Here is a 93,532-nt window from a genome sequence, read left to right on the forward strand (position 1 = left end):
CGGCAGCTCGGAAGCTCGGAAGCTCGGAAGCTCGGAAGCTCGGAAGCTCGGAAGCTCGGAAGCTCGGAAGCTCGGAAGCTCGGAAGCTCGGAAGCTCGGAAGCTCGGTCTATTTCAAGGGCTGAACCTGATATGTCAGGCTGCCCGCCGTCACTTCTTCGATCGTGATGGTCAGGTCGCGAATCTCGATCATTGACTGTGCGATCGGAAATTCGACTGTTTGCCCGCTTGCGGGATGTTGCAGGTCGTGGCCGGAATAGCCGCGAATTTCGAACTGCATTTTGTCCGCTTCGATCCCGACGAACAGAATGTCGTAGATCGTGCCGCTTTCATTCGCATCGTAGTCCTGCGCGCGGGGAAGGTCTGTTCCTTTGCCATAGGCGCGTGGCGGAACGATCGGATCGCCAGACAGGATGAATTGCGTCCGGCCAAAGCTGTCCGGTGCAGGAGCAGGATTTTCATTGATGTCTTCTGTTTGCGCCGCGACAGCTCCCTCCGCTGCTTGCGCAAGGCTCTCGGTAACGGAACCGCAAAAGCCAACGGAAAGGCCAGCGAGGCATGTCAAAATTGTTCGTCTCACAACATGCATTCGGCTTCGCAACTCCCGTTAATAGACATCACGCTCTCGCATCTTTGCCATGATCATTCCAGCTGAAAAGCGCCCCGAATTCACTCGGAAAACACGCAACTTGCTCATCGCTTTGCATGACGCGGCAAGAATCATACTTGGCGCGTTGGTGGTGACCTGAACTTGATGGCTTGGAAGAACGGAATAATACTGGCGGAGAGAGAGGGATTCGAACCCTCGATACGGTTTCCCGTATACACGCGTTCCAGGCGTGCGCCTTCAACCACTCGGCCACCTCTCCGTCTGCCTTGCTGTCGGGGAAACCGCGTTAAACGGTGAAATCTGACTGCAAACGAGATACCGCATTTTGTCTGGCGCTGGTTATTCGCCAACATGCGGTAGCGGCGCGCAATATAGCCAGAATACGCATATGATCAATAGCTCTTTGCAAGTTTTTACGCCAAATCTGCCGAACCTGTGCAAAGAGTCGCGTTCGTCTCGTAACGCACTGTTTTTAAACAATATATTTGATCGCTTTATTTTGTTGCACGAAGGACTGAGGGACAATGCCTTCCTTAAGTCAGGTTTTGGCGGTATGAAAAGGCACAGGTCGGTGATGTCGGGACGCGCCCGACGCGCTTGAATATGTGCCTGAAGGTCTGGGGCAGGGAATCGTGATCCGATTTGTATTGCGTAGTTTCGCGGTTATTTTTCTGGCGTTGGCGGTTCTCTTCGCCATTCTCGATGGCGCCCGTTCCGTCGGCGCGTCGAAGCTGGTTGCCAAACCACTGCTTTCCATGTGGTCGCGTAATGCGCCGGAAACGCTGGCCGATGCAGAATCGTTCGTGACGCACTATATAGGAGCTACATTCTGGAACGCGGTCTGTGTTCCAGCGCTCGGGCAGCCCGGATGGCTCTTCTTCGGCGTGCTCGCATTGTTGTTCTATGTGATTGGTCATCGGCGCGGACGTCCTCTGGGGCGCTTCACGGCCTGACCGTCCATTCCGCCACAGGGCTACAGGAGGTTGAAGTCTATGAGTTTCCTCGACAGCTATCGCAAGAAGGTACAGATGCCCTCCACGGACGAGGCTTTGCCGGGTCGCGCAATAGCCCTTCCAACGTCGGCAACGCATTTCGTCTCGGGCCATCCGTTGAAAGGCCCATGGCCGGAAGGCTTCAAGCAGATCCTATTCGGCATGGGCTGTTTCTGGGGCGCGGAGCGGCTGTTTTGGCAGGTGCCGGGCGTCTACGTGACGGCGGTGGGTTATGCGGGTGGCATGACGCCCAACCCGACCTATGAAGAAACCTGCACGGGGCTGACCGGCCATGCCGAAGTGGTGCTGGTGGTTTATGATCCGAAAGTCGTGAGCCTCGATGAGCTGCTGACCCTGTTCTGGGAAGAGCATGATCCGACGCAGGGCATGCGACAGGGCAACGATATCGGCACGACCTATCGTTCGGTGATCTACACCTTTGATGACGCGGATCGGGCGGCGGTTGAAAAAAGCCGCGATGCTTATGGGAAAGCGCTGGCAGGGCGCGGTCTCGGCCCGATCACCACGGAAATCGAAGATGCGCCGGTGTTCTACTATGCCGAGGATTATCACCAGCAATATCTGGCGAAAAATCCGAACGGATATTGCGGCCTGCGCGGAACTGGCGTGAGCTGCCCGATCCCGCTGGCACAGTAAAACCGTCTCGAAAAAAAGAATCGCGCGGATTATCGCGCGATTTTCTTATTCATGATCAGCATGCCGGCATAGTGGCCGTCGAGCTTTTCGAAATCCACCCAGCCGATCTGCCGGTAGAGGTCGGGCTTGTCCGTATAGAGATAAGCCTCGCCGTAGCCAAGTTCTGCGGCAGCCTTCTCGATGGCGTCGACAAGGCTCTTGGCGATGCCTCTGCCACGATAGTCCGGCAGAACAAACACGCTGGCCACCCATGGCTTCAGATGTGGGTGCGTTTCCAGATCATTGTCGATCAAAAGCGCAATTCCTGCCAGTTCCCCATCAAAAAGCGCTATGCGTGCAATCTGACCATCGTTGGCCTGCACGAGATTGTGGAAGTCTGTGACGGTCTGTTCCAGCGTTCCGCCGCAAAATTCGCCCCATTCGCCAAAATTCCATGTGGCGCAGGCAGGAATGAGGTCGGGACGGCCGGCTAGGTCGATGATTTCCAGCATTATTTTACCAGTGCGGAGGTTTGGTAACCGGCACATCGGGCGCGGTCTGTTCTTCCAGTTCCAGAAAACGGTCGGTCAGCGCGCCGAGCTTCTTGGAAAGCTGATCGATGAGCTTCCATTGCTCGGCCAGCACGGACGATAATTCGTCGATGGTCTTTTCCTGTTCGGCGACGCGAATTTCGAGCTCGGTCAGGCGTTGGTCCGCGGTCATGGTTGGGTTCCGTCATGTCAAGAATCTCAAGCATGCATCCTAGCAGAGAAACATGTCACTGCGTTAGGATCAGCGCCCCGTTTGCCACTTCATAATGGCGCAGGCGCTTGAGAAAAGTCATGCCGAGCAGGATGTCGGACAGCGCTTCATCGCGCAGCACGATTGCCTCGACATTTTCCACGCGAATGCGCCCGATCTCCACGCTGCTGAGCACAGCGCGCGCTGCCGGTGTTTCGCCATTGGCTGTCGAAACACGATAACGAAAATCGTCGGGCCGCAGCGAAATGCCCATGCGCCGGGCGGTGCTGGCATTGATGGCAACCGAGCTTGCACCGGTGTCAATCAGCCCGCGCAGATTCTGGCCGTTGAAACGGATATCGGTGATGAAATGCCCGCGGCTGTCGGGCGCAATCTGCGCGCTGCGTCCGCTATAGGCGGAAGGGTTTTGCGGGGAGGACGTGGAGGGCGTTGCCGTCGCGGCTTGCTCGACCGTTGCCGACTGGAATCTCTCGAAGAGAACAGGAAAGGCCGTGGCCAGTCCCGCCAATATCAGAACAATAAAGAAAATCCGCGCCATGCTTACCCCGCTTTAAAGGCAGAGTATCCGGCGCGGATTACTGTCTGGTTACGTTTTAGAGCGGTTCCGGTTAAAACGAATCGTGGAACCGCTCTAACTTTTTGTTTTTACGCATTATCCTACGCAAAACAGCTACGCACTTTTGCTGAAAATGCTCTAGCTTATTTCGTGCCGTACATGCGGTCGCCCGCATCGCCGAGGCCTGGAACGATATAGCCCTTTTCGTCGAGGCGCTCGTCGATGGAAGCGGTGTAAACATCCACATCCGGATGCGCCTTGGTGAAGCGCTCGATGCCTTCAGGCGCTGCCAGCAGGCACAGGAAGCGGATATTGGTCGCGCCGCGTTCCTTCAGCTTGTCGATGGCGGCAATGGCCGAATTGGCGGTGGCGAGCATCGGATCGACCACGATGATGAGGCGATTGACGATGTCTTCCGGCGCCTTGAAGTAATATTCGACCGGCTGCAGCGTGTCGTGGTCGCGATAGAGGCCGATATGGGCGACGCGGGCTGCGGGCACCAGATCGAGCATGCCTTCCAGAAGGCCGTTGCCTGCGCGCAGGATCGAAGCGAAGACCAGCTTCTTGCCTTCGAGGATCGGCGCTTCCATCGGCATAAGCGGGGTCTCGATCTCCATGGTGGTGAGTTCGAGATCGCGCGTCACTTCATAGCAAAGCAACAGCGAAATTTCTTTGAGAAGCCGCCGGAAGCTGGCTGTCGAAGTCTCGCGCTTGCGCATGAGGGTGAGCTTGTGCTGGACAAGCGGATGGCTGACGACTGTAACGCCCATGATCTTTCCACTTTTCTTGTTATCGTTTTGAACTTTAGCGGCAGATTGCGCCGGAGAAAACGCGTGGCAAGCGCACACGCACAGTTTTATGTCTCTTTGGCCATTTTTCAACGCCGGTGCAAGCTCGTTTAAGGGCCATGATCACAAAAGGGGTAGTGATAAAACGTCTGTGCTTGTATCGTTCGGCACAAGCTTTATATGCATAACCGAAAATCGTTTTCGTCAGACTATTCAAAAGCAGGATGAGCTATGAGCCAGCAGAACGGCAATGCGGACCGCGTGGGCGCAAAAGGCGGCATGGAGCATTCATTCGGCTTCCAGTCGGTTGACGAAAACGATAAGCAGACCCTGGTCAACGACGTTTTCCATAAGGTCGCCAACAAATACGACGTGATGAACGATCTCATGTCGGCAGGCATGCACCGCGTCTGGAAAGATGCGATGATCGCCTGGCTCGCGCCATCGAAGCGCCCGGGCTGGACATCGCTCGATGTGGCTGGCGGTACTGGTGATATCGCCTTTCGCATTGTCGAGGCTTCGGGCCGTCAGGCGCATGTGACCATTCTCGACATTAACGGCTCGATGCTGGGTGTCGGTCGCGAGCGTGCGATCAAGAAGGGCCTTGCCGACAATCTCGAATTCGTTGAAGCCAATGCCGAGGAACTGCCCTTCGAGGATAACAGTTTCGACGCCTATACGATTGCCTTTGGCATTCGCAATGTGCCGCATATCGACAAGGCCCTGTCGGAAGCCTATCGCGTGCTGAAGCCGGGCGGCCGGTTCATGTGCCTCGAATTTTCCGAGGTCGAACTGCCGATCCTCGATAAGGTCTATGACCAGTGGTCGTTTCAGGCGATTCCGCGCATCGGCAAGATGATTACCGGTGATGCGGATTCCTACAGCTATCTGGTCGAATCGATCCGCAAATTCCCTAAGCAGCAGGATTTCGCCGCCATGATCGAAACCGCCGGTTTCGAGCGTGTGAGCTATCGCAATTTCACCGGTGGTATTGCGGCGCTTCATTCGGGCTGGAAGCTTTGATCATGCCTGTCATGAATTCGGGCTTGGATGCAGGGGCGGGCACTATCGCATGAGTAATCTTTCCGCCGCTTTCCGGTTGGCGCGCGCCGGATGGATTTTGACGCGTGAAGGCGTGATCAGTGCGCTTCCCGTAGAAGGGCTTTCCGGTCTTCCGGCTTTCGGTCACAAGATTGCAGGCATGCTGGCGCGTCCGCGTGCGCGACACATGCAGCGTTCAGAGCGCATGTCCCGGGCGATGAACAAGCTTGGCCCATCCTATGTGAAGCTTGGCCAGTTTCTGGCGACCCGTCCGGATATTGTCGGGCGCGATGTGGCTGCCGATCTGGAGCTTTTGCAGGATCGTCTCGACTATTTTCCGCAGGCTGATGCGGTTGCGGGTATCGAAGGGTCGCTTGGTCGCAAGATCGATGATCTTTACCTGCAGTTCGATGCGCCGATAGCGGCGGCGTCGATGGCGCAGGTGCATCCGGCGGAAGTCATGAAGGACGGCAAGCCGACGAAGGTTGCGGTCAAGGTGATCCGTCCCGGCGTTCGCCAGCGTTTTGCTCGCGATCTTGAAGGTTTCTACATGGTTGCGCGCATTCAGGAGCGCCATGTGCCCTTCACGCGCCGCCTGCGTCCGGTTCAGGTTGTCGAAACGCTGCAACAGACCACCCGCATCGAGATGGATCTGCGACTGGAAGCGGCAGCGCTTTCCGAGATTGCCGAAAACATCAAGGGCGATGAAGGTTTCCGCGTTCCGCAGGTAGATTGGGAACGCACCGGTCGCGATGTGCTGACGCTGGAATGGATCGATGGCACCAAGATGTCAGATGTTTCGGCTCTGGCTGCGGCGGGCTTCGATCTGAAGAAGCTTGCCGAAACGCTGATCCAGTCTTTCCTGCGCCACACGCTGCGCGACGGCTTTTTCCATGCCGACATGCATCCGGGCAATCTGTTCGTCGATCCGCAGGGTATCATCGTTGCGGTCGATTTCGGCATCACCGGACGGCTCAACAAGCAGCAGCGGCGCTTCCTGGCAGAAATTCTCTATGGCTTCATCACGCGCGATTATATGCGCGTGGCCGAGGTGCATTTCGAAGCAGGCTACGTGCCGCACACGCATGACGTGGCAAGCTTTGCGCAGGCCATCCGTGCCATTGGTGAGCCGATCCACGGCCAGCCAGCAGAAACCATTTCCATGGCCAAGCTGCTGACGCTGCTGTTCGAAGTGACCGAGCTTTTCGACATGGAGACCCGGCCGGAACTCCTGATGCTCCAGAAAACCATGGTTGTCGTTGAGGGCGTGTCGCGCACGCTCGATCCGCATTTCAATATGTGGAAAGCAGCGGAGCCGGTTGTCGGCGACTGGATCCGCAAGAATCTCGGCCCGCAGGGCATGCTGCTCGACGCCAAGGATAGCGCCTATGCGCTGCTGCATTTCACCCGCAAGACCCCGGAACTGGTGGCGCGTGTTGAACGCGTTTCGGTTGCGCTGGATGATATGGCTGCCAATGGCTTGCGTTTCGATGCAGCGACGGCGGAGGCCATCGGTCGCGCCGAAGCCAAGCATTCGCGCTGGGGTCGCATCGCACAGGTGGTGATTGCAATTGCGCTGGCTGCGATAGCGATTAAGCTCTATATCTTGCTATAAACACACATTTAATGTGACATAACACGTTAAATGTGATTTCATTGATTGCACTTGCAATAAGCCGGTGCAATCAAATGGCCAGTATCACTATCCGTAATCTCGACGATGCCGCCAAGGAAAAGCTGCGTATGCGTGCTGCGCGCAACGGGCGTTCCATGGAAGAGGAAGCACGGCTTCTTCTGACCGGGCTGGAAGAAACTGCGCAGGTTATGCCTGCGCCTGCTGTTCAGAGCAAGGCTGGTGCGTCACTCGCGGGCAAGCGCGTTCTGCTCATCATCGGTGGCGGTATTGCCGCTTATAAGACGCCCGATCTGATCCGCCGATTGCGCGAGCGTGGCGCACAGGTTCGCCCGTTGATGACGGCTGCCGCCCAGCAATTCGTGACGCCGCTGACCATCGGTGCGGTTTCCGCCGATCATGTTTTCACTGATTTGTTCTCGCGAGAGGATGAGCAGGATGTCGGGCATATAAGGCTGGCGCGCGATGCCGATCTGATCGTCGTTGCGCCTGTGACCGCCGATCTGATGGCCAAGATGGCCAATGGCCTGGCTGACGATCTGGCCAGCGCCGTTCTGCTGGCGCGCAAGGTCCCGGTTCTGATTGCGCCTGCCATGAACCCGGCCATGTGGGACAATCCGGCAACCCGACGCAACCGTCTGACACTGGAAAATGACGGCGTGCATTTCATCGGCCCCGAGAAGGGCGAAATGGCGGAAAGCGGCGAAGCGGGAACGGGCCGGATGAGCGAGCCTCTGGCCATCGTGGCGGCAGTGGAAACTCTGTTGTCTCCGCGCGCACTGCCGCTGGCTGGAAAATCCATCGTCATGACGTCCGGGCCGACGCATGAGCCGATTGACCCGGTGCGCTACATCGCCAACCGCTCGTCGGGCAAGCAGGGCCACGCTATCGCAGCTGCACTGGCGCGACTGGGCGCAACGGTGCATCTGGTGTCCGGCCCGGTCACTCTTGCCGATCCCGAAGGCGTCGATGTCATTCATGTCGAGACGGCGCGGGAAATGCAGGCTGCCGTGGAGCGACATTTGCCCGCCGATGCGGCGATCATGGTCGCAGCTGTTGCCGACTGGCGCACGGCCAATGAAGCCGGACAGAAGATCAAGAAGAAGCCGGGAGAAGGCGCTCCAACGCTGGCCATGGTCGAGAACCCCGACATTCTGGCCGGTGTCGGCCATAGCGACAGGCGCCCTGGTCTCGTGGTCGGCTTTGCCGCTGAAACGCAGGATGTGGCCGACAATGCGAGAGCCAAGCTTGAGAAAAAGGGCGCGGACTGGATCGTCGCCAACGATGTTTCCTATGGCGCGGATGGCAGCAGCGTCATGGGCGGCGACCACAACCGCGTGCGGATTTTAAGCCGCTCCGGCATTGAGGAATGGCCGGAAATGAGCAAAGGCGAAGTCGCCGAAAAACTGGCTGCGAAAATTGCTGAACGGCTGATCGACGCGAAGCGCTGACGCATTGGCTGCGGGGAGATTTAGAAGAACTCGTCCAGCAGGCGGTAATAGGTGATCTTGGCGTCGTCGATGGCCGTTGCGCCATAGAGGTCGAGGAAAGGTTTAACCCACTCGTCGCCGAGATTGTAGCGGATGCTCCAGCAGGCGAGTCCCAGATCCTGATGGCGGTCTGCAAGGCCGAGCCTGCCGCAGTCGATAAAGCCGGTGAAAGTGCCGTCGCTTGCCATGAAATTTGGCAGGCAGGCATCGCCATGGGTAACGACAACATCTTCCCGCGACGGTTTCAGGCGGCATAGTTCGGAGAACAAATCTTCGGCGCTGCGGCCTTCGCGCTCATCATCGAAATCATCTTCATCGACCGCACCTGCTTCCACGCGCTTGCGGGCATGTTCAATGCGGTGCGCCAGCCGGTGGTCGAAAGGGCAGGCCGTGGGGTCGACGCTGTGCAGCGCCTTCAAGGCTGTTGCGAGAATGGCGACGATCCGGTCAGGCGTAAGAGTGCCGACAGATGACGCGAGGTCGGACCCGGCAAGGCGCGTCATCAGGAGAAAATGGCGGTCGGCCATCGTCTCAAAAGCGACAACCCTGGGGCAGGGCAGACCCTGTGCGGAAAGCCATTCAAGCCGGGCGCGCTCATCGGCCAGTTCGCTGACCGTGCTTGCCGGTTCGATTTTCAGAACAAGCGGTTCGTGCGCATCATGATCGAGCAGCAGAACATTGGCAGTCGAACGGCCAAGCTCGTCCTGCTGGCTGCTATAACCGGCAAGCCGATGCAGCAGTGCATCGGGCAGGTTTAGAGCAGCCAGAACAGGATCGGTCATAGCACCTTACCGCATCATGCCTTGTCGCGGACCTGATAGTCCTTGATGGTTGCAAAGCGGATGTTCTTCCAGCGCTCGGCTTCGTAATTGAGCGAAAAGCCGTTTTGCGCCAGGAACACCGGATCATTGTCGAGGTCATGCGCAATGTCAGCGCGATGAGATGCGATGAAGCGGTCGAGTTCAGCCGGATCATCTGCCGTAATCCACCGGCAGACCGAGAAGCGCGACATTTCAAAGCCGACCGGCAGCGAATATTCCACTTTCAGACGCTCGGTCAGAACGTCGATCTGGAGCGCACCAACGACACCGACAATAGCCGGAGAACCATCATCGGGCACAAACAGCTGCACGACGCCTTCTTCGGCCATCTGTTGCAGCGCTTCGCGCAGCTTCTTGGCCTTCATTGCATCGTCAAGACGCACGCGGCGCAGAATTTCCGGCGCGAAGTTCGGCACGCCACGGAACAGGATATCCTCGCCCTCGGTCAGCGTGTCGCCGATGCGCAGCGTGCCGTGGTTCGGGATGCCGACCACGTCGCCAGCAAAGGCTTCGTCGGCGATCTGGCGTGAACGCGCAAAGAAGAATTGCGGCGCAGACAGGCTCATCGGTTTGCCGGTGCGCACCAGCTTGGCTTTCATGCCGCGTGACAGCTTGCCCGAGCAAACGCGCAGGAAGGCGATGCGGTCGCGGTGGTTCGGGTCCATATTGGCCTGAATCTTGAACACGAAGCCGGTCATCTTGTCTTCGGTTGAACCGACCATGCGTGTGTCGGCCTGCTGGTCGCGCGGCGAGGGGCCGAAATCGCAGAAGGCTTCGATCAGGTCGCGCACGCCGTAATTCTTCAGCGCCGAACCGAAATAGACCGGCGTCATATGGCCTTCGCGGAAGGAAGCAAGGTCAAACGGACGGCAGACGCCGCGCGCCAGTTCCGTATTTTCCAGCCAGGCTTCACGCTCGTTTTCAGGCAGCAATGCGGCGGCTTCTTCCGGGCCGCTGACCTTGGTCGGCTGCTCTTCATTGTCCTGACGGCGCATTGTATTGTTATGCAGGTCGAACGTGCCTGCAAAGCTCTTGCCGGAGCCGATAGGCCAGGTGATAGGGGCCGTATCGAGCGCCAGCTTTTCTTCGATTTCGTCGAGGATTTCGAGCGGATCGCGCGCTTCGCGGTCCATCTTGTTGACGAAGGTGACGATTGGAATGTCGCGCATGCGGCAGACTTCGAACAGCTTCAGCGTGCGTGGCTCGATACCCTTTGCGGCGTCGATGACCATGACGGCGCTGTCGACTGCGGTCAGCGTGCGGTAGGTGTCGTCTGCGAAGTCTTCGTGGCCCGGCGTATCGAGCAGGTTGAAGATGCAGTCCTTGTATTCGAAGGTCATCACCGAGGTCACGACCGAGATACCGCGGTCGCGTTCGATGTTCATCCAGTCCGAACGGGTCTGAATGCGATCCTTCTTGGCCTTCACTTCACCGGCAAGCTGGATGGCGCCGCCAAACAGCAGCAGCTTTTCGGTCAGCGTGGTCTTACCGGCGTCCGGGTGCGCGATAATCGCGAATGTGCGGCGCTTGGAAACGGGATTGTCAGCAGGCATGAAGAAACTCGTGATGGCGAAATGTTGGACCGCGCAAATATGCGCCGCAAAGATGTTGCGCTGCATCTAGCAGTCATTGGGCAGAATCTCAACAAGCGCCGTGTCCCGCATAGGGCTAGAATTGAAAAAGCGGCACTGAACACGCCGCTTTTATAGAAATGATCAGGATTTTACCGGCTTTTGATGCCAAGACCGAAGGCGATGTAAGTCCAGCCCTGGAAAATCAGATCGATAGCCAGGAAAAGGCCGAGGATGAACAGGCTGTTGACCGGCCATTGAATGGCGATGATAAGGCCGAGCAGCGCTGTGATGACACCACCGGCCACGATCCAGCCCCAGCCGGATGCCGGTTTCGACTTGAAGCCCATCCAGACGCGGAAAAGGCCGGAGCCGAGAAGGGCTGCCGCCAGCAGGAATGTCAGAATGCCTGCCGCCAATATGGGGTTGATGAAGGTGATGACACCCGCTGCCGCATAAAGCAGGCCGCTCAAGAGCCAGAAGAAAAACCGGCCCCAGGTCTTCACGCCGAAAGCATGGATGATTTCGATCACGCCGGCGATCAGCATCATCATGCCGACATAGTAGACCGAAACGACCGTGGCCAGCACCAGATTACCGAAGGCGATGCCGCCCAGAATGAGAAGCGCCACGCCGAGCGCAACGAACCAGCCCCACTTGGATGTCAGCTCTGTCGGTAACACCGGATTGTCGAAATCTTTGTTCGTCGTTGCCATCGAATAACCCTCTTGTCCCTCGAATTGTCGTGACCCAATTTTCGTAACCCACGCAACAATATAAGGCATGCAGAGCGTTTGACCAGCATTGGCAGCGCGTGCCGGTCAGACCAGCCTGTTGGGCGCATGAAACCACGCCTGTTTCAGGCGCAGGCGACCATATCTCTTTGTTTTTGCGCATAAACTAATTCGTGGCGGTTGCACTTTTTTGGCCCGTTTGGCTCTATCTCTTTGCCGTTACACCTGTTTTAATCTCTATCGGCTACATATTTCAGGAACTTGACGCGGGGGCACTGCCGGTTTCCCGGTACTCAATTGTTGTTGGAAAAGTCTGTTCGATGTTCGATCTGGTTTCCCATTATTGGCCGCATATTCTGGCTGTCCTGTCGATTGTGCTGGGCACGATAGCGGCTATTCATGCGACCATGACCAAGGACGAAGTACGCACCGCACTTGGCTGGGTTGGCGTGATCGTGCTGTCGCCCATCGTGGGGGCGGTCGTCTATGCCATTGCGGGCGTCAATCGGATCAGGCGCTCGACACTCACCCAGCAGCGCGCGCAAGGGCATATCGCGCTTTATCACCTCTCGCATTTCGACACGACCAACGATCTTGTGCGCGCCGCGTTCGGGCGACAGTTCGGCGCCATGAAAATTCTGGGCGATGCCGTCAGCCTTTATGATTTCACCAGTGGCAATCGCATCGAAATGCTGGAAACTGGTGATGATGCCTATGCCGCCATGCTGGAAGCCATTGGCAAGGCCGAGCGCAGCATCTTGCTGGAAACCTATATTTTCGACCGCGACGCCATCGGCATCCAGTTTGCCGAAGCGCTGGGCGCTGCCGTCAAGCGGGGCGTGGAAGTGCGGGTGCTGATCGATGCGGTCGGCGCGCGTTACTCCATCCCGAGCATTGTGAGCCTGCTCAAGGAAAATGGTGTGACGGTCGATGTCTTCAACGGCAACATCATCATCGGTCTGCGCCTGCCTTATGCCAATCTGCGCACCCACCGCAAAATCCTTGTCGTGGACGGGCGATACGGCTTTACCGGCGGCATGAATATCCGCGCCGGTTTCGTGCGGGCGATTGCTGGCGATGCGGTGGCAATCGATACGCATTTCCGGCTGGAAGGACCGGCCATTGCCGATCTCTTCCACATCGCTTCCGAGGACTGGCGGTTTGCAACGGGTGAATTGCTGACCGGTGACGCATGGCGCATTGCCGCGCCGGAAAACCCGCCGGGTACAGGTACGCTGGTGCGCGTGGTTGGCTCCGGCCCCGACAAGAATGTCGAAACCAACCATCGCATGATGATGGGCGCTTTCTCGATAGCCGAGCAGCATATCCTCATCATGTCGCCCTATCTGTTGCCGGATCGGGAACTGATCAGCGCGCTGGTCACGGCGGCGCGGCGCGGCGTGTCGGTGGATATTGTCGTGCCGGGGGTCAATAATCTCAAGCTTGTCGATCGAGCGATGCGCGCCCAGTTCGACCAGCTTTTGAAGGATGGCTGCCGCATCTGGCGTGCGGGCGGCGCGTTCAACCATTCCAAGCTGATGACGATTGACGGCACCTGGTCCTATGTCGGCTCCTCGAACATCGATCCGCGCTCGTTGCGGCTCAATTTCGAGATCGATCTGGAAATTCTGGATCGCGATGTGGCGCGTCAGGTGGAAGAACGGATCGGCAAGGTCATCGAGGAAAGCCGACAGGTCAATCTGACCCGTCTCAAGAATCGCCCGTTTCTGGTGCGCCTGATCGACCGGATCATCTGGCTGGGTTCGCCCTATCTATGAGCCGGTTCTGCTTGCGGGTATCTCCGGATTGAGATTGTGCAACAGGTCTATTTATTTTCACGCATTTCCAGACGCAAAACCGTTTCACACTTTTGCTGGAAATGCTCTATCGCCGTCTTCAGGTCGAGATGCGCCTTGATCGGCAGATGGTCGGATGCCATGCGCGCCAGCGGCGTGTTGTGAACCTCCACCGAGGTCACGAGATTATGCGGTGCACCCATCACCCGGTCGAGCGCGAAGACCGGAAAACGTGACGGAAAGCTCGGCACCGCCGTTGCAACGTGGTTGAAGGTCGGCATGAGCGCGGCGAGCGAGGAACGTTTGCCGATGCGCCATTCATTGAGATCGCCGATCAACAGCGTCGGTAGCGTGTCGGCTTCCTGCAAGGCGGTGAGGATGCTTTCCGCCTGCTGCTCGCGGGAGCGTTTCAGAAGGCCCAGATGCGCGGCGATCACGCGCAACGGTCCCGCCGGAAATTGCAGGTCGGCGACAAGCGCGCCGCGTGGTTCCACGCCGGGCAATTTCAGCTGTTGCACATTGCGGACAATGCCCTCGCGAAACAGCAGCACATTGCCATGCCAGCCATGCCCCTTGGGCATTGTGGAGGTGATGGGGACGGGAATGAGGCCGTGGCGGCGTTCCAGCAGGCCAAGGTCGAGAAGCCCCGACCGTTCACCGAAACGCTTGTCGGCTTCCTGCAACGCTATAACATCCGCGTCGATTTCGCTGATGACATCTGCGGTGCGCTGCGGATTGAACTGCTTGTCGATACCGATGCATTTGTGAACATTATAGGATGCAATAACAATATCACCGCCAGTGATATTGGCGTTGAGAGGCCTGAAACCTGGCCTGTTGCGGATCGCCGTCAGGATCGACTTCGATATCCGGTTTGCTTCCTTTTTCTTCTGCACCCTTTTCACCCGTAAGGTCGTCAGTTCAAGATGAATATTTCAAATCTATACTCTTCTATATAGATAGTTTGCTATGCAATTTGAACAGAGCGGCTACGCACAATTGAGTGTTTAGGGCAGATGTTCAGCGGGCAATGAAACGAACCAGCCTGTCGGTCAGGCCGCGATAGGGCGGCTTGATGAGGTCGCTTGGGGCAGGCGCATATTTCGTCAGTATCGGCATGGCCTTGGAAAAGGTCAGGAACCCATCATAACCGTGATACTGGCCCATGCCGCTCGCGCCGACGCCGCCGAAGGGCAGGCTTGTGCAGGCAAAATGATAGAGCGTGTCGTTGATGCAGACCCCGCCAGCAACCACATGGGCGAGGATCGTCTCGATCTCGGCTGTATTTTCGCTGAAACAATAAAGCGCCAGCGGGCGATCATGGCCAAGAACATGGGCAATGGCGTCGTCGGTCGAGCGATAGCTGATGATCGGCAGTAGCGGTCCGAAAATCTCTTCCGCCATGATGGCGCTGGTCGCTTGCGGCTCAAGAATGAGCGTCGGCGTCATGAGGCGCGGTTCGGCGGATGGCGCGAGCAGCTCGACGATGCCTTCGCTCTTGTCCTTCGCATCGGCCAGCAGGCCGGTTAGCCGCTGCAACTGCGCATCGTTGATAATGGTGGTGCGATCTGGATCTGCGGACGCGCCGCCAAAACGAGCCTGCATTTCCGCGCGCAGCAGGGCAATGAACGCGTCGCGTTTGCTGTGGTGGATCAGTATATAATCCGGCGCGATGCAGGTCTGCCCGGCATTGAAGAACTTGCCGTTTGCGATGGCGCGTGCGGCCCGCACCAGATTGGCGTTTTCGCTGACGATGGCGGGAGACTTGCCGCCAAGTTCCAGCGTCACGGGCGTCAGATTGGCCGCTGCTGCTGCCATGATCTTGCGCCCGACGGCGGTGGAACCGGTAAAGAACAGATGGTCGAAAGGCAGGCTGGCAAAGCGGGACGAAAGCGCTGCATCGCCTTGCACCACGGCAACACGATTGTCCGGAAAGACCGTGCTGATGAGTTTTTGCAGAAAGGCCGCCGTTTGCGGCGTGTGTTCGGACGGTTTGATCAGGACATGATTGCCTGCCGCAATGGCGGCCACCAGCGGCGCGAGCGCCAGATTGACCGGATAGTTCCACGGCGCGATGACGCCCACGACACCCAGCGGCACGAAGCGAAGCTCTGCTTTCGCTGGCCATAATTTCCAGCCCGCCTTGCGGCGTTTCGGCTTCATCCAGCGCTTGAGATGATGCAGCGCATCATCGATTTCGGCAAAGACCACGCTGGCTTCGCCAAGCAGGGTTTCATGGGCGGAGCGGTTTCCAAAATCGGCGCTGATCGCCTTCGCCATGTCGTCAAGTCGGGCCGCCAGGCCAGCGCGCAGGCGCTTGAGATCATCGATGCGCTGTTCATAGGGCGGGCGATGCTCCAGCCATGACTGACGCAGACGGGCGAAAGCCGCGTCGAGATTATCGCTCATGGGTGAAATCCTCCGTCGACCGGGCGAACAGGAACTGCGCCACATAATAGGTGGCGAGCACCCAGAACCCGCTCAGCGGAATGTCGAAGCGAAACCGGTCATAGGCCAGCAGCGTGTCGCTGACCATGAAGCACACACCGCCCAATGCCGCCAGCCAGGCGGCATAGTGTTGCGGTGTTTCCGGTTCCGTGCCGGTTGCCCGGCTAAAAGCCTGCGCGGCCATGACGCCGAGAGCCGCAGCATAGATGATGACGGGGATTTTCATGGCCCCCGGCAGGGCCGTCCAAAGGCCGGTAATCACCGCAAATGCCGCAAGCGAGAAGACGACGAAGGCGCCCTTGTTCTGTGCAAAGCGGGTATGGCGCGACAGGGCGTAAATATAGGCGCAATGGGTGATGAGAAAGCAGATCAGCCCGGCCATGAAATAGTCGCCGGGCAGCATCAGGAAAAAGTCGCCAAGGGCCGCGAGGGCAAGGCCGAAGGCCACGGCAAAGCCATAGGATTTCGAGCGCGGCTTACCGGAACAGAGCACTGCCGCCAGCAGGAACAGCGTTGCGGTCGGCTTGGTGAGATAATGCAGCCAGCGCCAGAAAGAGGTCTCGCCATTATAGCTCAGCAGACTGCCCGCGATGGCGCAGACCGCGCAGAACAGGAACAGTCCATAGAGCGTCCGATTCCGCCCGAATTCCAGCAGACCCTTGTGCCGCATCTCAACTCCCCCGATTTATGATGTGGGTTTATTCTTGTGTTGCCGCCGCCTCGCGCCGCCTTTTGCGGCCGATGCGTTCGGCACGGGTGGAAAGCTCCGTATTCCCCTCAAGATCGGTTTGCAGGATCAACCCTTCCTGCTTCAGCCACCGGATAATCTCGCCGAATGCGCGGTCGTAATCGGGCTGTTCCATGGCGGGCCTCTTAGTCGTTCTGCCGAGACAAACAACGCACAATCTATTGCTAACTATTTGTTTTTACGCATATGAAAACACAAAACCATTCCATACTTTTGCTGGAAATGCGTTCCGTTGCAAGGCGGAAAATGTCACCGTCATGAACGCTTCAAATCTTGCCGCTATCAGATAGGCTTTCTGTTTGTGAACCGGGCAAGGTGCGTTTGATGAAGTCTCCGCTTTTTGTTGCAGCATTTTACGCCGTTGTTTCTTTGACGACTGCGGCCTTCGCGCAGGATTTCAAAAAGCCCACGCTGCTTGGGGAGATCGTGCTGCCAACCGGCCTGCAAATCGCAGGCGTCGAGTTCGGCGGCATATCCGGCCTCGACTATGATGCGGCGCACGACATCTACTACGCCATTTCCGACGATCGTTCCGAAAAGGCGCCAGCTCGGTTCTATACGCTCAAGATCGTTGCTGACGAAAAGGGGCTGCACAGCGTCGATATCCTTTCCACCGTCACGCTGTTGAATGCCGAGGGCAAGCCCTTCGCGATCAAGGATGTCGATGCGGAATCCATTCGTTTCCATGCGGGCACCGGCACGCTGTTCTGGACCAGCGAAGGCGACCGCAACGGCAAGCCAGCCGTGCGGGAATCGCGCATCGATGGCAGCCTGATCCGTGAATTTACCTTGCCCGATTATTACATCCCGAATGGCGACGGCACACGCGGCATTCGCGACAACCTGTCCTTTGAAAGCCTGACCTTTTCGCCGGATGGCAAAACATTGCTCGTCGGGCTGGAAAATGCACTGCTTCAGGATGGTGACAAGGCAACGCTGGAAAAAGGCAGTCGCGCCCGCATACTCGCTTTCGATATTCTGTCCGGCGCGGTGAAGGCGGAATATGCCTATGATACGGGCCCGATCTTCACCAAGGCGACCAAGCTGCCCTATTGGAACGACAACGGCATGTCGGAATTTCTCGCCTGGGGTGATGATCTGCTGACGGTCGAACGCTCCTATGCGCATGGCGTTGGCAGCCAGATCAATTTCTACCGCGCGCGTTTTGCCGGGGCGACCGATACTAGCGGCATGGCGACACTCAAGGATGTTTCGCTGACGCCGATGGCCAAGGAAGCTGTCCTGCGGCTGGGGGAAGGTGATTTCGGCCTCGACATCGATAATATTGAGTCGGTCACCTGGGGTCCGATAATCGGCGGCCGTAAAACAGTGGTCATCGCTTCCGATAATAATTTCAATCCGGAACAATTTACTCAGTTTGTCATGTTTCAGCTTGATGAAGAAGCAAATTGAATTCAGGTTCAAGTATAAATCAATTAAGTAAGCATGGCAATTCTTCTAAATAAACCTGCATCAACCCGATGTGGGTTTATACAGCCATAAGCTGTTCAAAATATTGTGTTTTATAAAAATTACAGTCCGGTAGCGAAAATGTGACATCAGACTGTCGTCAAATCGATTATATATTCCAGCTTCGCCTTGGGAGCACTTTCAATCTGGTCAATCAGATTGGTGCTCCTCTTATGTATCTTACGCACATCTTGCCCAAAAACCGTTTCACACTTTTTGGGATGTGCGGTTCACCATTCAAGAGGGAATACATGCTGTCACAAGCCAAGGTAGACCAACTCGGAATTACGATCGATGTGTACCAGAAAGCGGCGAAGCAGTGGGTTGCTTCCGGCATTTATGAAGGCCATCACATCGTCGTCGAAAACCAGACGCAGGGTACCGCCGTCAGCGCATGGCGTGACCGGGCGCTTTCCGTTTCGGATTGCGGAACCGCTCAATAGCATTTGAGTTTGTTTCAAAAGGCGGCCAACGGTTGGCCCGCCGCCAATTTCTTTTCAAAGCCGGGCTGTTACGGTCGATTTTCAGATGACTGCAACAGCCGTTACTATCAAATTCCTTGGGGCTAGCCCCCGCGTTCCTCGAACCCTTCGGCATTACCTTCGTCCACCTTGTGACGCAGATATTGCTTCAGCCGGTTGATATCATCGCTCTGCCAGTTTTCGGCGCCGGTGATGTCACGCCAGGCTTCCAGATAATGCTCAGGGGCATAGACATGTCCATGCCCCATGGGCGCGCTGTCGGCAAATGCCATGTCGACCACCAGTTGCAGCGCGGTCACGATCGGATACCAGCGTAAATCGGCTGATACATCGGGACCGCGCGGCTCTTTCATCCAGTCCGGCTCGCGATAGAACATGCTGCTGTTGAAGAACACGATGGCATCGCTGGCATATTGCAGATAGATCGTGCGCATCACGCCCCATTCGTTGCCATTGCCGGGCGCTTCGCCATTCTGGTTCATGAAGCGCACGAAGGCGCCGTCGCGCACCACGGGCAGCCATTCCGGCGTATCGGCATTGCGGCTGCGCGTCAGCGAACGCCACAGCGCGCTGGGGAAGGGCGGGCCGCTCCACAGGGCGCCATTCAGAGGCGCATCCAATATTTCAAACAGCGATACCGAGCTTTGCGAATTGAAAGCGCCGAGGCTCAGACCATGCAGATAAATCTTCGGTCGTTTGTCGACGGGCAGGCTTTTCCAGTAATCATAGACCGTTTCAAACAGCGCGCGCGCCGACTCCGCGCCATATTCCGGCTGGAACAGCAGCGATAGCGGGCTGTTCAGATAGGAATATTGCATGGCAATGCTGGCCACGTTACCGTCGCGCAAATATTCCAGTCCGATCATGGCGGATGGATCGACCCAGCCCGTACCGGTCGGCACGATGATCACCAGCGCAGACCGGTCGAAACCTTTCTGCCGCTTCAGCTCTTCAAGCGCCTGTTGCGCCCGTTCCTGCGGCGTCCGGCTGACATTGAGCCCGGCATAGACGCGGATCGGGTCCATGGCCGTTCGCCCGGTAAAGGCGGAAATCTCGGCTGCGGTCGGCGCGGTGGCGACATATTCGCGCCCGGCGCGTCCCAGATCCTCCCAGTTGATCAAGGAGGCGGCGCTGCCGGTCTTGTCGGGCGAGGATGGCTGCACGCGGTCCGGCTCCATCAGGGCGTCATAGCGCTTGAAGGACGCATCGAGCGATTTGAAGGCTGTATTGATCAGCACGCCATTGGCGACGGTCCAGATCAGAAAAGCCGTCACCGAGGCCGCAATGACGTTTGCAACGCGCCTTGGCATGATGCGGCGCATCTTCGCCGAGAAATAGCGGCCGATGCGAATGAGGATGCGGGCGATGATCAGCAGCACCAGAAAGACGGCAATGGCAATCGCGGTCAGGGTCGCGGGATAGGCGGAAGGCACCGGCGGCATATCCATGGCCGTGCGGATCGAGTTCTGCCAGCCAGCGGATGAGCGAAGGGCGATCAGCGCCACGGCAAGGCAGACAACGCCCACGACGATTTTCAGGATGGCGCGCTTGCGCCCCTGTATTTCCGGCAGTTCGAGATAGCGCCACAGCGCGCCGAAAAGCACGCCGATGCCATAGCCGATTGCGAAGACCAGCCCGCACAGCGCACCCTGAATGACATAGGTGCGCGGAATAAGGCTCGGCGTCAGAGCTGCGGCAAAGAACAAGGTGCCGAACGCCAGTCCGGTCGCGCAGAATGACGAGGTGCCGCGAAAAAGGGCGAGAACGAAGGCGCGCATCAGCACTTGCTCCAACGGAATTGCTCGTCTTTGGATATAGTTAGCACAAGACAGAGTAAAGGCCGTTGGCAGGATTGCTAATCGCGCTGCAATCTCCGCGAGACGAATCAATTGAGCCGGATTACCAATTGCGAGGGGCTGCTATGCGGCGGTTCTTCGCTCTTCATGGTCAGGGTGCCCACGGCGAATGTTCAGGCTTTGTGAAAGCTAAAGGCCGTGGGGCTGTTTGAACACGGTTTACTACGCCCTGACCGCCACGGCCTATGCGCTGCGCTGCAATCTCCGCGAGACGAATCAATTGAGCCGGATTACCAATTGCAAGGGGCTGCTATGCGGCGGCCCTTCGCTCTTTATGGTCAGGGTGCTCCCGACGAATGTCCAAGCTTCTCTGAAGCCAAAGGTCGTGAGGCCGCCACTACACGGTTACTAAGCCCTGACCGCCAAGGATCGAACAGCAAGACTAGTGCTTGCTTCTATAAGACAAGGAACTCTTTGCCCTTTATGGTCAGGGTGCCCACGGCGAATGTTCAGGCTTCTTGGAAGCTAAAGGTCGTGGGGCCGGCGCGATACGGTTGCGAACGCCCTGACCGCCAAGGGTCATGAGAAAAGGCTCAGCGCCTGCTTCCCGCGCACAACTGCCGCTGAATATTACTTCATTCTAAAACAGAGATACCGTATGGTTGCTGCGGTTATCCAGCCATCGATTTCGCTTGTTTAACAGTGCGTTGCGACCATCCGGCAGAAGCCTGTCGCGTGACAGATTTTGCATGTGACAAGCTGCCAGAAATCCTCTACGCCTAGTGATGGACCGCTACGCGGCGGTCTGGGGTGTCGTAGCCCCACACTGTATGGCTGGTGTCGCCAAAAGATGCCGAACCTTCGTCCTTTATGGTCAGGGTGCCTGCGACGTATGTCCAGGCTTCTCCTGAAGCTAAAGGTCGTGGGACCGTTACAGTGCGGTTACGAACACCCTGATCACCAAAGATCGAAGGGCACAGCGCGGGGGCGTACCGCGAGAGTGCACCGGGTGGAGACCGATCGTGACGAAAATGCTCAGTTTCTATGCAATCACCGATGACAAGATGACGGAATGGGATGACGTGTTCTTTGTGGACTTGGCAGAAGCCGAAGCTGCAATACAGAGGACACTGAAAGAATCCGAAGACCAGTTCGTCTTCTGGCCCCGTCCTATACGATGCCCCACGGCTCTTTACCTTGAGCGCGTCAGCGTTCCGTTCACCGAGGAAACACTGTTTGCCTTGCTGAATAATAAGGGGCCGCTCAGCGTTTTTGCGGAGCGGGAAGTCCTCAACGTGTATCCCACGAACGGGCGGACCTGGTTGGGGTCGAGCTTCTGCCCTTAGAGCGCCGATCTGATTGAATCAGATCGGCGCTCTAAGCTCTTTCCACTTGAAGCATAATCTTATCGATCCTCGTTTCACTCCGGTCGGATTATGCTCTTAGAGTACATCAGCAGGGGCGCCAGTCGGTCCTGCTGTTTTCCTGCCAGCCGCATTTGTGCAGCAGCGGCGTGTCGTCGGTGAAGCTCGGCCAGCCGACGCATAGATAAAGGCTGAAGCGCCAGTTCGTCGGCACGTCGAAAAGCCGTTCCATGGCCACCGGGTCGAGTATAGACACCATGCCGACACCAAGGCCCAGCGACCGGGCGGCGAGGTTGAGATTTTGCACGGCCATCGCCGTGCTTTGCTCCAGCGTGGAAGCCATCGACTGTCGCCCGAGGCCATGCCCTTCCGCCGGTTCCGTTTCCGTGAAAATGGCAAGCTGCAACGGGGCGACGGCAAGCCCCTCCAGTTTCAGGTCACGATAGGCCTCGGCGCGTGCGCCGTCGTAAATCTCTGCTGCTTTGCGGTTGGCCTGCCTGAAGGCATCATGGACCGCCTGACGCTTCCCAAGGCTTTCCACGGCGAAGACGCGCCAGGGCCGCGCATTGCCGACAGAGGGTGCATAATCCATCGCCTGCCGCAGTGCTTGAATCATCGTTTCGTCTATCGGATCGCTGCGAAAATGACGAACATCCCGTCGCCATTTCAGAAGCTCGAAAAAGGCGTCGCGATCAGCGTCGGTGAACTGCATATCTGTTTTCCTGAAGCTCAGGCCGGGCTTTGGCCGCACGGGGCATGCACCAGGCCCGGATAGCAAAAAAGCCCGCTTGCGCGGGCTTTTTGGGGTGCTTCTGAACCTTGGTAGTGGTCCGAAGACTTAGGAATGGTGCCCAGAAGAGGACTCGAACCTCCACGCCCTTGCGAGCGCCAGCACCTGAAGCTGGTGCGTCTACCAATTCCGCCATCTGGGCGACGAGGACCCATCTAAGGGGTCAGCTTGCCTCTGTCAATCGCGTTTTCGAAATTCAGTGAGCTTTTTTTCAAGCTGTCCGTTTTCCGTGTTGAAAACGCCATCGGGCGCGGTGTCGCGCCCGATAAAATTGGTGCCAACTGTGTGTCAGGCTTCCAGAATTTCCTTAGAGGCCACAGTCGAATCAGCATTAAGCCGGTAAATGATCGGCACGCCGGTATTCAGTTCCTGCTTGAGAATCTGTTCCGGCGTCAGGCCGTCGAGCGCCATGATGAGCGCGCGCAGCGAATTGCCGTGTGCAGCCACCAGAACGCTCTCGCCGCGCAGCACATGCGGCTGGATCTGATGCAGATAATAAGGCCAGACGCGCGCGCCCGTATCCTTCAGGCTTTCGCCGCCCGGAGGAGGCACGTCATAGGAACGGCGCCAGACATGGACCTGCTCTTCGCCCCACTTGGCGCGGGCATCGTCCTTGTTGAGGCCGGAGAGATCGCCATAGTCGCGCTCGTTCAGGGCCTGATCGCGGATCGTTTCAAGGCCGGACTGGCCCAGCTCATCCAGAATGTGCTGGCAGGTGGTCTGTGCGCGGCTCAGCACCGACGTATAGGCGATGTCGAACTTGAGGCCCGCAGCCTTGAGGCGCTGGCCTGCGGCCTTGGCTTCGGCATGGCCCTGTTCGGTCAGGCCCGGATCGCGCCAGCCGGTGAAAAGATTCTTCAGGTTCCATTCGCTTTGGCCATGGCGAACCAGGACGAGAGTACGAGACATATGCAATGCTCCGTTGGTGGGTAAATCAAAGCGCATCCCGAAAAGTGTGAAACGGTTTTCGGAAAAGATGCGCGTTCAAACAAAATAGTAGAGCGCCGATCTGATGAAATCAGATCGGCGCTCTAGTCACTCAGCCCGAGCACGTCGAGCATGGAATAGAGGCCGGGCTTCTTGCCATAAGCCCAGAGTGCAGCCTTGACCGCGCCGCGTGCGAAAATGGTGCGGTCCTCGGCGTGGTGCGACAGCACAATGCGTTCGCCGGGGCCTGCCAGAATCACCGAATGGTCGCCGATCACCGAGCCGCCGCGCAGCGTGGCAAAGCCGATGGTGCCTTCCGTGCGGGGGCCGGTATAGCCATCACGCGACCGCACGCTGTTGTCTTCAAGGCTGATGCCACGGCCTTCTGCTGCCGCTTTGCCGAGAAGCAGGGCGGTGCCGCTTGGCGCATCCACCTTGTGCTTATGGTGCATCTCGAGAACTTCGATGTCGAAATCCTCCGGACCGAGCGCCTGTGCAGCCTTCTGCACCATGACGGCCAGCAGATTGACGCCGAGGCTCATATTGCCTGACTTGACGATGGTGGCATGGCGGGCGGCGGCGCGGAACTTCTCTTCGTCTTCTGCCGCGCACCCGGTGGTGCCGATGACATGGACGATACGGGCCTGTGCAGCTAGACCGGCAAAGGCGACGCTGGCGGCGGGGCTTGTGAAGTCGAGCACGCCTTGCGCCTTGGCGAAGACCGGCAGCGGATCATCGGTGATGGTGACGCCAAGTGCGCCGACACCGGCCACTTCACCAGCGTCCTTGCCGATCAGCGGCGAGCCGGGGCGCTCGATGGCGCCAGCGAGTTTGGCACCATTAATCGACTGGATCGTCCGGATGAGGGTCTGGCCCATGCGGCCACCGGCGCCGACGACGACGAGGCCCATTTCGCTGTTTTGGCTATCCGGTTCACCGGTCATTCTGTCCTCCTGTGCCCGCTGGCACATCATCCGCAGTCAGTTCTTCGATTGTCGGTTCGGTCATATTATCAGCGCTGCCGCTCTGCAATTGATAGAAGCGGGCATAGACACCGTTCGGTATGGCAATCAGCGCGTCATGACGGCCTTCTTCCACCACGCGTCCCGCTTCCATGACCACGATACGGTCGGCATTGACGACCGTGGACAGGCGATGGGCGATGACGATGGTGGTGCGGCCCTTCATGATCGTTTCCAGCGCCTGCTGGACGCGCTTTTCCGATTCGTTGTCGAGGGCAGACGTTGCTTCATCGAGAAGCAGTACCGGCGCCTTGCGCACGATGGCGCGCGCAATCGAAATGCGCTGGCGCTGGCCGCCTGAAAGCGTCGCGCCGTTTTCGCCAATCGGCGTGTCATAGCCTTGCGGTTGTTGCAGGATGAAATCATGCGCATGGGCAAGCTGGGCTGCCTTGACGATTTCTTCTTCCGTCGCGTCCGGGCGTCCATAGCGGATATTGTCGGCAATGGTGCCTTCAAACAGGTAGGGCTGTTGCGACACATAGGCGACGGCGTGGCGCAGCGAGCGCTTGGTGACCTTGGAAATATCCTGTCCGTCGAACAGGATCGTTCCCTTGTCGAGATCGTAGAACCGCTGCACGAGATTGATGAGCGTTGACTTGCCCGCACCCGATGCGCCGATGATCGCCGTGGTTTCACCTGCCTTGGCGACAAAGCTGACGCCATGCAGAACCGGCGCAAGCTCGCTATAGGAGAAATACAGGTTCTCGAACTGGATTTCGCCGGGGCCGGGGTTCAGCGCCACTGCATCGGCGGCATCGCGCTGGTGCGGCTTGATATCCAGCACTTCATAGATCATGCGGGCGTTGACAAGCGCCTTTTCCAGCCCGACCTGAAGGCGGGCAAGACGGCGCGCCGGATCATAGGCCAGCAGCATGGCGGTGATGAAGGCGAAGGTCGCGCCGGGCGGCTGATGGTCGAGAATGGCGCGATAACCGCTATAGGCCAGCACGCCGGAAACGGCGAAACCGGCCAGTATTTCCGAAATCGGCGTCGTGCGTTCCGACACTTTGGCGATCTTGTTGCTGCGTCCTTCCGACATATCGATCAGATTGCCGATCTTGGCGCGCAGCTGGTCTTCCATCGTGAAGGCCTTAACGACTGCGATGCCCTGCACGGATTCCTGCATGGCGCCGAGAAGATGCGAATTCAGATGCACGAGATCGCGCGTGACCGAGCGGATGCGGCGCGAAATATAGGCGACGGCCAGAATGAGCGGCGGGCCGATCAGGAAGATCGCGACCGACAGCATCGGGTCCATGTAGAACATCATGGCGACCAGACCGATCAGCGAGATGAAATCGCGCGCAATCGACGAAATCGTCATGTTGAGCAGGTCGCGGATGCCGGAGACATTCTGGTTGATCTGCGCCGCCAGATGACCGGAGCGGGTGTCGTTATAGAAGTCGAGGCCGAGCTTCATCAGATGGTCGAAAATACGCTTTTGATAGCGCGCGACCAGATTATTGCCGATCTTGGCAAGCTCGACGGCCTGCACATAGCCGGAAAAACCGCGCAGGATGAAAATCGCCAGCAGCGTGCCGCAGATGACCCAGATCAGGGGCAGGTTCTGCTCATAGAAGATCTTGTCGATCATCGGCTTCATCATATAGGCGAGCGCGGCGTTGGATCCGCCGACGATCAGCGATGCGATGATGGCGATGATATAGTTCTTCTTATATTCACCGATATTCTCCGACATCATGCGCCGGATTACGCGGGTCGCTTCGCCCGTGTCGATTTTCTTCTTTTTCTTCTTGAATAAGCTCACGTGCAAAAGCGCTTCATTCCTGAGCTCGGTATGTCCGAGACTGCCGTTGAAAATGCGTTGGTATTAAAACCAAAAACGCGGCGGTGAAAAGGCCGAAAGCCAATTCCCCGCCGCGTTTCTATAGCCTTATGTGGCTTAATTATCCATCCCGTGACCGTCGATTTCAGGCGCGGTGAGGTTCAGCCGATGCGCCAGCGGCGTCCATCCGTCGAGACTTCGAAGCGCGAAGGTGCGCAGGCAAAAGCCGACAGGCCGCTCAAAGCCGCCAGCGGATAGGTGATCACATGGATCGGAATGTCGTGCATGATGGCCTGATGCGGCGCCTTGTCCTCGAAGGCCGCACGGAACGCACCCGCCCGCAAAGCAGGCAGAATGCGCTGCGGAATGCCGCCCGACAGGTAAACGCCGCCATGCGCCATGAAGACAAGCGCCATGTCGCCCGCCACGCGGCCAAGATAGGTCGCAAACAGGTCGAGCGTTTCGCTGGCTTGCGCATTGCTGCCATCGAGACCGGCGGAGGTGATGTCGGCGGGCGTCTCCAGGGTCGGGGTGACGCTATCGGCGATGCAGATCGCCACATAGAGATTTTGCAGGCCGCGTCCGCTCAGAATCTGTTCGGCAGAAACGCGCCCGTCGATCTGCTCGATATGCGGGAAAATCTGATAGTCGCGTTCGCTGCGCGGGCCGACATCGACATGACCGCCTTCACCGGGAACCGGTACCCACGCCTTGCGGGTGCGCACCAGACCGGCCACGCCGAGGCCCGTGCCCGGGCCGAGCACGACACGGGTTGCGATCACCTCTTCCGGCTTGCCGCCGATCTGCTCCATATGATGGCCTTCGAGCGACACCACGGCCAGCGCCTGCGCCTCGAAATCGTTGAGCACGGTTACGTCCTTGAAGCCCAGATCGGAGATCAGCTTCTTCGGGCGCACAACCCAATCGCAATTGGTGAGGTCGATTTCATCGCCTTCGACGGGGCCTGCAATGGCCAGAATGACCGAGCGCGGCTGTAGCGACGTCTGGTCGAGAATGGCCGTCTGAATGGCTTCATCGATGGTCGCATAATCCGCCGTCTGAAGAACCGGGAATTCCTTCGGATCGGAATTGGCATCGACAAGGATTGCAAAGCGGGCATTGGTGCCGCCGATATCGCCGACGAGGACTGGAAACTGGAAACTCTGTTCGGCGTCGATCATGGCCTGCATTCTCTCTCCCTGCCGTTTCTTGTGCCCTTTGGGTGTTGGGGGGCTTACCCATGGGCTGTTATATTTCTTCGATTGTATCAGTCTAAAGCTTTGATCAGCTTTTCTGCCGTGGCGCGGTTCAGCGCCATTGGTATGTCGTAGACGCTGCCGAGGCGGGTCAGCGCCTTGACGTCCACGTCATGCGGAAGTGGCGACAGCGGATCGATGAAGAAGATCAGCACTTCGACGGTGCCTTCCGCAATCATGGCGCCGATCTGCTGGTCTCCGCCGAGCGGGCCGCTTTTGACGCGCTGGATCGTCAGCGAAGGGCAGGCATCAAGGATCAGCCCGCCGGTCGTTCCCGTCGCCACAATATCAAAACGCGACAACGCCTTTTCATGCGTGCGCGCAAAGGCGACCATGTCGTCTTTCTTCAAATCGTGGGCGATCAATGCGATGCGCAGGCGCTCTGTCATGAAATTGATAACCTTGTCATCAAGCTCTAAATCGTTTGAAACCTATAGCTGAGCCTTAGGCCGGTGAAAAGAGGGCTTAGAGAGAATGCCCCGCCGTCAAACGACGGGGCACGATGTCTGATTACTGCACGCCATAGGTGACGTCGGCAACCGAATTTGGTGCAGGACCGGCCAGCACGGCAGCGCAGGCCTTTGGAAGATCAGACACCATGACGGGGCGCGGCTTCTTCGGCGGTTCCTTTGACGGCTTGGCTGGCTTCCACGGTTCATCGGTGAACCACCAGGCAAGCGACTTGTCGCAGCCGTCGCCAGCCGCCACCTTGGGCTGCGACTTGCATTGCGGCGAGCCGGGCTGGCAGGTCAGGCGCACATGGAAATGGTAGAAGTGACCCCAATAGGGGCGAACCTTGCCAAGCCAGCTTCTGTCGCCGGTCACCGTATCGCAGAGCTGCTTCTTGATGCCCGGATGCACGAAGATGCGCTCCACTTCCGGATAGCTCGCGGCATGTTTGATCAGCGCCGTGCGGGCAGGGGTCCATTTCTTGGGATCGACATAAAGTGAATCCCCTTTCAGCATCGATACGGCGGAAACGCTTTCGCGTTCGGCATCCGTGAAGCGCTTCTTGGGCATTGGTGTCAGCCAGATATCAGCATCGAGCCCTACCTGATGCGAGGCATGGCCGGTTAGCATCGGACCGCCGCGCGGCTGGGAAATATCGCCGACGAGCAGGCCCGGCCAGCCATCCTTGGCGGCATCGCGGGAGAGTTTTTCCAGCAAGCCGATCATGCGCGGGTGGCCCCAGCGGCGATTGCGCGACAGGCGCATGACCTGCCAGTTCGGACCGTCTGTCGGCAGCGCAACAGCGCCTGCGAGACAGCCCTTGGCATAAAAGCCGATCGATTGCGGCGATTGCGCCAGCACGGGCATCTTTTCCGCTCCGAAAGCCTGCTTGGCTGGCATGTCATCCGCCATGGCCATAGGCACGAAGTCAGGCGCGATCATCGTTGCCAGCGAGGCAATGAGGATAAATTTCTTCAGTTTGTTTGCGATCATGGGGCAATTCCATGGTTTGCCAAAGGGCGCTGTGACTGCGAATCAAACAGCAAAGCTACGGGCATTATGCTGTGTGAAATGCAGGCCAGCAATGCCGGTCGGCTGTTTGTGCCAACCGACCGGCATTTGGATCAGCTCCGTTGCAGCCTTGCAAGCATGGTCAGGACCACAAGGGGCGCGACTGTGCAGAATGCGATCAGCGGCCAAGCCGTTTCGCCGGGCAGCAAAATGACGAGCGCTGTTCCTGCCAGACTGACCATCAGGCTCTGTATGCAGAAATAGAGAGCGACAGCCATGCCTGCACTGTCGTCGAAAGCTGCCAAAGCGCCGTTTGCCGTCATGGATGCGGTCAAAACAATGCCGATGGCAGCCAGCCACATGGGTAGTATCAGGCTGGCGAAGGATGGTTGCAGCAGGTTTTCGGTCAGGAGCAAAGCCAGCGCGCTGGCAAGGAGCACGACCATGCCGAGCGCCACGCTTTTTCGTACACCCGACTTTCGGGTGTAAGATGACAGAAGGCGCGTGGCGGCAATCATCACCATGGCAACGCTTGCAAATGCCAGACTGAATTCCGTCTCTCCAAAGCCGCCTCTTTCGATCAGGATGCGCGGTGCCGTGGAAAAGAAAACAAAGAAGGTACCCATCGCCGTGCCGAAGCCCAGCGTGTAGGTCCAGAACGTAAAATCCTTCAATATTTTCAATGCGCTAAGGTGGTCAGCGTCATTGCGGTCAGGGCGTGTTTCCGGCCAGAGGCGGAACGCCCGCCATGTTGCGACAAGGCCAAACACGCCGAGCGCTATGAAAATCGCGCGCCAGCCGAAACCGCTGGCAATCAATGCGCCAGCGACGGGGCCGATGGCCGGAACGAAGGACAGCATGGCGCTGAACAGGCCGTAGATTGTCGCGCCTTCCGGGCGGTCGGCATAAACATCGCGCACCGTGGCAAAGGTTGCAACGAGTGCGGCTGAGGCGCCGACCGACTGGGTGAAACGCAGGGCGATGAAAACGGTGGCGCTATCCGTCGCCGCCAGCGCAAAGGAAGAAAGCACAAAGACGGCACCACCGCCCAGCAGCACCGGCTTGCGCCCGATGCGGTCGGACAAGGGACCGAAGACGAGTTGCCCGACACCCAGCATCACCATGTAGAGACTGAGTGTCAGTTGCACCATGGCAGGCGTGGTTTTCAGAATTGCCGGCATGGATGGAACCACCGGCAGGTAGATATCCATGGCCAGCGAGGCGAGGATGTCGAAGGGAGCCATCAGCGCGAGCGCGAATGGCAAAGTGAAGCTCCAGGATGGAGTTTTCTGATGATCAAATGGCATGACAAAGCATCCGCTCGAAGACAATCGGGCGGCAATCTGCCTGCAATGGAAGACGTTGGTCCGGGACAGATGCCGCAACAGGTTGGAAAAGCTGTTGCGGCTTATTTATCTGCTGACTTGCTGTTACCCATCGTTATGTCCCGGTTTGGAATTTGCGTCAGGGCGTTTTACCCGAAGGGGTGCACGCGTGCAATCAGCGCCAGTTTCCGTCCTTCCACATGGCCGAAAAGGCGGTCTTGTAGTCGGGATAGGCGAATGTGTAGCCCAGTGCCTGAATGCGCTGATTGGAGACACGCTTGTTCTCGCCATAGAAGGAGCGCGCCATCGGTGTCAGCTCCGCGTCTTCGAAGGCCACTTCCGGTGGCGGCGTGACGCCCATCAGCTCTGCCGCATAGGTGACGACATCCTGCGGTGGCGATGGCTCATTATCGGTGATGTTGAAAATACCGCCCGTATCGGTGCCCGCGAGAAAGCGCAAAGCGCCGGCAATGTCTTCCACATGGATGCGGTTGAAAACCTGATCCTGCTTGACGAGACGTCGCGCCGTGCCGCGCTCCAGATTGACGAAAGCATTGCGACCCGGGCCGTAAATGCCGGACAGCCGCAAGATCGCCAGCGGCGTTCCGTGCCTCTCGCTCAGGCTTGTCCAGGCTTGCTCTGCCTCGACGCGTTCGAGGCTGCGGCGCGAAACCGGCTTGCAGGGTGTGGTTTCATCCACCCATGCGCCCTTGTGATCGCCATAAACACCGACGGTCGAGAGATAGCCGATCCAGCGAATCGTATTGTCGGGACGGCGCAGCGCTTCTTCGACCCATGCAAGCGCCGGGTCGCCCGCTTCGCCGGGCGCAATCGAAATCACCACATGGGTTGCCTTGGCGAGTCGCTCCAGAAGTTCGGGCGAGGGCGTTTCACCATCGAACAAAACCGTCGAAATGCCGGATTTCTCAAGAGTTGGGAATTTTTGCTCGTGCCGGGTTGTCCCGTCAATGCGCTCTACTTCTCCCGTCATCCGCTTGGCAAAGGCTTGTGCCGAATATCCGGCTCCGAACAGGAAAATGCGCATGTCAGACTGTCTCCGTATTCCACTCTTTCTGTACCGTAGCATCCTCTTCGGCGGAGGCCAGACGTTTTTGCAAGGCATCGACATGGCCCGGCTCGGCCAGCTGCTTCAAGGCCCAGACTGCCGCCCCGCGCACGACAGGCGCGGCATCGCCAAGCAGCGTCTCGATCTGCGGCAACAGCGTTGCATCGCCCGAATTGCCCGCTGCGATCAGCACGTTGCGGATGAAGCGGTCGCGCCCGATCCGCTTGATTGGCGAACCGGAAAAAAGCGCACGAAACGCCGGATCATCAAGCGCCAGCAGGTCGCTCAGACGTGGCGCTTTCAGATCGTCGCGCGCCTTCAGCTTCATTTCGCTGGTTGCCTGCGCGAATTTATTCCACGGACAGACCGAAAGGCAGTCGTCGCAGCCATAGATGCGGTTGCCCATGGCCTTGCGAAACTCCGCCGGAATAGGGCCCTTGTTCTCAATGGTGAGATAGGAAATACAGCGGCCTGCATCGATGCGGTAGGGCGCCGGAAAGGCCTTGGTGGGGCAGGCGTCGAGACAGGCGCGGCAGGAGCCGCAATGATCGTGATCCGGCTCATCCGGCGCGATTTCCGCTGTGGTGAAGATCGAGCCGAGGAACAGCCAAGAACCAAGCTCGCGGCTGACCAGATTGGTGTGCTTGCCCTGCCAGCCAAGCCCGGCGGCTTCCGCCAACGGTTTTTCCATGACAGGCGCGGTATCGACGAATACCTTGACGTCCTGCCCGGCGCGCGCGGCAAAGCGGCTCGCCACATGCTTCAGCTTGCCCTTGATGATGTCGTGATAATCGCGGTTCTGCGCATAGACCGATATGGCTGCGCGATCCTTCTGATCGAGTACAGCCAGCGGGTTGGTGTCTGGCCCGTAATTCATGGCCAGCATCATGATGGAACGGACTTCCGGCCAGAGCACGCCGGGATTGGCCCGGCGTTCTTCGGTCTCTTCCATCCAGAGCATGTCGGCGTGATGGCCATCGGCAAGATATTGCCGCAGGCGTTCAGGCGCCTGTGGAATAGCATCCGGTGTGGTGAAGGCGACAGCGTCGAAGCCCACGGCTTTGGCTTCTTCGATGAGGAAGCGCTTCAGCCTGTCTGCCTTTGTCTCAGAAGTCGAGGTCGCCATAATGGGCCACCGGGGCAAGCCCGCGCACGCGATCGGACAGAAGCGGGCGGAAAGCGGGACGCGACTTCATCCGCGCATACCAGTCGCGCGCGGCACGGGTTTCGCCCCATTCGATTTCACCGAGATAATCGAGTGCCGAAACCGCAGCTGCGGCGGCCATGTCGGCATAGCTTGGATGCGCGCCTGCCAGCCAGTCGCGGGTGGCGGCCAGCCAGTCGATATATTTCATATGCTGGCGAATATTGGTGCGGGCTGCGCGGATCGCGGTCGAATCCGGCGCGCTGCCGCCCATTTCAGCCGCCATCTGCAATTTATAAACGCGCTCTCGCGTGATGTGGCGGGTGACTTCGTTTTCGAATTTCAACAGGAACCAGTCCACGAGGCGGCGCACTTCGGCGCGCTCCATCGGGCTTTCCGGCAGGAGACGACGGCTGCGCTTCAATGCACCCCGCGTTTCGTCGAGATATTCGGCGATCACTGTTGCGCCGACGACCGGCAGATCGTTTTCCGCCAGCAGCACGGGCAAGGTGGCAGCCGGGTTCAGCGCCAGAAATTCCTTGCGGCGCGACCACGGCCTTTCCTCGATCAGTTCCGCTTCCACGCCATATTCGCCGAGGATAAGCCGCACATAACGTGAGCCTGAAGACATGGGATGATGAAACAGCGTAAGCATGATCGACGCGGTACTCTCGACTGACACAGCTTGAATTGAACGTCCGGAGATTGGTACGGCGGCTGGCGTTTGCCCATGCAGCAGGCTATTTCTGCTGCCAAGCGATTCGACGCCGCCTCAACGGAATATAAAGTCTATAAGACCTATGTTTGCGGGAGACAAGCAATCGCTGGAAGTGCCCGTTTTAGTCGCCACAGCCGCTAATGCGAGCCGGTTCAGATGCCATCATCGTGCCAACCATTCTAAGGTACTGACTTCATGGATATTTTTAATCTGCTGGAAGCCGCGTTTCTCGGTCTCATCGAAGGGTTGACCGAGTTTATCCCGGTTTCGTCCACCGGGCATTTGTTGCTGGTCGGTCATTTTCTGGGATTTGAATCCACAGGAAAGACGTTCGAGGTGCTGATCCAGCTCGGCGCTATTCTGGCCATTCTGACCGTTTATTCGGCGAAATTGCTGAAGCTCCTTGCGGATTTTCCGCGTGATGCGCGCACGCGTCATTTTGTCTTCGGTATTCTGGTCGCCTTCCTGCCCGCTGCTTTCATCGGTGCGGCTGCGCATGGCTTCATCAAGAGCGTGCTCTTCGAAACGCCGATCCTTGTCTGCATCATGCTGATCGTCGGCGGTCTGATCCTGCTCTGGGTCGACCAGCTCAATCTGAAGCCGCGCTATCATGATGTGATGGATTATCCGCTGCCAATGTGCCTTGCCATCGGCTTCATCCAGTGCCTCGCCATGATCCCCGGCGTGTCGCGTTCGGGTTCCACGATTGTCGGTTCGCTGCTGCTGGGCGCGGACAAGCGGTCGGCTGCTGAATTCTCGTTCTTCCTCGCCATGCCGACCATGGCCGGAGCCTTCGCCTACGATCTCTACAAGAGCCGCGACATGCTCACGATGAATGATGGCGCACTGATCGCTGTCGGCTTCGTGATGGCTTTCATCTCAGGTGTGTTCGTCGTGCGCTATCTGCTCGACTATGTCTCGCGCCATGGCTTCAAGCTCTTTGCCTGGTGGCGTCTGATCGTCGGCTCCGCTGGCCTAGCCGCTTTGTTGATTTGGGGATGAGCAAAAGAAAAGGGGCCTCGCGGCCCCTTTATTCATTCCGACTATCGATATCTCACGCAAAACCGGTCTTGGTGTACTGACCGGCCACGCGGTAGCGCCAGAGATAGGCTGGGAGCACGGCGTCGACGCCTTCCGGCGTAATGCCCATGCCCTGCAAGGTGCGGCTTTCCTTGATGGCTGCTTCCGAAACGACATTGTCGGATTTCAGGAGCGTCACCTGATCGTTGGTGATCGGCGGGTTCGGCAGCAGGCTGAGAACCGAAGCCTGCAGGCGGGCGACCCACCAAGGCAGCGAAATGAGAACGCGCTTGCGGTCGACGACGCGCAGCATGTCCTTCATCCAGTTCTTGAACGGCTGTACATCCGGGCCGCCGAGTTCATAGACGCCACCCGGCATCAGCTTGCCATCAACGGCGTGGGCAACAGCTTCCGCGACATCGCCGACATAGACCGGCTGGAGCTTCGTTTCGCCACCGCCGATGACCGGCAGGAAGGGCGAGAAACGCGCCATATTGGCGAAGCGATTGAAGAAGCGGTCTTCGTGACCGAAAATGATCGACGGACGCAGGATAACGCTTTCCGGCAGCGCAGCGAGAACGGCGTTTTCGCCTTCAGCTTTGGTGCGGGCATAATCCGAAGCCGAATTCACATCGGCAGCGAGCGACGAAATGTGGGTCATCGGAATGCCAGCGGCCTTGGCAGCTTCGGCAATGTTCTTCGCGCCCAGCACCTGAACCGTGTTGAAACGCTGGCGGCCGCTTTCTGCGAGAATGCCGACGAGGTTCACGACATGGTCGGAACCCTTGACGACCAGCTCGACCGAAGCGCGATTGCGGACATTGGCCTGCACCATCTGGATCTGCCCGACATTGCCGAGCGGAGCCATGTAATAAGCCACTTCGGGCTTGCGCACGGCAACGCGCACACGATAGCCACGCTTGGTGAGACTTGCTACGACCGCGCGCCCGACAAAGCCGGAGCCGCCGAAAACGGTGACCAGTTTCGGCCTGTTGTGGACTTCGTTCGGTTCGGTCTTCATCCTAAACTCCTGCATGAAAGCCAGTTGGGCCGCTTGCGAGCAGCAGCCGCAATGCGTCTGTATTGCCGGTGATTTATCGCCTTTTTGCCACAAGGCAAAGGGGACTTGTTGTCACGATCATGATAGCGGGGCTTTTTCCCGTAATTAAAGCGCAATAGAGCTTTGAGATTCCGCTGCTTGCTGTTAAATCGCGCGCATGAGCACACCACTTGACCATATTCGCAATTTTTCGATCGTCGCCCATATCGATCATGGCAAATCGACGCTGGCCGACCGCCTCATTCAATTGACTGGCGGTCTGGATACGCGCGAGATGAAGGATCAGGTTCTCGACTCGATGGATATCGAGCGCGAGCGCGGCATCACCATCAAGGCGCAGACCGTCCGTCTCACCTATAAGGCGAAGAACGGCGAAGATTATGTGCTGAACCTGATCGACACCCCCGGACATGTCGACTTCGCTTATGAAGTCTCGCGTTCGCTGGCGGCATGCGAGGGTTCGCTGCTCGTGGTGGATGCTTCCCAGGGCGTGGAAGCGCAGACGCTGGCCAATGTCTATCAGGCCATCGACAATAACCATGAAATCGTGGTCGTGCTGAACAAGATCGATCTGCCCGCTGCCGAGCCTGAGCGCGTCAAGCAGCAGATCGAGGAAGTCATTGGCATCGATGCGTCGCAGGCCGTGCATATTTCTGCCAAGACCGGCATCGGCATCGAAGACGTGCTGGAAGCCATCGTCACCCAGCTGCCCGCGCCGAAGGAAGGCGACCGCAATGCGCCGCTCAAGGCCATGCTGGTCGACAGCTGGTACGATTCCTATCTCGGCGTTATCGTTCTGGTGCGCGTCATCGACGGCGTGCTCAAGAAGGGCCAGACCATCCGCATGATGGGCACGGGCGCGAAATATCCGGTGGAACGCACCGGTGTCTTTACGCCGAAAATGGTTCAGATGGACGAACTCGGCCCGGGCGAGCTTGGCTTTATCACCGCTTCTATCAAGGAAGTGGCCGATACGCGCGTCGGCGATACGATCACCGATGATCGCCGCCCGACCGAAAAAATGCTGGCCGGCTTCAAGCCTGCGCAGCCGGTTGTGTTCTGCGGTCTGTTCCCGGTTGATGCAGCGGATTTTGAAGATCTGCGCGGCGCCATGGGCAAGCTGCGCCTCAACGACGCTTCGTTCTCGTTCGAAATGGAAACCTCGGCAGCGCTCGGTTTCGGTTTCCGTTGCGGCTTCCTCGGCTTGCTGCATCTGGAAATCATTCAGGAACGTCTTGAGCGCGAGTTCAATCTCGACCTCATCACGACGGCGCCTTCGGTTGTCTATCGCCTGAACATGATCGACGGCTCGCAGAAGGAATTGCACAACCCGGCCGATATGCCGGATGTGGTGAAGATCTCGGCCATCGAAGAGCCCTGGATCAAGGCAACCATCATGACGCCGGATGATTATCTCGGCGCGATCATGAAACTGTGTCAGGATCGCCGCGGCATTCAGGTGGACCTCACCTATGTCGGCCCGCGCGCCATGATCACCTATGAACTGCCGCTCAATGAAGTGGTGTTCGATTTCTACGACCGCCTCAAGTCGATCTCGAAGGGCTATGCCTCGTTCGATTATAACCTCTCGGAATATCGTGAGGGCGATCTGGTCAAGATGTCGATCCTCGTGAACGAAGAGCCGGTCGATGCGCTGTCGATGCTGGTTCACCGAACGGCTGCGGAAAAGCGCGGTCGTGCGCTTTGCGAGAAGCTGAAAGAGCTGATCCCGCAGCACATGTTCAAGATTCCGATTCAGGCGGCTATCGGCGGTCGTATCGTGGCGCGCGAGACCATCTCGGCGCTGCGCAAGGACGTGACGGCCAAGTGCTACGGCGGCGACGTGACGCGTAAGCGCAAACTTCTGGAAAAGCAGAAGGAAGGCAAGAAGCGCATGCGCCAGTTCGGCAAGGTCGAAATCCCGCAAGAGGCCTTTATTCAGGCGCTCAAGATGGGCGATGATTGATCCTTCGTTCCTTTGATCCGTTGAAGGGGATGGCGTTTGCGTTAGACACGTTATCCTAAGCTGACAGGACGGTAATTTGGAAAAGGGCACTTCGGTGCCCTTTTCTCTTTTTTGGGGGTGTTGGAAGAGGGCGCTACGCGCTTTCCCTCATCCTGAGGAGCCGTTGAAAACGGCGTCTCGAAGGGCGAGGGAAAGTCGCTGAAGGCGGGTTATTTTGGGTCCTATATCTTTGGCGTCTCTCTACCGCCTCTCGTTCTTCGACCTTCGATGAACTCAGGATGATGCTAGGCTTCACTCCGCCGGATCGGGGAGACACTAGGCGCGGCGCAACCGCTCCTCGCCCTTCGAGACGCCACCTTCGGTGGCTCCTCAGGATGAGGAGCGGGGCAGGCGGCATTGATAATGCCAGCGTGTTCAGGGCTTATCGCTTGCGTTTCGCAAGTTCCGGCAGGCCTTCATAGTTCAGCGCTATCAATGCTTCTTTCTTTACCCGCGACCAACCTTTGATCTGCCGTTCGCGTGCGATGGCGTCGACGATCCGGTCGTAGGTTTCCGTGAAAACAAGTTGGACGGGCCGCCGCTTCTTTGTGTAGCTTTCGTAGATCCCCTCGTTATGTTCCCACAATCGAGCTTCAATATTCTGTTTGGTGAGCCCGGTATAATAGGACCCATCCGCACAACGCAGAATGTAGACTGTTACTTCCATGACTTGCCCCCGCGCGTCTTTGGAAGCTAGATGTTGCGTCAAGCTCGACTGTCTAACAAGTCGCGATGATCTTCTTGAAATCGTCTACGTTCAGAAAGTTGGAAACCGTGTCCGCAAATCCCCGCATTTCCATCACCTACTGCACCCAATGCAATTGGCTGTTGCGCGCTGCGTGGATGGCGCAGGAACTGTTGCAGACTTTCGGACAGGATCTGGCGGAGGTCGCATTGCGTCCGGGGACTGGCGGAATTTTTGAAATCCGCGTGCTGATGCCAGATGGCCATGAAGAACTCATCTGGGAGCGTAAGCGCGACGGTGGTTTTCCGGAAGCCAAGGTTTTGAAACAGCGCGTGCGCGATCTGGTCTGGCCGGAACGCGATCTCGGTCATTCGGACCGACCAGCGAAACCTTGAGAGGACAGCTCTGCTGTCCAGTCCCTTCTATCCCTCGACAAGTCCAGAGTTGAGGGCCGGTGAGACGGGCATTTCCCGCGCTCGTCGATCCTTCGATGAACTCTGGAGGAGGTGCCGCTTGAAAACTTCTCAAATGTGGGAAACAGCAGCGCTTTAAGCTGACTGAAATCAATCCTCATCCACCACGCGCAGGCGCATCTGGGTGGGGGCGCTGTCCGCTGGTCTTGGTTGCGGGCGGGGCGTTTCCTCGGCGGGCTTTTCGCCAAATTCCAGTGCTTCGATTTTCGCGCCGCGCCGGGTGACCTTGTTGGACGACACCAGAATATCGTCAATATCCTTGTTGGCCTGCACAAAGTGCGTTTGCAGCTTGCGCACGCGTTCGTCAAGGCGGCCCACATCTTCCATCAGACGGATCACTTCGCCCTGAATGACATGCGCCTGCTCGCGCATGCGGGCGTCTTTCAGGATCGCCTGAATGACCTGTATCGACAGCATCAGCAGCGATGGTGAAACGATCACAATCCGCGCCCGGTGCGCGCGCTGGATCAGCGCTTCGAAATGCTCGTGAATATCGGCAAAGATCGACTCCGAGGGCACGAACAGAAAAGCCGTATCCTGCGTTTCGCCGGGGATCAGATATTTGTCGGAAACATCCTTGATATGGATTTCCATGTCGCGGCGGAACTGCACAACGGCAGCTTTGCGGGCGTCCGGATGCTCCTTCTCACGCATGGCGTTCCAAGCTTCGAGCGGAAACTTGGCGTCGATTACCAGTGAGGGTGCTTTATTGGGCATGCGCACGAGGCAGTCGGGACGGGTGCCGTTGGACAGTGTCGCCTGAAATTCATAAGCGCCTTGTGGCAAACCGTCGGCGATGATCGCTTCCATGCGTGACTGGCCGAAAGCGCCGCGCGTCTGCTTGTTGGCGAGGATCGCCTGCAACTGCACCACCTGTCCGGCGAGCGACTGGATATTGTTTTGTGCCGTGTCGATGACGGCCAGACGCTCCTGCAATTTGGCAAGATTTTCATGGGTCGAGCGGGTCTGCTCGGTCATGGTCTGGCCGATGCGATGCGTCATGCCGTCGAGCCGTTCGCGGATCGACTGGTTCAACTCTGCCTGTCGTGAGCCGAAAACCTCCGCCATGGTCTGCATGCGGCCCTGCATCTCCGCCTGTGCTTTCAGGATTTCCGCCATGCGATATTCGGCGTCGCGGGCGCGGTCTTCTGCCTGTGCTTCGGCAACGGCGCGCAGGCGCGCTGAGCGCGTTGCGGCGATCAGGAAAATGACGAGGCAAAGCACCACCACCACAATGCCAGCCAGAAGAATATCTCCCAGCGTGAGCGATGTGGCGCCGAGCTGCAAAAGCGGCTCATTCAAGAGGTTCTGGTTTTCCATGCAGCAAGCTTAGCTGATTCGTAAGGCCTTGATGAGATCAAAACAAGAACATTTTGCAAAGCGCAATTGACGATTCTGTCACAAGCGATTACGTGAAACGCATGTCAGTAAAACCGCTTGTCATCCTTCCCGATCCTGTGTTGCGCCTGGTTTCCAAGCCAGTGGAGCGCTTTGACGATCAGCTGCGCAAATTTGCCGGCGACATGTTCGACACCATGTATGACGCGCCGGGCATTGGCCTTGCCGCCATTCAGGTTGGCGAGCCGATCCGCATGCTCGTCATCGACCTTGCCAAGGAAGGCGAGGAAAAAGCGCCGCATGTCTTCATCAATCCCGAGATTGTCGGCGTGACGGATGAAGTCAGCACCTATGAAGAAGGTTGCCTGTCTATTCCGGATTATTATGCGGAAGTGGAACGGCCTGCTGCCATTCAGGTCAAATATTTCGATGCCGATGGCAAGCCGCACGCAATGGAAGCGGATGGCCTGATGGCCACCTGCTTGCAGCACGAGATCGATCATCTCAACGGTGTGCTCTTCATCGATCATATTTCCAAGCTGAAGCGCGATATGGTCATCAAGAAGTTCAAGAAGCTCGCCAGCCAGCGGGCGTCGAAAAAGGCTCTTTAGATGCGTATTGTCTTCATGGGCACGCCGGATTTTTCCGTGCCGATCCTGACCGCCATTATCGGGCAGGGCTATGATGTGGTGGCCGTCTATTCGCAGCCGCCGCGTCCGGCAGGCCGCAGAGGGCTGGAACTGACCAAGTCGCCTGTCCATGAAAAGGCCGAACAGTTCGGTATTCCCGTCTTCACGCCGAAGAGCCTCAAGGGTGCGGAAGAGCAGGAAGTGTTTGCGAGCCTTGAGGCCGATGTCGCCATCGTCGTCGCCTATGGTTTGCTGTTGCCCAAGGCCATTCTCGATGCGCCGCGGCTTGGCTGCTATAACGGCCATGCCTCGCTTCTGCCGCGCTGGCGCGGTGCCGCGCCTATCCAGCGGGCTATCATGTCGGGCGATAGCGAAACCGGTATGATGATCATGAAAATGGACGAGGGGCTCGATACGGGCCCCGTCGCCATGGCTGAAAAAGTGGCGATCACGCCGGATATGACGGCGGGCGAATTGCATGATCGCCTGAGCATGATCGGTGCCGACCTGATGGTACGGGCGCTGGGCGCGCTTGAGCGCGAAAGCCTGACATTGCAGCCGCAGGCCGAAGAGGGCGTCACCTATGCCGCCAAGATCGACAAGGCCGAAGCGCGCATTGACTGGTCGAAGCCTGCGAGCGATGTGCACAATGCCATTCGCGGCCTTGCGCCTTTTCCGGGTGCATGGTGCGAGATGGAAATCAATGGCGTTGTCGAGCGTGTGAAACTTCAGCGGTCGACGCTGGGCGAAGGCTCCGGTGCGGCGGGTACCGTGCTGGACGACCGGCTGACGGTTGCCTGCGGCGAAGGTGCCGTTCGACTCGTCACCTTGCAGCGTTCGGGCGGCAAGTCATTGCCTGCGCAGGAATTTCTGCGCGGCGCGACGGTTACGAAGGTTTTGTAGGCCCGTGCCGCGCTACAGGCTTCTGGTCGAGTATGACGGCACCCCCTATGCGGGCTGGCAGCGTCAGGAAAACGGCCACACCGTGCAGGGTGCTATCGAGCAGGCGTTCAAGAAATTCTGCGGCGAGGATCTGGCGCTAAGCGCGGCGGGCCGCACCGATGCAGGCGTGCACGCGACGGCGCAGGTTGCGCATGTCGATCTCAGCAAGGATTGGGGTGCGGGCAAGGTGCGTGATGCGGTCAATGCGCATCTGGTCATGGCCAATGAGCGCGTGAGCATCCTCAATGTCGAGAAGACCACCGACAGTTTCGATGCGCGTTTTTCCGCGCAGGGACGACATTATCTCTATCGCTTCCACAATCGCCGTGCGCCGCTGGCCGTTGATTATCAACGCGCGTGGTGGGTGCAAAAGCGCCTCGATCACGAGGCGATGCATGAAGCGGCGCAACTGCTTCTGGGCGAGCACGATTTCACGACCTTTCGCGCCACGCAATGCCAGGCCAAAAGCCCGGTCAAGACGCTGGATCGGCTTGATATCACGCGTGATGGCGAGATCATCGAGATGCGAGTTTCGGCGCGCTCGTTCCTGCACAATCAGGTGCGCTCCTTTGCAGGCAGCCTGATGGAAGTGGGCGTCGGTCGCTGGACGGCGGATGATTTGCAGGCGGCGCTTGAAGCACGCGACCGCAAGGCCTGCGGACAAGTCGCGCCGCCTTACGGTCTTTATCTGATCGGCGTCGACTACGCTTTTCCGTTTTAGGGGTTATTTTGAAAAGAAGAGCGCAACAATTGACGACTTTTATCTAAAGTAAAAATCGACCTCGCCCGTGCCGTTGGCGTCGCTGACCACAACTCCGTTTATTCCAGAAGGCGTGATGATTCCATTGTTGGTAAAGCGCCATGTTATGTTGCTGGGGTGAGGGTCCATTCCGTTGCGGGGAACCAAACTCACATTGATATCCCGCATCTTTACGAGTGGGTCTGGCGGAAGGTCTAGATAGTTGTCGGTATATGGCTCCAAGCATAATACCGCTAAATTGACTGCACTTGGCAAGTCAGCAGTAACGCGCGTCTTCTGATAATTTTCTCCGCAAACTCCATAGAATAAGTATAATTTTCCCCCGTCTTGCCATCGAATGTAATCCGCCCCTGTAGTTCGTCACCCGGTTTCACTCTAACAGCTTCGCCATTATACTGGACACCATCTATATAGTAAAAGCATCCCGCTTGCCACGACATGCTTGTTGGTATCCATGATAAGACTGGTTGCATCAAATTCTCGCCTTTGTAATCCTGTAATCCGTTCCATATATTTACGTGCGCTAAACAATGGGGGAACTCGGGGGCAGATGGAACAGTCCAGTTTGTTAAAAACTCCTGAATGACCGCAACTTTGTCTGACGGCTTTTCAAAATTAGCGATCGCAGTATAGTTGCCAGTCATGCCGGCAACATCGTTACTTCTTAATTGTCTGTGTCTCATATTACGCGCCTTTACTATGCATGACGCGCCTAAGTTGTTGCTTTTGCAAGTTTAATGAAAATGACATTTGTGTCGGTGCTTACCCGATCTTATTTCAATAAGCGTGCGGGTCGAAGCCGATGCCGAAGATCTGCTGAAGCAGCACGGTGAGGAAAAGCGAGCCGAAGAAGACGCAGGCGAAGAACGGTGCGGCGAAAGCGTGGGGGCGTTGCAGCGCCACAAAGGTCAGCCGATAGCTCAGCACAATCGAAGCGCCGAACATGATGAACGCGAAAAGCGTCGCGACATCGAAGCGTCCCGGAAAGAACAGCTGTAGCAAGGTGATCGGCGCAAAGACCCAGGCCAGAAGCGCGCTGCCCCAATTGGTGGCGATCACATAGGCTGCATAGCGTTTGACGATGCCGATCCGTTTGGCCAGCATGCCGATGAGGGCAAGCGGCACCACCCATGCTGCAACATCCACGAAGGCGGCGCGCAGGACGATGGCAAAGCGGATGCCTGCTTCCTCGCGCCCGGCGGTAAGATCGGCGGCATAGGCCACCCAGCTGGCAAAAAGCGGTGGCAGAGCCACCGCTATCGCGAAAAAGGAAGACCAGAAACCCTCGGCGGATATGTCGAGGTAATCGAGACCGTCGCGGCGACCGAGCATCATTTTCCAGACGCCCAGGAAGTATCGGTAAATATCGTCCAGGCTCGGCATGGGCTCCCCAATGTTTCGCATTATCCAGTCCGAAAAGTCATGCAGCTTTCCGGGCCTATGCGTTACCCAAAGAAATCAGCGATGAAACGCTCATAAATCTGTGTCAGCCCTTCGAGGTCGGCAAGGGCAACACGTTCATCGACCATGTGCATGGTCTGGCCCACGAGGCCGAATTCCACCACCGGGCAATAATCCTTGATGAAACGCGCATCCGACGTGCCGCCGGAGGTCGACAGCTCTGGCCGCTTGCCGGTCACCGCCTCGACAGAGGCCGTCAGCGTGCCAATCAGTTTCTCGTCGCGGGTCAGGAAGACATGGCTTGGGCTTTCGCGCCACGTCAGTTCGTAGCTGATCGGTGTTTCGCGGCCTGGGCGTAGGCGATTGTCGCGGGCGGCCTTTTCGAGGCGTGCGCGGATTTCGGCTTGCAGGCTTTCCGCCGTCCATGTGTCGTTGAAACGAATATTGAACGAGGCCGTGGCCTTGTTCGGGATGACATTGGTGGCCTTGTTGCCTACGTCGATGGTGGTGACTTCCAGATTGCTGGCCTGAAAATCGGCAGTGCCCTGATCGAACGCCGGGTAAAGCAGGCTATCCACCAGCGTGGTGATGCCGCGCACCGGATTTTCCGCCAGATGCGGATAGGCCGCATGACCCTGCACACCGTGAACGGTGATCGTGCCGGAAAGCGAGCCACGACGACCAATCTTGATCATGTCGCCAAGCGCGTTGGGATTGGTCGGCTCACCGACAATCGAAGCGTCCCAGCTTTCGCCGCGCTGCTTTGCCCAGTCGAGCAGTTTTACAGTGCCGTTGACCGCAGGGCCTTCTTCGTCGCCGGTGATGAGGAAAGAGACGCTGCCCTTCAGGCTGCCATGCTTTTCTACATGGCGGGCCACAGCGGCGACAAAACAGGCGACGCCGCCCTTCATATCCACAGCGCCGCGCCCATACATGACGCCGTCTTCAATGGCGGCGGAGAAGGGCGGGTGCTTCCAGTCGTTTTCATCGCCGGGCGGAACGACATCCGTATGACCGGCAAACATCAGATGCGGTCCGTTGCCGGATTTGCGGGCATAGAGGTTTTCGATGTCAGGCGTGCCGTCTTCGCTGAAGACGGGCCGTTCAACGGAAAAGCCCATGGGTTTCAGCATCGCTTCCAGCGCCGTCAGCGCGCCGCCTTCGGCGGGCGTTACGGATGGGCAGCGGATGAGGGCGGCGAGATTTTCGGCGGGATTGACTGCTAGGCTCATGATGTCGGCTTCTTACTCAAGAATCGTCTGGAGAGTGAGACTAGATCGGGATGCGTCCGGATGGAACCACAAACCGTTGGTCGTAACCATGCCTGAAAATTCAGTCTTCATGCGCTTTTCCAAACTGGTTGCAATTTGAGAACGAAATTTTCTTGACCGGAGGGCCTCTGTCATCGTTAGTTAAAAAAGAGTTGATAACGAGACCCGGGAAACGGGCCGGTCAGCGGGAACCTTTCTTGAATAATGGGAAACTGTGCATGCGTTTAATCACCACAACTGTAGCAGGCATGATGGCGCTCTTCGGAGCAACGATGGTTCCAGCAAAGGCTGCACAGTGGAGTGAAGCGGGCGGACTGACAAGCATCCCTTACGGACACAAGGACTATTGCGGACGCAATCCTCGCGATTGCCGTGGCCATCGCGTGTTGCCGCCGATGCAGCTCACTCCACAGCGCATGAAGCTCCTGCAGAGCGTAAGCAGCTCCGTCAATCACCGTATCAAGCCCGTTTCCGATCAGGATAATTACGGCAAGCGCGATTACTGGACCATTCCGGTCAACGGCAAGGGCGATTGCGAGGATTACGTTCTGATGAAGCGTGCGCAGTTGATGGCGCGCGGCATGAGTGCGTCGCAACTTCTCATCACCATGGTGCAGGGCAGTGAGGCGCATATTGTGCTCACCGCCCGTACTGATCACGGCGATTATATTCTCGACAACCTGCGCGATGATGTGCTGCCGGTGGAGAAGACGTCCTATCGTTATATCAAGATGCAGTCGCCAGCCAATTCCGGCCAGTGGGTTTCCATTGCCGGTCGTTCGGTTGCCGTCGCGAATAACTGATAGCGAGCCGAGGGGGCGTTCCCCAAATCTGTTTTCTGAAAAGCCGCATCCTTGATGCGGCTTTTTTGTTGCGCTGGCTTTGCCGGTCTTGAAGCGGATAGCGGACAATGCCGTCATTGTTCACGTTTATTATACAATAACCCTAGACAGACTGTTCAGGTTTGCTGAACAAATTAACGGCTGTAATACATACGTGATCATCTTTAGAGCGGTACAATTATTGTTTTTAATTATATTTTTCGTGTTGTTAGCAACGATCTGATCAACGAACACGCACAAAGCTGTGATCCAGACAACATTTTCGTGACTGGAACTTTTCACCACTGTCACCCATTTCAGATGCATGGGAACGACGAATTGATACGTCGCTCCGTTTTATTAGGAGATTGAAATAATGAAGAAGCTTGTTCTTGCCGCTGCTGCCCTTGCTTTGAGTGCTGGTGCCGCTTTCGCTGAAAACCCACGCGTTGGTGAACCTGAAAATCTCTATGCAAACGACCGTACCCCGGTTGCATCGCAATCCGTTGACTACACGGCGCCTGCAGCGATCAGCACTCCGGTTTACCGCGATGGCTCGGCCAATCGTTTTGGCGATGCCAATCAGGGCTAATGGCCTTCTGCATAGCATGCCATCCCGAAGGTGTTGTCGGATCGGGTCTTGAAGATCTGCCGGATGCCGGAGGGGAAAGCCGCAAAGGCTTATTAAGTTCAACCTCGAAGTCCCTGATGCCTGAAAAAGGCTTGAACGGCCAGATGCCGCGGAAGGGGACAGGATGCAAAGGAATACGAAAATGAAAAAGTTCGCTCTTGCTGCCCTTGCAGTCGCTCTTAGTGCCGGTGCTGCCTATGCTGAAAATCCTTATGTGGGCATGCCTGAATCTCAGGTCGCTCAGGAAAAGGCTTTCCAGCAACCCAATTCCGGCCCGATCTTCAGCACGAAGGGCAATGTCGATTACACCGCAACTGCGACCATTCGTCAGTCGACCCCGGTTTATCAGGATGGTTCGGCCCATCGCTTCGGCGATGCCTCGCCTTCCAGCTTTGAGAACTAAGAGTTCGATAGCATAGAATCTCCCCGGAGGATGGCTGCGAAGTCTCCCCGGACGCATGCCCGGACCAGAGGCTTCGTGCCATCCGAAGGGAGCGATTGATCCCAGGATCGATCGCATCAAGCGGTCCATAAATGAAAAAGGCGAAGCTCGTGCTTCGCCTTTTTGTTGTCTGTCAGCGTTGCAAGGCGTCAGTCGCGGAGCAATTCGTTGATCGAGGTCTTCGAGCGGGTCTTTTCATCGACGCGCTTGACGATCACGGCGCAATAGAGGCTCGGGCCCCAGTTTTCGCCGGGTACGTTCTTGCCGGGCATGGTGCCTGCAACGACGACCGAGTAGGGCGGAACTTCGCCATAGAACACTTCGCCGGTGGCGCGGTCGACGATCTTGGTCGACTTGCCGATGAACACGCCCATGCCAAGCACCGAACCTTCACGCACGATGCAGCCTTCGACGACTTCCGAACGCGCGCCGATGAAGCAATTATCTTCGATGATGGTCGGACCGGCCTGCATCGGTTCCAGAACGCCGCCAATACCGACGCCGCCGGACAAATGCACATGCTTGCCGATCTGTGCGCAGGAGCCGACGGTGGCCCAGGTGTCAACCATGGTGCCTTCATCGACATAAGCGCCGAGATTGACGAAAGACGGCATCAGGATAGCATTTGGTGCGATATAAGCCGAATGGCGCACGACGCAGTTCGGCACGGCGCGGAAACCGGCCTTTTCGAACTCATTGGCAGTCCAGCCGTCGAACTTGGACGGCACCTTGTCCCACCAGGAGGACTGGCCGGGGCCGCCCTTGATGACTTCCATCGGGTTGAGACGGAAGGAGAGCAACACGGCTTTCTTCAGCCATTGATTGACTTGCCAGTTGCCGTCCGCCTGTTTTTCTGCGACACGGGCCTCGCCGCGATCGAGCAGGATAAGCGACTGTTCAACGGCATCGCGGATCTCGCCGCGGGTTGCCGTATTGACACCGTCGCGCTCGTCAAAAGCCTTGTCGATGGTCTTTTCAAGGGAGGCGAGGTCTGGCTTGGTCATGGGGTGCAGTCTCCGTGAATGGGCAGCGGATGGCAGACCGGGCGCTTGGTCCGGCCGATTGTCATGAAAGTGATTAAGCGAAGGCGCCAAATGGGTCAATGTAGATCGCGGCGCAATTGCATTCTCTTGGCCCATTCTCGAACAATGTCCGACATGTTTGAGACAGATTAAGCATTTAGCGCCAGAATAGAATTGGTAACAGGTTGTAAGGAGCAGGTGAGAAGCATGAACCCGATGGAGAAGTCCGGCTGGACGCCGTTCCCGAATTCCGAGGAAGCGATCAAGCAGGCGAAAACCGTACCGCAAACGCCCCAGACGGAAGCGCCTGCCTATCGCCTTGCCTTTACGGATGACGATTTTCTGACGCGTCGCGACCTGCGCCCTGTGCGCCTGCAACTCGAACTTCTCAAGCCCGAGCTGATCCTTGCTGACCGCGGTATTAAATCGACGGTGGTGATGTTTGGTGGTGCGCGCATTCCGGAGCCGGGCGGCGAGGCATGGGCGGCCAAGAACGAGGTTCAGAAAAAGAACCTCGAAGCCAATTCACATTATTACGAGGAAGCGCGCAAATTTGCCCGCCTGTGCTCGGAATATTCCGCCACGACCTATTATCGCGAATTCATCGTGGTGACGGGCGGTGGTCCGGGCGTGATGGAAGCGGGCAATCGTGGTGCGGCGGATGTCGGTGCGCCAACCATTGGCCTCAACATCGTGCTGCCGCACGAGCAGGCGCCGAACCCCTATGTGACGCCGGAGCTCTGCTTCAACTTCCATTATTTCGCGATCCGCAAGATGCACTTCCTGATGCGCGCCAAGGCGATCTGCGTGTTTCCGGGCGGCTTCGGCACGATGGACGAACTGTTTGAAGCAATGACGCTGATCCAGACCAACCGTATGGAACGCATGCCGCTGATCCTGTTTGGCAAGGAATTCTGGACCAAGGCGATCAATATCGAGTTTCTGGCCGAGCAGGGCACAATTTCGCCTGCCGATATCGAGCTTCTGAACTTCGTCGAAACAGCGGATGAAGCCTGGGATCAGATCAAGGATTTTTACAAGCTCTGAAATATGGCTTCTGCAGTGATCGCAGAGCATTCTTGTTGCAAATTGTGGCATGACAAATCAGGAGAGCGATTTTTCTCCTGAGGTGGCTATGTCATAAATCAACCTTAAACGAGGCCTGTCAGTGTCATCCCTATTTTTATGGGGGCGCTTTTATTTGGCCATATTTCAGGAATGTGCAATTTAAACAATATATTTATATGGCGAAGTTTCTTTAATTATCAGCATAAGTTATTTTATTATAAATACATAATGTTTATTTTTTAAATATTCGGTATTTTTTTGATAGAGCTAAAGCAATGTTTAGGGCTGATTGCGCCCTGTGAAATTTACGAAATGTCGAGCAGTCTGGTTTGTGATTGAACTCGTTTTCATTTCGCATGTTCACAACGTATTCCGCATCTTTGCGCTGGCCTTATGGTTGCGCTGAGAAGGGGTGTCCGTTTGAAAATTTTACCCTTTGCTTTGTCCGGCAATGTTTTTTTTGGCCGAACAGGGACAAGCTAACTATGCGATTTATTTTAAAGGTTTTTTTATGAATACGGTTTTGAGAAGAGCCGCATGGATCTTATTGGGTACTTCTGCGTTGGTGGGCAGTGCCCACACGGCGATGGCGCAGCTTATGCCGAACTCTACCGGTGCGTTGCAAGCCTATTCTAGTCCTACCGAGCTTCCAGGCGATGATGGACTATACCCTTTTTCTCCAACATTGGACCATACCATTTCCAGTGACGGGACAGTAATTGTCGGAGCAAATGGGTTTTGGAGATACGATTCGGCTACAGAAACTGTTCCAACGGTTCCCGCTAACGTCGATTTCTATCGTATTGCGGCTGTATCTGGTGATGGAACCACGATTGTCGGGAAAATGAGCTATGCTGATGAAGGCATTCGGTCTCATGCCGTTATATGGCATACAGGAGAGACAGGTTGGCTGCGCCTTCCTGATGATGTTGGAAAAAACTCCCAAGCATGTGCTGTTTCTGAAGATGGTTCCGTTATTGTTGGGGACGCACAAGGTGAAGATGGAAATTCTCATGCTGTGGTGTGGAATGACGAAAAGATAAAAGAACTTGGGCGTGAGATTCCAGGTAATTCAACTGCCACCGCTGTTTCTGCTGATGGCTCAACAATTGTTGGTACGGTGGGCTCGATTCCATCAGGTATGCAAATTGCCGTGGCTTGGTTTGATGGAGGGACCACGACCGAACTTGATAACTTGCGAGGTAACTATTCTGCCGCTCACGACGTTTCTGAAAATGGGTCTGTGATCGTTGGGGAGTCTGCGTTGCCTAATGGCCATTACCATGCTGTGGCATGGTTCGACAAAACGGGTAGGATAACAGATCTTGGAACTCTGATTGATGGTGCACAATCGACCGCTAACGCGGTCTCTGCTGATGGGACAGTGATTGTTGGCGCGGCCGGTACAGCGGATAGCAGACACGCTGTTGAGTGGCGCAACAGAGAAAAGCGCCCAACTGATCTGAATACTCTTGGTGGTAAAACATCTGAAGCCCATGGTGTTTCTGGCAATGGATCCGTGATTGTTGGCGGGGCAACTAATAAAGATGAAGACATGCATGCTGCAGCATGGATTGATGGGGCTACGGTTCCAGTCGATCTGGGTGCTTTGGGTGAGAATAACTCGTTCGCCCAAGGTGTTTCTGCCGACGGTTCGGTAATTATCGGTCAAGTGGGAGGTACTTATATTGAAGGGGGCATGACCGGGGGGAGGCCCGTCCTCTGGAAGGTTTTACCGCCACCACCGCCGTCACCGCCACCACCACCGCCTATTGTGGTTATCGATGTAATCAACACGATGGATACAGTTGCCATGCTCGCACACGACACCTTCTCTGTCATGGAATCGCAGCGTGCGACGCTCGGCCGTCTGCAAACGTCCTGCGATGTCTGGAAAGCGGGCGAGAGCTGCTATTCGATCTCAACCGATATCGGCAAGGCGGGCAATTCCAAGGATATGCTCGGCTGGATGACGCTCGGTCATGCCTTTACCGATAATTTCTCGGCGGTGGTCTTTATGCCCGCTGGCGAGATCAGACTGCTAATGGCAGCTGGTACGTGCAGGGTTCTGCTGCGATCAACCGCTATGATGTCAAGCGGACGCGACGGGTTCTGGGTTATACAGAGCCAGGCACGGGTGACAGCACCATCAATGGTTGGGGCGTACAGCTGGAAGCGGGCCAATCCTTCGATCTCGCTAATCAGTCAACTGTCGGCTATTACGGCGGCATTCGTTATGACGATCTGAAGATGGACGGTTATACGGAAACCAATGCCTATTTCCCGTTCACCTATTCGGATGTGAAATCGCAGCGCACAACCGCCTATCTCGGCGCCAATTACGGCATGGCGCTGACCGACAAGGTGCGCTGGTCTGTCAATGCGGAGATCGAGCAGGACCTTTCGCATAAGGATCCAAGCGTCACCGCGAGTGCCGATTATATCGGTTCCTATAAATTCGACTCGGATGCGGCACACACCCGCGGCAGCCTGTCGACCACGGTTTCCTATGCGTTCAGCGATGCCGTCAGCATTGGCGTGACGCCTTACGTGAACCGCACGGTCAACAAGGATACCGGTTTTGGCGCTATGATCGGTCTTTCCGGCAAGTTCTAGGGCTTTGTCACGAAAGGCGAATGGCTTGGGATAGACACTGGTGCGCCAATGCCGATGACCGTTCGGCATAGGTGTTCTGGTCGGCAGGAGCCGTTCTCATCAGAATAGACGGGCGGGAGAGGGCAACCTCTTCCGCTCGTGTTTTACGGTATGCATCCAAAGCGATGTGGGCAGCTTTGGGAGAGGGGCTCGAGAGAGCAGATGTTTGGGCGCAGCTTCGGTTCGGCGGATCAATAATGCCCTTTGAAATAGATTACCTTTATATGCATGCGTTATTTAAAAGTAATTATAAATATAAATAATGTGTTCTAATATGGAACAATTGATGTTGCCGTAGTTGAAATTGAATATATGATAATTTCACATGTTTGTGTGAGGGTATCATGTATTCGTTTTATTTATATAAAAAATATATTCCATATTTTCTTACATTGCTAATTAAGGGGTCGCTATGAAAGCGATTCTTAAGAGTATTCCTGGGTTTCTGTTCGGGATGGCGGCTGCTTTTTGTCATGCCTATGCCGCCGATGTGGAACAGTCCGGTCCGCCTCTGGATTTCGGTGCACTTGCCGGTGACGCCATCGCGACGGCCGTGTCAGCTGACGGGTCCGTCATAGCGGGGAAGGCCTATACGGCCGGCGGCGGATTATCGGCAGTTTTCTGGACCGGAGGAAACGCTACGCCGACAGTTCTGTCGGTGTCGGGCGGCGGCAGCGCCTTGGTCAATGCCGTGTCGGCGGATGGCATATTCATCGTCGGTCAGGCGACAATTGGTACCCAGCAGCATGCCGTGTCATGGGCGAGTGGCGCGACGCTGGCGACCGATCTTGGCACGCTGGGTGGGAGTTTTTCGGACGCCGTTGCCTTGTCCGCCGATGGCAGTGTGATTGTCGGTAACTCCACCACATCCGGTGGCAAGAACCGAGCGGTGAAGTGGACGGATGGTGCTACGTCGCCCACCGATCTTGGGACACTCAACGGTAACACGTCTTATGCCAAGGCAGTTTCTGCCGATGGAACCGTGATTGTCGGTTACGCGGAATCTGGGTCCAACGCCAATCACGCGGTTTCCTGGACGAATGGCACGCTGACACCGGTGGATCTGGGCACACTTGGCGGCTCAAATTCCGCAGCTAATGTCGTATCTGCCAATGGGCGTGTTATTGCGGGACAGTCGGAAACCAGCGGTGGCGAAATCCATGCCGCATCGTGGATCGACGGCGCATCATCGCCGGTCGATCTTGGCACGCTTGGCGGATTCTATTCCGATGTTTTCTCGCTGTCGGCGGACGGCTCCGTTCTCGCTGGCATATCTTATACGGAGCTTGGCGAAACCCACGCCGTCTCGTGGAGGGCCGGCGCAACGACGCCGACCGATCTCGGCACACTTGGCGGTTATTATTCCGACGTCGCATCCATCTCCGCCGATGGTTCCATCATTGCAGGCTCGTCGTCGGGAACAGACGGCAATCTGCACGCAGTTTACTGGGCGAATGGCGCAACCGTGCCCTCTGATCTTGGAACGCTTGGCGGCATGTCGTCGACGGCCATGGCCATGTCGGCAGATGGCACTGTCATTGTGGGAACCTCGACGCTGTCATCCGGCGCTTCGCACGCCGCAGTCTGGAAGCTGTTGATTTCGTCTCCGCCAGTTTCGACACCGCAACCTGCTCCAGATCCTGACCCGGGACAGACGGAGACGCCGCCAGTTGTCGAAACTCCTGCACCGGAGCCCGGTTCTGGCGGAACAGAGCAGCAGACATCCGAGTCTGAAGCAGGGGCGGGCGCTCAATCGGGATCGTCGTCCGGTGAGGAATCTTCGCAATCTTCGGCAGCGGGCGAAGGCTCGGCATCGTCGGTTGCCGAAACGCCCACAACAGAGACTGGTACGGGGGGAACCGAACAGCAGGCAGCCGGGTCTGAAACGGGCTCTGGCGCTCAATCAGAATCGTCTTCCGGTGCGCAATCTTCTGAAACAACGCAAACAGGCGCCGGATCGACACAGTCTGTAAAATCGGTCGGTGTCGATGTGACTAATACGGCGAAGACTGTCGCGGCTTTGGCTGGAGACACATTCTCGGCGATGGAATCGCAGCGTGGAACATTGGGGCGTTTGCAGCGCTCGTGTGATGTCGCGAAGGCGGGTGAGAGCTGCTACTCGCTTTCGACGGATGTTGGGCACGCGGGCGGGAGAACCGATGCGCTTGGCTGGATTTCCATGGCGCACGCTTTCACTGATAATTTTCTGGCAGGCATCACCGTCGCGCATTCCTTCTGGCGTGACATGCCGGAAAGTTTCGATCGGGATAATGACAATATTGGCGGCGGTTTCTATGCCCGCTGGCGCGCGCCGACGGCAACGGGTCACTGGTATCTGCAAGGTTCGGTCGCTGCCAATCGCTACGATATCGAGCGGACGCGACAGGTGCTGAATTATACCGAGGCGGGCACGGGCGAGAGCACAATTAGGGGCTGGGGTGCATCGCTGGAAGCAGGGCGGTCGCACGATCTCTCCAACAATGCTGTCTTCGGCACTTATGCGGGGCTGCGCTACAGCGATCTGAAAATGGATGGTTACACGGAAACCAACGCTTATTTCCCGTTCACCTATTCGGATGTGAAGTCGCGGCGCTTGGGCGTCTATCTCGGGGCAAATTATGCCATGCCGTTGAGCGACCGGGTGCGCTGGCTGATCAATGCGGAGATCGAACAGGATATTTTGCATGATGATCCGAGCGTAACGGCGAGCGCCGATTATATCGGCGCGCTCAGCTTCGATGCAGATGCAGCGCATACACGGGGCAGCCTTTCGACCACCTTGTCTTATGCATTCAGCGAGGTCTTGAGTATTGGCGTCACGCCTTATCTGGCGCGCACCGTGAACAGGGATATGGCTTATGGTGCGGGCATCGACGTCACGGGCAAGTTTTGACCGAGCGTTGGAGACTTATGCTTCTGCCTTTTCAGGAGTAAGCGATTGGGCGTCTTCCTCGCTCTCATAGGGGCGAGGACGATGAACCAGCGTGACCAGCACAACGGAAATGATCATCAGGAGATACCATGAGCCGAGCTTGCCGAGTGAAACCGGCACCCAGCCATTATGCTGGTTGGGATAGAGCCAGGCCTTCGACCATGTGCCGATATTTTCTGCAAACCAGATGAAGAACGAGGTCAGCAGGAAGGCGACGAGCAGGGGCATTTTGTGCCGAAAGCGGAACACGCGATAATGCATGCTGGTCCGCCAGAACAAGGCGAATGTCAGTGCAAACAGCGGCCAGCGAATGTCCCAGATGAAATGATGGGCGAAGAAATTGACGTAGATCGCAGCTGCCAGCACCAATGTTGTCCAGAGCGGCGGATAATGGTTCAGCCGGATATCGAAGATGCGGTTGATGCGTGCCATATAGGAGCCGACTGCCGCATACATGAAGCCTGAAAACAGCGGCACGCCGCCGATCCGGAAGAAGTTTTCTTCCGGATACACCCATGAACCGGCATGGGTCTTGAACACTTCCATGGCCGTGCCGACGACATGGAAAATCAGAATGACCTTGGCTTCTTCCCATGCCTCCAGCTTGAACACCAGCATGGCAAGCTGGATAGCCAGCGCGGAAAGGAAGAGAAAATCATAGCGGGTGACGACACCGCCAAGACCGCTTTCCGGCCAAAACCAGCGGGTGAGGATGATGAGGCCGAGCATGGCGCCGCCAAACAGGCAGGCCCATGCCTGTTTCAGGCCGAAGACCAGAAATTCAATCAGTCCGTCGGTCAGGCGGTTCCGCGGCAGCCGGTCGAGGATACGGTGGGCCGCCGCATCGATAGATTGTTCGAGGCCGGTAAAATGCCTATCTGCCTGCAATGATCTGTTCCAGAAACTGGGTCAGATTATCCGTCACATAGTCCACCTGATCGGTAAATTCCGGATCGCTTTCCCAGATTTCAGAGAAGGTCGGCTCGAAATTATTCGGCACCACCAGAACGGTTTTCATGCCGAGCGCCTTGGGCACGACGAGGTTGCGCGCCAGATCCTCGAACATCACCGCCTTGCTGGCATCGACGCCGAAAGCGCCGAGAAAACGGTCATAGGTGACACGTTCCGGCTTTGGCATCAGCCCGGCAGCGACGATGTCGAAAATATCGTCGAAATTATCCAGAATACCGAGCTGACGAGCCGCACGTTCGGCGTGACCGCGATCGCCATTGGTGAAGATGAAGCGGCGGCCCGGCAGCGACTTGATCGCTTCGCCAAGCGCCGGATCGGGCTTCAGCCAGCTATAGTCAATATCGTGCACCTTTTGCAGAAAGTCGTCCGGATCGATCTGGTGGCATTCCATCAGGCCTTTCAGCGTGGTGCCATAGTCGAGATAGAACTGCTTCTGGATGCGCCGGGCTTCCTCACGCGGCAATTGCAGCAGGTTTTCGACGTAGCTCGTCATCTTCACGTCGATCTGCGAAAACAGATTGGCGGCGTGGGGATAAAGCGTGTTGTCGAGATCGAACACCCAGTCGGTGACGTGCTCAAAAGCTGGAGTGAAGGCCGAAGCGTTGGAACTATTGGTCATGGGTCTTTATGGCACGATCAGCGTGCCGGCACCATGTTCGGTGAAGAGTTCCAGCAGGACGGAATGCGGCGTCTTGCCATTGAGAATGACAACGCCTTCCACGCCACGGCGGATTGCCTCAATGCAGGTTTCGACCTTGGGGATCATGCCGCCGGAAATCGTGCCGTCCTTGATGAGCGCCTGCGCATCGGCAACGGAGAGTTCCTTGATCAGCTTCTTGTCCTTGTCCAGCACGCCCGGAACGTCGGTCAGGAACAGAAGGCGGGTTGCGGCAAGCGCGCCTGCGATGGCGCCCGCAAATGTGTCGGCATTGATGTTGTAGGTGTGGCCGTCGCGGCCCGGAGCGACCGGTGCGATGACCGGGATCATCTCGGAACGCGCCAGAAGATCGAGCAGGGTGCGGTCTACTTCCGCCGGTTCGCCGACGAAGCCGAGATCGAGCACTTTCTCGATGTTGGAATCGGGGTCGATGACGGTCTTGTGCGCCTTCTGCGCGAAGACCATGTTGCCGTCCTTGCCGCACAGGCCAATGGCCCATTCGCCTTCGGCATTGATGAGGGCGACGATTTCCTTGTTGATGGAACCGGCCAGAACCATTTCCACCACTTCGACGGTCTTTTCGTCGGTGACGCGCAATCCGCCTTCAAAACGGGATTCGATGCCGAGCTTGGTCAGCATGGCCTGGATCTGCGGTCCGCCGCCATGCACGACAATCGGGTTGATGCCGGACTGCTTCAAAAGCGCGATATCGCGGGCGAAAGCCTTGCCCAGCTCCGGATTGCCCATGGCGTGGCCGCCATATTTCACGACGACGTGCTTGTTCTCGTAGCGCTGCATATAGGGCAGGGCGGCGGAGAGGAGTTGCGCTTGCTTTTCGGAATTTTCAAGGGTCGTCATCGCGGGCTCCATGGCTGGCGACAGGGCAGAAGAGGCAGGCTTTTCTAGACCGGTTTTGATTCAAATGGAATCCGCGAAAACGGTCTCGCGACTTATTTTTCACGAATAGTTGGCTGGACACTGCTTCGCATCCTCACGCCAATGTTCTATGTAAATCGTGATTTTATAGTTTCACTGCATGATGAAGAAAGTTGTTTCAATGCGTCGGTTGATTTTGACCGCTCTGGTTTCGCTCTTTGCCCTCAATGCTGCTCAAAGCACTGCTGCTGCGGCAGCCTCCACACAAACCGTGATCTTTGTCCGCCATGGCGAAAAGCCGGAAGCAGGATTGGGGCAGCTGAGCTGTCGCGGCCTGAACCGTTCGCTGAAACTGCCCGCGGTCATCGCAAAACAGTTCGGCAAGCCCGCGGCGATTTTCGCGCCCAATCCGTCCGAGGAGAAGGACGACAAGGGCGAAACCTATGCCTATGTGCGTCCGCTTGCGACGGTCGAACCGACTGCAATTTCGCTCGGCCTGCCGGTCGATACGCGTTTTGGCTTCGAAGATATCGACAAGCTGGAAGAAGCGCTGGAAGCACCTGCCTATCGCAATGCGACCGTTCTGGTTGGCTGGGAGCACAAGCAGATCGTCAAGCTGGTGCGCGACATCGTCAAGGAGAACGGTGGCGACAAGCATGACGTGCCCAAATGGTCAGGCGACGATTTCGACAGCATCTATGTGCTGCGCATTACCCGCGACGGTGAAAAGACCAGCGTGCAGTTCGAGCGCCGCAATCAGGGGCTGAACAATCTGCCGGAAACCTGTCCTCTTTGAGGACAGGTCAGGCTGAAATCAGGATTCTTTGATCACCAGAGCAATAGCGGCGCGCAAATCGTCGAGGCCGAGGCCTTTTTCCGACGAGGTGGCGATAATGCCGGGGAAGCAGGCTGCGCGGCGGAAGGTGAGCTTGTGTGTATCCGCCATCAAGCGCGGCACGCCCGCCGGTTTGATCTTGTCGATCTTGGTCAGCACGATCTGGTAGGACACGGCTGCCTTGTCGAGAAGGTCGAGCACTTCGGCGTCGTTCTTCTTGATGCCGTGGCGGGCGTCGATCAGCACATAGACGCGCTTCAGCGTGGTGCGTCCGCGCAGATAGTCGAAAACAAGCCGCGTCCAGGCATCGACATGGGCCTTGGGTGCTTCGGCGAAGCCATAGCCGGGCATGTCCACGAGGGCCAGCGGCGGCAGGTCGCCGTTTTCGCCGGAATAACCGTCCGGCACGAAATAGTTCAGTTCCTGCGTGCGGCCCGGCGTATTGGAGGTGCGCGCAAGGCCCTTCTTGTTGACCAGAGCATTGATCAGCGATGACTTGCCGACATTGGAGCGTCCGGCAAAGGCGATTTCCACCGGGCCTTCCGGTGGCAGGAACTGCATCGACGGCACGCCGCGGATAAAGATCCACGACTTTTTGAACAGCGCACGGCCTTGCTCGACCAGTGCCGCCTGCGCCGCGCGGGTCGCATCTGCCGCCGCCTGAGCCGCATTGATTGCCGCCTGCTTCTTATCCTGCTCGCTCAATGTTTTTATCCTGGTCGCTTTATTCTGTAGAACACACGCATCAATGGTATGGGCCGCATTGTCAACATGACGGCATAAAAAACCCCGCCTAAGCGGGGTTCTTTCAGTTCTATTTCTTCGCCTCATTGGGCTTTCGTTTGAACATGCCCTTAAGGTTATCGAAGAGCTCGATCTTGACGCCCTGACGCTTCATGATGATGCCCTGCTGGGTGATCGAGAGCAGGTTGTTCCATGCCCAGTAGATCACCAGACCAGCCGGGAACGAAGCCAGCATGAAGGTGAAGATGATCGGCATCCAGGTGAAGATCGCAGCCTGCGTCGGATCCGGCGGGGTCGGGTTCATGCGCATCTGCAGGAACATGGTGATACCCATCAGGAGCGGCCAGACGCCAATCATCAGGAAGTGTGGCACGGCGAAAGGCAGAAGACCGAACAGGTTGAAGAGCGAGGTTGGATCGGGCGCTGCAAGATCCTGAATCCAGCCAAAGAACGGCGCGTGGCGCATTTCGATGGTGACGTAGAGAACCTTATACAGGGCAAAGAACACCGGAATCTGCACCAGCACCGGCCAGCAGCCCGCGAGCGGATTGATCTTCTCTTCCTTGTACAGCTGCATCATGGCCTGCTGCTGCTTCATCTTGTCATCCGCGTATTTTTCGCGGATTTCCGTCATCTTCGGCTGAACCAGCTTCATGCGCGCCATCGACTTGTACGACTTGTTGGCGAGCGGGAAGAACAGGCCCTTGAGCAGAACGGTGACAACCAGGATGGCGACGCCGAAATTGCCGGAGAACTTGTAGATCCAGTCGATGAGGTAGAACATCGGCTTGGTGATGAAGTAGAACCAGCCCCAGTCGATCAGCAGTTCGAACTGCTTGATGCCGAGCTGCTTTTCATAAGCCTGAATTTGGGTAACAACCTTTGCACCGGCAAAGACGTGGTTCTTCAGCGTCTGCGACTGGCCAGCCTCAATGGTCATCGGCGCACCGAGGAAATCGGTCTGGTAGCGCGGGCGATCATTGGTGAAGTGCGAGAAGCGGCCGGTGAACTTTTCGTCCTGCGGCGGTACGAGCGTTGCGGCCCAGTACTTGTCGGTGATGCCGAGCCAGCCGCCATTGACGTCCTTGAACGAGATGTCCTTGTCGTCTTCGACCTTGGAATACTTGATTTCCTGCAGGCCGTCCTGACCCATGACGCCGATCAGGCCTTCATGCAGAACATAGGTGGCGCTGGCATGTTCCGGCTGGTTGAAGCGGGTCACGCGGCCATAGGATGCCAGCGAAATCGGCGCACCGGTATTGTTGGTGATCGTGTCGTCAACGGCGAACATATAGGCGTCGTCAACCGAGATGACGCGCTTGAAGGTGATGTTCTTCTCGTTGGTATAGGTCAGCGTGACCGGCGTGGTCTGGGTCAGCTTGTCGTTGCCTTCCACGGACCAGACGGTGTTCGGACCCGGAACCGGGCCGGTCGTGTCATTGCCGGTGAAGCCAAGTTCAACGAAATAGCCCTGCTTCAGCGCGGAAGGCGCGAGCAGTTCGATATTCGGAGAATTGTCGTCGACCGTCTCGTGATAGTTCTTGAGGAAGAGGTCATCAAGACGCGCGCCGGTCAGATTGATCGAACCGCGCAGCGAAGGCGTGTCGATCTGAACACGCTGCGTCTGGGCGATTGCGGCTTCGCGGCTCAGCGCGCCGCCTGCGGCTGCCACATCACCATGGCCGGGAATTGTGCCTGAGGCAGCTGGCGCCTGTGGCGTATCGCCCGCGCTGTTGCCTGCCTGGCTGCTCTGGGCTGCCTGCTGGGCCTGCCGCTGTTGCTCCTCAATGCGTGCCTGCTCCCGCTGGGCTTCCGTTTTCGGACCCAGATAAAACACTTGCCACAGCGTCAGTATGAGGATGGACAGGGCAATGGTGATGAAGAAATTGCGTTTATTTTCCATTGACGGGTCCTGATTCCGGTCTTTCCGTTCGGCGTTTCCCTTCGCCCTTCCGCTCAGCCCTGGCCGTAATACGGCGGGTGAGTTCCTCGGTCAGTCGCGAAAAGGGCGCAGTGAGAGCTTGCTCGCGCGCTACGATCACATAGTCGGTCGAAGGCGCCATGTCACGTCCTGCGTGACAACGTACCGCTTCTCTCAGCCTGCGGCGGATGCGATTTCGTATCACGGCGTTGCCGTTCTTCTTGGTGACGGTGAAGCCGGCGCGGGGCTTTTCGCCAATTTTGGCCACTGCCGATTCCTCTTCCGTCCGCTCGCGAACTTCGAGAAGAAACAGCGGACCACGCCGCTTTTCACCGTTCCTTAAAGCCAAAAACTCCGCTCTCTTGCGAAGGCGGAGTATTTGTTTCGGCTTTTTCATGTTTCTGATCACCGCGCTGCTGCGCGGGAAAAGATTAAGCGGAAAGCCGCTTACGGCCGCGCGAACGGCGAGCGGCGAGAACCTTGCGGCCGCCGGTGGTAGCCATGCGTGCACGGAAACCGTGACGACGCTTGCGGACGATCTTGGATGGCTGATAAGTGCGCTTCATTTTTTTAATACCGCGGTGTGCGGCCCTTCTTAATTCTGTTTTTCAGTTGAGCATGATCTGGCCCGAAGCCGGTTTCCCTTTTCCGGGATCATGCTCTCATGAACAGGAGCTGGTTCTTTTCCCTTGCGGCGGACAGCGCAAACCATCCGTTAACCCGCGCGGGCGAACGTGACGCGGCTTATAGGGGGAGGGGCCTCAAGAGTCAATCCGCAGATGCGATCAAAGCTGCGCTTCGATGGCTGCTTTGTCGATAATCGACCAGACTGCTTTTATAAGGCCATTCTCGAAGGTGTAAAAGACGTTTTCCGTAAACCGGATTCTGCGGCCGTTGACCGGCAGGCCGAACAAGGCGCCAACGGGCGTGCAGTCGAAAGCCAGACGCGCGGCGATCGTTGGCGGTTCACTGACGAGCAGTTCTATATTGAATTGGAGGTCGGGGATCGCCTTGAAATCCTGCTCCAGCATGGCGCGATAGCCAGCCAGTCCGAAAGGCCTGTCATTATGCGAGACCGTCTGATGGACAAAGCGCCCGAGATTATCCCAATCCCGTCGGTTCAGGCAGGCGATATAATCCCGGTAAATGTCGGCAAGCGGCTTCTCCATAGTCGTTCCTCCTGTTTTCGAAATTAAGCGATCACGCATGGCAATGCCATTGCCAAACTGCGCATAGACTTCCATAAGAGAGCGCACATTTTTTCAATGCGGAGCACGTTCCGCAGCAGCATTCAGAGGAGTTCACCATGAGCATCCGTCGCATCGGAGTTGGTCCGCGCATGAGCCAGGCCGTGGTTCACGGCAATACTGTTTACCTCGCCGGTCAGGTGGGTCTGCCGGGCGCCAGCGTGACCGACCAGACCAAGGCCGTTCTGGCTGAAGTGGATCGCCTGCTCAAGGAAACCGGTTCGGACAAGACCAAGATCCTTCAGGCGATCATCTGGATGGCCGACATGAAGGATTTCGCCGAAATGAACGCTGTGTGGGACGCATGGGTCCATCCGGAGCACACCCCAGCCCGCGCAACCGGTGAAGCAGCGCTTGCAACGCCGGACTACAAGGTCGAGATCATCATCACCGCTGCGATCTGATCCCAGCGCGACTGCATGAAAAGGGCCCCGCTTTTGCGGGGCTTTTTTATTCGCGGATGCGTTGCGAAAAGCCGTCGCGTCCGCCTGCCTGTGCTTTTGCATCGATGGATGCGCGCTGGCGTACTTCTTCCAGCGAGCCGCCATTCTCGATCCAGTGGTTGTCGTAAAGATAGCCGGGCAGATAGCCCGACAGCAAAATACGATAGTCGAAGGGGAATGTCGGATCGAGCAGGCGCGCCATGTCGAAGATCATGGTCGTGCAGTTGGTGGTCAGCGTGTTGTAGAACTCTGCCTTGGCGGCCAGCTGGTTGCCACGCTCGACATAGGACAGGAACAATTGTCTGGCCGGTCCGGGCGGCAATCTGACCTGATAGCGATAGACGTCTTCCTTGCGGACATTGGTGCGCAGATAAATGATGTCGCGCTCCTCGGCGGCGATCATCGCCAGCTCGAATTCCCGAAAAAAGCCGCCAATGGAGGAGAAGACTTCATGATGCTCGCGGCGGATCTCGCCGGAGAAGACCACATGGCGACCGTCCGCAAAGCCGAACGAAAGCAGCGTGTGTGCGATGGCCGGGCTCGACCAGTAGGACAGATAGATATCCACCGACGTGATCTTGCTGAGGTCGTAGGTTTCGTCTTTCCAGTTTTCGGTAAAGTCTTCGGTCGTGCGCCATTCGAAGTCGCGGACATTGAACAAGGTAACCATGTCGCCATCCACCTTGCCGGTGACGATGCGTGCAACATCGGGCGCCCACATGCGGTCGAGGGAAGGGCGGATGGTCGTCCACCAGCCGAGAATGAGGAGCGCGAGGAAGCAGAAGAACAATCGTTTGCGCCAGCAGGAGAATTGCCGTTCCCCGGCAATGATCCAAAGCGTGATGAGCAACCACACTGCGATGATCGCTTGTCGGACTGCGCTGCCGAACGGCAATTGATACCACATCGCAAAACTCGCCCAGATCGCAAAGATAAGAGCGGCAACTACAAAGATAAACTTGACTGCAATGCGAACGGGCGCCGATTTTAAAATAGACGTCATGTGCCTCAGTGCTCGCCGGTTGCGGTAATCATTGCGGAATCTGCGGCGATACTGACATGATTTGCGGCACTATGTCAGTGCCTATCCAGAAAATGGAGAAATTTATCTCAATAGACTGGAATCTTTAAAAACCAGCCCTTCTATAAGATGTTACTTCTTTAGAGCGACAGCCTCTCCGCGCGGACGCGGCGCGGTGGTCTTGCGGCTACGCCTGTAGGGACGCACCATACGCCACAGAAGCAGCGCTGCGACAATGGCGGCGTAGATGATCGGCTCCGCGGGCCAGCTTTTGACCGACATGATGAAATGGATCGCACCGCCTGCGATGGCGACATAGACCAGTCTGTGCAGGCTGGTCCAGCGGCGTCCGAGCCGCCGGATCGACCAGTTGTTTGATGTCAGCGCCAGCGGCACCAGCAAAGCGAGGCTGACCATGCCGATGGTGATGAAGGGGCGGCGGAGAATATCGGCGAGAATAACCGGGAAATTCAGCGCCTGATCGAGCACCATATAGGTCGCGAAATGCATGAGCGCATAATAGAAGGCGAGAAGACCGAGCGCCCGGCGATAGCGCAGCAGGCTGATGCCGGTCAGATCGCGGATCGGCGTCACGAGCAGGGTCAGGATCAGGAAGCGCAGCGTCCAGAGACCAAGCGTATGTTCGAATGTCTTGACCGGATCAGCGCCAAGACCGCCAGTCGCGCCGAGATAGAAAGTCCAGACCGCCGGAACGAACCCGGCTGCATAGAGCAGCCAGACCTTCCAGCCATCGGATTTGCGGCCCGCCGGTTTTTTCATGCGCGTTTCGCTTGTCGCTGCCCTCTCAGCCGTCATGTCAATAATTCGCCTTCAGGTCCATGCCGGCATAAAGCGATGCGACTTCGTCCGCATAGCCGTTGAAGGGCAAGGTCGGGCGGCGGCTTGAGGCGAAGAAACTGTCTTCGCCGATGCGCCGTTCGCTTGCCTGGCTCCAGCGCGGATGGTCGACCGCCGGATTAACATTGGCATAGAAGCCATATTCATTGGCAGCTTGCTGCTGCCAGGACGTGGGCGGCTGCTTCTCGACAAAACTGATGCGGGTAATGGCCTTGATGCCCTTGAAACCATATTTCCACGGCACAACAAGGCGGATTGGCGCGCCATTGGCGTTGGGGAGCGTCTCGCCATAAAGCCCGACCGCCAGAATTGTCAGCGGATGCCTGGCTTCGTCCAGCCGCAGCCCTTCGACATAGGGCCAGTCCAGCACCTGAAACAGCCCCTTCTGACCCGGCATTTCCTCCGGGCGCACGACACCGGTGAAGGCGATATATTTGGCGGAACCGAGCGGCTCGACCTGTGATAGCAGGCTTGCAAGCGGAAAGCCGATCCACGGGATCACCATCGACCATGCCTCGACGCAGCGCATACGGTAGATGCGTTCCTCAAGCGGCATTTTGGCGATCAGGTCGCGCATGTCGAATTCTTTTGGCTGCTTCACCAGCCCGTCGACGGTCAGCTTCCAGGGCAGCGGCTTGTAGTCGGCGGAATTGGCGGAAGGATCGCTCTTGTCGGTGCCGAACTCGTAAAAATTATTGTAGGTGGTGACGTCTTCCTTCGGCGTCAGCTTTTCATCCACCTTGTAGGCAGAGGCGGCCGCCTTGAGCGGATCTGCAAATGCCGAGGATGCAAAGCCCCCGACGGTGCCTATTGTGGCAAGCGCGCCGAGACCTGCCATGAACTGGCGGCGATGCAGATAGATGTTTTTCGGTGTCACCGCATCATGCGTGAGACGGGCATGCGAAAGACGACCGGGTTTGAAGCTGCTCATGTCCGTTATCCATCCTCTTGGAATAATACCCCATTTTGACGCTGAAAGCGTCAGAAACATGGTGTTTTCACCACTAGTTCGTGGCTCACGCATTGTTGATGGTTTTCCCGACTTGTAACAGAATTGTAACACGTCGAAATTTTTCGTTATTCTGCCATATTCTCGCTCAATCTCTGCTGTTAAGGGAGTTGCATTCGCCGCGAAGGCAGGCACGTTATGGGCTTTCTGCGAGTGCCACTTTCAAACCTTCGTTAACGTCTCGTTGGCTATGTTGAGATCATGGTAAAGAAGATGTTTATTGCCGCTTTGGCGGCTGCGCTTATGGTATCGACCGGCTCGGCTTTTGCTGAGGGGCAGCCTGTGGCTGTCTCCACGAAAGGTCAGGGCAAGGCACTGAGCGGCATTGCCGCTTCGATGAAAGAAGAAGAAGGCGCCCCGAAGCTCGGTGAAGGCGTCACCATGCGCGAGAAGAAGATGGATACGGAAATCACGCCGGAACAGAATTTTTCCCGCAGCAAGCAGTTCATTCACCGCTTCTATACGCCGGAAAAGGCGTCCAACGAGCTGGTAATCCTGCTGCACGGTTCGGGTGGTAATGAAACCAGCCTCATTCCGCTGGCATCCAAGATCTGGCCGCGCGCGACGCTGCTCGGCATTCGCGGTCGCGTCATGCAGGACGGTGGCACGCGCTGGTACAAGCGCATCACGCCGGTCAAGTTCGACCAGAAAGATATCAAGCTCGAAGCCAATGCTTTCGTGACGTTCCTGACGCGCCTTGCCGAAGACAAGGACCTCGACCTCACCCATGCGACCTTCGTAGGCTATTCGAACGGCGCCAATCTTCTGGCGGCAACCATGATGCTACATCCCGATCTGGTGAAACGCGCCGTGCTGATGCGCTCGATGCCGGTGCTGGACAATGCGCCGGTCGCCAATCTGAGCAAAACGCGCGTACTGACGATCACGGGTGAGGAAGACAAGCTCTATTCGCCGTTTGCGCCTGCGCTCTCCGCGCTTCTGCGCTCCAGCGGCGCACGCGTCGATGCGCGCACGATTGATGCCGATCACATGCTTGGTGACAAGGATGCCGCTGCAATCAGCCAGTGGGTCGCCTCGCTTGGACCGGACGGTGCGCCTGCGGTTTCGATGAAGAGACCCTGAGTTTTAGGGCAGTAGGGGAATAAGGGAATAGGGGAGTATGTTGGGCTAGAAGCGCCTGACACTCTCTTAAAACCTATTCCCCTACTGCCTTACTCCCTTATTCCCCTAATCCCTTAACGAAACGATGCCACAATCCCCCGCTTCCGAACCGAAGGCGAGGCGGTGGCCCTGATCGTCCCAGCCCATGCTGGAGACGGCGCCCTTGCCGGGGCGGCGCAGCAGAACTTCCTTCTGATCAGCAAAACGAACCAGCATGATCATGCCGTCATTATAACCAATGGCGACGATGTCCTCGACGGGATGGCAGGCAACCGCCGTCACCATGCTGTCGCCACGCAGGCCAAGCTCAAGCGGGGCCTTGCCCATCGGGCCGTCCTTGCCTGCAAAAGGCCAGACAATGGCCGCAGGCGCACCGGACGTTGCAAGCCACTTGGCCTTCACGCTCCATGACCAGTCCTTCACCTTTGCCGGATAGCCGGTCATGCGCATGTGTTTGGTGTCTTCGAGACGCCAGCCATGCAAGGCATTTTCCTGCATCGAGGTGATGAGAAAGCGGCCATCGGGCGAGAAAATGACGCCGATATGCGCACCTTTCCATTCCAGTTCGGCAGGCTTGGCTGCCGTGCCAGTCCAGATCAGTGTTGCGCCGTTGTAACGGGCAATCGCAAGCCGCTGGCCCTTTGGCGCAAAGGCAATGCCTTCAACACTGCGTTCCTGCGGGAATTCCTGCACCTTGCCGTCAGAGCTGCGCACCCAGGCCGAACGGCCCGATGCAAAGCCGACCGTGCCGCCGGGACCGGCAGCAACCGCCGTCATCCACTTGCGCGGAACTTTTGCAAGTTCGGTCACCGTGCCACTGGCATCGGTGCGGCAGACGCGACCGTCTTCGCCGCCGGTGATGAGTGATTTGCCGTCAATGGAAATCGCAGCGCTCAACAGCCCGTCATGGGCCGTTGAACTCTGGCTGCCGTTATCGAGCCGGTGGATCGTCCCATCGGCCATGGCAAAAAATGGAACGCCGCCGATGAAGCGTGCATGGAGGCAATGACCTTCGAGGTCAAGCGGGGCAACTGTAGGCATCAGTGTCCAGTATTTCTTATTTAACTTGGCAGTTTTCGAAACCGGCTTTCAATTCAGCCGGGTCGAGTTCGCGTCCGATGAAGACAAGGCGGCTTTCCCGCTTTTCTTCCGGCTTCCATGCGCGCTGGTGATCGCCTTCGATGATCATGTGAACGCCCTGAACCACATAGCGGTCCGGATCGTCCTTGAAAGCGATGATGCCCTTGAGGCGCAGAATATTCGGCCCTTGGGTCTGGGTGATGTTCTGAATCCACGGGAAGAATTTCGCCGGATCGATGTCACCGGCCCGCAGCGAAACGGACTTCACGGTTACATCATGGATCGGCGAGGCGTGGTCATGATGGTGATGATCGTGATCACAGTCCGGGCCGCAGACATGATCGTGGTCATGGTGATGATGGTCATGGTCGTGATCATGCGCATGGTGATCGTGCCCGTGATGCTCATGCCCATGATGATCATGATGGTGGTGGTCATGCCCGTGATCGTGGTCGCAATCCGGTCCGCAGACATGATCCGGATGATCATGGTCGAGGAAATGCGGGTCGTTTTCCAGCACGCGCTTCAGGTCGAAAGCGCCACGGTCGAGCACGCGCTCAAGCGGGATCGAAGCGCGCTCGGTGCGGTGAATCACGGCATGTGGATTGATAGCGCGCACGGTGGCTTCGATGGTGGCCAGTTCCTGCGGCGTCACCAGATCGGTCTTGTTGATCAGCACCACATCGGCAAAGGCGATCTGGTCTTCGGCTTCGCGGCTGTCCTTGAGGCGCAGCGGCAGATGCTTGGCGTCGACCAGCGCGACAACAGCGTCGAGGCCGGTCTTGGCGCGCACGTCGTCATCCATGAAGAAGGTTTGAGCGACCGGAACCGGATCGGCAAGGCCGGTGGTTTCCACGACGATGGCGTCGAAACGGCCCGGGCGGCGCATCAGACCTTCAACCACGCGGATCAGGTCGCCACGCACGGTGCAGCAGATGCAGCCATTGTTCATTTCGTAGATTTCTTCATCCGACTCGACGATCAGGTCGTTGTCGATGCCGATCTCGCCGAATTCATTGACGATGACGGCATAACGCTTGCCGTGATTCTCGGTCAGAATGCGGTTGAGAAGGGTGGTCTTGCCCGAGCCCAGATAGCCGGTCAGAACGGTAACGGGAATGCGGCCAGCTTCAGTGGTCGCCTCTGCTGTGGTTTGGGCTTCAGCCTGGCTCATGGTCTTGCCTCTTGAAGTTACGGCCCCGGATCGGTCGGCGCACAAAGGCGCATAACGGGGCTTCAGATCGGACAATTCATATAAGGGAACGACGACAGTAATACCATATGCAACGCTATATTATTACATCTGCCGCATCACATTCCCGCCATTGATGAACCGCTGGTCGGATTGACCGGAAATGCCCGGTTTCCCGCTTCAGGATTTGAACCGCGCCAGATCGAAGCGGTCGACATCGCGCAGCAGATCGACAAAGCCCGACACGGCATTGGCGATCAGCTTTTCGCCTGCTTCTGCTGTCGCCGCAGCGGCATTGCCTGCAACGCCGTCGGTATTCAGGTCGTGCATTTTCCAACCGAACGCATGCGGGCCATAAGCGCGCAGATATTTGAACTCTTCGGCAAAGCCGGACTGCGCATTGCCGAAATTGCGTGCTTTCGACATATCCACGAGGTCGGGCCGCAGCGCGAGCATCACCGAGGTTTCGATAAAGCCGCCATGGATGTCGAGCGCCTTCTCTTCCGGGGTGATCAGTCCTTCAGGAAGGCCGAAGCGCGTCCAGCTGGTTGCGACCGCGAGCATGCCGAGGCGGACGCGCAATTCGGTCGCAACGATGGTCATCAAAGGCGAGTTGCCGCCATGGGCGTTGAGCATGACCAGCTTGCGGATGCCGCCCGCATGCAGGTTTTCGCCGATGCCGATCCACTGGTTGACCGCTTCGGAAAAGGCAAGGCTCTGGGTGCCTTCGGTATCCATATGCTCGATCGAATAGCCGACAGGCTGCACCGGCAGGAAGTTGACGTTCAGACCAGCCGGTATCGCCTCGCCGACCCGCGCGACAATACCTTCCGCGATGATCGTATCCGTCTCGAATGGCAGGTGAGGGCCATGCTGTTCGTGTGCGCCAAGGGGCAGGACGACAATCATATCGCTGTTCTGATCGCGCAGTTCCGTCATGTTTTCCTCACTTTATTAATCGGGCCCTGAACCTAAACCCGGGGAGCCGGAGGGGCAAGCCGAGCGGCGACAAGACTGGCTTTTGATTTAGCGGAACGTTTTTAACCTTGTTGTTTCATAAGTCGGACAATATTTTACGCTATAAACATCTCGGGCAATGTCGATCGAGCGACAAAATGAAGTCGCAACAAAGGGTGAGGTGGCAATGAACAAGGACAATAAAGCGGTTGTACTTTACCGGTTGCAATCCGTCGCGCGTCTTTCAAGAACAGTTCTGGCCACACGGCTTCTGGAGCAGGGACTTTATGCCGGGCAGGATGCGGTCATGCTGCAACTGGCTGCCGAAGACGGGTTGACGCCCGGCGTGCTTGCGCAGCGCCTCGGTGTGCGCCCGCCGACCATCACCAAGACGATTGCCCGCCTGCAAGGGCAGGGCTTTGTCGCCAAGCGCGCCTCCGAAACCGATCAGCGCCAGTCGCATGTCTATCTTACCCAGACCGGGCTTGAGACGATCAAGGCGATCGAGAAATCCATCCGCAAGACCGACAAGGACATGCTGAAGGGGCTCGACAAGAAGGAACGCAAGACTTTCCTGAAAATGCTTGGCCGTATGGAAGGCAATCTTGCGCTGCGCGGTCTGTCACGTGTGGTTGAAGAACCGTCCACCGATACCATTGACGACGACGAAGCCGAATAAGCAAATCCGGCTGCGGGTTACTGCCAAAAAAACTTTCAATTCAATAATTGCAATGGCATAACCGTTTTAATGATGACGCCCGTGTGACATGAGACCCATGGGCGTTCGTGGCATGGACCGTTGGGGGAGGCGACTTGGCCCAGAAAATCAAGCTTTCGACCATCGCTGATGCGCTGGGTGTCTCGACAGCTACCGTTTCGCTTGCGCTGCGCGACAGCCCGCTTGTCGCCGACCAGACCCGTGAGAAGATCAAGGAACATGCCCGCGCCATCGGTTATATCTATAACCGTCGGGCAGCGAGCCTGCGCACATCGCGGTCGGGGATCGTTGGTGTCGTGGTGCATGACATCATGAATCCGTTTTTCGCGGAAATTCTGAAATCCATCGAATCGGAACTCGACCGGTCTCGCCAGACCTTCATTCTGTCCAATCACTACGACCAGCTGGAAAAGCAGCGCACCTTCATGGACACGCTTTTGCAGCTTGGCGCTGACGGGGTGATCATGTCGCCCGCCATCGGCACACCGCCGGAAGATATCCAGATCGCCGAGGATAACGGCCTGCCGGTCGTGTTCATCGCGCGCAGTGTCGAAGGCGTTCATGCGCCGGTGTTTCGCGGCGATGATGCCTATGGCGTCGGCCTTGCCACCAACCACCTGATTTCGCTTGGTCATAAGCGCATTGCGATGATCGGCGGCACCGACCAGACCTCGACCGGTCGTGACCGTTATCGCGGCTATGTGCAGGCGATGGACAAAGCCGGGCTGGAAATTCGCGACGACTGGCGCATTGCGGGTCCGCGTACCAAGCAGGGCGGGTTCGAAGTCGCACCGCAGTTCCTCGCCTTGAAGGACAAGCCGACCGCCGCCGTCTGCTGGAATGATCTGACCGCAATCGGCCTGATGAACGGCATTGCACGCGCCGGACTGGTGCCGGGCGACGATATTTCCGTCACCGGCTATGATGATCTGGAAGAGGCGGCCATTGCCACGCCCGCGCTTACAACCGTCTGGAACGGCCAGCGCGAAGTTGGCCGTCGCGCCGCCCGCGCTCTGCTCGATCAGCTGAATGGTGTCGAGGTTGCCTCGACGCAAGAACTCATCAAGCCGGAACTGCATATCCGGCAATCGACGTCCAAGCCCAAACATCCCTGATTTCCCCCGCTCCGGGTCCGGTTCACCCAGACCGGTCGCCGGTCTCCCCGTGAACTGCGAAATGCTTCCCAGAGGAATATTGTCATGACCAAGCGCGACGCAACCGTTCTGGTGCTCGGAAATTTCAACGATTATGCCGTAGACCGCCTGTCCGGCGAGTTTTCCGTCCGCCGTATCCCGCGCGGTGATGCGGCGCTGGTCGATGCGGCCTGGGCGAACGATGTGCGTGGCATTGCCAGCATGTCCACCGTCGATGCAGCGCTGATCGACGCTTTGCCAAACCTGAAAATCATCGGCAATTTCGGCGTTGGTTATGATGCGGTTGACGCCAAACATGCCGCTGCCCGCAACGTGATGGTCACCAATACGCCCGACGTGCTGACCGACGAAGTGGCCGATACGGCGCTTGGTCTCCTGATCGACACCGTGCGCGAATTGTCGAAGTCGCAGGAATTCCTGCGTGCGGGCCGTTGGGAAAAGGAAGGCCGTTATCCGCTGTCGAAGCTGTCGCTGCGCGGACGCAAGGTCGGCATTTTCGGCCTAGGCCGTATTGGCAAGGCGGTCGCCCATCGCGTGGAGGCTTTCGGTCTGCCGGTTTCCTACCACAACCGCCGCAAGGCTGAAGGCGTCTCCTATGATTACTACCCGAGCCTACTTGAGCTGGCCAAGGCGGTCGATACGCTTATTCTGGTTGCCCCGGGCGGCGCGGAAACTGCCAAGGCGGTGAATGCAGAAGTGCTGCAAGCGCTCGGCCCGGATGGTGTGTTGATCAATGTCGGTCGCGGTTCGCTGGTCGATGAGGATGCGCTGGCTGCGGCGCTGAACAATGGCACCATTGCCGCTGCGGGTCTGGACGTCTTCGCGAACGAACCCTCCGTGCCGCAAGGTCTGCTCGATGCGCCAAACACGGTTTTGCTGCCGCATATCGCATCTGCATCGCATAAAACCCGTCAGGCCATGGCGGATCTGGTGATCGACAATCTCATTTCATGGTTTGATACCGGCAAGGCGATCACGCCGGTTCCGGAAACGGAATTCGTTAAGGGAATAGGGGAGTAAGGCAGTAGGGGAGTAAGTGAAGAAGGAGCTTGATAGACGCCTCTGCGTCAATCACCCTATTCCCCTATTCCCCTATTCCCCTATTCCCCTATTCCCCTATTCCCCTATTCCCCTATTCCCCTATTCCCCTATTCCCCTATTCCCCTATTCCCCACCCTTGTGTTCACGCACCGCGTCGCCGAAGGCCTCGAATATCTTCCGCGAGGGGGCGTCGGACTGGACCCAGTATTCCGGATGCCACTGGACGCCGACGACAAAGCCTTTGGCGTCCTTGACGGAAACGGCTTCCACTGTGCCGTCTTCAGCTACAGCTTCTACTTCAAGGCGTGGCGCAAGCCGGTCGATGGCCTGACGGTGCACCGAGTTTACCTTTACGCTGTCTTCTTTCAAAATTGCGCCGAGGCATGAATCCGGCTTGATCCGGATCGGGTGCTGGATAGCGAAACGCTCTGCCTGACTTTCGGATTCCGGTGCGCGGTGGTCCATGCGCCCCTGCAATTCCTGAATTTCAGTGGCGAGCGTGCCGCCCAGCGCCACATTCAGCTCCTGAATGCCGCGGCAGATCGCCAGCACTGGTACGCCTTTTTCAATGGCTGCGCGGATCAGCGGCAGCGAGGTCGCGTCACGGGCATTGTCATAGGGTTCGAAGGCAGTGCTCGGTTCCACGCCATAAAGCGACGGGTTGACGTTCGATTTCGAGCCAGTGATCAACACGCCGTCCACTGCGTCGAGAATGGCGTCGAGATCGATCTTGTCGCCAAAGCTTGGCACCAGAAGCGGCGTCACTTGCGCAACATCGATTGCCGCAGCCAGATATTGATCCGGTGCTGCATGCCAGGTGTAATTCTCGAAAGGTTTGACGTCAGTCGGTACGGCAATCAGGGGGCGGGACTTCGACATAGCATTCGGATCCGTTGATTTGGCTCTTATCTGGAGCGGCATTCAGCCTTCTGCAATAGAACACATCCCGAAAAGAGTGAAACAGTTTTCGGACAAGATGTGCGTCAGCATAACCTCTCGCAATTGGCAATTAGTGTCGTCTTTTCATCACGCTCGCGCGCCTTTTGTGTATTGTCCTGATTTGAAGCATTTTTTGCCTCTGTGCACGGTTCAAATGCCGTTATGAATATCCTAATAGGAGTGAAGATGGATTGGCAGTTGAGGGGATGTATGACTGACGATCAGCTTTTCTCCGTTCGGGGCAAGGTTATTGCCGTGACGGGAGGCTCCTCGGGTCTGGGTTTGCGCATGGTGCATGTGCTGGCGGGACACGGGGCGCGGGTGATCTCTATTTCACGCACGCATGCGGGCGAAAGCCTGTGTCCGTCGGGCGGGGAAGTTCTTGAAATCATGGCGGATGTCACTCATCCGGATGAAATCATGCGCGCCTTCGATGAAGCGGAACAGCGTTTCGGGCCGATCTCGACCCTGTTCAACAATGCTGGCGTCGCCCATATGGCGCGTGCGCTCGATACGACACGCGACATGCTCGAACATATTTTCGAGGTCAATGTGGCGGGTGCTTTCTTCGTGGCGCAGGAAGCTGCGCGCCGCATGATCGCACAAGGCGCGGGCGGCTCGATCATCAACACGACCAGCATTCTGGGCGACAGGCCGCAGAAAGGCGCTGCCGCCTATTCCATGTCGAAAGCCTGCATCACGCAGATGACGCGTGCGCTTGCACTCGAATGGGCCGCACATGATATTCGCGTCAATGCGATCTCGCCGGGCTGGTTTCCGACCCGAATCAACGAAGAACAGCTCAACGGACCGGCTGCGGGCTACTTCAAAGGACGTAATCCGTTGCGCCGTCTCGGCGAACCGCAGGATCTGGACGGCGTGGTGCTGATGCTGGCCTCCGATGCCAGCCGCTACATGACCGGCACCATCGTCAATGTGGATGGCGGACACAGCCTCTGAGAGCATTCGTGCGGGATAGGGATTTATTCCGCATTGGCGTGCTTTCCTCCGCGTTTTCACCGTCGGCGATTGTTATTCGGTGATATTCTCTAGTTTTGTTATAGAATGCTTGTGAATTGCAATCGCGCCGCGAGGCGAAATACAGGGCGTTTTTTGTCTCTGCTTTCACGGCCAAATTGTTTGAAGGCCTCCGCTTTGAAAGCCTATGGTTGTATTGTTATTTCGCATGTTGCTGTTAAGTTGTTCCCCTGTGAATAATTGGGATACATCTTATGGTGGCGGGGGTAACAGCTTGTGGTTTCATTTCGCGAAAGATATTTTTAAGTCATTAGTGCAATAATCGCCCTCACGATAGGGACACAAGCAAGGACATGTGGCGGAGCCGTAAACCTGACATACCTGCAGACGTGCGGCTTTCTTTCATGCGATCACTGTATGGTAATCGCACCACGCTCTGGTTTGGCTTGTTGGCCCATGTGGTGGCCTGTGTTGTCATCTATGTGAAAACTGTCGACTGGCATTTCATCGGGTTTGCCGGGCTTTTTGCCGTTGTCGCTCTCGGTCGTCTCTACGACATGCGACAGTTCGACCGTGCCAGACTAGGTCATCTTACATCCGCTGATCTCGACCGCTGGGAGTTGCGTTATCTCATCGGTGCTTCGCTGGTCTGCGCGACGCTTGGTATGTTGTGCTTCTTCTCGATCTTCGTGCTGCGTGATCCATTTGCCGAGCTGGCCAGTCTGACCATTCTGCTGGCTTCGGTCGTTTCCATCGTCGGGCGCAATTATGCCTCGGCGAAGGCCGTCGTTTTGATGTCGATCTGCACGCTGATTCCGGTGCTCGCCGGGCTCGTGCTTGCGGGGACTCCCTTTCACATCATCATCGGCCTGCTGCTGATCCCGTATTTCCTGTCCAATATCGAGATGGCCAACGGCCTGCGTGAGTTTCTCTTCGCGGCCGTGATGGGCAAGCGGCGTCTGTCAATTGTGGCGGGGCGTTTCGATGCCGCGCTCAACAATATGCCGCAGGGCCTGCTCATGCTCGACGGCCAGCAGCGCATTGCGGTGATCAACAACAAGGCCAAGGCGATGCTGCGGATCGCCGAGCACACCAAGTTGCACGGGCGCCGGCTGGAAGTGCTGCTGCGCTATTGCGCGCGGGAAGGTTTGTTTCCGCATAATGATATGGCGAATGTACGCGCCCGCATGACCGACCTTGTCGCCGGACGCAAGACGCGTGACATTTTCCAGCTTTCCGGTGAGCGCTATATAGAATGTATCGGCAACCAGACTGTCGGCGATGGCGCGGTTCTCATGTTCGAGGATGTGACGCAGCGCGTCGAGGCGGAAGCCCGCATTCAGCACATGGCGCGGTTCGACGGTCTGACCAGTCTTCCCAACCGTAACTATTTCGAGACAATGGTGCGCACATTGCGCGCCCATCAGTCGGCGGACAGCTTTGCGGCGCTGGTCGTCATCGACATCAATCACTTCAAGCATGTCAACGATACGCTTGGCCACCATACGGGCGACGTGTTGTTGCGGCTGTTTGCGCAGCGGCTTTATTCGCTCGACCAGCAGCGCTTTGTGGTCTCGCGATTTGGCGGCGACGAATTCGTCGTGTTTGTTTTCAATCTCCAGAACCAGGCGGAAATTACCGGCATCATGGATCATATCACGTCGGTCGTGTCCGGCGTTTATGATCTCGACGGTGATCATGTTCATATCGACATCAGCGCCGGTATTGCGATTGAAAACATTGCCAATTGCGATGTCGGCAATATGCATATCAATGCGGATCTGGCGCTTTATGAAGCGAAGGGTCATGAAGACCGGCAATGGGCGGTTTTCGTCGGCGCGATGGATACCAAATATCGCAGCCGTCAGAAGCTCAAGGCTGATCTCCGGCAGGCCATCGGCAACAATGAAATCAAGGTTGTCTACCAGCCCATCGTCAGTGCACAGTCTCTGCGCATTGTGGCTTGTGAAGCGCTGGCGCGCTGGGTGCATCCGGAGCTGGGTTCGGTGCCGCCTGCCGAATTCATTCCTCTGGCCGAGGAAATGGGCATCATCACCGATATCACTCGCTTCATGCTGGATCAGGCCTGCAAGGACTGCCTGACCTGGGGTGATCGCATCGGCGTTTCCGTCAATCTGTCGGCCATCGATCTGAAGAGCAACGAGATTGCCCGCGATATTGCCTCTGCCTTGCAGAAGTCGGGTCTTCCCGCCCATCGTCTGGAAGTCGAAGTGACGGAAAGCGCAATCATCGCCGACCGCAACAAGACGTCGATGGTTTTGCAGCGGCTGAAGAATGCCGGCATCAATATTGCGCTCGATGATTTCGGCACGGGCTATTCCAGCCTCAGCTATCTCAACACGTTGCCGCTGACCAAGGTGAAAGTGGACCGCTCCTTTGTCCGCGATATCACCACAGACCGCCGGTCGCTGATGCTGTTGCGCGGTGTGACGCAGCTCTCGCATGAGCTGGGTCTCGGCGTGACCGTCGAAGGTGTGGAGACCGAAGAACAGCTGGCGCTCATCCGCGTTGCTGCTGGTGCCGATCTGGTTCAGGGCTATCTTCTCGGCATGCCGCTGCCTGCGGACACAATCGGTTCGATGACGACAAAATCCGTCACTTGGCGCGAAGGCGGTCGTACCGTCGCCTGACCATCGGCCTGATCTTTTTTGGCCAGACCGCACCCCGTGACAATTGCGCGCGACGGATGCGGGTGGGGCGGGCTGAATTTCGTTCCGTTAATCAGGAGTGCCGCTCCGGAGCGGGCGCTTCATTACGGCAAAGATGGCAAAAGGCCCCGAAATGCGGTTTCTAGCGCATTTCTCACACTGAGCATCGAAAAAACGCTGTTTCCATGTGGCGAATCTGTGGCAATACTGTGCCGGGAAAATGGCGCGGGGGCGTATATGCAGTTGAACTTATACCTTTACATGAAGGTAAACCTGCTTATTCTGCGCGCTGAATTGAAATGTATGATTTGCATGATTTGATGGTGCGGAAATCGCTTATATGACTGATTCAGCTGTCTCGGGGGAGAAACCGCCGCTATCCAATTTTGCGCGACAGCTGCTGCATTTTCTGGATCGTGTTGAATATCGACGGATCGTCCATGCGGAAGATCTGGAAGAGATCGGTCGGCTTCGCTACCGCTCCTATCGTACCCGCAATGTGATGGATGAGGCCGAAGTGCCGTCCATCGTCGACGATATAGACCGGGACAGCCACGCTTTCGTCTACGGGGTGCATGTTGACGGGCAGCTCGTCAGCACATTGCGTATTCATCACATCACGCCCGATCATCGCAAGGGAACAAGCTATGCGCTTTTTCCCGATATTCTCGATCCGCTGCTCAATAGCGGCATGCATTTCGTCGATCCAACCCGCTTTGCCGCCGATCCGGAGTTGCTGAGCGAATATCCGGCCATCCCCTATATCACATTGCGCATTGCTGCGATGGCGTCGGAATTTTTCGTGGCTGATCAATGCCTTGCATCGGTCAAGCCGGAGCATATGGCATTTTACAAACGCATTTTCGGCACGTCGATGATGGCCGATGCGCGTGAACATGCGGGCTATGGCATCAAAGTTGGACTGGGTGCCGCGCCGATCCGCAATATCCGCGATGCGGTTGCGGTGCGCTTTCCATTCTTCAAGTCATTGCCGCGCGAGCGGCAGGCGATGTTTGCCGATAGCCGCAGCACTGTTGTGCCGCTGACGATATTGCCGACTGCGAAATATACGGGACTGGGCGTATAAGCGATTACTATGCGTTCTATAGGCAGTGTTCTAAATAATTAGATGTAGCGCATTGCGCGAATCCGATTTACGAAGACTGCGGAACCGCTTTACGCGGAGAGAGAGGGTTGCTGCGACGAAAAGACTTGGCGTTCGTGCCGGGCTTTTGTTGTGTGCAGATTGAAGATTGCAGGTGTTTTCGCTTAACATCATCGATGTTGGGTGGAAAATCTGAATGGGTGGAACGAAAATGGCAGAACATCATACGACGGCTCCGGCTGAACTTGGCGCACCGATGGACTATGCTGAGCATGAGAAAACTTATGCCGGTTTCACGGGCCTGTTTAAATGGGGCACGGTGGCGGTTGTCGCCCTTATGATTGCCATGGCGTTCGGCTTTTTCGCTGGTGGTTTCTTTTCCGCGACCATTCTTTTTGTCCTAGTCTGCGTCGCCGCCTGGTTCATCCTCTAGCGCATTGACGCGGCCGGATGGCGACATCCGGCCTTGCGAAAATGCTGCAAGATCCAAGACCGAACCGGGATTAACCCCGCATGATTTGATCGAATGCCTTGGCATGGGTTACCGTGCCGAGGTTTTATGCATGTCTGTATCTCAGTTCTTTTCAAGGAGCCTCGTTTCAGAGGCTCGCAATTCTGCCCGACCGCAAGGCCGGATCAAGCCCGGATTAAGACCATGAAAGGGAAACCAGCTTGGCCCAGACGTTATTTATCCCGCTAGAGAGTGACCCCAACGAGACACGCGTTGCGGCATCGGCGGAGACGGTGAAGAAATTCATCGCGCTCGGCTTCGATGTCGTCGTGGAAAAAGGCGCCGGTGAGAAATCGCGCATTCCCGATGCCGAATTTGCGGCAGCCGGTGCCCGTATAGGCACGACGGCAGACGCTAAAACGGCAGACGTCATTTTGAAAGTGCGCCGTCCCACGGATACGGAACTCAAAGGGTATAAATCGGGCGCAGCACTGTTTGCCATGCTTGATCCCTATGGTCATGAAGATGCGGTGGCGGCACTTGCCAAGGCCGGAATTTCGGCTTTCACCATGGAGTTCATGCCGCGCATCACCCGTGCGCAGGTGATGGACGTGCTGTCGTCACAGGCAAATCTTGCCGGTTATCAGGCAGTGATCGACGCGGCGGAAGTCTATGACCGCGCCATGCCGATGATGATGACGGCAGCCGGTACGGTTCCTGCCGCCAAGGTTTTCGTGATGGGGGCTGGCGTTGCCGGTCTTCAGGCCATCGCAACGGCACGCCGCCTCGGTGCTGTCGTGACGGCAACCGACGTTCGCCCTGCCGCCAAGGAACAGGTCGCCTCGCTCGGTGCGAAATTCATCGCCGTCGAGGATGATGAGTTCAAGGCTGCCGAAACCTCTGGCGGTTACGCCAAGGAAATGTCGAAGGAATATCAGGCGAAGCAGGCCGCACTCGTTGCCGACCACATCGCCAAGCAGGACATCGTCATTACCACGGCGCTCATTCCGGGCCGTCCGGCCCCGCGTCTGGTGTCCAAGGAAATGGTCGCTTCCATGCGTCCGGGTTCCGTTCTGGTCGATCTCGCCGTTGAGCGCGGCGGCAATGTCGAAGGCGCTGTGCCTGGTCAAGTGGCCGAAGTGAATGGCGTCAGAATCGTCGGCCATCTCAACATGTCGGGCCGCATCGCTGCGAGCGCGTCGCAGCTTTATGCGCGCAACCTGATCGCTTTCCTTGAAACGCTCGTTGACAAGGAAACCAAGCTGCTCAAGATCGATCCGCAGGACGAGCTGGTCAAGGCAACGCTTCTGACCCATCAGGGCGCGATCCTGCATCCGGCTTTCGCAAAGGCTGATGCCGCGCCTGCCGCAGCCGCGCCTGCAGCCGAAAAGCCAGCGAAACCCGCTGCCAAGCCGAAAGCGGCACCGAAGCCGAAAGTGGCGAAGGCGGAGGTAGTCGGCGATGCCAAACCGGCACCGAAAGCCGCGAAAAAAGCGCCTGCAAAAGCACCGAAGGCTGCCGCAAAGTCTTCGTCTTCCCCCAAGTCTCCTGTTGATGGAGGAGAGGCATAATGGCCGAAACTAGTCTCGATAAAGCTCTTGAGAGCTTGAACCAGGCCGCAGATGCTGTCCGTCAGGCTGCGGAAAACGCCGGTGGTCTGGGTGATGCTGCGGCGGCTGCCGCGCATGCCGCATCGGGCGGCGCGATCGATCCGTTCGTGTTCCGCTTTGCGATTTTCATTCTGGCGATTTTCGTCGGCTATTACGTCGTGTGGTCGGTTACGCCTGCGCTGCACACCCCGTTGATGGCCGTTACCAACGCCATTTCATCGGTGATCGTGGTGGGTGCGCTTCTGGCCGTCGGCCTTTCGCTTTCGGGCTGGGCAACCGGCTTCGGTTTCATTGCGCTCATTCTGGCGAGCGTCAACATTTTCGGCGGCTTCCTGGTCACCCAGCGCATGCTCGCCATGTACAAGAAAAAAGAAAAGTGAGGCTGAACCATTATGAGCGTTAATCTCGCAGCCTTCCTTTACCTCGTCTCCGGCGTGCTGTTCATTCTGGCGCTGCGCGGCCTGTCGCATCCGACGACCAGCCGTCAGGGCAATATGTACGGCATGATCGGTATGGCGATTTCCATCGTCACCACGCTTCTGCTGGCGCGTCCAAGCGTCGGCGGTCTGGCGCTGATTGTCATCGGCATCGCCATCGGTGGCGGCATCGGTGCAGTCATCGCGCGCCGCATCGCCATGACGGCCATGCCGCAGCTCGTCGCCGCGTTCCATTCGCTGATCGGCCTTGCTGCCGTTCTGGTGGCCGCTGCCGCAATTTACTCGCCGCATTCCTTCGGTATCGGCGAAGTAGGCCAGATCCACGGTCAGGCGCTGATCGAAATGTCGCTGGGCGTCGCCATCGGCGCGATCACCTTCACCGGCTCGATCATCGCCTTCCTCAAGCTTGATGGTCGCATGTCGGGCAAGCCGATCATGCTGCCGGGACGTCATGTCATCAATGCCGCGCTGGCCGCAGCCATCGTGCTGCTGGTTGTTGTGCTGGTGAACACCGAAAGCCATTTCGTGTTCTGGCTGATCGTGCTTCTGTCGCTGGTATTCGGCGTGCTGATCATCGTGCCAATCGGCGGCGCCGACATGCCGGTCGTGGTCTCCATGCTCAATTCCTATTCGGGCTGGGCAGCGGCAGGCATCGGCTTCACGCTTGGCAATCTGGCACTGATCATCACTGGCGCGCTGGTCGGCTCGTCGGGCGCGATCCTGTCCTACATCATGTGTAAGGGCATGAACCGTTCGTTCATCTCGGTCATTCTTGGCGGCTTTGGCGGTGATACGTCTGGCGGTCCGGCTGGCGAGGTTGAACAGCGTCCGGTCAAGCAGGGTTCTGCCGACGATGCGGCTTTCATCATGAAGAACGCTTCCAAGGTCATCATTGTGCCGGGCTACGGCATGGCGGTGGCACAGGCGCAGCACGCGCTGCGTGAAATGGCCGACAAGCTCAAGGCGGAAGGTGTGGAAGTCAAATACGCCATCCATCCGGTGGCCGGTCGTATGCCGGGTCATATGAACGTGCTGCTGGCCGAGGCCAACGTGCCTTACGATGAAGTGTTCGAGCTGGAAGACATCAATTCGGAATTCGCGCAGGCCGATGTGGCTTTCGTGATCGGCGCGAATGACGTCACCAATCCGGCTGCGAAGACCGATCCGAAGTCACCGATCTTCGGCATGCCGATCCTCGATGTCGACAAGGCAGGCACGGTTCTTTTCATCAAGCGCGGCATGGGCTCCGGCTATGCGGGCGTGGAAAACGAACTGTTCTTCCGCGACAACACCATGATGCTCTTCGCCGACGCGAAGAAGATGGTCGAGAGCATTGTGAAGGCGTTGGACCATTAAGAAGGGAATAGGGGGGTAGGGGAATAGGGCAGTATGTTTGACTTGCAAATATACGGACCGTATTTCCTTACTCCCTTACTCCCTTACTCCCTTACTCCCTTACTCCCTTACTCCCTTACTCCCCTAGCATCGCATCCTGCAGAGCGCGCAGTTCGGCGATCTTCGAGCCGGGCTGCGGTGCAGCATTGGCATAGGTGATGAGTTCACCCTTCTTGATCGGCGCGATGACCGAGCCGTTCTGGAGCAGGCCGCAGGGAATAGCTTTGGCCGAGCGGGCTTCAGGCGTCGTCATGATCCATGAGCGATAGCAATATTGGCCGATGGCATCGAGACGGTCGCCCGGCTGCAAATCCTTCTTGGCAACCGCGCAGACTTCCGCCACCGGCTTCGGCAGCGGCACCATATCGGCCTTGCCGTGCAACACCACGCGCGCCACGGTCAGAGGCACTTCCAGCGAAGTGAGGTGGAAAGGGCGGTGGAAGGTGAAATAAGGGCCTTTGCCCATCTTCAAATCTTCCAGACGCTCGACAAGGCGGGGATGCTCCATCTTGGCGATGACGAAGACGCCTGGCGATACGCCGCGTCCGATGGAATAATCGACCACGCCCGACTTGTTGAGAACGCCGCCGTCTTCCTTCGGGATCAGGGTGCGGTTCAGCTCGTCGATTGCGGCTCTGGGGCCGTGCATGCCAGCAATGTCCGGCACAAGCCCGGTGGCGTTGGCGATGGCCGCCATTTCAACCATCGTCTTGGAGCCGTCGATGAATTCCACCAGCAGGCGGACATTCATGTTCCGGCGGTCCGCCTCTTCCTGATAATCGTCGGGGATCGCATCGAAATTGAGCGGATTGTTCTTGCCCTTGCCAGCGGCCACCACCTTGTGGCCCATGGCGGACACGAATTCGATCAGCTCCATGCAGGATGATGGCTCATCGCCAGCGCCCAGCGAATAGATCACGCCCTGCTTGTCGGCCTCGGCCTTGAGATAGGACCCGATGGTGACATCGGCTTCGACATTCATCATGACGAGATGCTTGCCGTTGCGGATCGCCTTGATGCCGGTTTCCGCGCCCACTTCCGGAATGCCGGTGGCGTCGATGACAACGTCGATCAGCGGGCTGGAGAGGATCAGGTCATTGTCGCCGGTGACGGCGATCTTGCCATTCTCGATGGCGCGGGTCATTGCCGCTTCGCTATTGGCTTCCTGCGCGTTTTCTTCGTCGCCATAGGCGGTGCGCACAGCTTTGAACGTGTTGGGCAGCCTGCGGGCAGAAAGTGCTCCGACTTCAATGCCCTGCATCCTTGCCACCTGCGTGACGATGTCGGTGCCCATCTCGCCAGCGCCAATCAGACCGATGCGGATCGGCTTGCCGGTTTCAGCCCGCGCTGCAAGATCGCGTGCCAGTCCAACCAATGCCACATTTGTCGTCATGAAAATCTCCGCAAAGCTGAAGGCCGCAATTTTGTATCTACGCATCCCCGAACGCAAAACCGCTTCACACTTTTGCTGGGAATGCCTGGCCGGTAATCGGTAATATTGTCACGTTCGTGTTGAATTACGTGCGTAATAGACCAACAGTCTCTATATCAACACCGACAGGCGCGCATCCCCAATCTGCGCGACAAAATATGCATCCCTTTATAGGGCCACTGGAGCCAAAATGAGCAGTGTATCCCCCTTTGATCTCGTGATCTTCGATTGTGACGGCGTTCTCGTCGATAGCGAAGTTCTGTCCTGCCTCGCTTTCGAGCGCGTTTATGCCAATCACGGCATGGAACTGCCGCAGGGCACGGTGGCCAAGGGCATCGGCATGAAACAAGCCGATATCATGAAGATGATCGAGGATATGACCGGCCATCGCCTGCCGGATGGCGTCGATGGCGAATTCTGGCCTGCCACGCGAACCTTGTTTGCCGAAGCGCTGGAGCCGACCGTTGGCATCGCGAGCTTTCTGCGGGAACTGCCGCAGAAGCGTTGCGTGGCCTCGTCCTCGCATCCGGAGCGCATTGCGTTCAGTCTGGAGAAGACCGGCATCAACCATTATTTCGGCGATGCCGTTTATTCGTCCACCATGGTCAAGCGCGGCAAGCCTGCGCCGGATCTGTTTCTGTTTGCCGCCGACAAAATGGGCGTCGACCCGTCGCGCTGCGTGGTGATCGAGGATTCGCCTTTCGGTGTCGAAGGTGCGATTGCAGCGGGCATGACCGCCTTTGGTTACACCGGCGGCGCGCATACCTATGACGGCCATGCCGAGCGCCTTTCGGCCAAGGGTGCGCATCAGGTTTTCACGCATTGGGATGATATTGCCCGGGAAATTCTGGTTGCCGCCTAAGTATCTGATCCAAAAGTCGCCATGCCGGGCTGCAAATGGCAATTTCTGCGCTTCCGGTGCTCACGTACCTTTATGTACGCTGCGCTCCGGTTCTCGAAATCACCATTTTCGCCACGGCCTGTCGCTTTTTGATTCAGACACTAAGCGCGCTATGGGTTAAACAGAAGGCAAATCAGTTCAGCAGGAATGGCCAGCGAATGAAAGACGCAATCACGCTCGACCAGTTGCGCGATGCAATCGGCACGGAAATCGGATGTTCCGAGTGGCGCGAAGTCACACAGGAAATGATCAACCAGTTTGCGGATGCGACGGACGATCATCAGTTCATCCATGTCGATCCGGAACGCGCCGCTAACGAAACGCCTTTTGGCGGTACGATTGCGCATGGCTTTCTGACGCTGTCGCTTTTGTCGACACTGGCCTATGAAGCGCTGCCCATGCTGGAAGGCGCGACCATGGGCATCAATTACGGCTTCGACAAGCTGCGCTTCCAATCGCCGGTCAAGACCGGCGCGCGGGTGCGTGCACGCTTCAAGCTGGCCGATGCCGATATTCGCCCATCGGGGCGGGTCGTAAATTATTACGATGTTACGCTCGAAATCGAGAACTCGCTGAAACCCGCCTTGACGGCCACCTGGCTGACGATTGCCGTGGTGGAGCCGCCCAAGGACTAAGGCTGAACGGCATCAAGCCGCTTCGCGATAGGATACCGGAAGCCGTCCTTCTTCATCGAGAGGGGCGGCTTTTCCTTTATGCGTGGTCATCAACTCGCGGAAGAAAAACGGGCCATGCAGGAACATGCCGAAATCGTAGAAGTTCTTCTTCTCCGCCCCGCGCACATAGAGAAGGTGCATCAGGAAGAAGTTGCCCTTGGAGCGCTTGTAACGGTTTTCGCTGTGCACATTCTTGAAGCGGACGCGATGGATGAGCGGCAGGTTCTTCGTCTTGATCTTCAGGGCGCTGGCGGGATCGGAACCATAGAAATGGATGATATCCGTCAGTACCTGAAATTCCGACCACAGAACCGGGCTGTCCTCAAGCACCACGCGCACATCCTCACGGAGCGCTTTCGCTCGTGGGTGCAGCGCGATCATCATCAGGCAGGAGCCGACCGCGAGCAGCGATACGGGTTGCTGTTTCAGCAGGTCGGGGCGCTGGCGCTGAACGGCGGCAAGCGCCTCGACAGCCGGCACAGTGCCGAGACTATGCGCGACAATGATAACTTCATCCGCATGGCTTTCTTCGATCTTGCGCATCAGCGCCTCGGCAAAGGCCGTCCGGCGCTGGTTCAGCTTCTCGTTGCGGTCATAAATACGGTCATAAGCTGCCGACCAGTCGTCAAGCAGATAGGACATGAAGAACTTGTCGCCGGGCTTGCGCACCAGAAGTGTTGCGAGGAAGGCGGCGAGCGGCGCGGACCAGAGAAGATGCAGCGCCGAAAAGCCTGCCAGCATTGGCGCTGTGGCGATAAGGGCCGCAACGCCCAAAATGGCGAGTGACAGCAGGAAGGGCCACAGGAAGAACAGTACGAAGCGCCAGCTCGTCGTGAGATAGCGCCACAGCGTGCCGGTGAAGAGGATGTTCATGAAGGCGAAAAAGCCGGTCAGCATCCGCCTGGGCGTCGAGCGCGCGGCATAGTCGTCAAAAATATCCGCCGTGCCGAACTGGCAGAACGCGGTTTCCGTTCGCCAGCCATTGCCCTCAGCGACAGCCAAGGTCGTGCCGCTATCGTTCGGCTCGTCCGTCATGGGCGGCAGCTTGGTCTTGGCGTTCCAGAGCTTGTCAAAGTCTTTCAGGACTTGCGCGTGGCGCACGCGGACGGCTTTGGGGTGCAGGCCTTCATAGCCTGTGAACTGGATAACGAGTCGCTTGCGGAGGGACATGAAACAAACAAATGGAATCAAAAAACAGGAAACGCGCCGGTTAATTCTGTAGAGGGCCGGTCGCGAGGTGGGGCATCCCCATTGGACGACTATTGAGGCCGAATTATGCGGGAAACGAGCGGCTCATTAACGCATTTGTCTGGCTGGAACTATAGTCAATTGGTGTAAAGACGGTATTTCACAGGGGGAGATGGCCAAATTTGCATGTTGAGGTGGACAGCCCGGGCTCGATCTGGTAATAGCCAGCACCAATTTGCAGCGTTTCCGTTGCGAAGCTTGGGAGCCTTAGGGCGTTGCTCGGCCGGTCAGACCGGCTGAAATCGTTAAAAGACCCCCGAACGGCCTCAGGCTTAACCGAAATTCTAACCGATACGGGAATACACGTGCAGGTACTCGTCCGCGATAATAATGTTGATCAGGCTCTCCGCGCTCTCAAGAAAAAGATGCAGCGCGAAGGTATCTTCCGCGAAATGAAGATGCGCGGCCACTACGAAAAGCCATCTGAAAAGCGCGCTCGCGAAAAGGCAGAAGCCGTTCGTCGCGCTCGTAAGCTCGCTCGCAAGCGCGCACAGCGTGAAGGCCTCGTTGGCGGCGCCCGCGGCGCTCGCTGATCGACCTCAAAACAGGCGCCGCTGTTGTGGCGCCTTTTTGCTTTCCGGTGCTTCCCTCGGTTGCGCCGGTTTTTGCATGTCTTGATTTCAGAATTTTTGTTGCCGAAACAGCTCGGTTTCATCTTTTTATTAAAGTTTAGCGCGGCACCCAAAAAAGTTTCTAGACTTTGACGGGCCAGTTATGTGTAAAAACAAATGATTAGGATGTTCAGCTTTCGGGCTGGATATTGGAAGGCGATACAGATTGTTTGCTGCCGCCTTTTCGCTGTTTTTATCTGACAGTTCCAGTGAGCCCTTGCCGGGCTGGCCCGGACTGAAACGAACAAGGCAGTCCCGCGAGGCTCTTCGGCTGTGAAACGCCCATGCGTTGAACAAGAGCCGGGAGACGGGATGGAGAAGAAACGGGCCGTAACTGCCCGGTTTCGATGGAACTAAAAGGAACACTGTCGTTGCCAACACGCTTGAAGGTGCTGCAATCGTCCGAAACCAGGATTTCGGGAGTTGAGACATTCGGTGCAAACCGTGGGGCTGGAATCGGTCGTCACGGTTTTTTGATTGCCGCCACGCTGTTGGCTCTGACAGTGGCTGGCTGCCAAAGCTCGACCACGACGGCGCTGAGCACTGTTGATCGGGCGCAGGGTTCGAGCGAGAATATCAGCTCGCTCACCAGCGTGATCCAGTCCAATCCACGTGATCCGGAAGGCTATAATGTTCGCGGTTCTGCCTATGGCAAGGCCGGGCGTTACAAGGAAGCGATCCGCGATTTCGATCAGGCGATTGCGCTCAATCCGAATTTCTATCAGGCCTATTCCAACCGCGCGCTGGTCTATCGCTATATGGGCGATACCAACAAGGCTGCGCAGGATTACAGCAAGGCCATCCAGCTCAACGGACAATATGATGCCGCTTATATCGGTCGCGGCAATGTCTATCGTCAGGCGGGCCGTCTGGATCAGGCTCTGAGCGATTTCAATCAGGCTATTGCCTTGCAGACCACTGATGGTCGCGCCTATCACAATCGCGGTCTGATCTATCAGGCCAAGGGCCAGCACAAGCAGGCCATCGAGGATTTCTCCAAGGCGATTTCGCTCAACTCCACAGCGCCGGAGCCTTATAACGGCCGCGGCCTTTCCTATGTGGCGCTGAACGACTACGACAACGCTTTCGACGATTTCAACACGGCCATCACGCTGGATCAGGGCGTTGCGGAAAGCTGGGCCAATCAGGCGCTGGTTTACGAGCATCGCGGTGAGAAGGCGAAGGCCGCCAGCTCTTATTCGAAGGCTGTGCAGCTTGATCCGCGATACCAGCCTGCGAAGGACGGTCTTTCACGCACACGCGGATAATTTGCGAAAACATTTCCAATTCTATGGCGGCGTGCTCCAAAATCGAGCGCGCCGCTTTTCTTTATACCTGCCCGCGATATATTAGTGCGTATGTCGCTCTTCGATCACATAGGCTTCAAAGCCAAAGATATTCGCCGCAGCCTTTCATTCTATGAAAGCTGTATGCCTGAGCTTGGGCTGGAAGTTATTGCACGTTCGGGCAGTGGCTTCTTCGTCAGCGGCGGGGAGAGGGCGCCTGTGCCTTTCCTCTGGATCCATGGCTCTGGAGGTCCAGCAGACGGCGCGGCTATGGATGCAGCCGAGGCGAAGCCGGGCGAGCATCTGCATCTCATGTTCACAGCTGGAAGCCGCGATGCGGTGGAAGCCTTTCACCGCGTGGCATTGAGCGCCGGTGGCAGCGACAGTGGCGGCCCCGCCTATCAGGGACCGGAAGAGATGGGCTATTACGCGGCGCTGGTCTTCGATCCCGACGGAAACACACTGGAAGCGGGTTTCCGTGAGAGGAAGCGGTAAGCGAGCCTGGTCAGGCGCGCAGGTTGCGCTTGTCGAGGCGGCTGACCAGACGGTCGCCGATCCACTGAATGCCGCAGACCATGATGATCAGGATGATCACCACGGCGATCATGATCTGCGTTTCGAAACGCTGATAGCCGTAGCGGATGGCGAGATCGCCCAGACCGCCTGCGCCGATAGCGCCAGCCATGGCCGATGCGCCCACCAGCGTGATGATCGTCACGGTGAAACCGGCAATGATGCCGGGCAGGGCTTCCGGAACCAGCACTTCACGCACGATTGTCCAGCGGCTTGCGCCCATCGAGCGCGCCGCTTCGACCAGACCGTGATCCACCTCACGCAGCGATACTTCCGCGATGCGCGCATAATAGGGGATAGCCGCAATCGACAGCGGGACGATGGAGGCCCATGTGCCGATCGACGTGCCGACGATGAAGCGGGTTACGGGGATCAGCGCCACCAGAAGAATGATGAACGGCACCGAACGGAAGCCATTGATGATCGCGCCCAAAAGGGTGTTGACCGTCAGGTTCTGCGCAAGGCCACCTCGTTCGGTCAGGATCATGATGAGGGCGAGCGGCAGACCAACCACGAGCGAGATCAGGCTCGAAAAGCCGGTCATGACGATGGTCTCCCAGAAGGAGCGCCAGAGAAGATCAAGCATCGCCTGAGACATAGCCGAGTACCTCCGTGGCGTCTGCATGGGTGTTGAGATAGAAGATAGCGGCTTCGAATTTCGCCTTGTCCTGAGCGGGCAGGCTGATGAAGAGCGTGCCGACCGGCTCGCCCTGGATCGTGTCCATACCGCCATGGATCAGCTGCGGCACAAGGCCGGTGGCCGTTGCCACATCGTTGAAGAAAGCGCCACGCGCGGCTTCACCTGAAAGCTTGACGCGGAGGATGGCCTTATCCCCTGCCTTGTCGGTCAGGCGCGCGCGCCATGAGGCGGGCAGTTCCGGCGTCAGCACCTGCAACATGCTTTGCGTGACCGGCGATTGCGGGTTGGCGAAGACCTTCCACACGGGGCCTTCTTCGGCAATTGCACCATGATCGAGCACGATAACGCGGTCTGCGATGCGGCGGATGACATCCATCTCATGGGTGATGAGCAGGATGGTCAGGCCAAGCTTGGTGTTGATGTCTTTCAGTAGCGCCAGAATGGACTGGGTGGTTTCCGGGTCGAGCGCCGACGTCGCTTCGTCGGACAGCAGCAGCGCGGGTTCGGCGGCAAGTGCGCGTGCAATGCCGACGCGCTGCTTCTGGCCGCCGGAAAGCTGGGCTGGATAATGGTTTGCCTTGTCGGACAGGCCGACCAGCTCAAGCAGCTCAGTGACACGGCGTGCGCGCTCGGTCCTGGATTTGCCTGCGATCTTGAGTGGCAGGGCGATGTTATCCGTAACGGTCTTGGCCGAGAGCAGATTGAAATGCTGGAACACCATGCCGATGCGGCGGCGCAAAGGGCGCAATTCGGTTTCGCTGAGGCCGCTGATTTCGCGACCTTCGATTTGGATCGAGCCTGAGTCGGGCTTTTCGAGGCCGTTGACGCAACGGATCAGCGTGGACTTGCCCGCGCCGCTGCGACCGATAATGCCGAGGATTTCGCCGCGCGAAACGGAGAGCGACACGCCATTGATGGCTGCCGTGTTACCGAACATTCGGCGCACGTCTTTCATCTCGACGATGGGCGCTGTTGCGGTGGATGGCGGTTCAATGAGCGTGGGGGTCACGGGGGTCACGGTCGTTTCTTCTATAGTTTGAAGCGCCGCTGCGCACAGCGGCAAACTGCAATCGGATAAGGCTTCAAGGAATGATGAGGCCTGGCTAAGCCATGGAGCTAATGCTCAACGCCGATGCTTTTGGGCAATTTTTTTTCATACGTCAATAAAAGCCGCGCCGGAAACAGTTTCCGGCGCGGTGTTTTGCGGATGAAAAGCTTATTTCCAGGCCGGAATTCCGGTGCCCTTATAGGCGCGGTCAAGCTCAGCCTTCACGGCGTCGTTCTGGAACGAAGCGACCAGATTCTTCACCCATTCGGCGTTTTCGTCTTCGGTGCGGACCGCGATGAAGTTGTTGTAAGGATTGTTTTCCTTCGATTCCCAACCGATGGCTTCTTCCTTCTTCAGACCTGCCTTGGCAGCCCAGTCATTGTTGACGATGGCTGCATCGAGATCGTCGATGGAACGACCAACGACACCGGCGTCGAGTTCCTTGATTTCAAGCTTCTTCGGGTTTTCGACGATGTCGATCGGCGTTGCGAGAATGCCTGCATCCGGCTTCAGCTTGATCAGGCCCTTTTCTTCGAGAACGCGAAGCGCGCGGCCTTCGTTCGACGGATCGTTCGGCACGCCGATGACGCCGCCTTCCTTGACTTCGTCGAGGCTCTTGTGCTTGCGCGAATAGATGCCGATCGGCCAGACAGCCGTGTAACCGGCAACGCTGATCTTGTAGCCGTGCTGTTTGATCTGCTCATCGAGATAAGGCTTGTGCTGGAAAGCGTTGGCGTCGATTTCCTTGCGCTCCAGAGCTTCATTCGGCTGGTTATAGTCGTTGAAGGTCACGCGCTCGATGTTGAGGCCGTGCTTCTTGCCTTCTTCGGCGACAACTTTCCAGACGTCTTCGTCTTCGCCGCCCATGATGCCGACCTTGATGGTCTTGTCTTCTGCATGGCTCGGAGCCGAGGCAAAGCCAACGGTCAGCGCAGCAGCGGTGAAAAGAAGGGCTTTCAGGCCGGCGCGGCGGCTCAAAGCGTAACGGGAAAGGGCTGACGACATTTTTGTTTTCCTTGTCTAAGCAACAGAGAAAGCCGGTCCCGGATTGCGATCGTTAGACGATCATTCTCCCCAGCCCTCCTTGATGCCGATAATTCCCGTTTGCATGGAATTAAACAAGGAAAATTTTTTCTGAAAAACGAACGGCTGCAAGTCTGAAATTGCGTTCACAGACGCGTGAGCGGATTGCCATTTCCGCTCACCATTCTCTCAGGAATCTGGTTCTAGAGCGGCTCCGTAAAAGCTGAATCGTCGGAGCTGCTCTAGTTATTTGTTTAAGTATTCTCCACCCGCATAGGCGCTGCCTTATCGATTATCCGCGATAATCATCTGTGCGGCCTTCTCGGCGATCATCAGCGTCGGCGAATTGGTGTTGCCGGACGTGATGGTCGGCATGATGGACGCATCGGCAATGCGCAGACCCGCAATGCCGTTGACCCGCAGGCGCGGATCGACGATCGCTTCCGCATCCTGCCCCATGCGGCAGGTGCCGACCGGGTGGAAAATAGTCGTGCCGATATCGCCTGCGGCTTTCTCCAGCTGTTCCTGCGTTTCATAGCTCGGGCCGGGTTTGAACTCCTCCGGGCGGTATTGCTGCAAAGGCGCCTGCGCAACGATATGGCGGGTGAGGCGGATTGCGTCGGCGGCGACGCGGCGGTCGCTTTCTTCCGCCAGATAGTTTGGCCGGATGGCCGGTTGCGCACGGTGATCCGGCGATTTGACGTGGATCGAGCCGCGACTGTCGGGGCGCAGATTGCACACGCTGGCCGTGAATGCGGGGAAGGGGTGAACGTTTTCGCCGAATTTTTCCAGGCTCAGCGGCTGCACATGATATTGCAGATTGGCGGTTTCATAGGACGGGTCCGATCGGGTGAAGACGCCGAGCTGGCTTGGGGCCATCGACATGGGGCCGGACTGGCGCAGCAGATATTCCAGCCCGATCATCGCTTTGCCGAAAAGCTTGTTGGCCTTCTCATTGAGGGTCGGAATTCCGGTGACCTTATAGGCGCAACGCAGTTGCAAATGATCCTGCAGGTTCTCGCCAACTTGCTTTCGTTCCAGCGTGACCGGAATGCCTGCCTGTTGCAGCACGTCACCGCGCCCGATGCCCGACAGTTCGAGCACATGCGGCGAGCCGACGGAACCGGCGGCAAGAATGACCTCGCGCCTTGCCTTGACGGTCCGGGTCGCGCCGTTCTGGTCGAAGGTCACACCATTGGCGCGCAGTTCTGCAATCTCGATACGGCGTACATGCGCGCCGGTTTCGACGCGCAAGTTTTTGCGTTCCAGTGCCGGGCGCAAAAAGGCCTTGGCGGTATTCCAGCGAATACCGCGCTTCTGGTTGACCTTGAAATAGGACACGCCTTCATTGTCGCCGCGATTGAAGTCGTCGGTGGCGGGGATGCCAGCGGCAACGGCGGCATCGCGGAAAGCATCGAGAATATCCCAATGCAGGCGGGCATTTTCGACACGCCATTCGCCGCCGGTGCCGTGCAGGGCGCTCGCGCCCGAATAATAGTCTTCCGATTTCTTGAACAGCGGCAGCACATCGTCCCAACCCCAGCCTTCGCAACCGGCCTGCCGCCAGAGATCATAGTCACGTGCCTGACCGCGCATATAGATCATGCCGTTGATCGACGAGCAGCCGCCAAGCACCTTACCGCGCGGATAGCCGAGCGCGCGACCGTTCAGGCCGGGTTCGGCTTCCGTGGTGAAGCACCAGTCGGTGCGCGGATTGCCGATACAATAGAGGTAGCCGACCGGGATGTGGATCCACGCATAATTGTCCTTGCCGCCCGCTTCGAGCAGCAGGACGGAGCGGTCGGGGTTCTCGGACAGTCGGTTCGCGAGGGCGCAGCCTGCCGTGCCCGCGCCAACGATGATGTAATCGTAGGTGTCGGTCATGATTGCATATCCAGTAAAATGCGGAGCCGCGATCAGCAGACGCAGCGGCTCATTGATGGGTAGTTACCCGAACAGTTTCTTTCCTAGACGTGAGGCATAGAACTCTCCGACGATACCTTTACGGAAGAGGATGACGCATGCCATGAAGATGAGGCCAGTGACGATTGTGACTGGAAAGTCGGATGTTGCGAGATAGTTCTGGAGGGCGACGACGAAGGCTGCGCCGACGATGGGTCCGATCAGCGTGCCGATGCCGCCAAGCAGCGTCATCAGGATGACCTCGCCCGACATCTGCCAGCCGACATCGGTCAGCGTTGCAAACTGGAAGACGAGCGCCTTCATGCCGCCTGCAAGGCCCGCAAGACCAGCCGACATGACGAATGCGGCCAGCTT

92 protein-coding genes, 2 tRNA genes and 1 pseudogene are annotated in these 93,532 nt (G+C 57.4%); 40 read left to right on the forward strand and 55 right to left on the reverse strand.

The genetic code is table 11. From position 1 onward, the window contains the following. Positions 1–108 precede the first annotated feature (108 nt). Both FHW00_RS17830 and FHW00_RS17835 read right to left on the reverse strand, forming a co-directional pair. The gene (locus FHW00_RS17830; protein WP_139364406.1) at positions 109–564 is read right to left on the reverse strand and encodes a hypothetical protein; all 456 of its coding nucleotides are present in this window, start codon (positions 562–564) and stop codon (positions 109–111) included. A 214-nt stretch (positions 565–778) separates the two neighbouring features. Then, positions 779–868, reverse strand: a tRNA-Ser gene (locus FHW00_RS17835). Between the two features lie 373 nt (positions 869–1,241). Between FHW00_RS17835 and FHW00_RS17840 the strand changes: the two genes are divergently transcribed. Together FHW00_RS17840 and msrA are read left to right on the forward strand one after the other, a co-directional pair. After that, the gene (locus FHW00_RS17840) at positions 1,242–1,562 is read left to right on the forward strand and encodes a hypothetical protein (protein WP_078339959.1); all 321 of its coding nucleotides are present in this window, start codon (positions 1,242–1,244) and stop codon (positions 1,560–1,562) included. A 39-nt stretch (positions 1,563–1,601) separates the two neighbouring features. Further along, positions 1,602–2,258, forward strand: a complete 657-nt coding sequence (gene msrA / locus FHW00_RS17845; protein ID WP_078339883.1) for a peptide-methionine (S)-S-oxide reductase MsrA — start codon at positions 1,602–1,604, stop codon at positions 2,256–2,258. A 29-nt stretch (positions 2,259–2,287) separates the two neighbouring features. Here the strand turns inward: msrA and FHW00_RS17850 are convergent, their stop codons facing one another. The 4 genes from FHW00_RS17850 to upp all read right to left on the reverse strand — a co-directional run bounded on the left by FHW00_RS17850 (position 2,288) and on the right by upp (position 4,325). Beyond that, on the reverse strand, positions 2,288–2,749 hold the full coding sequence (locus tag FHW00_RS17850; RefSeq protein ID WP_078339884.1) for a GNAT family N-acetyltransferase: 462 nt from the start codon (positions 2,747–2,749) through the stop codon (positions 2,288–2,290). A gap of 4 nt (positions 2,750–2,753) precedes the next feature. Then, the gene (locus FHW00_RS17855; RefSeq protein ID WP_078339885.1) at positions 2,754–2,960 is read right to left on the reverse strand and encodes a SlyX family protein; all 207 of its coding nucleotides are present in this window, start codon (positions 2,958–2,960) and stop codon (positions 2,754–2,756) included. A 55-nt stretch (positions 2,961–3,015) separates the two neighbouring features. Next, positions 3,016–3,537 carry a retropepsin-like aspartic protease family protein gene (locus FHW00_RS17860; RefSeq protein WP_078339886.1) on the reverse strand — a complete coding sequence of 174 codons (522 nt, stop codon included), beginning with the start codon at positions 3,535–3,537 and terminating at the stop codon, positions 3,016–3,018. A gap of 161 nt (positions 3,538–3,698) precedes the next feature. After that, positions 3,699–4,325, reverse strand: a complete 627-nt coding sequence (gene upp / locus FHW00_RS17865; protein WP_078339887.1) for a uracil phosphoribosyltransferase — start codon at positions 4,323–4,325, stop codon at positions 3,699–3,701. A 249-nt stretch (positions 4,326–4,574) separates the two neighbouring features. On the opposite strand from upp, the gene ubiE reads away from it, so the two are divergent. The 3 genes from ubiE (at position 4,575) to coaBC (ending at position 8,468) form a co-directional block, all read left to right on the forward strand. After that, a complete protein-coding gene (gene ubiE, locus FHW00_RS17870) occupies positions 4,575–5,366 on the forward strand; it encodes a bifunctional demethylmenaquinone methyltransferase/2-methoxy-6-polyprenyl-1,4-benzoquinol methylase UbiE (RefSeq protein ID WP_078339888.1) in 792 nt (263 codons plus the stop codon). A 49-nt stretch (positions 5,367–5,415) separates the two neighbouring features. Continuing rightward, the gene (ubiB, locus tag FHW00_RS17875; RefSeq protein WP_078339889.1) at positions 5,416–6,999 is read left to right on the forward strand and encodes a 2-polyprenylphenol 6-hydroxylase; all 1,584 of its coding nucleotides are present in this window, start codon (positions 5,416–5,418) and stop codon (positions 6,997–6,999) included. Positions 7,000–7,073: 74 nt separating this feature from the next. Further along, on the forward strand, positions 7,074–8,468 hold the full coding sequence (gene coaBC / locus FHW00_RS17880) for a bifunctional phosphopantothenoylcysteine decarboxylase/phosphopantothenate--cysteine ligase CoaBC (protein ID WP_445557965.1): 1,395 nt from the start codon (positions 7,074–7,076) through the stop codon (positions 8,466–8,468). Positions 8,469–8,488: 20 nt separating this feature from the next. Here the strand turns inward: coaBC and FHW00_RS17885 are convergent, their stop codons facing one another. From FHW00_RS17885 to FHW00_RS17895, 3 genes are all read right to left on the reverse strand, one after another. Continuing rightward, positions 8,489–9,289, reverse strand: coding sequence for an APH(3')-II family aminoglycoside O-phosphotransferase (locus tag FHW00_RS17885; protein ID WP_078339890.1), 801 nt, complete (start codon positions 9,287–9,289; stop codon positions 8,489–8,491). A gap of 14 nt (positions 9,290–9,303) precedes the next feature. After that, positions 9,304–10,881: a peptide chain release factor 3 gene (locus tag FHW00_RS17890; protein WP_078339961.1), complete on the reverse strand. Its 1,578-nt coding sequence runs from the start codon at positions 10,879–10,881 to the stop codon at positions 9,304–9,306. Positions 10,882–11,051: 170 nt separating this feature from the next. After that, on the reverse strand, positions 11,052–11,615 hold the full coding sequence (locus tag FHW00_RS17895) for an HdeD family acid-resistance protein (RefSeq protein WP_078339891.1): 564 nt from the start codon (positions 11,613–11,615) through the stop codon (positions 11,052–11,054). A gap of 338 nt (positions 11,616–11,953) precedes the next feature. Here FHW00_RS17895 and cls point away from each other — a divergent pair, with 338 nt between their 5' ends. Next, positions 11,954–13,411: a cardiolipin synthase gene (cls, locus tag FHW00_RS17900; RefSeq protein WP_078339892.1), complete on the forward strand. Its 1,458-nt coding sequence runs from the start codon at positions 11,954–11,956 to the stop codon at positions 13,409–13,411. A 47-nt stretch (positions 13,412–13,458) separates the two neighbouring features. Here the strand turns inward: cls and FHW00_RS17905 are convergent, their stop codons facing one another. From FHW00_RS17905 to FHW00_RS17920, 4 genes are all read right to left on the reverse strand, one after another. Then, positions 13,459–14,325, reverse strand: coding sequence for an endonuclease/exonuclease/phosphatase family protein (locus FHW00_RS17905; protein WP_078339893.1), 867 nt, complete (start codon positions 14,323–14,325; stop codon positions 13,459–13,461). 124 nt (positions 14,326–14,449) lie between these two features. Next, complete coding sequence (locus FHW00_RS17910; RefSeq protein WP_113534784.1) at positions 14,450–15,838, reverse strand: coniferyl aldehyde dehydrogenase; 1,389 nt, start codon at positions 15,836–15,838, stop codon at positions 14,450–14,452. Further along, on the reverse strand, positions 15,828–16,547 hold the full coding sequence (locus FHW00_RS17915) for a lysoplasmalogenase (protein ID WP_078339895.1): 720 nt from the start codon (positions 16,545–16,547) through the stop codon (positions 15,828–15,830). The genes FHW00_RS17910 and FHW00_RS17915 overlap by 11 nt, the downstream gene beginning before the upstream one ends. Before the next feature lie 28 nt (positions 16,548–16,575). Beyond that, entirely contained in the window at positions 16,576–16,740 is a 165-nt protein-coding gene (locus tag FHW00_RS17920) for a hypothetical protein (protein WP_162762703.1), read from the reverse strand. A 209-nt stretch (positions 16,741–16,949) separates the two neighbouring features. On the opposite strand from FHW00_RS17920, the gene FHW00_RS17925 reads away from it, so the two are divergent. Together FHW00_RS17925 and FHW00_RS17930 are read left to right on the forward strand one after the other, a co-directional pair. After that, positions 16,950–18,038 carry an esterase-like activity of phytase family protein gene (locus FHW00_RS17925; protein WP_078339896.1) on the forward strand — a complete coding sequence of 363 codons (1,089 nt, stop codon included), beginning with the start codon at positions 16,950–16,952 and terminating at the stop codon, positions 18,036–18,038. Between the two features lie 308 nt (positions 18,039–18,346). Further along, complete coding sequence (locus FHW00_RS17930; protein ID WP_078339897.1) at positions 18,347–18,538, forward strand: hypothetical protein; 192 nt, start codon at positions 18,347–18,349, stop codon at positions 18,536–18,538. Between the two features lie 122 nt (positions 18,539–18,660). On the opposite strand, the gene FHW00_RS17935 is transcribed toward FHW00_RS17930, so the two are convergent. Further along, positions 18,661–20,355 (reverse strand): alpha/beta hydrolase, encoded by a 1,695-nt coding sequence (locus FHW00_RS17935; protein WP_078339898.1) that lies wholly within the window; start codon positions 20,353–20,355, stop codon positions 18,661–18,663. Positions 20,356–21,395: 1,040 nt separating this feature from the next. Here FHW00_RS17935 and FHW00_RS17940 point away from each other — a divergent pair. Then, on the forward strand, positions 21,396–21,719 hold the full coding sequence (locus FHW00_RS17940) for a hypothetical protein (RefSeq protein WP_139364407.1): 324 nt from the start codon (positions 21,396–21,398) through the stop codon (positions 21,717–21,719). A 106-nt stretch (positions 21,720–21,825) separates the two neighbouring features. Here the strand turns inward: FHW00_RS17940 and bluB are convergent, their stop codons facing one another. The 12 genes from bluB to FHW00_RS18000 all read right to left on the reverse strand — a co-directional run bounded on the left by bluB (position 21,826) and on the right by FHW00_RS18000 (position 33,169). Further along, the gene (gene bluB, locus FHW00_RS17945) at positions 21,826–22,449 is read right to left on the reverse strand and encodes a 5,6-dimethylbenzimidazole synthase (RefSeq protein WP_078339900.1); all 624 of its coding nucleotides are present in this window, start codon (positions 22,447–22,449) and stop codon (positions 21,826–21,828) included. A 133-nt stretch (positions 22,450–22,582) separates the two neighbouring features. Then, positions 22,583–22,669 (reverse strand) — tRNA-Leu (locus FHW00_RS17950). Between the two features lie 146 nt (positions 22,670–22,815). Then, positions 22,816–23,436, reverse strand: a complete 621-nt coding sequence (locus FHW00_RS17955) for a 2,3-bisphosphoglycerate-dependent phosphoglycerate mutase (protein ID WP_078339901.1) — start codon at positions 23,434–23,436, stop codon at positions 22,816–22,818. 122 nt (positions 23,437–23,558) lie between these two features. After that, positions 23,559–24,398, reverse strand: coding sequence for a 4-hydroxy-tetrahydrodipicolinate reductase (gene dapB, locus FHW00_RS17960; RefSeq protein WP_078339902.1), 840 nt, complete (start codon positions 24,396–24,398; stop codon positions 23,559–23,561). Beyond that, positions 24,388–26,244 carry an ABC transporter ATP-binding protein gene (locus FHW00_RS17965; protein ID WP_078339962.1) on the reverse strand — a complete coding sequence of 619 codons (1,857 nt, stop codon included), beginning with the start codon at positions 26,242–26,244 and terminating at the stop codon, positions 24,388–24,390. The genes dapB and FHW00_RS17965 overlap by 11 nt, the downstream gene beginning before the upstream one ends. A gap of 179 nt (positions 26,245–26,423) precedes the next feature. Further along, the gene (locus tag FHW00_RS17970; protein WP_078339903.1) at positions 26,424–27,452 is read right to left on the reverse strand and encodes a glucokinase; all 1,029 of its coding nucleotides are present in this window, start codon (positions 27,450–27,452) and stop codon (positions 26,424–26,426) included. 77 nt (positions 27,453–27,529) lie between these two features. Continuing rightward, positions 27,530–27,907, reverse strand: coding sequence for a methylglyoxal synthase (locus tag FHW00_RS17975; RefSeq protein ID WP_078339904.1), 378 nt, complete (start codon positions 27,905–27,907; stop codon positions 27,530–27,532). A 121-nt stretch (positions 27,908–28,028) separates the two neighbouring features. Continuing rightward, entirely contained in the window at positions 28,029–28,961 is a 933-nt protein-coding gene (gene mepA / locus FHW00_RS17980; RefSeq protein WP_078339905.1) for a penicillin-insensitive murein endopeptidase, read from the reverse strand. Between the two features lie 131 nt (positions 28,962–29,092). After that, on the reverse strand, positions 29,093–30,286 hold the full coding sequence (cml, locus tag FHW00_RS17985; RefSeq protein ID WP_113534783.1) for a CmlA/FloR family chloramphenicol efflux MFS transporter: 1,194 nt from the start codon (positions 30,284–30,286) through the stop codon (positions 29,093–29,095). Positions 30,287–30,479: 193 nt separating this feature from the next. After that, positions 30,480–31,349: an SDR family oxidoreductase gene (locus FHW00_RS17990; protein ID WP_078339906.1), complete on the reverse strand. Its 870-nt coding sequence runs from the start codon at positions 31,347–31,349 to the stop codon at positions 30,480–30,482. Between the two features lies 1 nt (position 31,350). Next, entirely contained in the window at positions 31,351–32,496 is a 1,146-nt protein-coding gene (gene queG / locus FHW00_RS17995; protein WP_078339907.1) for a tRNA epoxyqueuosine(34) reductase QueG, read from the reverse strand. After that, the gene (locus tag FHW00_RS18000) at positions 32,477–33,169 is read right to left on the reverse strand and encodes a glutathione S-transferase family protein (protein ID WP_078339908.1); all 693 of its coding nucleotides are present in this window, start codon (positions 33,167–33,169) and stop codon (positions 32,477–32,479) included. The genes queG and FHW00_RS18000 overlap by 20 nt, the downstream gene beginning before the upstream one ends. A 258-nt stretch (positions 33,170–33,427) precedes the next feature. On the opposite strand from FHW00_RS18000, the gene FHW00_RS18005 reads away from it, so the two are divergent. Beyond that, positions 33,428–34,234 (forward strand): undecaprenyl-diphosphate phosphatase, encoded by an 807-nt coding sequence (locus tag FHW00_RS18005; RefSeq protein WP_078339909.1) that lies wholly within the window; start codon positions 33,428–33,430, stop codon positions 34,232–34,234. A 52-nt stretch (positions 34,235–34,286) separates the two neighbouring features. Here FHW00_RS18005 and FHW00_RS18010 read toward each other — a convergent pair whose 3' ends face one another. Then, the gene (locus FHW00_RS18010) at positions 34,287–35,273 is read right to left on the reverse strand and encodes a complex I NDUFA9 subunit family protein (protein WP_078339910.1); all 987 of its coding nucleotides are present in this window, start codon (positions 35,271–35,273) and stop codon (positions 34,287–34,289) included. Between the two features lie 196 nt (positions 35,274–35,469). Here FHW00_RS18010 and lepA point away from each other — a divergent pair, with 196 nt between their 5' ends. Beyond that, on the forward strand, positions 35,470–37,278 hold the full coding sequence (gene lepA / locus FHW00_RS18015; protein WP_078339911.1) for a translation elongation factor 4: 1,809 nt from the start codon (positions 35,470–35,472) through the stop codon (positions 37,276–37,278). A gap of 421 nt (positions 37,279–37,699) precedes the next feature. Here the strand turns inward: lepA and FHW00_RS18020 are convergent, their stop codons facing one another. Continuing rightward, positions 37,700–37,984 (reverse strand): GIY-YIG nuclease family protein, encoded by a 285-nt coding sequence (locus FHW00_RS18020; protein ID WP_078339912.1) that lies wholly within the window; start codon positions 37,982–37,984, stop codon positions 37,700–37,702. Positions 37,985–38,091: 107 nt separating this feature from the next. Here FHW00_RS18020 and FHW00_RS18025 point away from each other — a divergent pair, with 107 nt between their 5' ends. Continuing rightward, entirely contained in the window at positions 38,092–38,397 is a 306-nt protein-coding gene (locus tag FHW00_RS18025; protein WP_078339963.1) for a SelT/SelW/SelH family protein, read from the forward strand. A 168-nt stretch (positions 38,398–38,565) separates the two neighbouring features. Here the strand turns inward: FHW00_RS18025 and FHW00_RS18030 are convergent, their stop codons facing one another. Further along, complete coding sequence (locus FHW00_RS18030) at positions 38,566–39,795, reverse strand: DNA recombination protein RmuC (RefSeq protein ID WP_078339913.1); 1,230 nt, start codon at positions 39,793–39,795, stop codon at positions 38,566–38,568. Positions 39,796–39,896: 101 nt separating this feature from the next. On the opposite strand from FHW00_RS18030, the gene def reads away from it, so the two are divergent. From def to truA, 3 genes are read left to right on the forward strand one after another with little or no spacing between them, the layout of a single operon-like run. Next, complete coding sequence (def, locus tag FHW00_RS18035; protein ID WP_078339914.1) at positions 39,897–40,424, forward strand: peptide deformylase; 528 nt, start codon at positions 39,897–39,899, stop codon at positions 40,422–40,424. Then, the gene (gene fmt / locus FHW00_RS18040; protein ID WP_078339915.1) at positions 40,425–41,345 is read left to right on the forward strand and encodes a methionyl-tRNA formyltransferase; all 921 of its coding nucleotides are present in this window, start codon (positions 40,425–40,427) and stop codon (positions 41,343–41,345) included. It abuts the gene before it with no gap. A gap of 4 nt (positions 41,346–41,349) precedes the next feature. Beyond that, the gene (gene truA, locus FHW00_RS18045) at positions 41,350–42,105 is read left to right on the forward strand and encodes a tRNA pseudouridine(38-40) synthase TruA (RefSeq protein ID WP_078339916.1); all 756 of its coding nucleotides are present in this window, start codon (positions 41,350–41,352) and stop codon (positions 42,103–42,105) included. Positions 42,106–42,377: 272 nt separating this feature from the next. On the opposite strand, the gene FHW00_RS18050 is transcribed toward truA, so the two are convergent. The 3 genes from FHW00_RS18050 to dapE all read right to left on the reverse strand — a co-directional run bounded on the left by FHW00_RS18050 (position 42,378) and on the right by dapE (position 44,777). Beyond that, a complete protein-coding gene (locus tag FHW00_RS18050; RefSeq protein ID WP_139364408.1) occupies positions 42,378–42,827 on the reverse strand; it encodes a hypothetical protein in 450 nt (149 codons plus the stop codon). A 94-nt stretch (positions 42,828–42,921) separates the two neighbouring features. Next, positions 42,922–43,527, reverse strand: a complete 606-nt coding sequence (locus FHW00_RS18055) for a hypothetical protein (RefSeq protein WP_078339918.1) — start codon at positions 43,525–43,527, stop codon at positions 42,922–42,924. 62 nt (positions 43,528–43,589) lie between these two features. Continuing rightward, positions 43,590–44,777: a succinyl-diaminopimelate desuccinylase gene (gene dapE / locus FHW00_RS18060; RefSeq protein ID WP_078339919.1), complete on the reverse strand. Its 1,188-nt coding sequence runs from the start codon at positions 44,775–44,777 to the stop codon at positions 43,590–43,592. A gap of 290 nt (positions 44,778–45,067) precedes the next feature. On the opposite strand from dapE, the gene FHW00_RS18065 reads away from it, so the two are divergent. The 3 genes from FHW00_RS18065 (at position 45,068) to FHW00_RS18075 (ending at position 46,671) form a co-directional block, all read left to right on the forward strand. After that, positions 45,068–45,619, forward strand: a complete 552-nt coding sequence (locus FHW00_RS18065) for a transglutaminase-like cysteine peptidase (protein WP_078339964.1) — start codon at positions 45,068–45,070, stop codon at positions 45,617–45,619. A gap of 394 nt (positions 45,620–46,013) precedes the next feature. Further along, positions 46,014–46,229: a hypothetical protein gene (locus FHW00_RS18070; protein ID WP_078339920.1), complete on the forward strand. Its 216-nt coding sequence runs from the start codon at positions 46,014–46,016 to the stop codon at positions 46,227–46,229. Between the two features lie 181 nt (positions 46,230–46,410). Beyond that, positions 46,411–46,671, forward strand: coding sequence for a hypothetical protein (locus FHW00_RS18075; protein WP_078339921.1), 261 nt, complete (start codon positions 46,411–46,413; stop codon positions 46,669–46,671). A 188-nt stretch (positions 46,672–46,859) separates the two neighbouring features. Here the strand turns inward: FHW00_RS18075 and dapD are convergent, their stop codons facing one another. After that, entirely contained in the window at positions 46,860–47,714 is an 855-nt protein-coding gene (dapD, locus tag FHW00_RS18080) for a 2,3,4,5-tetrahydropyridine-2,6-dicarboxylate N-succinyltransferase (protein WP_078339922.1), read from the reverse strand. 225 nt (positions 47,715–47,939) lie between these two features. Here dapD and FHW00_RS18085 point away from each other — a divergent pair, with 225 nt between their 5' ends. From FHW00_RS18085 to FHW00_RS18100, 4 genes and pseudogenes are all read left to right on the forward strand, one after another. Further along, entirely contained in the window at positions 47,940–48,779 is an 840-nt protein-coding gene (locus FHW00_RS18085; RefSeq protein WP_113534782.1) for an LOG family protein, read from the forward strand. 865 nt (positions 48,780–49,644) lie between these two features. Further along, a pseudogene (locus FHW00_RS24590) lies at positions 49,645–50,403 on the forward strand (hypothetical protein); the annotation flags it as partial. Between the two features lie 455 nt (positions 50,404–50,858). After that, the gene (locus tag FHW00_RS18095; RefSeq protein WP_078339924.1) at positions 50,859–51,416 is read left to right on the forward strand and encodes an autotransporter outer membrane beta-barrel domain-containing protein; all 558 of its coding nucleotides are present in this window, start codon (positions 50,859–50,861) and stop codon (positions 51,414–51,416) included. A 451-nt stretch (positions 51,417–51,867) separates the two neighbouring features. Then, a complete protein-coding gene (locus FHW00_RS18100) occupies positions 51,868–54,348 on the forward strand; it encodes an autotransporter domain-containing protein (protein ID WP_078339925.1) in 2,481 nt (826 codons plus the stop codon). A gap of 15 nt (positions 54,349–54,363) precedes the next feature. Here FHW00_RS18100 and FHW00_RS18105 read toward each other — a convergent pair whose 3' ends face one another. The 3 genes from FHW00_RS18105 to argB are packed head-to-tail and all read right to left on the reverse strand — an operon-like array spanning position 54,364 to position 56,875. Then, positions 54,364–55,275: a DUF817 domain-containing protein gene (locus FHW00_RS18105; RefSeq protein ID WP_078339926.1), complete on the reverse strand. Its 912-nt coding sequence runs from the start codon at positions 55,273–55,275 to the stop codon at positions 54,364–54,366. Continuing rightward, positions 55,262–55,978, reverse strand: coding sequence for a pyrimidine 5'-nucleotidase (locus FHW00_RS18110; protein ID WP_078339927.1), 717 nt, complete (start codon positions 55,976–55,978; stop codon positions 55,262–55,264). Before FHW00_RS18110 ends, FHW00_RS18105 begins: the two co-directional genes overlap by 14 nt. A 6-nt stretch (positions 55,979–55,984) precedes the next feature. Next, positions 55,985–56,875 (reverse strand): acetylglutamate kinase, encoded by an 891-nt coding sequence (gene argB / locus FHW00_RS18115; protein ID WP_078339928.1) that lies wholly within the window; start codon positions 56,873–56,875, stop codon positions 55,985–55,987. A gap of 199 nt (positions 56,876–57,074) precedes the next feature. Between argB and FHW00_RS18120 the strand changes: the two genes are divergently transcribed. Beyond that, the gene (locus FHW00_RS18120) at positions 57,075–57,689 is read left to right on the forward strand and encodes a hypothetical protein (protein WP_078339929.1); all 615 of its coding nucleotides are present in this window, start codon (positions 57,075–57,077) and stop codon (positions 57,687–57,689) included. A gap of 18 nt (positions 57,690–57,707) precedes the next feature. On the opposite strand, the gene yihA is transcribed toward FHW00_RS18120, so the two are convergent. The 5 genes from yihA to FHW00_RS18145 form a co-directional block, all read right to left on the reverse strand. Further along, positions 57,708–58,433 carry a ribosome biogenesis GTP-binding protein YihA/YsxC gene (gene yihA / locus FHW00_RS18125; RefSeq protein ID WP_078339930.1) on the reverse strand — a complete coding sequence of 242 codons (726 nt, stop codon included), beginning with the start codon at positions 58,431–58,433 and terminating at the stop codon, positions 57,708–57,710. 109 nt (positions 58,434–58,542) lie between these two features. After that, a complete protein-coding gene (gene yidC / locus FHW00_RS18130; RefSeq protein ID WP_078339931.1) occupies positions 58,543–60,375 on the reverse strand; it encodes a membrane protein insertase YidC in 1,833 nt (610 codons plus the stop codon). Continuing rightward, complete coding sequence (gene rnpA / locus FHW00_RS18135; protein ID WP_078339932.1) at positions 60,365–60,790, reverse strand: ribonuclease P protein component; 426 nt, start codon at positions 60,788–60,790, stop codon at positions 60,365–60,367. The genes yidC and rnpA overlap by 11 nt, the downstream gene beginning before the upstream one ends. 34 nt (positions 60,791–60,824) lie before the next feature. After that, the gene (gene rpmH / locus FHW00_RS18140) at positions 60,825–60,959 is read right to left on the reverse strand and encodes a 50S ribosomal protein L34 (protein ID WP_006467565.1); all 135 of its coding nucleotides are present in this window, start codon (positions 60,957–60,959) and stop codon (positions 60,825–60,827) included. A gap of 219 nt (positions 60,960–61,178) precedes the next feature. Next, positions 61,179–61,562: an ester cyclase gene (locus FHW00_RS18145; RefSeq protein WP_078339966.1), complete on the reverse strand. Its 384-nt coding sequence runs from the start codon at positions 61,560–61,562 to the stop codon at positions 61,179–61,181. A 137-nt stretch (positions 61,563–61,699) separates the two neighbouring features. Here FHW00_RS18145 and FHW00_RS18150 point away from each other — a divergent pair, with 137 nt between their 5' ends. Further along, positions 61,700–62,044: a RidA family protein gene (locus tag FHW00_RS18150; RefSeq protein WP_078339933.1), complete on the forward strand. Its 345-nt coding sequence runs from the start codon at positions 61,700–61,702 to the stop codon at positions 62,042–62,044. A gap of 46 nt (positions 62,045–62,090) precedes the next feature. Here FHW00_RS18150 and FHW00_RS18155 read toward each other — a convergent pair whose 3' ends face one another. The 3 genes from FHW00_RS18155 to msrP all read right to left on the reverse strand — a co-directional run bounded on the left by FHW00_RS18155 (position 62,091) and on the right by msrP (position 64,893). Then, complete coding sequence (locus FHW00_RS18155) at positions 62,091–63,086, reverse strand: Lnb N-terminal periplasmic domain-containing protein (protein WP_078339934.1); 996 nt, start codon at positions 63,084–63,086, stop codon at positions 62,091–62,093. A 150-nt stretch (positions 63,087–63,236) separates the two neighbouring features. Then, positions 63,237–63,884 carry a protein-methionine-sulfoxide reductase heme-binding subunit MsrQ gene (msrQ, locus tag FHW00_RS18160; protein WP_113534810.1) on the reverse strand — a complete coding sequence of 216 codons (648 nt, stop codon included), beginning with the start codon at positions 63,882–63,884 and terminating at the stop codon, positions 63,237–63,239. A gap of 37 nt (positions 63,885–63,921) precedes the next feature. Continuing rightward, positions 63,922–64,893: a protein-methionine-sulfoxide reductase catalytic subunit MsrP gene (gene msrP, locus FHW00_RS18165; protein ID WP_078339936.1), complete on the reverse strand. Its 972-nt coding sequence runs from the start codon at positions 64,891–64,893 to the stop codon at positions 63,922–63,924. A 279-nt stretch (positions 64,894–65,172) separates the two neighbouring features. Between msrP and FHW00_RS18170 the strand changes: the two genes are divergently transcribed. Beyond that, on the forward strand, positions 65,173–66,054 hold the full coding sequence (locus tag FHW00_RS18170; protein WP_078339937.1) for an alpha/beta hydrolase: 882 nt from the start codon (positions 65,173–65,175) through the stop codon (positions 66,052–66,054). Positions 66,055–66,159: 105 nt separating this feature from the next. Here FHW00_RS18170 and FHW00_RS18175 read toward each other — a convergent pair whose 3' ends face one another. The 3 genes from FHW00_RS18175 to FHW00_RS18185 form a co-directional block, all read right to left on the reverse strand. Beyond that, the gene (locus FHW00_RS18175) at positions 66,160–67,134 is read right to left on the reverse strand and encodes a WD40 repeat domain-containing protein (RefSeq protein WP_078339938.1); all 975 of its coding nucleotides are present in this window, start codon (positions 67,132–67,134) and stop codon (positions 66,160–66,162) included. A gap of 16 nt (positions 67,135–67,150) precedes the next feature. Next, the gene (locus FHW00_RS18180; RefSeq protein ID WP_078339939.1) at positions 67,151–68,347 is read right to left on the reverse strand and encodes a CobW family GTP-binding protein; all 1,197 of its coding nucleotides are present in this window, start codon (positions 68,345–68,347) and stop codon (positions 67,151–67,153) included. Between the two features lie 198 nt (positions 68,348–68,545). Then, the gene (locus FHW00_RS18185) at positions 68,546–69,304 is read right to left on the reverse strand and encodes a creatininase family protein (protein WP_078339940.1); all 759 of its coding nucleotides are present in this window, start codon (positions 69,302–69,304) and stop codon (positions 68,546–68,548) included. Positions 69,305–69,509: 205 nt separating this feature from the next. Between FHW00_RS18185 and FHW00_RS18190 the strand changes: the two genes are divergently transcribed. From FHW00_RS18190 to FHW00_RS18200, 3 genes are all read left to right on the forward strand, one after another. Beyond that, the gene (locus FHW00_RS18190) at positions 69,510–70,001 is read left to right on the forward strand and encodes a MarR family winged helix-turn-helix transcriptional regulator (protein WP_078339967.1); all 492 of its coding nucleotides are present in this window, start codon (positions 69,510–69,512) and stop codon (positions 69,999–70,001) included. A gap of 134 nt (positions 70,002–70,135) precedes the next feature. Beyond that, positions 70,136–71,155 carry a LacI family DNA-binding transcriptional regulator gene (locus tag FHW00_RS18195; protein ID WP_078339941.1) on the forward strand — a complete coding sequence of 340 codons (1,020 nt, stop codon included), beginning with the start codon at positions 70,136–70,138 and terminating at the stop codon, positions 71,153–71,155. 84 nt (positions 71,156–71,239) lie between these two features. Further along, positions 71,240–72,214 (forward strand): 2-hydroxyacid dehydrogenase, encoded by a 975-nt coding sequence (locus tag FHW00_RS18200; protein WP_182514678.1) that lies wholly within the window; start codon positions 71,240–71,242, stop codon positions 72,212–72,214. 144 nt (positions 72,215–72,358) lie between these two features. Here the strand turns inward: FHW00_RS18200 and FHW00_RS18205 are convergent, their stop codons facing one another. Continuing rightward, entirely contained in the window at positions 72,359–73,114 is a 756-nt protein-coding gene (locus tag FHW00_RS18205) for a gamma-glutamyl-gamma-aminobutyrate hydrolase family protein (protein ID WP_078341238.1), read from the reverse strand. Positions 73,115–73,384: 270 nt separating this feature from the next. Here FHW00_RS18205 and FHW00_RS18210 point away from each other — a divergent pair, with 270 nt between their 5' ends. The 7 genes from FHW00_RS18210 to FHW00_RS18240 all read left to right on the forward strand — a co-directional run bounded on the left by FHW00_RS18210 (position 73,385) and on the right by FHW00_RS18240 (position 81,780). Further along, on the forward strand, positions 73,385–74,134 hold the full coding sequence (locus tag FHW00_RS18210) for an SDR family NAD(P)-dependent oxidoreductase (RefSeq protein WP_078341222.1): 750 nt from the start codon (positions 73,385–73,387) through the stop codon (positions 74,132–74,134). A gap of 371 nt (positions 74,135–74,505) precedes the next feature. Then, positions 74,506–76,803 carry a putative bifunctional diguanylate cyclase/phosphodiesterase gene (locus FHW00_RS18215; protein ID WP_078341223.1) on the forward strand — a complete coding sequence of 766 codons (2,298 nt, stop codon included), beginning with the start codon at positions 74,506–74,508 and terminating at the stop codon, positions 76,801–76,803. A gap of 358 nt (positions 76,804–77,161) precedes the next feature. After that, positions 77,162–77,908, forward strand: coding sequence for an N-acyl amino acid synthase FeeM domain-containing protein (locus tag FHW00_RS18220; RefSeq protein WP_078341224.1), 747 nt, complete (start codon positions 77,162–77,164; stop codon positions 77,906–77,908). Between the two features lie 229 nt (positions 77,909–78,137). Continuing rightward, the gene (locus FHW00_RS18225; RefSeq protein ID WP_078341239.1) at positions 78,138–78,359 is read left to right on the forward strand and encodes an aa3-type cytochrome c oxidase subunit IV; all 222 of its coding nucleotides are present in this window, start codon (positions 78,138–78,140) and stop codon (positions 78,357–78,359) included. A 239-nt stretch (positions 78,360–78,598) separates the two neighbouring features. Next, positions 78,599–79,948 (forward strand): Re/Si-specific NAD(P)(+) transhydrogenase subunit alpha, encoded by a 1,350-nt coding sequence (locus FHW00_RS18230; RefSeq protein ID WP_078341225.1) that lies wholly within the window; start codon positions 78,599–78,601, stop codon positions 79,946–79,948. Beyond that, positions 79,948–80,367 carry an NAD(P) transhydrogenase subunit alpha gene (locus FHW00_RS18235; protein WP_078341226.1) on the forward strand — a complete coding sequence of 140 codons (420 nt, stop codon included), beginning with the start codon at positions 79,948–79,950 and terminating at the stop codon, positions 80,365–80,367. The genes FHW00_RS18230 and FHW00_RS18235 overlap by 1 nt, the downstream gene beginning before the upstream one ends. Before the next feature lie 12 nt (positions 80,368–80,379). Next, positions 80,380–81,780, forward strand: a complete 1,401-nt coding sequence (locus FHW00_RS18240) for an NAD(P)(+) transhydrogenase (Re/Si-specific) subunit beta (protein ID WP_078341227.1) — start codon at positions 80,380–80,382, stop codon at positions 81,778–81,780. A 115-nt stretch (positions 81,781–81,895) separates the two neighbouring features. Here FHW00_RS18240 and FHW00_RS18245 read toward each other — a convergent pair whose 3' ends face one another. Further along, on the reverse strand, positions 81,896–83,212 hold the full coding sequence (locus tag FHW00_RS18245) for a 1-deoxy-D-ribulose 5-phosphate reductoisomerase (RefSeq protein ID WP_078341240.1): 1,317 nt from the start codon (positions 83,210–83,212) through the stop codon (positions 81,896–81,898). A 229-nt stretch (positions 83,213–83,441) separates the two neighbouring features. On the opposite strand from FHW00_RS18245, the gene FHW00_RS18250 reads away from it, so the two are divergent. Together FHW00_RS18250 and FHW00_RS18255 are read left to right on the forward strand one after the other, a co-directional pair. Next, a complete protein-coding gene (locus FHW00_RS18250) occupies positions 83,442–84,113 on the forward strand; it encodes an HAD family hydrolase (RefSeq protein WP_078341228.1) in 672 nt (223 codons plus the stop codon). A gap of 197 nt (positions 84,114–84,310) precedes the next feature. After that, positions 84,311–84,787, forward strand: coding sequence for a MaoC family dehydratase (locus tag FHW00_RS18255; RefSeq protein WP_078341230.1), 477 nt, complete (start codon positions 84,311–84,313; stop codon positions 84,785–84,787). A gap of 12 nt (positions 84,788–84,799) precedes the next feature. On the opposite strand, the gene FHW00_RS18260 is transcribed toward FHW00_RS18255, so the two are convergent. After that, on the reverse strand, positions 84,800–85,996 hold the full coding sequence (locus FHW00_RS18260) for an alpha/beta hydrolase (RefSeq protein WP_078341231.1): 1,197 nt from the start codon (positions 85,994–85,996) through the stop codon (positions 84,800–84,802). Between the two features lie 383 nt (positions 85,997–86,379). Here FHW00_RS18260 and rpsU point away from each other — a divergent pair, with 383 nt between their 5' ends. The 3 genes from rpsU (at position 86,380) to FHW00_RS18275 (ending at position 88,466) form a co-directional block, all read left to right on the forward strand. Beyond that, a complete protein-coding gene (gene rpsU, locus FHW00_RS18265) occupies positions 86,380–86,607 on the forward strand; it encodes a 30S ribosomal protein S21 (RefSeq protein WP_078341232.1) in 228 nt (75 codons plus the stop codon). Between the two features lie 425 nt (positions 86,608–87,032). After that, complete coding sequence (locus FHW00_RS18270) at positions 87,033–87,953, forward strand: tetratricopeptide repeat protein (protein ID WP_078341233.1); 921 nt, start codon at positions 87,033–87,035, stop codon at positions 87,951–87,953. Positions 87,954–88,043: 90 nt separating this feature from the next. Further along, positions 88,044–88,466, forward strand: coding sequence for a VOC family protein (locus FHW00_RS18275; protein WP_078341234.1), 423 nt, complete (start codon positions 88,044–88,046; stop codon positions 88,464–88,466). A 10-nt stretch (positions 88,467–88,476) separates the two neighbouring features. Here FHW00_RS18275 and FHW00_RS18280 read toward each other — a convergent pair whose 3' ends face one another. The 5 genes from FHW00_RS18280 to FHW00_RS18300 form a co-directional block, all read right to left on the reverse strand. Next, complete coding sequence (locus FHW00_RS18280) at positions 88,477–89,142, reverse strand: methionine ABC transporter permease (RefSeq protein ID WP_078341235.1); 666 nt, start codon at positions 89,140–89,142, stop codon at positions 88,477–88,479. Next, on the reverse strand, positions 89,123–90,139 hold the full coding sequence (locus FHW00_RS18285) for a methionine ABC transporter ATP-binding protein (RefSeq protein ID WP_078341241.1): 1,017 nt from the start codon (positions 90,137–90,139) through the stop codon (positions 89,123–89,125). Before FHW00_RS18285 ends, FHW00_RS18280 begins: the two co-directional genes overlap by 20 nt. A gap of 261 nt (positions 90,140–90,400) precedes the next feature. Continuing rightward, positions 90,401–91,237 carry a MetQ/NlpA family ABC transporter substrate-binding protein gene (locus FHW00_RS18290; RefSeq protein ID WP_078341236.1) on the reverse strand — a complete coding sequence of 279 codons (837 nt, stop codon included), beginning with the start codon at positions 91,235–91,237 and terminating at the stop codon, positions 90,401–90,403. A 303-nt stretch (positions 91,238–91,540) separates the two neighbouring features. After that, positions 91,541–93,139, reverse strand: a complete 1,599-nt coding sequence (locus FHW00_RS18295; RefSeq protein ID WP_078341237.1) for a GMC family oxidoreductase — start codon at positions 93,137–93,139, stop codon at positions 91,541–91,543. A 63-nt stretch (positions 93,140–93,202) separates the two neighbouring features. Next, positions 93,203–93,532, reverse strand: a 330-nt coding sequence (locus tag FHW00_RS18300; protein WP_182514679.1) for a branched-chain amino acid ABC transporter permease, incomplete at its 5' end; no start/stop codon positions are given.

The sequence above is a fragment of the Ochrobactrum sp. P6BSIII genome, from assembly GCF_014138065.1.
Classification (GTDB): domain Bacteria; phylum Pseudomonadota; class Alphaproteobacteria; order Rhizobiales; family Rhizobiaceae; genus Brucella.

Bases quoted from the DNA above. Each gene is read 5' to 3' on its own strand.
- FHW00_RS17850 (WP_078339884.1), bottom strand. From the start codon at position 2,749: ATGCTGGAAATCATCGACCTAGCCGGCCGTCCCGACCTCATTCCTGCC.
- FHW00_RS18190 (WP_078339967.1), top strand. From the start codon at position 69,510: ATGAACAAGGACAATAAAGCGGTTGTACTTTACCGGTTGCAATCCGTC.
- FHW00_RS18235 (WP_078341226.1), top strand. From the start codon at position 79,948: ATGGCCGAAACTAGTCTCGATAAAGCTCTTGAGAGCTTGAACCAGGCC.
- lepA (WP_078339911.1), top strand. From the start codon at position 35,470: ATGAGCACACCACTTGACCATATTCGCAATTTTTCGATCGTCGCCCAT.
- FHW00_RS18065 (WP_078339964.1), top strand. From the start codon at position 45,068: ATGGCGCTCTTCGGAGCAACGATGGTTCCAGCAAAGGCTGCACAGTGG.
- FHW00_RS18050 (WP_139364408.1), bottom strand. From the start codon at position 42,827: ATGAGACACAGACAATTAAGAAGTAACGATGTTGCCGGCATGACTGGC.
- FHW00_RS18155 (WP_078339934.1), bottom strand. From the start codon at position 63,086: ATGACGTCTATTTTAAAATCGGCGCCCGTTCGCATTGCAGTCAAGTTT.
- FHW00_RS18030 (WP_078339913.1), bottom strand. From the start codon at position 39,795: ATGGAAAACCAGAACCTCTTGAATGAGCCGCTTTTGCAGCTCGGCGCC.
- FHW00_RS18240 (WP_078341227.1), top strand. From the start codon at position 80,380: ATGAGCGTTAATCTCGCAGCCTTCCTTTACCTCGTCTCCGGCGTGCTG.
- FHW00_RS17970 (WP_078339903.1), bottom strand. From the start codon at position 27,452: ATGCAGGCCATGATCGACGCCGAACAGAGTTTCCAGTTTCCAGTCCTC.
- coaBC (WP_445557965.1), top strand. From the start codon at position 7,074: ATGGCCAGTATCACTATCCGTAATCTCGACGATGCCGCCAAGGAAAAG.
- dapE (WP_078339919.1), bottom strand. From the start codon at position 44,777: ATGAGCCTAGCAGTCAATCCCGCCGAAAATCTCGCCGCCCTCATCCGC.
- bluB (WP_078339900.1), bottom strand. From the start codon at position 22,449: ATGCAGTTCACCGACGCTGATCGCGACGCCTTTTTCGAGCTTCTGAAA.
- FHW00_RS18290 (WP_078341236.1), bottom strand. From the start codon at position 91,237: ATGTCGTCAGCCCTTTCCCGTTACGCTTTGAGCCGCCGCGCCGGCCTG.
- FHW00_RS18055 (WP_078339918.1), bottom strand. From the start codon at position 43,527: ATGCCGAGCCTGGACGATATTTACCGATACTTCCTGGGCGTCTGGAAA.
- FHW00_RS18150 (WP_078339933.1), top strand. From the start codon at position 61,700: ATGAGCATCCGTCGCATCGGAGTTGGTCCGCGCATGAGCCAGGCCGTG.
- FHW00_RS18185 (WP_078339940.1), bottom strand. From the start codon at position 69,304: ATGACGGAACTGCGCGATCAGAACAGCGATATGATTGTCGTCCTGCCC.
- FHW00_RS18210 (WP_078341222.1), top strand. From the start codon at position 73,385: ATGACTGACGATCAGCTTTTCTCCGTTCGGGGCAAGGTTATTGCCGTG.
- FHW00_RS18250 (WP_078341228.1), top strand. From the start codon at position 83,442: ATGAGCAGTGTATCCCCCTTTGATCTCGTGATCTTCGATTGTGACGGC.
- FHW00_RS17935 (WP_078339898.1), bottom strand. From the start codon at position 20,355: ATGCGCGCCTTCGTTCTCGCCCTTTTTCGCGGCACCTCGTCATTCTGC.
- FHW00_RS17910 (WP_113534784.1), bottom strand. From the start codon at position 15,838: ATGAGCGATAATCTCGACGCGGCTTTCGCCCGTCTGCGTCAGTCATGG.
- FHW00_RS18260 (WP_078341231.1), bottom strand. From the start codon at position 85,996: ATGTCCCTCCGCAAGCGACTCGTTATCCAGTTCACAGGCTATGAAGGC.
- FHW00_RS18005 (WP_078339909.1), top strand. From the start codon at position 33,428: ATGGATATTTTTAATCTGCTGGAAGCCGCGTTTCTCGGTCTCATCGAA.
- FHW00_RS17925 (WP_078339896.1), top strand. From the start codon at position 16,950: ATGAAGTCTCCGCTTTTTGTTGCAGCATTTTACGCCGTTGTTTCTTTG.
- FHW00_RS18110 (WP_078339927.1), bottom strand. From the start codon at position 55,978: ATGACCAATAGTTCCAACGCTTCGGCCTTCACTCCAGCTTTTGAGCAC.
- FHW00_RS17860 (WP_078339886.1), bottom strand. From the start codon at position 3,537: ATGGCGCGGATTTTCTTTATTGTTCTGATATTGGCGGGACTGGCCACG.
- argB (WP_078339928.1), bottom strand. From the start codon at position 56,875: ATGACGACCCTTGAAAATTCCGAAAAGCAAGCGCAACTCCTCTCCGCC.
- fmt (WP_078339915.1), top strand. From the start codon at position 40,425: ATGCGTATTGTCTTCATGGGCACGCCGGATTTTTCCGTGCCGATCCTG.
- upp (WP_078339887.1), bottom strand. From the start codon at position 4,325: ATGGGCGTTACAGTCGTCAGCCATCCGCTTGTCCAGCACAAGCTCACC.
- rpmH (WP_006467565.1), bottom strand. From the start codon at position 60,959: ATGAAGCGCACTTATCAGCCATCCAAGATCGTCCGCAAGCGTCGTCAC.
- FHW00_RS17955 (WP_078339901.1), bottom strand. From the start codon at position 23,436: ATGTCTCGTACTCTCGTCCTGGTTCGCCATGGCCAAAGCGAATGGAAC.
- ubiB (WP_078339889.1), top strand. From the start codon at position 5,416: ATGAGTAATCTTTCCGCCGCTTTCCGGTTGGCGCGCGCCGGATGGATT.
- FHW00_RS18000 (WP_078339908.1), bottom strand. From the start codon at position 33,169: ATGCTTACGCTGTTTCATCATCCCATGTCTTCAGGCTCACGTTATGTG.
- FHW00_RS18215 (WP_078341223.1), top strand. From the start codon at position 74,506: ATGTGGCGGAGCCGTAAACCTGACATACCTGCAGACGTGCGGCTTTCT.
- def (WP_078339914.1), top strand. From the start codon at position 39,897: ATGTCAGTAAAACCGCTTGTCATCCTTCCCGATCCTGTGTTGCGCCTG.
- FHW00_RS17975 (WP_078339904.1), bottom strand. From the start codon at position 27,907: ATGACAGAGCGCCTGCGCATCGCATTGATCGCCCACGATTTGAAGAAA.
- FHW00_RS17895 (WP_078339891.1), bottom strand. From the start codon at position 11,615: ATGGCAACGACGAACAAAGATTTCGACAATCCGGTGTTACCGACAGAG.
- yidC (WP_078339931.1), bottom strand. From the start codon at position 60,375: ATGGAAAATAAACGCAATTTCTTCATCACCATTGCCCTGTCCATCCTC.
- FHW00_RS18180 (WP_078339939.1), bottom strand. From the start codon at position 68,347: ATGAGCCAGGCTGAAGCCCAAACCACAGCAGAGGCGACCACTGAAGCT.
- FHW00_RS18070 (WP_078339920.1), top strand. From the start codon at position 46,014: ATGAAGAAGCTTGTTCTTGCCGCTGCTGCCCTTGCTTTGAGTGCTGGT.
- FHW00_RS18020 (WP_078339912.1), bottom strand. From the start codon at position 37,984: ATGGAAGTAACAGTCTACATTCTGCGTTGTGCGGATGGGTCCTATTAT.
- FHW00_RS17920 (WP_162762703.1), bottom strand. From the start codon at position 16,740: ATGGAACAGCCCGATTACGACCGCGCATTCGGCGAGATTATCCGGTGG.
- FHW00_RS18220 (WP_078341224.1), top strand. From the start codon at position 77,162: ATGACTGATTCAGCTGTCTCGGGGGAGAAACCGCCGCTATCCAATTTT.
- ubiE (WP_078339888.1), top strand. From the start codon at position 4,575: ATGAGCCAGCAGAACGGCAATGCGGACCGCGTGGGCGCAAAAGGCGGC.
- FHW00_RS18225 (WP_078341239.1), top strand. From the start codon at position 78,138: ATGGCAGAACATCATACGACGGCTCCGGCTGAACTTGGCGCACCGATG.
- FHW00_RS18245 (WP_078341240.1), bottom strand. From the start codon at position 83,212: ATGACGACAAATGTGGCATTGGTTGGACTGGCACGCGATCTTGCAGCG.
- FHW00_RS18270 (WP_078341233.1), top strand. From the start codon at position 87,033: ATGGAACTAAAAGGAACACTGTCGTTGCCAACACGCTTGAAGGTGCTG.
- FHW00_RS18280 (WP_078341235.1), bottom strand. From the start codon at position 89,142: ATGTCTCAGGCGATGCTTGATCTTCTCTGGCGCTCCTTCTGGGAGACC.
- msrP (WP_078339936.1), bottom strand. From the start codon at position 64,893: ATGAGCAGCTTCAAACCCGGTCGTCTTTCGCATGCCCGTCTCACGCAT.
- queG (WP_078339907.1), bottom strand. From the start codon at position 32,496: ATGGCGACCTCGACTTCTGAGACAAAGGCAGACAGGCTGAAGCGCTTC.
- FHW00_RS18255 (WP_078341230.1), top strand. From the start codon at position 84,311: ATGAAAGACGCAATCACGCTCGACCAGTTGCGCGATGCAATCGGCACG.
- rnpA (WP_078339932.1), bottom strand. From the start codon at position 60,790: ATGAAAAAGCCGAAACAAATACTCCGCCTTCGCAAGAGAGCGGAGTTT.
- cls (WP_078339892.1), top strand. From the start codon at position 11,954: ATGTTCGATCTGGTTTCCCATTATTGGCCGCATATTCTGGCTGTCCTG.
- dapB (WP_078339902.1), bottom strand. From the start codon at position 24,398: ATGACCGGTGAACCGGATAGCCAAAACAGCGAAATGGGCCTCGTCGTC.
- FHW00_RS18175 (WP_078339938.1), bottom strand. From the start codon at position 67,134: ATGCCTACAGTTGCCCCGCTTGACCTCGAAGGTCATTGCCTCCATGCA.
- FHW00_RS18200 (WP_182514678.1), top strand. From the start codon at position 71,240: ATGACCAAGCGCGACGCAACCGTTCTGGTGCTCGGAAATTTCAACGAT.
- msrA (WP_078339883.1), top strand. From the start codon at position 1,602: ATGAGTTTCCTCGACAGCTATCGCAAGAAGGTACAGATGCCCTCCACG.
- FHW00_RS17885 (WP_078339890.1), bottom strand. From the start codon at position 9,289: ATGACCGATCCTGTTCTGGCTGCTCTAAACCTGCCCGATGCACTGCTG.
- FHW00_RS18100 (WP_078339925.1), top strand. From the start codon at position 51,868: ATGAAAGCGATTCTTAAGAGTATTCCTGGGTTTCTGTTCGGGATGGCG.
- mepA (WP_078339905.1), bottom strand. From the start codon at position 28,961: ATGATCGCAAACAAACTGAAGAAATTTATCCTCATTGCCTCGCTGGCA.
- FHW00_RS18275 (WP_078341234.1), top strand. From the start codon at position 88,044: ATGTCGCTCTTCGATCACATAGGCTTCAAAGCCAAAGATATTCGCCGC.
- FHW00_RS17855 (WP_078339885.1), bottom strand. From the start codon at position 2,960: ATGACCGCGGACCAACGCCTGACCGAGCTCGAAATTCGCGTCGCCGAA.
- FHW00_RS17990 (WP_078339906.1), bottom strand. From the start codon at position 31,349: ATGCGCATTTTCCTGTTCGGAGCCGGATATTCGGCACAAGCCTTTGCC.
- FHW00_RS18170 (WP_078339937.1), top strand. From the start codon at position 65,173: ATGGTAAAGAAGATGTTTATTGCCGCTTTGGCGGCTGCGCTTATGGTA.
- dapD (WP_078339922.1), bottom strand. From the start codon at position 47,714: ATGACCAAGCCAGACCTCGCCTCCCTTGAAAAGACCATCGACAAGGCT.
- FHW00_RS17890 (WP_078339961.1), bottom strand. From the start codon at position 10,881: ATGCCTGCTGACAATCCCGTTTCCAAGCGCCGCACATTCGCGATTATC.
- msrQ (WP_113534810.1), bottom strand. From the start codon at position 63,884: ATGAAAAAACCGGCGGGCCGCAAATCCGATGGCTGGAAGGTCTGGCTG.
- FHW00_RS18010 (WP_078339910.1), bottom strand. From the start codon at position 35,273: ATGAAGACCGAACCGAACGAAGTCCACAACAGGCCGAAACTGGTCACC.
- FHW00_RS18285 (WP_078341241.1), bottom strand. From the start codon at position 90,139: ATGAAAGACGTGCGCCGAATGTTCGGTAACACGGCAGCCATCAATGGC.
- FHW00_RS17930 (WP_078339897.1), top strand. From the start codon at position 18,347: ATGCTGTCACAAGCCAAGGTAGACCAACTCGGAATTACGATCGATGTG.
- FHW00_RS18205 (WP_078341238.1), bottom strand. From the start codon at position 73,114: ATGTCGAAGTCCCGCCCCCTGATTGCCGTACCGACTGACGTCAAACCT.
- cml (WP_113534783.1), bottom strand. From the start codon at position 30,286: ATGCCATTTGATCATCAGAAAACTCCATCCTGGAGCTTCACTTTGCCA.
- FHW00_RS18085 (WP_113534782.1), top strand. From the start codon at position 47,940: ATGAACCCGATGGAGAAGTCCGGCTGGACGCCGTTCCCGAATTCCGAG.
- FHW00_RS18295 (WP_078341237.1), bottom strand. From the start codon at position 93,139: ATGACCGACACCTACGATTACATCATCGTTGGCGCGGGCACGGCAGGC.
- FHW00_RS18120 (WP_078339929.1), top strand. From the start codon at position 57,075: ATGCGTCGGTTGATTTTGACCGCTCTGGTTTCGCTCTTTGCCCTCAAT.
- FHW00_RS17915 (WP_078339895.1), bottom strand. From the start codon at position 16,547: ATGCGGCACAAGGGTCTGCTGGAATTCGGGCGGAATCGGACGCTCTAT.
- FHW00_RS18075 (WP_078339921.1), top strand. From the start codon at position 46,411: ATGAAAAAGTTCGCTCTTGCTGCCCTTGCAGTCGCTCTTAGTGCCGGT.
- FHW00_RS18145 (WP_078339966.1), bottom strand. From the start codon at position 61,562: ATGGAGAAGCCGCTTGCCGACATTTACCGGGATTATATCGCCTGCCTG.